Origin of the sequence: Acinetobacter sp. YH01003 (assembly GCF_013420525.1) — a bacterium.
GTDB lineage: Bacteria > Pseudomonadota > Gammaproteobacteria > Pseudomonadales > Moraxellaceae > Acinetobacter > Acinetobacter towneri.
Genome location: NZ_VOXY01000008.1, coordinates 1 through 113,540, shown reverse-complemented (window position 1 = coordinate 113,540; position 113,540 = coordinate 1). Strand labels below are relative to the sequence as shown.

At 41.3% G+C, this 113,540-nt stretch carries 87 protein-coding genes, 2 tRNA genes, 1 rRNA gene and 2 pseudogenes; 32 read left to right on the top strand and 60 right to left on the bottom strand.

The window, feature by feature from the left end; genetic code table 11:
- Positions 1-117 (top strand): annotated as a pseudogene (locus FTT70_RS08835) (transposase); the annotation flags it as partial.
- 89 nt (positions 118-206) lie between these two features.
- Here FTT70_RS08835 and FTT70_RS08830 read toward each other — a convergent pair.
- Both FTT70_RS08830 and FTT70_RS08825 read right to left on the bottom strand, forming a co-directional pair.
- A complete protein-coding gene (locus tag FTT70_RS08830) occupies positions 207-1,958 on the bottom strand; it encodes a glycoside hydrolase family 19 protein (protein ID WP_180168533.1) in 1,752 nt (583 codons plus the stop codon).
- Positions 1,958-4,840: a type VI secretion system Vgr family protein gene (locus FTT70_RS08825; RefSeq protein ID WP_180168532.1), complete on the bottom strand. Its 2,883-nt coding sequence runs from the start codon at positions 4,838-4,840 to the stop codon at positions 1,958-1,960. Before FTT70_RS08825 ends, FTT70_RS08830 begins: the two co-directional genes overlap by 1 nt.
- Before the next feature lie 394 nt (positions 4,841-5,234).
- On the opposite strand from FTT70_RS08825, the gene FTT70_RS08820 reads away from it, so the two are divergent.
- The 3 genes and pseudogenes from FTT70_RS08820 to FTT70_RS08810 all read left to right on the top strand — a co-directional run.
- Positions 5,235-5,462: a hypothetical protein gene (locus tag FTT70_RS08820; RefSeq protein ID WP_004970172.1), complete on the top strand. Its 228-nt coding sequence runs from the start codon at positions 5,235-5,237 to the stop codon at positions 5,460-5,462.
- Positions 5,463-5,667: 205 nt separating this feature from the next.
- Positions 5,668-5,743, top strand: a tRNA-Thr gene (locus tag FTT70_RS08815).
- 362 nt (positions 5,744-6,105) lie between these two features.
- Positions 6,106-6,363 (top strand): annotated as a pseudogene (locus FTT70_RS08810) (PAAR domain-containing protein); the annotation flags it as partial.
- 70 nt (positions 6,364-6,433) lie between these two features.
- Here the strand turns inward: FTT70_RS08810 and FTT70_RS08805 are convergent.
- From FTT70_RS08805 to FTT70_RS08775, 7 genes are all read right to left on the bottom strand, one after another.
- Entirely contained in the window at positions 6,434-7,264 is an 831-nt protein-coding gene (locus tag FTT70_RS08805) for a cyclopropane-fatty-acyl-phospholipid synthase family protein (protein ID WP_180168531.1), read from the bottom strand.
- 328 nt (positions 7,265-7,592) lie between these two features.
- On the bottom strand, positions 7,593-8,900 hold the full coding sequence (locus tag FTT70_RS08800; protein ID WP_004970183.1) for an FAD-dependent oxidoreductase: 1,308 nt from the start codon (positions 8,898-8,900) through the stop codon (positions 7,593-7,595).
- Between the two features lie 423 nt (positions 8,901-9,323).
- Positions 9,324-10,208, bottom strand: coding sequence for a pirin family protein (locus FTT70_RS08795; protein ID WP_154321175.1), 885 nt, complete (start codon positions 10,206-10,208; stop codon positions 9,324-9,326).
- A 196-nt stretch (positions 10,209-10,404) separates the two neighbouring features.
- Positions 10,405-10,968 (bottom strand): alkyl hydroperoxide reductase subunit C, encoded by a 564-nt coding sequence (gene ahpC, locus FTT70_RS08790; RefSeq protein ID WP_004970191.1) that lies wholly within the window; start codon positions 10,966-10,968, stop codon positions 10,405-10,407.
- 250 nt (positions 10,969-11,218) lie between these two features.
- Positions 11,219-11,794, bottom strand: a complete 576-nt coding sequence (gene ssb, locus FTT70_RS08785) for a single-stranded DNA-binding protein (RefSeq protein WP_096902231.1) — start codon at positions 11,792-11,794, stop codon at positions 11,219-11,221.
- 51 nt (positions 11,795-11,845) lie between these two features.
- On the bottom strand, positions 11,846-13,210 hold the full coding sequence (locus FTT70_RS08780; protein ID WP_104852874.1) for an MFS transporter: 1,365 nt from the start codon (positions 13,208-13,210) through the stop codon (positions 11,846-11,848).
- A gap of 215 nt (positions 13,211-13,425) precedes the next feature.
- On the bottom strand, positions 13,426-14,511 hold the full coding sequence (locus FTT70_RS08775) for a DUF475 domain-containing protein (RefSeq protein ID WP_004970195.1): 1,086 nt from the start codon (positions 14,509-14,511) through the stop codon (positions 13,426-13,428).
- 330 nt (positions 14,512-14,841) lie between these two features.
- On the opposite strand from FTT70_RS08775, the gene tenA reads away from it, so the two are divergent.
- On the top strand, positions 14,842-15,516 hold the full coding sequence (gene tenA, locus FTT70_RS08770; protein WP_131261268.1) for a thiaminase II: 675 nt from the start codon (positions 14,842-14,844) through the stop codon (positions 15,514-15,516).
- A gap of 149 nt (positions 15,517-15,665) precedes the next feature.
- Complete coding sequence (gene uvrA / locus FTT70_RS08765; protein WP_180168530.1) at positions 15,666-18,500, top strand: excinuclease ABC subunit UvrA; 2,835 nt, start codon at positions 15,666-15,668, stop codon at positions 18,498-18,500.
- Between the two features lie 124 nt (positions 18,501-18,624).
- Here the strand turns inward: uvrA and FTT70_RS08760 are convergent, their stop codons facing one another.
- Complete coding sequence (locus FTT70_RS08760; RefSeq protein WP_180168535.1) at positions 18,625-20,325, bottom strand: GGDEF domain-containing protein; 1,701 nt, start codon at positions 20,323-20,325, stop codon at positions 18,625-18,627.
- Between the two features lie 1,070 nt (positions 20,326-21,395).
- Between FTT70_RS08760 and omp33-36 the strand changes: the two genes are divergently transcribed.
- Positions 21,396-22,319 carry a porin Omp33-36 gene (gene omp33-36, locus FTT70_RS08755; protein WP_257229384.1) on the top strand — a complete coding sequence of 308 codons (924 nt, stop codon included), beginning with the start codon at positions 21,396-21,398 and terminating at the stop codon, positions 22,317-22,319.
- A gap of 90 nt (positions 22,320-22,409) precedes the next feature.
- Here omp33-36 and FTT70_RS08750 read toward each other — a convergent pair whose 3' ends face one another.
- From FTT70_RS08750 to FTT70_RS08740, 3 genes are all read right to left on the bottom strand, one after another.
- Positions 22,410-23,108: an ion channel gene (locus FTT70_RS08750; RefSeq protein WP_180168529.1), complete on the bottom strand. Its 699-nt coding sequence runs from the start codon at positions 23,106-23,108 to the stop codon at positions 22,410-22,412.
- 193 nt (positions 23,109-23,301) lie between these two features.
- Entirely contained in the window at positions 23,302-25,011 is a 1,710-nt protein-coding gene (locus FTT70_RS08745; RefSeq protein ID WP_168418953.1) for a cation acetate symporter, read from the bottom strand.
- 1 nt (position 25,012) lies between these two features.
- Positions 25,013-25,345, bottom strand: coding sequence for a DUF485 domain-containing protein (locus FTT70_RS08740; protein WP_179994355.1), 333 nt, complete (start codon positions 25,343-25,345; stop codon positions 25,013-25,015).
- Between the two features lie 185 nt (positions 25,346-25,530).
- Between FTT70_RS08740 and FTT70_RS08735 the strand changes: the two genes are divergently transcribed.
- Positions 25,531-29,022, top strand: a complete 3,492-nt coding sequence (locus FTT70_RS08735; RefSeq protein WP_179994356.1) for a PAS domain-containing hybrid sensor histidine kinase/response regulator — start codon at positions 25,531-25,533, stop codon at positions 29,020-29,022.
- A 517-nt stretch (positions 29,023-29,539) separates the two neighbouring features.
- The gene (locus tag FTT70_RS08730) at positions 29,540-30,307 is read left to right on the top strand and encodes a hypothetical protein (RefSeq protein WP_131261274.1); all 768 of its coding nucleotides are present in this window, start codon (positions 29,540-29,542) and stop codon (positions 30,305-30,307) included.
- A 125-nt stretch (positions 30,308-30,432) separates the two neighbouring features.
- On the opposite strand, the gene FTT70_RS08725 is transcribed toward FTT70_RS08730, so the two are convergent.
- Both FTT70_RS08725 and FTT70_RS08720 read right to left on the bottom strand, forming a co-directional pair.
- Positions 30,433-32,133: an NAD-dependent malic enzyme gene (locus tag FTT70_RS08725; protein WP_131261275.1), complete on the bottom strand. Its 1,701-nt coding sequence runs from the start codon at positions 32,131-32,133 to the stop codon at positions 30,433-30,435.
- Positions 32,134-32,303: 170 nt separating this feature from the next.
- The gene (locus FTT70_RS08720; RefSeq protein WP_004970219.1) at positions 32,304-32,585 is read right to left on the bottom strand and encodes a DUF2798 domain-containing protein; all 282 of its coding nucleotides are present in this window, start codon (positions 32,583-32,585) and stop codon (positions 32,304-32,306) included.
- Between the two features lie 195 nt (positions 32,586-32,780).
- Here FTT70_RS08720 and argS point away from each other — a divergent pair, with 195 nt between their 5' ends.
- Positions 32,781-34,571, top strand: a complete 1,791-nt coding sequence (gene argS / locus FTT70_RS08715) for an arginine--tRNA ligase (RefSeq protein ID WP_131261276.1) — start codon at positions 32,781-32,783, stop codon at positions 34,569-34,571.
- Positions 34,572-34,605: 34 nt separating this feature from the next.
- Positions 34,606-35,214 carry an SPOR domain-containing protein gene (locus FTT70_RS08710; protein WP_004970222.1) on the top strand — a complete coding sequence of 203 codons (609 nt, stop codon included), beginning with the start codon at positions 34,606-34,608 and terminating at the stop codon, positions 35,212-35,214.
- A 95-nt stretch (positions 35,215-35,309) separates the two neighbouring features.
- Here the strand turns inward: FTT70_RS08710 and FTT70_RS08705 are convergent, their stop codons facing one another.
- From FTT70_RS08705 to FTT70_RS08695, 3 genes are all read right to left on the bottom strand, one after another.
- On the bottom strand, positions 35,310-35,963 hold the full coding sequence (locus FTT70_RS08705; RefSeq protein ID WP_131261277.1) for a glutathione S-transferase family protein: 654 nt from the start codon (positions 35,961-35,963) through the stop codon (positions 35,310-35,312).
- Between the two features lie 123 nt (positions 35,964-36,086).
- Positions 36,087-36,485 (bottom strand): OsmC family protein, encoded by a 399-nt coding sequence (locus FTT70_RS08700; RefSeq protein WP_004970227.1) that lies wholly within the window; start codon positions 36,483-36,485, stop codon positions 36,087-36,089.
- Between the two features lie 32 nt (positions 36,486-36,517).
- Entirely contained in the window at positions 36,518-37,465 is a 948-nt protein-coding gene (locus FTT70_RS08695; RefSeq protein ID WP_004970229.1) for a pirin family protein, read from the bottom strand.
- Between the two features lie 246 nt (positions 37,466-37,711).
- Here FTT70_RS08695 and FTT70_RS08690 point away from each other — a divergent pair, with 246 nt between their 5' ends.
- Positions 37,712-39,004 (top strand): GGDEF domain-containing protein, encoded by a 1,293-nt coding sequence (locus FTT70_RS08690; protein ID WP_004970230.1) that lies wholly within the window; start codon positions 37,712-37,714, stop codon positions 39,002-39,004.
- Between the two features lie 216 nt (positions 39,005-39,220).
- Here the strand turns inward: FTT70_RS08690 and guaA are convergent, their stop codons facing one another.
- Both guaA and FTT70_RS08680 read right to left on the bottom strand, forming a co-directional pair.
- The gene (guaA, locus tag FTT70_RS08685; protein WP_004970232.1) at positions 39,221-40,789 is read right to left on the bottom strand and encodes a glutamine-hydrolyzing GMP synthase; all 1,569 of its coding nucleotides are present in this window, start codon (positions 40,787-40,789) and stop codon (positions 39,221-39,223) included.
- 224 nt (positions 40,790-41,013) lie between these two features.
- On the bottom strand, positions 41,014-41,436 hold the full coding sequence (locus FTT70_RS08680) for a DoxX family protein (protein ID WP_004970234.1): 423 nt from the start codon (positions 41,434-41,436) through the stop codon (positions 41,014-41,016).
- A gap of 231 nt (positions 41,437-41,667) precedes the next feature.
- On the opposite strand from FTT70_RS08680, the gene FTT70_RS08675 reads away from it, so the two are divergent.
- Positions 41,668-42,303: a DedA family protein gene (locus FTT70_RS08675; protein WP_180168528.1), complete on the top strand. Its 636-nt coding sequence runs from the start codon at positions 41,668-41,670 to the stop codon at positions 42,301-42,303.
- 96 nt (positions 42,304-42,399) lie between these two features.
- Here FTT70_RS08675 and FTT70_RS08670 read toward each other — a convergent pair whose 3' ends face one another.
- The 5 genes from FTT70_RS08670 to FTT70_RS08650 all read right to left on the bottom strand — a co-directional run bounded on the left by FTT70_RS08670 (position 42,400) and on the right by FTT70_RS08650 (position 45,384).
- Entirely contained in the window at positions 42,400-42,990 is a 591-nt protein-coding gene (locus FTT70_RS08670) for a LysE family translocator (protein ID WP_004970239.1), read from the bottom strand.
- A gap of 241 nt (positions 42,991-43,231) precedes the next feature.
- Entirely contained in the window at positions 43,232-43,627 is a 396-nt protein-coding gene (locus FTT70_RS08665; RefSeq protein ID WP_004970241.1) for a hypothetical protein, read from the bottom strand.
- 13 nt (positions 43,628-43,640) lie between these two features.
- Positions 43,641-44,477 (bottom strand): ParA family protein, encoded by an 837-nt coding sequence (locus tag FTT70_RS08660; protein ID WP_070155018.1) that lies wholly within the window; start codon positions 44,475-44,477, stop codon positions 43,641-43,643.
- 189 nt (positions 44,478-44,666) lie between these two features.
- On the bottom strand, positions 44,667-45,059 hold the full coding sequence (locus FTT70_RS08655; RefSeq protein WP_131261283.1) for a SirB2 family protein: 393 nt from the start codon (positions 45,057-45,059) through the stop codon (positions 44,667-44,669).
- Between the two features lie 13 nt (positions 45,060-45,072).
- Complete coding sequence (locus tag FTT70_RS08650; RefSeq protein WP_178319033.1) at positions 45,073-45,384, bottom strand: BolA family transcriptional regulator; 312 nt, start codon at positions 45,382-45,384, stop codon at positions 45,073-45,075.
- A gap of 233 nt (positions 45,385-45,617) precedes the next feature.
- Here FTT70_RS08650 and FTT70_RS08645 point away from each other — a divergent pair.
- The 3 genes from FTT70_RS08645 to FTT70_RS08635 all read left to right on the top strand — a co-directional run bounded on the left by FTT70_RS08645 (position 45,618) and on the right by FTT70_RS08635 (position 47,646).
- Positions 45,618-45,693 (top strand) — tRNA-Gly (locus tag FTT70_RS08645).
- A 349-nt stretch (positions 45,694-46,042) separates the two neighbouring features.
- The gene (locus FTT70_RS08640) at positions 46,043-46,360 is read left to right on the top strand and encodes a helix-turn-helix domain-containing protein (RefSeq protein WP_180168527.1); all 318 of its coding nucleotides are present in this window, start codon (positions 46,043-46,045) and stop codon (positions 46,358-46,360) included.
- Complete coding sequence (locus tag FTT70_RS08635) at positions 46,357-47,646, top strand: type II toxin-antitoxin system HipA family toxin (RefSeq protein WP_180168526.1); 1,290 nt, start codon at positions 46,357-46,359, stop codon at positions 47,644-47,646. Before FTT70_RS08640 ends, FTT70_RS08635 begins: the two co-directional genes overlap by 4 nt.
- A 17-nt stretch (positions 47,647-47,663) precedes the next feature.
- On the opposite strand, the gene FTT70_RS08630 is transcribed toward FTT70_RS08635, so the two are convergent.
- Positions 47,664-51,011, bottom strand: a complete 3,348-nt coding sequence (locus tag FTT70_RS08630) for a DEAD/DEAH box helicase (protein WP_180168525.1) — start codon at positions 51,009-51,011, stop codon at positions 47,664-47,666.
- Between the two features lie 166 nt (positions 51,012-51,177).
- Positions 51,178-52,416 carry a hypothetical protein gene (locus FTT70_RS08625; protein ID WP_180168524.1) on the bottom strand — a complete coding sequence of 413 codons (1,239 nt, stop codon included), beginning with the start codon at positions 52,414-52,416 and terminating at the stop codon, positions 51,178-51,180.
- Between the two features lie 214 nt (positions 52,417-52,630).
- Between FTT70_RS08625 and FTT70_RS08620 the strand changes: the two genes are divergently transcribed.
- On the top strand, positions 52,631-54,001 hold the full coding sequence (locus FTT70_RS08620) for a phosphomannomutase CpsG (protein ID WP_180168523.1): 1,371 nt from the start codon (positions 52,631-52,633) through the stop codon (positions 53,999-54,001).
- 90 nt (positions 54,002-54,091) lie between these two features.
- On the opposite strand, the gene galE is transcribed toward FTT70_RS08620, so the two are convergent.
- The 18 genes from galE to tviB all read right to left on the bottom strand — a co-directional run bounded on the left by galE (position 54,092) and on the right by tviB (position 76,508).
- Positions 54,092-55,114 carry a UDP-glucose 4-epimerase GalE gene (galE, locus tag FTT70_RS08615; RefSeq protein ID WP_180168522.1) on the bottom strand — a complete coding sequence of 341 codons (1,023 nt, stop codon included), beginning with the start codon at positions 55,112-55,114 and terminating at the stop codon, positions 54,092-54,094.
- On the bottom strand, positions 55,107-56,813 hold the full coding sequence (gene pgi / locus FTT70_RS08610; protein ID WP_180168534.1) for a glucose-6-phosphate isomerase: 1,707 nt from the start codon (positions 56,811-56,813) through the stop codon (positions 55,107-55,109). The genes galE and pgi overlap by 8 nt, the downstream gene beginning before the upstream one ends.
- 14 nt (positions 56,814-56,827) lie before the next feature.
- Positions 56,828-58,096, bottom strand: coding sequence for a nucleotide sugar dehydrogenase (locus FTT70_RS08605; RefSeq protein ID WP_180168521.1), 1,269 nt, complete (start codon positions 58,094-58,096; stop codon positions 56,828-56,830).
- Positions 58,097-58,399: 303 nt separating this feature from the next.
- Positions 58,400-59,281, bottom strand: coding sequence for a UTP--glucose-1-phosphate uridylyltransferase GalU (gene galU / locus FTT70_RS08600; protein ID WP_180168520.1), 882 nt, complete (start codon positions 59,279-59,281; stop codon positions 58,400-58,402).
- Between the two features lie 88 nt (positions 59,282-59,369).
- Positions 59,370-61,244 (bottom strand): nucleoside-diphosphate sugar epimerase/dehydratase, encoded by a 1,875-nt coding sequence (locus FTT70_RS08595; protein ID WP_180160974.1) that lies wholly within the window; start codon positions 61,242-61,244, stop codon positions 59,370-59,372.
- 45 nt (positions 61,245-61,289) lie between these two features.
- Entirely contained in the window at positions 61,290-61,814 is a 525-nt protein-coding gene (locus tag FTT70_RS08590) for an acetyltransferase (protein ID WP_180168519.1), read from the bottom strand.
- Positions 61,807-62,817, bottom strand: a complete 1,011-nt coding sequence (locus FTT70_RS08585; protein ID WP_180168518.1) for a glycosyltransferase family 4 protein — start codon at positions 62,815-62,817, stop codon at positions 61,807-61,809. Before FTT70_RS08585 ends, FTT70_RS08590 begins: the two co-directional genes overlap by 8 nt.
- A 14-nt stretch (positions 62,818-62,831) precedes the next feature.
- Entirely contained in the window at positions 62,832-63,785 is a 954-nt protein-coding gene (locus FTT70_RS08580; protein ID WP_180160971.1) for an NAD-dependent epimerase/dehydratase family protein, read from the bottom strand.
- Positions 63,786-63,801: 16 nt separating this feature from the next.
- Positions 63,802-64,974, bottom strand: a complete 1,173-nt coding sequence (locus FTT70_RS08575) for a glycosyltransferase (RefSeq protein ID WP_180168517.1) — start codon at positions 64,972-64,974, stop codon at positions 63,802-63,804.
- A complete protein-coding gene (locus FTT70_RS08570) occupies positions 64,971-66,617 on the bottom strand; it encodes a heparinase II/III family protein (RefSeq protein ID WP_180168516.1) in 1,647 nt (548 codons plus the stop codon). The genes FTT70_RS08575 and FTT70_RS08570 overlap by 4 nt, the downstream gene beginning before the upstream one ends.
- A 4-nt stretch (positions 66,618-66,621) precedes the next feature.
- Complete coding sequence (locus FTT70_RS08565; RefSeq protein ID WP_180168515.1) at positions 66,622-68,757, bottom strand: bi-domain-containing oxidoreductase; 2,136 nt, start codon at positions 68,755-68,757, stop codon at positions 66,622-66,624.
- A 10-nt stretch (positions 68,758-68,767) separates the two neighbouring features.
- Positions 68,768-69,244 carry a DapH/DapD/GlmU-related protein gene (locus FTT70_RS13705; protein ID WP_180168514.1) on the bottom strand — a complete coding sequence of 159 codons (477 nt, stop codon included), beginning with the start codon at positions 69,242-69,244 and terminating at the stop codon, positions 68,768-68,770.
- Positions 69,231-70,367, bottom strand: a complete 1,137-nt coding sequence (locus tag FTT70_RS08555) for a glycosyltransferase family 4 protein (RefSeq protein WP_180168513.1) — start codon at positions 70,365-70,367, stop codon at positions 69,231-69,233. The genes FTT70_RS13705 and FTT70_RS08555 overlap by 14 nt, the downstream gene beginning before the upstream one ends.
- Before the next feature lie 3 nt (positions 70,368-70,370).
- Positions 70,371-71,531, bottom strand: coding sequence for a polysaccharide biosynthesis C-terminal domain-containing protein (locus FTT70_RS08550; RefSeq protein ID WP_180168512.1), 1,161 nt, complete (start codon positions 71,529-71,531; stop codon positions 70,371-70,373).
- Complete coding sequence (locus FTT70_RS08545; RefSeq protein ID WP_180168511.1) at positions 71,518-72,759, bottom strand: O-antigen ligase; 1,242 nt, start codon at positions 72,757-72,759, stop codon at positions 71,518-71,520. Before FTT70_RS08545 ends, FTT70_RS08550 begins: the two co-directional genes overlap by 14 nt.
- Before the next feature lie 68 nt (positions 72,760-72,827).
- Positions 72,828-74,081 carry a UDP-N-acetyl-D-mannosamine dehydrogenase gene (wecC, locus tag FTT70_RS08540; RefSeq protein ID WP_180168510.1) on the bottom strand — a complete coding sequence of 418 codons (1,254 nt, stop codon included), beginning with the start codon at positions 74,079-74,081 and terminating at the stop codon, positions 72,828-72,830.
- An 18-nt stretch (positions 74,082-74,099) separates the two neighbouring features.
- On the bottom strand, positions 74,100-75,221 hold the full coding sequence (wecB, locus tag FTT70_RS08535) for a non-hydrolyzing UDP-N-acetylglucosamine 2-epimerase (protein WP_180168509.1): 1,122 nt from the start codon (positions 75,219-75,221) through the stop codon (positions 74,100-74,102).
- A 9-nt stretch (positions 75,222-75,230) separates the two neighbouring features.
- On the bottom strand, positions 75,231-76,508 hold the full coding sequence (gene tviB / locus FTT70_RS08530; RefSeq protein ID WP_180044152.1) for a Vi polysaccharide biosynthesis UDP-N-acetylglucosamine C-6 dehydrogenase TviB: 1,278 nt from the start codon (positions 76,506-76,508) through the stop codon (positions 75,231-75,233).
- 317 nt (positions 76,509-76,825) lie between these two features.
- Between tviB and FTT70_RS08525 the strand changes: the two genes are divergently transcribed.
- The 5 genes from FTT70_RS08525 (at position 76,826) to FTT70_RS08505 (ending at position 82,952) form a co-directional block, all read left to right on the top strand.
- Positions 76,826-77,929 carry a polysaccharide biosynthesis/export family protein gene (locus tag FTT70_RS08525; protein WP_180168508.1) on the top strand — a complete coding sequence of 368 codons (1,104 nt, stop codon included), beginning with the start codon at positions 76,826-76,828 and terminating at the stop codon, positions 77,927-77,929.
- Entirely contained in the window at positions 77,929-78,357 is a 429-nt protein-coding gene (locus tag FTT70_RS08520) for a low molecular weight protein-tyrosine-phosphatase (protein WP_180168507.1), read from the top strand. Before FTT70_RS08525 ends, FTT70_RS08520 begins: the two co-directional genes overlap by 1 nt.
- 52 nt (positions 78,358-78,409) lie before the next feature.
- Positions 78,410-80,596: a polysaccharide biosynthesis tyrosine autokinase gene (locus FTT70_RS08515; protein WP_180168506.1), complete on the top strand. Its 2,187-nt coding sequence runs from the start codon at positions 78,410-78,412 to the stop codon at positions 80,594-80,596.
- 365 nt (positions 80,597-80,961) lie between these two features.
- Complete coding sequence (locus FTT70_RS08510; protein WP_136143550.1) at positions 80,962-81,336, top strand: endonuclease domain-containing protein; 375 nt, start codon at positions 80,962-80,964, stop codon at positions 81,334-81,336.
- 176 nt (positions 81,337-81,512) lie between these two features.
- Positions 81,513-82,952, top strand: coding sequence for a capsule assembly Wzi family protein (locus FTT70_RS08505; RefSeq protein ID WP_180168505.1), 1,440 nt, complete (start codon positions 81,513-81,515; stop codon positions 82,950-82,952).
- Positions 82,953-83,054: 102 nt separating this feature from the next.
- Here the strand turns inward: FTT70_RS08505 and FTT70_RS08500 are convergent, their stop codons facing one another.
- A complete protein-coding gene (locus tag FTT70_RS08500) occupies positions 83,055-83,672 on the bottom strand; it encodes an START domain-containing protein (RefSeq protein ID WP_373684975.1) in 618 nt (205 codons plus the stop codon).
- 156 nt (positions 83,673-83,828) lie between these two features.
- A complete protein-coding gene (gene dapB, locus FTT70_RS08495) occupies positions 83,829-84,650 on the bottom strand; it encodes a 4-hydroxy-tetrahydrodipicolinate reductase (protein ID WP_180112095.1) in 822 nt (273 codons plus the stop codon).
- Positions 84,651-84,932: 282 nt separating this feature from the next.
- Between dapB and FTT70_RS08490 the strand changes: the two genes are divergently transcribed.
- Entirely contained in the window at positions 84,933-85,220 is a 288-nt protein-coding gene (locus FTT70_RS08490) for a hypothetical protein (RefSeq protein WP_178318998.1), read from the top strand.
- A 94-nt stretch (positions 85,221-85,314) separates the two neighbouring features.
- Here the strand turns inward: FTT70_RS08490 and dnaJ are convergent, their stop codons facing one another.
- The 4 genes from dnaJ to FTT70_RS08470 all read right to left on the bottom strand — a co-directional run bounded on the left by dnaJ (position 85,315) and on the right by FTT70_RS08470 (position 91,350).
- Positions 85,315-86,430, bottom strand: a complete 1,116-nt coding sequence (gene dnaJ / locus FTT70_RS08485; RefSeq protein ID WP_180168504.1) for a molecular chaperone DnaJ — start codon at positions 86,428-86,430, stop codon at positions 85,315-85,317.
- A 129-nt stretch (positions 86,431-86,559) separates the two neighbouring features.
- Entirely contained in the window at positions 86,560-86,937 is a 378-nt protein-coding gene (locus FTT70_RS08480; protein WP_167845637.1) for a hypothetical protein, read from the bottom strand.
- 135 nt (positions 86,938-87,072) lie between these two features.
- Positions 87,073-90,207, bottom strand: coding sequence for an efflux RND transporter permease subunit (locus FTT70_RS08475; RefSeq protein ID WP_180168503.1), 3,135 nt, complete (start codon positions 90,205-90,207; stop codon positions 87,073-87,075).
- Between the two features lie 3 nt (positions 90,208-90,210).
- Positions 90,211-91,350: an efflux RND transporter periplasmic adaptor subunit gene (locus FTT70_RS08470; RefSeq protein WP_179994296.1), complete on the bottom strand. Its 1,140-nt coding sequence runs from the start codon at positions 91,348-91,350 to the stop codon at positions 90,211-90,213.
- Positions 91,351-91,763: 413 nt separating this feature from the next.
- Here FTT70_RS08470 and FTT70_RS08465 point away from each other — a divergent pair, with 413 nt between their 5' ends.
- The 4 genes from FTT70_RS08465 to FTT70_RS08450 all read left to right on the top strand — a co-directional run bounded on the left by FTT70_RS08465 (position 91,764) and on the right by FTT70_RS08450 (position 98,602).
- Complete coding sequence (locus tag FTT70_RS08465) at positions 91,764-92,378, top strand: TetR/AcrR family transcriptional regulator (protein ID WP_179988876.1); 615 nt, start codon at positions 91,764-91,766, stop codon at positions 92,376-92,378.
- Between the two features lie 593 nt (positions 92,379-92,971).
- A complete protein-coding gene (gene ppc, locus FTT70_RS08460) occupies positions 92,972-95,656 on the top strand; it encodes a phosphoenolpyruvate carboxylase (RefSeq protein ID WP_131261313.1) in 2,685 nt (894 codons plus the stop codon).
- 441 nt (positions 95,657-96,097) lie between these two features.
- Positions 96,098-97,045: a GGDEF domain-containing protein gene (locus FTT70_RS08455; protein ID WP_167845633.1), complete on the top strand. Its 948-nt coding sequence runs from the start codon at positions 96,098-96,100 to the stop codon at positions 97,043-97,045.
- Between the two features lie 258 nt (positions 97,046-97,303).
- On the top strand, positions 97,304-98,602 hold the full coding sequence (locus tag FTT70_RS08450; protein ID WP_180159141.1) for a solute carrier family 23 protein: 1,299 nt from the start codon (positions 97,304-97,306) through the stop codon (positions 98,600-98,602).
- A gap of 279 nt (positions 98,603-98,881) precedes the next feature.
- Here FTT70_RS08450 and FTT70_RS08445 read toward each other — a convergent pair whose 3' ends face one another.
- Positions 98,882-99,061: a hypothetical protein gene (locus FTT70_RS08445; RefSeq protein WP_004970356.1), complete on the bottom strand. Its 180-nt coding sequence runs from the start codon at positions 99,059-99,061 to the stop codon at positions 98,882-98,884.
- Between the two features lie 82 nt (positions 99,062-99,143).
- Between FTT70_RS08445 and FTT70_RS08440 the strand changes: the two genes are divergently transcribed.
- A complete protein-coding gene (locus FTT70_RS08440) occupies positions 99,144-99,413 on the top strand; it encodes a hypothetical protein (protein ID WP_180168502.1) in 270 nt (89 codons plus the stop codon).
- Here the strand turns inward: FTT70_RS08440 and FTT70_RS08435 are convergent.
- The 4 genes from FTT70_RS08435 to ilvD (FTT70_RS08420) form a co-directional block, all read right to left on the bottom strand.
- Positions 99,379-99,666: a chorismate mutase gene (locus FTT70_RS08435; RefSeq protein WP_136143457.1), complete on the bottom strand. Its 288-nt coding sequence runs from the start codon at positions 99,664-99,666 to the stop codon at positions 99,379-99,381. The two genes, FTT70_RS08440 and FTT70_RS08435, sit on opposite strands and share 35 nt — an antisense overlap.
- Positions 99,656-100,969, bottom strand: coding sequence for a hypothetical protein (locus FTT70_RS08430; RefSeq protein ID WP_180168501.1), 1,314 nt, complete (start codon positions 100,967-100,969; stop codon positions 99,656-99,658). The genes FTT70_RS08435 and FTT70_RS08430 overlap by 11 nt, the downstream gene beginning before the upstream one ends.
- Positions 100,970-101,087: 118 nt before the next feature.
- Positions 101,088-102,773 (bottom strand): dihydroxy-acid dehydratase, encoded by a 1,686-nt coding sequence (ilvD, locus tag FTT70_RS08425; protein WP_004970362.1) that lies wholly within the window; start codon positions 102,771-102,773, stop codon positions 101,088-101,090.
- Positions 102,774-102,991: 218 nt separating this feature from the next.
- The gene (gene ilvD / locus FTT70_RS08420; RefSeq protein WP_019837334.1) at positions 102,992-104,821 is read right to left on the bottom strand and encodes a dihydroxy-acid dehydratase; all 1,830 of its coding nucleotides are present in this window, start codon (positions 104,819-104,821) and stop codon (positions 102,992-102,994) included.
- A 370-nt stretch (positions 104,822-105,191) separates the two neighbouring features.
- Here ilvD (FTT70_RS08420) and fmt point away from each other — a divergent pair, with 370 nt between their 5' ends.
- Together fmt and rsmB are read left to right on the top strand one after the other, a co-directional pair.
- Positions 105,192-106,154, top strand: a complete 963-nt coding sequence (gene fmt / locus FTT70_RS08415; RefSeq protein WP_180168500.1) for a methionyl-tRNA formyltransferase — start codon at positions 105,192-105,194, stop codon at positions 106,152-106,154.
- A complete protein-coding gene (rsmB, locus tag FTT70_RS08410) occupies positions 106,151-107,458 on the top strand; it encodes a 16S rRNA (cytosine(967)-C(5))-methyltransferase RsmB (RefSeq protein WP_180009358.1) in 1,308 nt (435 codons plus the stop codon). The genes fmt and rsmB overlap by 4 nt, the downstream gene beginning before the upstream one ends.
- Before the next feature lie 302 nt (positions 107,459-107,760).
- Here rsmB and FTT70_RS08405 read toward each other — a convergent pair whose 3' ends face one another.
- The 3 genes from FTT70_RS08405 to FTT70_RS08395 form a co-directional block, all read right to left on the bottom strand.
- Positions 107,761-107,871 (bottom strand): methionine/alanine import family NSS transporter small subunit, encoded by a 111-nt coding sequence (locus tag FTT70_RS08405; RefSeq protein ID WP_004970370.1) that lies wholly within the window; start codon positions 107,869-107,871, stop codon positions 107,761-107,763.
- A gap of 1 nt (position 107,872) precedes the next feature.
- Positions 107,873-109,357 carry a sodium-dependent transporter gene (locus FTT70_RS08400; RefSeq protein ID WP_180061069.1) on the bottom strand — a complete coding sequence of 495 codons (1,485 nt, stop codon included), beginning with the start codon at positions 109,355-109,357 and terminating at the stop codon, positions 107,873-107,875.
- A 565-nt stretch (positions 109,358-109,922) separates the two neighbouring features.
- On the bottom strand, positions 109,923-111,365 hold the full coding sequence (locus FTT70_RS08395; protein WP_131262040.1) for an aldehyde dehydrogenase family protein: 1,443 nt from the start codon (positions 111,363-111,365) through the stop codon (positions 109,923-109,925).
- Between the two features lie 172 nt (positions 111,366-111,537).
- Between FTT70_RS08395 and FTT70_RS08390 the strand changes: the two genes are divergently transcribed.
- Together FTT70_RS08390 and FTT70_RS08385 are read left to right on the top strand one after the other, a co-directional pair.
- On the top strand, positions 111,538-112,221 hold the full coding sequence (locus FTT70_RS08390) for a TIGR04219 family outer membrane beta-barrel protein (RefSeq protein ID WP_179988883.1): 684 nt from the start codon (positions 111,538-111,540) through the stop codon (positions 112,219-112,221).
- Positions 112,222-112,385: 164 nt separating this feature from the next.
- Complete coding sequence (locus FTT70_RS08385; RefSeq protein ID WP_068532856.1) at positions 112,386-113,348, top strand: IS30 family transposase; 963 nt, start codon at positions 112,386-112,388, stop codon at positions 113,346-113,348.
- Between the two features lie 73 nt (positions 113,349-113,421).
- Here FTT70_RS08385 and rrf read toward each other — a convergent pair.
- A 5S ribosomal RNA gene (gene rrf / locus FTT70_RS08380) occupies positions 113,422-113,536 on the bottom strand.
- Positions 113,537-113,540: the final 4 nt, after the last annotated feature.

Here is a 113,540-nt window from a genome sequence, read left to right as displayed (position 1 = left end):
TGGAAGCAGATGAAATATTATTGGCGAGATTTTCAAGTCATGACAGCTGATAAAATAGAGCAATGGGTGGAGAGAGTATCAAACCAATTCGGAAAAGAATACATGTTTACTTTTTAATGACAGCTTACTAAAACAATAGTAATCTTTTTCTGAAGAATAAACCTGTGTACAAGAAACTAAAATAAATAACAAAATAAAGAAAATTCTCATAATTCTTTTAACCTTTTTTCAGCAAATAATTTCGCAGCATTCGCCGCATAACCATAACGCTTTCGACTCACTATCTGCCCACCTTCTTTTTTAGTACCAAATGGAAAGGTTGTCGTTTTAGTCATTTCAAGAAAACGCATATATCCTTTTTTTGCTTCGTTTAAATTTTTAATTTTTCCCTTTTTTTTACCTAGTGGATCATTCCATAGTCCCCAACCAAAGCTTTCACCACTTTTATTCTGCGCAATAGAACTTTCCTCAAAACTCAAATATGAGTCCAACGTGGCTATTATTTTTTTATTAAGATATCCACATTCTTTAATATTGAAAGCGGAAATAGCTCTTTTTAAGTAGTTCTCTCTATCATCGAAACCATTATATCCCCCATTAATTAAAGAGCATGTGGCTATCAAATCATTATTTAGTGCATAAGGAGTTAAGCCACCTGATTTAGAATGAAGCCAATACCACACCGCCGAACCTACCGCATGTTTTTTCTCCTTAGCAATACGTACTTTATTGGCTCCTAGAAAGTTCTCATTAATAGCTTTACCATATCCCTCATAATTTGATTTATAGGTAATTTGCATTAGGCCCCTACCTTTATATCCATCATAAACCTCACTTTCCGACTTTCCTCCTAGCCCTTCCTCCATAAGTCTATAACCCGCAGTTTCATGTAATGTATGTGCGATAAAATGTGCTTTTTCTAAACACCTATTCATACTTAATTTTTTAAATTGTTGATTCAAATCATTTAAAAAACTTAATGCAGTCGAAGTATTTGTAATCTTCTTAAATTCTTCTACAGTGATATCTCTATTACAAGCACACTCTGCGTTATCTATTCTTTTATTTATGGTTGGCTTATCCTGATTAGTGTTACCTTTAACGACATCCACATCCAAAACCAATTTAACATTATTTTGTTTTAAGCTTTTTACTAAATAAGTTTCTGGGCTTAAAGGAGAGCCATCTGGCTTAAATACAGTAATCTGAATTTTCTCACCAATCCTGCTTTGAACAGGAATTTTTCCATTGGATATAGAAAGAATTTTTTTAGTTTGAGTACCTAACGCAACAATTTCCACTTTGGTATTTTCAACCACATAATCTTGATGATTACGATCCAAAAGACTTATGAATGTCTTACTTATAAAATTTTCATAAGGCTCATCTAATTTAATTATGATCGGTGTTTGAGAGCCATTTTCTGAGTTAATAGTACTTTTCAGTACAAATTTATCTTCCAAATTCAAAACTAGAATTTCTATGTCCCGATTGGGTGAAGAAAGTACTTCTACAATTCCTTGCTCATCTGTCGTACGTTCAAATGAACTTTGTCTTCCTTTGGGACGAGATTTCACAGGGAAATTAATTAAAACTTTCTCATTACAATCTATGACTTTAAATAAAGTTGTGACAATTCCTTTTGAGCTAGGTGTAATTTTTTCTTTCCGATATTCTTCTATGCTTTTAGGTAAAAATACTTTTAGAGGATTGTTTCTAGAAGAAACAAGAGATGAGTTAAGCGTTTTAATCACAATATAATCTTTAGCATTAGGAGGCTTTGCCAAAATTTCTACAGTTCGATTAGGCGAACCTTGAAATATAAATAATCCCTCTTTATCTGTTTTTTTTGAATTTTCTCTTGATGAACCTTTATAACGCGATTTAACGTTTAAATTGATAACATATTTCCCAGAGGCATCATAAATTTTTGAGATTACTGTAACTAAATTACTCATTACTTAACCTCCTCTTCAGCATATACATCGTCCTCAGAGTTAATCTCCGTGACCTCATCCATTAGTTCATCTATATTGTCAAGATTCGATTCTTGGATCAGTTGTGTATATAAAGACGCGAAGCCTAAAGCAACAAAGTCTGTCGGTTGAGAGGTATAAAAGCGTAACGTACTCAATTGATTATTTTCATTTAATATAGATTTATTAGTTTTAATGAGCTTTCCATTCAATTTATCTAAAACAAAGATTTCTTTTTCTCCTGTAGAGGGCTGATTCCACTGATAATTAATTTTATTACTGAATAACGTTGGTGACTTAGGCAAGCTTATTTTTTCTTCAATAATCTTCTCCCCACCCTCAAAACAATGCTGTCCTGCTTTCGCCTCAAATTTAGCTGAAGTACTCACAAAAACACCTTTTGAATTAATTTTGATTTGTGAACCACCTGCCGTTAGCACAATTTCTTTTGGACTGGTAATTTCCACCCGATCTTCCGTAGAAATCAGCTTGATTTTCTGGCGTGCAATTGCATCTATAGCACCATCTTGTGCCTGAATTTCGACTTTACCCTTGGCTGCAAAAGCACGTATACCTTGCTCCGCTGCAAATAAACTGATTTTATCGCGTGCATGTGTAATCACAGATTTTTGGGTAGAAACATTAATACTGCCTGCGGCACTTTGATGAATATGTTGATCTGCAGAAAGGTGTAAATCTTGCTGAGTTGAAACTGCAATTGAGTTGGGCGCACAAAGAATCATAACCGCCTGCTTAAAACTTGCCGCTTTAGTTTGATCTTCTAGTTCAATTTGATTTAAAAATTCTTTGAGATGCTCCAGTGTTTCCAAAGGATCTGTTTGCTGATTTTGTGCCAACTCACTTAAGCCTTTGCTTGCCGCTAAACTGGACTCCAATTGCCTTTTGGCAGGACTCGCATCTAAATGATACGCTTGTGCCTGTGCTTGTGGATGAGTTGAAAGCAGTAAGCCTGCACCTGCACGCACAGCTCCCCACCGATCAGTTCTTAATTCAAAGCCTTCGCCGCGCCCAATTGAATCCTCCTGCCGCATTGGATGGCTCAAATATCCTAAATTCAACTGACTCGCAGCATGACTACTCTGCAATTGCGCACTGAATTGTTTGGTGGTGTCATTGAAGCGAAGTTGGTTAAACCCTGCACCACGTATTTCTTGTGAACGAATCCCGCTCAAGTATTTGGTATCGGGTAGAGTTCCAACTGTATCGAATTGTGTCTGTTGTCGTTCTGCCTCATGTAAACGTCCAACCACAAAAGGACGATCAATATTGCCATCAAAGAAATCCACCACCACAATTTCACCAATACGTGGGTGAAATCTTGCACCATAACCCTCACCTGCCCACGGTGTGAGTACATCCACCCACGCCGAATCGCTCTCATTGTCGTTGGCACCCGCACCACCATCATGCAAGTGGTCATCACTTCGGGTAAATAAAAACCGAACTTTAATACGCCCCCACGCATCTACATGCACGGTTTCATCCTCAGGTCCAACCACTTTAGCGCGCTGTGGATAAGCCACGGGACGATGCAGTAATGGATTAAACTCTGGAACGAGCGCAATATGTCGTCGAATCAAATTCAATTGACAAAATTGTTGAGGATCACCCTCCAACGGTAACTGAAATGTCCACTGACTTTGTTGCAGCAGACTCAAAAAATGCTGTTGTAATTCAGGTGCTAAATTGTTTTGGTTATAAAACTGTTTGGACAGTATTAAAAACTCTCGTTCAGTTTGGGGATGTTGATCAATTTCAGCATGCCCGTGTAATTCAAACCAATACCCCACTTGCGCATCACGTAAATTACTTTGCGCGGAAAAATATTTTGCCTGCAAATCATAATACTGAGCCAATTGTTGTCCCAATTGTTCTAATTGTTCTAATTGTTCGGTACTTGCAGCTGTCACCTGATCTTGCCCAGTTAAGTCTTGCATCCACGCAGGACTCACGCACCACGCCTGTTCTAAACTTAAAGCTTCACTATTTTGTGTGCTACTTTGTAAGGGCGATGTGAACTGTACTGAATTTTGGTCCTGTGCCAAAAGATCGGGTTGCCAGCGTTGTAACTGTACTTCAGTGGGTTGCAGGTTACGCTGTGCCATCCAAGTGTAAATGCTATCCCGCTGCTCGATTGCACTTGTACGCTGAAATGCCACTCGTCTACGTTTTAAGGGCTGATAATGACTATTCTGCTCAATCAGTCTTAATTTTTGTGTATCCATAGGCGTTAAAAAATACTCAACCCAAGGTTGTTTTTCATCCACCAACCAATTGATGCCTTCGCTACGCCACAAACGGGTTAAAAACTCATAATCGCTTTCGTTGGATTGTATGATGAGAGGTCGAACTGCATAACGCTGACTGAGACCACTTAAATCTAAACTTAAACTTGCAGCAAATAATGCACTGCGGTCTTGCCATTCTTTAAACAGAATTTCACTCACCTCCACCACAGTTTTATTCATAAATACCCGACTGTTGCGGCGTTTATGCCACAAAGCCGTTGCATCCTGAATCTGCAATTTATAGAGACTGAGCGCGCCATCACTTTGCCCTTGCGCTGCTGCAGTAATAATGCCGCTATGTCGAAATAATTCGCCTTGATCGGTGAGTTGATCTACAGCCACCCGACTGCCAATAAATTGTTTCAACGGCAAATTTGCATGCGGTGAGAGGCATAAGACATCCATCTGCAAACCTTGGTTGATGGCATGCTGACCATAAACGCACTGCAAAAAGACCTGATGATTTAAGGCTGAATTAGAAAACTGGATATGAATTGTGCGGTGTTGAGGGCTTAAGCCAAATTTTTCTAATACAGCAAAGAGTGAACTTTGCATTGTTATTATCGTTGCGATTTTTATAGTGGCGCTATTCTAATCAGCAACTTGGCAATTATCTAGAGCGTAAAATGGATAAAGCGATAAACGGAATTTGCAGTTAAGACCATCTCCATCGCCAATTTTGATAATCCTCAATCCCTCTATTGATGAAAAATCAACAAACATGACACATTGCGTTACTCTGCAGTCAAGACAATCTTCAATCGCTATGCTACAACTGAGTTATGCCGTCAAAAAAGGAGAGGTGAAGAAATTTATTGTTTTTTATCAAAACCTTTTTTCAATTTTATTTTTAAAGATTCAATTTCTACATAAAAGGGTCATCATTAAGCTTTAGCATAATAAAGGCATGAAAATGCCTAACATATATAACTGCTATTCGGGAGCGAACATGAATAACAGCCAAAATTATGTCAAACAAATTAAAAATGCTAAACGTGGAGGATACACGCCTACCATCGCTAAAGACATTAACAAACATAAGATTCAAAAAGCCATCCGCCTAATTGAACAATGGAGAACGCTCGCAAATGAACTCAAACCACAAATGCAACTTGATATGGCCTTTACCTTAGAAGAATGTGCACAGGATTTAGATCGCATCTTAAGAAATAAATAATCGCTTTTCACACTTCATTTCAAGTTATTTTCTTCAATGAGCCCACCCGCTGGGCTCATTTCATACAAAACCTTCTATGTGATTTCCTCGTTTGTAACGCGCCAAAATACTGTGTACAAAATCTTCAAAAACTCTATGCCCTGCATTAAACGGTTACTTTTTGGCTTGCGCACACGTAAAAATTCTGTAAAATTCTCTACACAACGCCGGCATAGCTCAGTTGGTAGAGCAACTGACTTGTAATCAGTAGGTCCACAGTTCGAATCCGTGTGCCGGCACCATATTAAACCTCATAAGTTTTTAATTTATGAGGTTTTTTGTTTCTATAAACGTATATTTTTATCTTCCTCATGCTGCTCGAATCTCCAATTTATTTAGGGCTTCGATGTATCTGCAAAACTTCAATTGCAATACAAGATTGTGACTTTTCACTTGTTAAATGTATTTTATGATTTAGAATGCTGTACACATATTTCAGATCGTATTTTTATATTGATGGTCTATTTTGTTGATGTTTCATCCATATAGACTGACATTTAAAAATATTTTTGTGAATTAAAATAAAAATTTAAAATTATAAGTCTTAGAAAATTGAGTATTAAAACAATGCTTCTCTAAAATTTTCCAGTTTAAGGAAGACCTCATGGCTCAAAGCTTTGCAACGCATCATTCCATGACCAATCATGGTGGAATCATCCTTGCCAACCAAATGCGTGTTTCTCAAATGGGAAATTTATTTTTAGTGGCGGGTGATGGACATTTCTGCCCTAAGTGCCAGCGTTGGTCCACGATTATAAAAAGTCACGATCATATTCTTTTTGATGATAAAGCCGTGGCTTATGTCGGAGATCAATTGACGTGTGGCGCAAAAATTTTACCGAAGCAGTTTCATGTGGTGGGTAGGATTTAAAGCTAAGCATGGACAACTAAACACCGAAAAATCCCATCATCTAACAGCTCATTACAATAGATTAAGCTTTTTCCGCACTCACCTGCACATATTTAATCCAGCCATCTGCATAGAGCTTGGCACATAAACGTGCGGTCATGGCAATTTTAAACCAGTCTGCATCTCGCGTTTGAATTTGATGCTTGAGATGCTGATGCACATAATCAGCAAAACCCGCCAAAACCTGTGCCGACAAATCTTCCACCTGAATCTGTTTAAATTCAAACTGTGCCAAGACCGCTCGAAGCTGACTTTCGGACATTAGATCTTTAAAACTGACATCGGCAGATTTTAATAAGGCACGATATTGCAGCTGTTTGAACGCATGCGTTGGCGCTTGTTCTGCCCAAATTAAATAATGAAAGCCCAAACGTCCATTTGAATTCAAAACCGCACTGACCTGACTTAAAAATGAATTCAAATGACTGTGATATGCCGCATCAATACAGAACACCACATCAAAACGTGGTTGTGGAAAAAGTGCTTTTAAATTTAAAAATGAAGCAGCGTGAATTTTAATATTTGAATTTAAATGTTGTCGAATCGACTGCACATGATGATCTTGTAGCTCAACAGCTTCAAGTCGTTGTATTTGATAGTGTTCCAACCAATATTTAAGACTGGCACCTTGCCCACAGCCTAAATCCAGTACAACATCTTTTGAATTTAAATGCACTGCTGCGGCCAAATGCGCTGCTAAATTTTGACATGCAGCGGGATAATCAGATCCCACTGCATCTGACCAATAACCTAAATTGCTCCACGGCAGTGCGGAAGTATCTCCCAAATATGCCGCTTGAATGGCATATTTATGTTTTGGAAAATGCTGTCGTATCGCCTGTTGCCATTTCATACTGACTCAGTCTAATTCAAAAAAGAGGGGCTGTTGATAATTCATCTATGTTTGCGACAACGCATATTTTTTAGCTGATATAAGGCATGAGGCAGGAAATTTAGTCATTCTAAATGACTGACTCATAACGCAATAGCAGCAAAAAATATGCTTGTTCCCTTGCGCAGCAAACAAAGCAGTGCTTTGTTTTTGCTCATGTGGCTAAAACTTTCTCAGATTGCGTTATGAAACTTGGCAATAGTCTCGCTATTCCCTGCGTTTCATGCCTGATCTGCTCAGTTTTAGCCTACAGCACAAACCATTTATGAAATATCAACAGACCCTAAACTTAATAACCTAATTGCGGCGCAACCTCAACTTGTGGTTTTAAATCAATAAACGGTAATGGTGCACCAAAAATTTCTGCAATATGCATAGCGGAAGTCACTGCAGATTCTAAAATTGGTAAACCATCGCACGACCATGAACCGCAGAAGAACACTTTACGATTGTCTTGGTGATGGCGCTGCTGCAACTCTTTGTTTAATGCCACTGTCTTTGAATCCACCACAGCGCGGGTTAAAGTTACCGTTGAAATGATCTTTTTCGGATCAATTGGTGTAACTGGACGCCATGTTTGGAACACTGGCGATTTACCGACCAAAGTTGGTTCGATCGAGTTAAGCCATACCGTAAATTGCTGACGAGTAAATTTACGATCCATCATATAACTTAAAACAGACCAATCTTTACGTTTTGGCGGCATCACCGTTTGATCAGTGTGAATCACCAAATCACCCTGCTCGAATTTGAACTGTTTAAGCAATTCAATATCTTCTGCAAATTGTTGATTGTCCAAGAAGTCTTGGACTTTAGTGGTTGGTGTTGCAATCACCACACGGTCAAATGTTTGCGACTGACCCTCAGAATTTTCAACAATTACACCATCTTCTTGTTGATGAACACGAGTAATCGCTGCACCACTTTGAATATTAATACCTTCAATCAACTTATCAACCAATGCAGGCGTGCCACCTTGTAAACGCAATAATGCATCACCATCAGTCAATTGGCGTAAAAATACCAACAATGGTTTTGCTGGCCATTCACCAATGGTTTTAGGGTCACAAGTACAAATGGTGTAAAGCACTGGCATCACTGCACCATGCCAAAACACTTCTTCAATTTCGTTACGGTTGATAAATTCCGCAAGGGTAATGTCTTGGTTTTTAGATTTGAAAAATTTAGCGATGGCTGTTTTTAACTGCAACATGCCTTTTACCAAACGCCAGCCGTATTGTTGTATGCCTTTACGGTTGTTAATGATTGGGAAATTACCAATACGGGTACGGCTTGTGGTCAGCCAAGTTTCGGTACGATCTTCAAATAACCAACTGCACGCCATATAAGTACGCACAGGATAAGTTTTAATGCCTAAATGTGTGGCCAAGCTGAGGGTGTTTTTCCACAAATGTGGGTTCATGACCCGTAACGGCGCATCAATTAAACCATCCTCAAATTCGATGCTATGACTGTCCATTCCACGACCAGGCAGCGCCTCAAAAATTGTAATGTTATGCCCTGCATCTTTAAGAATTCTTGCGGTAGCCAGTCCAGCCATACCACTACCGATCACTGCGATATCCAAACCGATCATCCATCTTTTTACATACTTTATGAAATTATGAACCATGCCTAAGGAAAATGAGCTATTAAAAACTACCAGATTGTGTACTTTTCACAGAGAAACAACACAAAGTACATTGGCAATATGATTACATTTTTTAACAATCAGAAAGTGCTTAAATAAGCCTTAGAATTTATTTATATTATTTCTTTAATACTATAAATAGTGTTCTAAACCATGTAGATAAATTCACCAATTTTATAATTTTCGTTTTACAAATAAATCTCTAAACGCTATGATACCAAGCACAAAAATGATAACTACATCACATATAATTATCATAAGGAATATGATCAATCCGCTAAAACTAGAAATTTGACAGCGCCAGAACAACAAAAGCCTCGGTCGGGACATCGACATGAGGCTTTTTTCTTGGCTAAGATTTTTTAAAGCTTAACCCGCTTGATGTTGAATCGGAATTTCACCAAACTTGCCTTGATTAAAATCTTCAAAAGCTTGAATGATTTCCTGCTTGGTATTCATGACAAATGGACCATAGCCTTGAATGGGTTCATTTAATGGCTTGCCTGTCAGCACTAAAAATTGCGTATCTTGCAGTGCTTCAAGCTGAATTAACGCTTCGCCATCTTGAGCAAATAACACCACTGAGTGATCTTGCACAAGTTGACTGCCATTGACCCGCACTTCACCTGCCAACACCACCAATAAAGTATTGTGATCTACCGGCACATGCAGCGCTTGGGTCTGTGCAGCTTTCAATTGTCCATCCCAAACATTGACAGGGCTAAAGGTGCTGGCAGGCCCAGATTGCTCTGCGTACTGACCTGCAATAATGCGTAAATGCCCCGCCTGATTTTCAAACTCAATTTTCGGAATATTTTGAGATTCAATGGCTTGATAACGTGGCGATGTCATTTTGTCTGCGGCAGGCAAATTCACCCAAAGCTGCACCATTTCAAACAATCCGCCTTGTGCTGCATAGTCTTTGGAGTGAAATTCCTCATGCACCACACCCGCACCTGCTGTCATCCACTGCACATCGCCTGTTTTGATGGTGCCACCACCACCTGCCGAATCTTTATGCGTCACTTCGCCCCGATAGGCAAGCGTCACCGTTTCAAAACCGCGATGTGGATGCGAACCAACACCATGTTGTGCGGTAGTCGCATCAAAATGATACGGCGCTGCATAATCCAAGAGTAAAAATGGACTGATCGCCTGCCCTAAACGGTCATAAGAAAATAGATTTTTGACTGGAAAACCATCGCCCACCCAATGCATGTTTTGGTTGCGATATAAACCGATTATTTTTTTCATGTGTTACACCTATTGCTAGGAGAATAGATGTTTTGATCTTAATCGCTCATCGCACCACAACCTAGTGCAAATTTGGCATACAGCATTGCAAGAATGGAATAATCTTGCTGAAACTTATACATGGTTAAACAAATCATGAGCATAAAAAATCCAGAAGCGAGGTTCTGGATTTTTAAAATTGAGTGCGATGATTCGATTAGATTTTACCCACCAAATCAATAGATGGTGCTAGGGTTGCATCGCCTTCTTTCCACTTGGCAGGGCAAACTTCGCTAGGGTGTGCATGCACATATTGCGCTGCTTTTACTTTACGCAACAACTCTTGCGCGTCACGACCAATACCGCCTGCATTGATTTCTACAATTTGGATTTTACCTTCAGGGTCAATCACGAAAGTACCACGATCTGCCAAACCTTCTGCTTCAATCAGCACCTCAAAGTTTTTAGACAATGTCCAAGTTGGGTCGCCAATCATTGGATATTGAATCTTTTTAATTTCTTCTGAGGTATCGTGCCATGCTTTATGGGTAAAGTGTGTGTCTGTAGATACTGAGTAAATTTCCACACCCATTTTTTGGAATTCAGCATATTGATCGGCTAAATCGGCAAGTTCAGTTGGGCAAACAAAGGTGAAATCTGCAGGGTAGAAAAACACCACTGACCATTTACCAATAAAGTCTTGCTCAGATACGTCAATAAATTGACCATTGTGGTAAGCGGTTGCGTTAAATGCTTTGACTTGGGTATTGATTAAACTCATGGATGACTCCTCAATTCGTTTCGGGGATTGCTTATCTTGTGTTGCTAGAATACGAAAATCTAAAGAATCGGTAAAACAGTACTTTTTTATAAAAATAATCGGATTTATGAATTATAAATCCTATCATAGTTTGAAATTTAATCGAGAAAATAGATATTTGCTAAATATCTGCATAAAAAACCCTTTGTCGAAACAAAGGGTTTGGATGATGATTTTCCATTTTGAATCAAATGGCTATCTCTAGTATGATTCAAAACGGCAAATCATCATCTAAATCTGCAGGTGCGGTTGCAGGCGCAGCTTGTGGCTTCGGTGCAAAACCACTTGGGTTATTGTTGGCATAGCCACCACCCTGATTTTGGTTAAAACCGCCTTGATTTTGATTCGCATAACCTGTGGCTGGAGCTTGGTTCTGATTGCCATAACCGCCTTGGTTATTGTTAAAACGTGGTTGAGCAAAGCCACCATCTTGCTGGTCAGATTGTCCACGGTTAGCAGAGTCGAGCATTTGCATTTGATCGCCACGAATTTCAGTGGTGTAACGCTCTTGACCATTTTGGTCTGTCCACTGACGCGTACGCAATGAACCTTCAATATATACTTTAGAACCTTTGCGTAAATATTGCTGTGCAATCTCGCCTAAACGGTTATGTAAAACAATGCGATGCCACTCTGTTTGCTCTTTACGCTCACCTGTGTTTTTGTCTGTCCAGACATCACTGGTTGCGATAGAAAATTGAGTGAGAGAACCACCATTTGGGAAAGTTTTTGTTTCAGGATCACGACCTAAAGTACCCACTAAAATGACTTTATTTACACCACGCATTAGACGTTTTCTTCCTATTTGTTTCTATTATTTACTTTATAAGAGTTATGCTTAAATGGCTACCTCTTTCCCAAACAAGTGCGTTAATTGTTGTCGCGCAGCATCATCAATTTGCTGTTTATCCACTTTCACATAAGCCACTTGCTGGTCAGACATCACCACGACCTCTTCAATACCACGAATTGCCAAAAGTTGAGAAGTCCATTCATCTGTTTCTCGGTTCTCAGGCAAACGCAACACCAAAGACGAAAGATAGCGCGGCTGCGCCAATCCAAAACTAACGAATAGCCAAATTATAGCAATCGCGGTCAAAATACTCCAACCCATTGCGGTGTGGTTGAGCATCAATAATTGTCCGCCAATCATCCCACCAAAGAATGCACCCAAAAACTGACTGCTGGCATTTACACCCATCGCGGTGGCTTTAGATTGAATTGGTGCAGCCTTTGACAACCACGAAGGTAATAAGGCTTCCATAACGTTAAAGGCAATAAAGAATAAACCCAAACCCAATAAAAGGATGTATTTCGATTCAAACCCGAAAATCAGCACCAACAGCCCTAAAATAATACCTGCAATCGCGGTCAGGAAAATGCCACGCATTTTGCGATATTTTTCTGCCAAAACAATACTTGGAAATGCCACGAACAGACTGACCAACAACAATGGCAAATATACCCAGCCGTGATGCTGCAAAGGAATATCGGCAAATTGGATTAATTGCGAAGGCACATAAATAAACATGGCAGTCAGCAATAAATGTAGGGTAAATACCGATACATGCAGACGGTTTAAATCGCCCATTTTCAGGACTTGCTTTAACTGAGTGATATAGCCTTGCTGAAAATTACGATGATGACGCGTGACTTTAGGCACCAATAACAACATGAGAATCGCTGCTAGTCCCATCACTGTGGTGACCCAAAATAACCCTGAAATACCAACCCAGCCCGTAAGCCATGGCCCTAAACTAAAGGCCACCACAAAGGACATACCGATACTCATCCCCATCACCGCCATGGCTTTCATGCGGTTTTCTTCGCGGGTCACATCGGCCAGTAATGCCATCACCACGGCAGATACTGCGCCACCACCTGCAATGGCACGACCAATAATCACGCCATAAATGGTGTCAGACATGGCTGCAATTGCACCACCCAAAGCAAACAGTAATAAGCCAAAAACCACCAATGGCTTACGGCTATAACGGTCTGCAATTAAGCTAAACGGAATTTGTAAAATGGCTTGGGTGAGTCCATAAACACCAACGGCAAGACCAATCAGTGCAGGAGTTGAGTATTGATATGACTGCCCTGCTACTGAAAATACAGGAATAATCATGAACAGACCCAACATGCGCAATGCAAAAATACTGCTTAAAGCAAAGGTCGAGCGGCGTTCTAAGGCATTCATCATATCAATCGACTAAAACTAAATAATTTTGAATTTGCAGATATCCTACAACATTCAGCTTAAGGATGCTGATTTTTCCCGATGTTTATTCAACAGACCCTACTTTTTCAATAAAAAAGGGCGCAACGTTGTGCACCCAAATTTATATTTTATACAGTCTTCATCACCGTATTGCTCTGTGATTTCGCGGCAATACAGCAACGGGCATCACCATAGCATTAACCCGCTTTTGCCTGACGTTTTTTAAATTGAATAGATGCAATCACCGCCCAAACAATAAAGGCAACACCAATTAAACCTGTCACCACTTCTGGCACATGCAAGCCTGTACCGCTGGCAATCATAATAAAGGCCAACGCACCAATCGCATAGTGCGCACCGTGTTCAAGGTAAATATAGGCATCCAACGTGCCTTTTTCGACTAAATAAATCGTCATCGAACGCACGAAAATTGCACCAATCGCCAAGCCTAACATGATGATCACCACATCAGAGGTGATTGCAAATGCACCAATGACACCATCAAAACTGAACGAGGCATCTAGCACTTCCAGATATAAAAAGCCCCCAATACCCGCTTTCACCACGCCTGTCGGTACGCCATTTTCGTCATGACGCACAGCATTGCCCTGTTCATCGACCTCTGGTTCACCGCCCAACATGTGACTCAGCACTTGTACGCCAATATAAATCACGATGCCCCAAATACCCGCCATCGTCACCACAAGGCGCTTATCTTCCACCACATTGGCCGCCATGATTAACAAAGTCACTAAGGCCAAAAATACCGACATGGCAGGCACGCTTGCCAGATTGCTCAAACGACGCTCAAACCATCTAAACCAGTGCGTGTCTTTTTCATCATCCAAGAAAAAGTTTAGGAAAACCATCAACAAGAATGCGCCACCAAAAGCAGCAATTTCAGGGTGATGTGCCATCAGTTTAGCCGAATATTGCTTCGGATCATTCAATGCCAGTTGCACCACTTCCATCATGCCCATATCGGCAGTGACCGCCACAATGACCACAGGGAAAATTAAACGCATACCAAAAACTGCAATGATAATCCCCACGGTTAAAAACAGCATTTTCCAGAAATGATCCCAACCGCGCAGCACTGACGCATTCACCACCGCGTTATCAAACGACAACGACACTTCCATAATCGCCAAAATTGCGGTGATGGTCAGTGCGGTGAGCATGGTCTGCACACCTGCTTCTGGGCCATGGGTATAGCCCCAATATGCAGATAGCGCAAGACACACTATCGAAAATACGATTGAGAAACCAAAATGTTTCATCATGACAAACGACCTATCGATATATTTTGATCTGAATTTTTTATCTGTCGAATCTGCACCACAAAAGCCAAGCATAGCTTTGGGTGAGCAACAACAAATCTAAAAATTCTGAAATTTGAATTGTCCAAATTTTAAATCGGACAAAAGCTGAGAATGTAAAATTTTATGCCGCAATTATGACGCTTTTTTCTCAACTTCGCCAAAATTCTTCGTATGATTTTTTTGTTGTGATGGATTTCGCCCCAACTGCGCTATTTCAATATTGATCAGTTGTGATCACCGTACAGATATGCAATGGTATCTGCATCAATAAAATTCAAATGGAAATCCAACATGCGCTTTTCTCAAGAGGCTTGGCAGCGTAACCTTGCGCTCTATCAAAAAACACTGGCGTTGCCATTTAATCAGGAACTGGCGCAAGGTACATTAAGCAAAGCTGCGTTTTGTCATTATGTGATTCAAGATTCACATTACTTAATTGCCTATGGTCGTGCGCTGGCTGTCTGTGCTGCCAAAGCTTTTGATGCCGATGATATTATTCAATTTTCGGAAGCAGCCAAAATTGCAATTGTGGTTGAACGCACCTTACACGACAGCTTTATGCAAGCATTTGATATTTCCAAACAGGAATTTGAAAGCACCCCACTGACCCTCGCCTGCCATCATTACACCTCTTATTTGCTCGCAACAGCGTGGTCAGAAAGTTATCCTGTGGTATTGGCTTCATTGCTGCCATGTTTCTGGATTTATGCAGAAGTGGGCAAAGACATCGTCAATAATTCAGTACCGAATAATCCGTATCAGGCTTGGGTAGATACCTATTCAGGCGAAGAATTCCATAGTGCAGTCAACAATGTAATTCAGACCATTGACCGTATTGCTGCGCGCTGTGATGCCGACACCATTGAAAAAATGCATCAGGCCTATACCAAAGCGGCAAAACTAGAATGGCTATTCTGGGACAGTGCTTACCATCAGCGTCAATGGCTAGGCTTAGACCAAGTTTAAACCTTAGTCACTTTAAGTGCGCACTGTATTGGCGTTTCTCTATACAGTGCGACAAGCCATGACTGATAAAGCGTGAAAAATAACACTTGAACAATTTTCATGCGCTATCATATATAAGTTTTTCATTTGTAGAATTTCGAGAATTTTTTATGAGCCAAAGTCATATCCGTATTCGAGGTGCACGTACCCATAACCTAAAAAACGTGAACCTTGATATTCCACGCGATAAATTTGTGGTGATTACGGGCTTATCTGGTTCAGGAAAATCCTCACTGGCATTTGATACTTTGTATGCAGAAGGGCAACGTCGCTATGTCGAATCGCTTTCTGCCTACGCACGCCAGTTCTTATCACAAATGGAAAAACCTGAAGTCGATTCAATTGAAGGTCTAAGCCCTGCAATTGCGATTGAGCAAAAATCGACAAGTCATAACCCACGCTCAACGGTGGGTACCATTACCGAAATTTACGACTATTTGCGTTTACTGTATGCCCGTGTCGGTACACCGTACTGCCCTGAACATGACTTGCCGATGGTGGCACAAACCGTATCAGAAATGGTTGATGCGGTAAAAGGACTGGAAGAAGGCACTGCTTTGATGCTGCTTGCACCGGTGATTCGTGAGCGTAAAGGCGAATATGTGCATTTGTTTGAACAGCTACAAAGTCAGGGTTTTGTACGCGCCCGAGTGGATGGCGAAGTCATGGACATTGACCCACCGCCTGAACTCGACAAAAAGAAAAAACACACGATTGAGGTAGTGGTAGACCGTTTTAAAGTCCGAGATGATTTGGGCAACCGTATTGCCGAAAGCTTTGAAACTGCACTGCGTTTAGGTGGCGATTTAGCCATTTTATCGTGGATGAATGCGGAACAACCTGATCGTATTTTTTCGGCCAAGCACTCTTGCCCGCAATGTGACCGTGCCGTGGCAGAACTTGAACCGCGCCTGTTCTCATTTAACAACCCTTTTGGCGCTTGTCCAACTTGTGATGGTTTGGGGACACGTAGCCATTTCAGTGCGGAAAAATTGATTCCAAACCCTGAACTGTCGATTAGTCAGGGCGCAATTCGCGGCTGGGACAGACAGCGTCCGTATTATTACAGCATGCTGGAAAAAGTCGCGGCACATTATGAACTCTCACTCGATACGGCATGGAATCAGCTGGACAGCGTGACACAAAAGAAATTCCTGTATGGCACAGATAAAGACAAAATTGACCTGAGCTATACTGATGAACGTGGACGCCACCATAAACGTGTGATTGCGTTTGAAGGCGTGTTACCGCATTTAGAACGTCGTTACCGTGAAACCGAAAGTAATTATGTACGTGATGATTTGGCGCAGTATTTATCTAATGCTGCCTGTGATGCCTGCGGTGGTTCACGTTTAAATGAAATCTCTCGTAATGTCCGCGTGAAAGACAAAACCATTGCTCAAATTACCCAAATGTCGATTGGCGATGCCGAAGACTACTATCAAGGCTTAAATCTTGAAGGGGCTAAAGGTGAAGTCGCAGATAAAATCTTTAAAGAAATTCGTGAACGTCTGCACTTTTTAGTGTCGGTGGGTTTGAATTATTTAAGTCTGTCACGCTCCGCCGAAACTCTTTCAGGCGGTGAAGCACAACGTATCCGCTTGGCATCTCAAATTGGTGCGGGGCTTATGGGCGTGATGTATGTGCTAGATGAACCTTCAATTGGCTTGCACCAGCGTGACAATGATCGCCTGTTGGAAACCCTGATTCGTTTACGTGACTTGGGTAACACGGTGTTGGTGGTAGAACACGATGAAGATGCGATTCGCGCTGCCGACCATATTATTGATATTGGCCCAGGTGCAGGTGTGCATGGTGGACATATTATTGCCGAAGGCACCTATGCAGAACTGGCCGAACATGCAGACTCCCTAACAGGGCAGTATTTATCGGGCAAATTAAAAATTGAAGTGCCGAAAACGCGCACCCAACCGCCACATCCCGAACAACAAATTAAGCTAATGGGCGCAGCAGGACATAACCTGAAAAAAGTGGATCTCACTTTGCCTTTAGGGGTAATGACTTGTGTCACAGGCGTGTCGGGTTCAGGAAAATCCACCCTAATTAACCGTACTTTGTTGCCTTTGGCTGCAACACAATTAAATGGCGCAACTACATTAACCGCAGAAAAATTCGACTCGATTGATGGTTTGCAATATTTAGATAAAGTGGTGGATATTGACCAAAGCCCGATTGGGCGAACGCCACGCTCGAACCCCGCGACCTATACAGGCTTGTTCACTCCAATTCGTGAGCTGTTTGCGCAAACCCCTGAAGCTAAAGCACGTGGCTATGCAGCAGGACGCTTCTCCTTTAACGTTAAAGGTGGACGCTGCGAAGCTTGTGAGGGTGATGGCATGATTAAAGTTGCCATGCACTTCTTGCCAGATATGTACGTGCCTTGCGATGCCTGTCATGGTAAACGCTATAACCGCGAAACTTTGGAAGTCAGTTATAAAGGTCGCAATATTTCTGATGTTTTGGAAATGACCGTTGAAGATGCAATGCATTTCTTTGATGCCATTCCTGTGATTCATCGTCGGTTGGAAACGTTAAATCAGGTTGGCTTGGGTTATATCCGCCTTGGTCAATCAGCTACAACTTTATCTGGCGGTGAAGCACAGCGCGTAAAACTGGCGCGTGAACTGGCCAAACGAGATACAGGCAAAACCCTGTATGTACTGGATGAACCGACCACTGGTTTGCACTTCCATGACATTGCCAAATTGCTCGACATCCTGCATGAGCTACGCAACAAGGGTAATACCATTGTGGTGATTGAACACAACCTAGATGTGATTAAAACTGCAGACTGGATTGTCGATTTAGGCCCTGAAGGTGGTGCAGGCGGTGGACAAATCATTGCCGAAGGCACACCTGAAACTGTCGCAAAATCTAAAATTTCACATACCGCAAAATTCTTAAAACCGATGTTAAAAGGCTAAAATAGATTATTTCAGTTTTTAAGCCCATTCAAGTTTAAATACAGATTCAGCACAAACTTGTGCTGAATCTTTCACTCTAGGCTTTTTATCACTTCGGAAATGCTCGTGGATCAATTACTGTGACTTAGTCACCAGCAACGGCATTGCGCCCACGTGCTTTGGCTCTAAATAAGTGTTTATCGGCTTTTTCCAACAATCTGCTCCATGACGCAGCACCCACCGCCACGCCAGCACTGACCGACACTTGAATATAATCATTCAGTTCTGGAATAAAAATTTCTTGATTCACAATATGGCAGCGCAATTTATCTGCCAAATACAGCGCCTCAGTAAATTCTATTTGCTCAATCAAAACCAAAAACTCATCGCCACCATAACGCACCACCAAGTCTGAGGCACGGACATGCGCTTTGAGAGTATCGGCAATACATTTTAAAGCTTGGTCACCTACCACATGCCCGAAGGTATCGTTAATGTGTTTGAATTTATCCACATCCATAATAATCAGACCAGTTTTGCTCAATTTTTCAGGTCGATGTTCTAAATATTTGATGTATTCCTCAAGCGCCAAACGGTTGGAAACACCAGTTAAGGCATCGGTATTGGCAATATTACGCAGCTGAAATTCTAAAATATCACGCTGCTCTAGGCGTTGTTTTAATTTTTGAATGGCCTCTAAGAGCGTTACCTTGTCTGGATTTTGCGTCCCTTGAGCTTCATCATCATAAGCTGCCAAGCGTAAAATTTGGCTGCGTGCCTGAATTAAAGGAATAAAGACCTTTGAGCGCGCATAGACCATGGTGAAAATAGCAGCCAATAACGAAATAATTGACGCTACTAGAGTTAAAATGAAAATACGCTGAGCTTGATGATAATCTTTGTGCGCAACCTGCAAACTGTGCGCTAATATAAATGACTGCAAACTGACCACAGTGTTGAATTTATCCACCAATTTTTGGGTGAGTTCAGTGCCTGTCAATGAATAGGGTTGCCCATCAATACTTTGCTGAATCAATTGATTGACGATAGGAATTCCCTCATCCAGAAACTCCTTTTTTAATTGATCATGCAAAATATTATATTCAGGAATTTTATGTGCTTCAGGCAAAATGGTATGGATTAAATCCCACAAATAATAAGCTTGGCGTTGGGTTTGCAAAGAGCTCGCCAAATTGGTTTCAGGAATTTTTTCAGCAAACGTTACCGCGGCAATAATATTGGATGCCACCCTTCCCGCTTGATCACGCAAATCTGAAAGAACAAAAATCACACTATAATAGGTCGATACCGATGAGTCTTTTGCCACTGAATCGAGCATGACGTGTTTCAGCACATGCTGAGAACTGTCCCATGCCGCAAACATTTTTTGAATCGCATGATCCATCTGTTGAGAGCTACGCAAATGCTGTGGAGTTGCTGCATATTCATCGACCGCCTGACGCCCTTGTTCTAAAGCGGTCTTTAATTGATGCGATAAATGATGCGCATGGATAATAAAACTTTCTTTTCTTAAAATATTGATGGTCTGTTCTACTTGCTGATCCACGCCAGCACGGTACGCTTTCAGTTCTTGTAAATTTTGCTGAAATTCAGCTGCTGAACTCGACATGACTTTGTTCGCAGGCGCTCGTTCACGCGAAATACTATTGGTCAGTTCAGCCACTTTGCCTAATACAGAAATTTCAATTAAAGCACGTTTTGTTTTTTGATAACTCTGATAACTATTCACCATCAGAGGAACGCAAATAAAAAGCAATGACACGATAATAATGATCATCGAGATCAACAGTCGCTGACTGATATGCTCTGTGCGCAATTTCATCATCATGCTAAGTTTCACCTACGTCATTATAACTGTGCAAAATCGTGGACTTGATCACTTAATCGGCGACTATATTACATGAGCAATCTTTAAATTACTTACAAAAAAGATAATTAATTCACTTATATTTTAAAGCCGTCTAACTAAGTCATCTCATTCAAGAGAATTTCTAAAAGCATGCCCTGCGCCGACTTACCTAAAACAACAAATACAAAAAATAATGTTTCAGCATGCAGAAAATATTTTACAGATGCAACATTTGGGTGCATAATGCACCTCATTAGGGCGAGTTTAGTTTTTCCTCAGCAGTAAACTAAATTTACCCGCAAATTTTGGCGAAAAATCCCAGTTTTTGAAAGAAAACTGGGATTTTTTTATGGGTTTTGATCATATCACACTCTCATACTGCACCATATCGGTGCAATTTTCGCAAAACCATTTGCGTTTTCACATGCAAAAAAAAACCCAACCTTGGGGAAAGTTGGGCAGATAAAAAGCAAATAATTATGGAGAATCAGATCGCACTACTGGATGAACCAAGCTTAGGATTTGATGGTTAAATTATGAGATAAGTCACATAATTTACAAACCCGACTTAAGTAGTAGGACTTCATGGTGGAATTATGAAATAAATCACAGTTTATGTAAAGCCTAGTCAACCAGTCTGATTTATTTTTATACAAATATTAAAATTTAATGTGACTAAACTCACATTAATTCAAATATTCCACTCAAATTCAGTCTAAACAAGCCTTCTTTATTGCTTGTTTTTTACCCAAATATCATGATTTCACCCTAAAACAGGTGAATTTTTCCGTTATTCTTCACTCTCCAAGAATTATTATTACAGATAATTTCAATTAAATTTATCGATTAATCCAATTAATGCTTTGCTTATTATTTCTACTTTTGTTGCAAAAACGAACATATCGACTTGTTATCCATACAGTTTTTAGGTTGACAGCAAAAATTTTATTTGAATATTTTTTAAACACCAAAGTCAATTGGACTTAATTCTTAAATAAAGTCCTTTTAGTTCATTGACTTAATAATTTGTTACACTAAAATGATCAATGTTTCATCCATTTTTAACAAAACTGGTAACTATCATGAAAAAACTCGGTTTAGCCACTGCATTATTATTAGCCATGACCGGTGCTCAAGCGTACCAATTCGAAGTTCAAGGTCAATCAGAATTTCTAGACACTACTGAAAACAACCAAAACTTCACTGGTGCTGTTCAAGGTACTTACTACTTCAAAAATGTTGATGCGACTAAAGGTCCATTGGCTGAAGCTGCATTCTTAAACCAAGCATCTAACGTTGCTTTAGCTTACCAATATGCTCAATACGATGCTCCGCGTGATGAAGGTCGTTCTGATGTAGAATCTCACGTTTATGGTGCTAAAGCTGAAGCGTATGTACCAACACAATTGGTTCCAGCATATGCAAGCGTTGCTTACAGCCACACACACAACGATGGCAAAAATGCTGCGACTGCTGATGACAATGGCGATCGTTACGCTTTAGAACTTGGTGCACTAGTAGCGCCTAACTTCTTAGTTGCAGTAGGTTATACAAGCATTGCAGACACTATGGCTGTTGATTCATTTGGTATTATTGCAAATGGTGCAGTTAAAGCAGTTGGTGAAGCTTTAACAATCAATGAAGATCAAGATGCAATCACTGCACGTACTAAGTACGTAGGTGCAATTGATGGTACAAACATGGCTGTTGGTTTTGAAGCTGGTTTAGTTTATGGTGAAAGCACAGCTTATAACTTAAAAACTGATCTTTACTTAACACCTGCTCTTAGCGTTGGTGCTTCTTATGCAGAAACTAGTGCTGACGTTGCTATCGACTCTGCTTGGGGCGCGAACGTAAACTACTTCATCACTCCTGCAGTTGCTGTAGGTGCTAGCTATGTAAATGCGAATGCTGTAGGCGAAGCTGTTGACACTCAAACTGTTGGTGTAAACGCTAAATTCCGTTTCTAATTTCACATTAGACACTGAAGTTAAAAAAGACGCTCATCTGAGCGTCTTTTTTATGCCTGAAATATGTCATGAAAAATTTGAACTGCCGTTTTACTCAGATGAATCATCATGGTGATGATGCGGTAGGTGGCGAATGTACTGCAATGCGATTAAACGTGACACGATCAATGCCAAATACATTACTCCACAGAACATTTGCAACATGGCAATCACCCGTGCTTCGGGACTGATCGGTATAAGGTCGGATAAGCCTGTCGCGGACTGCAAACTAAAACTTAAAAACAGTAAATCAAGCCAGCTTTGCAAACCTGCAGCATTTGGGTTCTGAAAACTTTGCGGAATCAAAATTTGACAGATGCTATATAAAAAGGCAAAACCCCAAGCGATTAAGGTAAACACCGCTGCAGCAGCAAACAGCTCATCTTTAGTTAAATAACGATCATGGAACATATAACGCAATAAGCCATAGGCTGCACTAAAATAGGCTGCAGCTTCACAAGCATGACTCATCACCAAAATAAGAGGATGCCGCACACCTAGTAAAATAAAGAATGAAAAGAACAAAGCCGCATAAACAAAACTGAGCCCCAAAATACTCAACATTGGCGTTTGTCGAATCACTTTAGCAATGAGCAACAACACCAATACACCCACCATCCACGTAATGACTTTATAGGGCATATGGTGATGCGCAAAGAGTGAGAGCAGCAAAATCACAAACTGCAAAAACAACAGCCATGCCGAAGGCAAAACCCGAAACTTTTTCCAGACATTGTCTAATATGTACATATATCTGCTGCCTATTCTTTTTATATTGCATCCAACATAGCAGCTTATTTACGCATGCAATGCAATCACTCTGTATCAAAATTGCATATCACAATAACCGTATCCATAAATGCTCACCAGCATGCTTGCTCAAGCCAACATACAGGCATAAAAAAAGTCCCATGACTGGGACTTTTTTGAGGTGTTTCAGACCTTAGTGGTCAGATGCACCAGAGATACCAATACCAGTTTGTGAGCGTACGAACTGTGCATCGAATGCTTTACGTTCAGCTTGTGCTTGCGCAGAGTTGTCAGTGATAGAGAACAACCAGCAGCAGAAGAATGAAAGTGGCATTGCAAAGATCGCAGGACCGTTAAATGGGTTGATTGGTGTGTCAGAAATTTGAAGCGTATCTACCCAAACTGCTTTAGACAATACAATCAAGGTTACTGCTGAAGCTAAGCCTGCTACACCACCAATCACTGCACCGCGAGTCGTTAAGCCTCTCCAGAACATAGACAATACAAGTACTGGGAAGTTTGCACATGCTGCTACAGAGAATGCTAAACCTACCATGAACGCAACGTTTTGTTTCTCGAAAAGAATACCCAAGATCATTGCGAAGATTGCTAAGCCTAAAGTTGCAATTTTAGACATGCGAAGTTCAGATTCAGGAGTCGTTTGACCTTTCTTGAATACGTTAGCATACAAGTCGTGAGAGATTGCTGAAGCACCAGACAATGTCAAACCAGCTACAACCGCAAGAATTGTTGCGAATGCTACCGCTGAAATGAAGCCCATGAACAAGTCACCGCCAACTGCGTCAGACAAGTGCACCGCAGCCATGTTGTTACCACCAACAAGTTCTAACTTGCCAGTAACTGCCATTTTCGCAACATCAAGGAATTGTGGGTTGTTTGATACATAAAGGATCGCACCAAAACCAATGATGAACGTTAATAGGTAGAAGTAACCAATGAAACCTGTAGCAACTACAACTGATTTACGCGCTTCTTTTGCATCTTTTACAGTGAAGAAACGCATCAAGATATGTGGTAAACCTGCAGTACCGAACATTAATGCAAGACCAAGCGAGATTGCATCAATTGGGTTAGAGGCTAACTTACCAGGACCCATAATGTTTGCAGCATCTGCCAAGCTCAAGTCATGTACTTTAGAGAATACTTGGATTGATTGCTCGAACATGTTAGTGAAGCTGAAGCCCACACCTTTCATTACCATGAAGGCCATGAAAGTTGCACCTGAAAGTAACATCACCGCTTTGATGATCTGTACCCAAGTTGTTGCCAACATACCACCGAACATTACGTAAGCCATCATGAGTAGACCCACGATTACTACAGCAAGGTTGTAGTTCAAACCAAAGAGTAGTTTGATTAACTGGCCCGCACCTACCATCTGTGCAATCAGATAGAACGCAACTACAACAAGTGAACTGAATGCTGCAAGGGTACGTACTGGCTTTTCAGCTAGACGGAACGATACCACGTCAGAAAGGTTATATTTACCTAAGTTACGTAAACGCTCAGCAATCAAGAACAATACAATTGGCCAGCCCACCATGAAGCCTAGTGAATATAGCAAGCCATCAAAGCCTGACATAAACACCATTGCGGAAATACCGAGGAACGATGCTGCTGACATATAGTCACCTGCAATCGCTAGACCATTTTGGAAACCAGAAATACCACCGCCTGCGGTATAGAAGTCCTTAGTACTCGTGGTTTGCTTCGCTGCCCATTTAGTAATGAACAAAGTTGCGCCAACGAAAATCAAGAACATAATAATTGCTGGCCAGTTGGTTGGCTGCTGTTCTGCTGCACCTAAATCTGGTCCTGCAAATGCCATACCTGACATTAATACAGTAGACGCAGCCAGTGCTTTCAATGAATTCCATTTCATCTTAGTGCGGTCCTTTCTCATGTGTAATTGCTTCAACTTCACGCATCGCTTCTTCATTCAACTGGTCAAGTTTGCCATTCGCAATTGATGAATAAACAGCACACAAAATGAAAGATAAAACGATAATGCCCAGACCCAGTGGAATACCCCAAGTCGTCACACCACCTGAAATTGAACTCAATAAGAATTCTTTGTTATAGCCCACTAAAAGCATAAAACCTACGTACACAAACAACATGATTGCTGTTAATGTCCAGCTTAGGTTACTTTTTCTGCGAACCATTTCTTTGAATTTTGGGTTTTGTAGAATACGTTCTACTTGTACCTCATCCATAACCTGCTCCTTCAAGCGCCCTGCCTTAGGCGCAAATTTTTAATTCGAATTATTTCGAACTTAAAATTAACAATGTTAGAGCCGATTTGCAATTTAGACTTTGGTCGCTAAAAAAATGATCAACCTCAGCGCAAAGGCAATGGAATAGGCTATCATAGCCCTATTGTCGATACTTTTAAGGCATCATGAACAGCTGGCTCATTATGGGGGTTTTAGCCCTCTATATCGCATTACTTTTTATCTGTGCTTTCTATGGAGAAAAACACGCCAGTCGTTTAAGCACACGTGGGCGCATGCTCATGTTCAGCTTAACTTTAGGGGTGTACTGTTCATCATGGACTTTTTATGGTGCAACGGGCGCAGCCGTTCGTGAAGGGATCATCTTTTTACCGATTTATTTAGGGCCTTTGCTGTTTGTCGCTGTTGGTTATGATATTTGGCGACGTTTAGGTCGAGTGCGACAACACCACGCCATTTCATCGATTGCTGACTTTGTAGCTGCACGTTATGGTAAAAGCGGGCCATTGGCATCACTGGTCACAATTTTGGCGGTGATTGCAATTATCCCCTATTTGGCTCTGCAATTACGCGCAATTGCGCTCAGTGCCGCAGTGGTTTTAGATCAAAGCACCAATGTTGAAAGTACCACCAATGCAGTGTTATTCCTGACAGGTTTATTGGCTATTTTGGCGATGCTGTTTGGTACTCGACAAATTGCCAATACCGAGCAACACGGCGGCTTAATGCTCGCGGTTGCCTTTGAGTCCTTTGTCAAACTATTTGCCTTGCTGGCGGTGGCTTTCTTCTTTGTATTTGAAGCACCTGACAATATTCATCAAATTGCCAATGATGTTTCAATTACCTTCCATGAAGTACAACTGTTTGGTGTGCCTGAAACTTTTTGGGTGCAAACTTTATTGGCGGCCTTAGCAATTATTTGTTTGCCACGTCAGTTCCACGTTGCTGTGGTCGAACTGCGCGATGAAAAGCATATTCGTGGTGCGCGCCGCTGGTTTGCCGTTTATCTGATTTTAACCACAATCGCCATTGTTCCCATTGCCAGTTGGGCCTTGCACGCAGCTCCGCAATATTTAGCCATCCCAGATGTAGCGGTTTTGTCTTTGCCACTCAGTTATAACCAAGACTGGTTGACGCTGTTGGCGTTCTTGGGAGGATTCTCCGCCTCAACAGGCATGCTATTGGTATCTTCAGTAGCACTGTCGATCATGCTGAGTAATGACCTGATCATGCCTGCCTTGTGGCGCATGGGCATTTTCTCACGCCATGACAAGCGCTTGCCTTTGGTACTGAAATTCACCCGACGCATTTGTATTTTAGCGGTGATGCTGCTCGGCTTCCTGTTCTTCAACTTCTTTAACGATATTGATCAACTTTCTGTGTTTGGCTTGTTGGCCTTTAGTGCAGTGGCACAGTTCTCCCCTGCCCTGATTGGGGGGTTATATTGGCGTGGTGGCAGTAAACAGGGCGTTTATGCAGGCTTAATTGTTGGATTTGCGATGTGGGCCTATACCCTGCTACTTCCGACTATTTTACGCAGCCTGCCAAGTCAGTTCAGCGAGTTTACCCGTGAATTTTTATTGCTGGGACCTTTAGGCATCAACTGGTTACGCCCTGAAGCCTTGCTTGGCTTTGAATCTTTTGCCCCGCTCACACATGGGGTGGTTTGGGCGCTCGGTTTAAATATTTTGTTATATGTTTGGGTGTCACGTATTTTCCGCCCAAGTGTGGCAGAACAGATTCAGGCCGAAAGTTTCTTTTATTATGAAACCAAGCCTTTGCCAACTCAGAACATGAGCAACGAGGTCAGCTATTCACATCAAGATGTAGCGCGTTTAAAAGTAGGCGATTTAATCACACTGGCAAAACGCATTACAGGCGAATCTCCAACCCGACAAGCCTTTGAGCAGTTTAGTCAGCAAAATAATGTGGTGCTGAATGAAAATGCCAATGCCAACGGCATGTGGTGGCGTTTTACCGAACAATATTTGGCAGGCACCATTGGTGCAGCATCTGCGCGTACTTTGCTCACCACTGCCATGGTCAATAACGGACTCGCTTTAGGGCAAGTTGCGAATATTCTTGACCAAGCCTCACAATGGCAACGCTTTAACCAAAACCTAATCATGACCATGATTGACCACATGACCCAAGGCGTGAGTGTGGTAGATGAAAATATGTGTTTGGTAGCATGGAATAATCAATATCTCAAACTATTTGATTATCCTAAAGATATTGTCTATGTCGGGTGCCCAATTGCCGATTTGATTCGCTATAACGCAGAACGTGGTGAATGTGGTCCGGGCTCAATTGAAGAACACGTGCGTAAACGTATTCACTGGATGAAAATGGGCAGTGCACACGAGTTTGAACGCATCCGTAAAGATGGTCGTGTAATTCAAATGCGTGGTAATCCAATTGAAGGCGGTGGTTTCGTGACCACCTTTGCCGATATTACCGCTTTCCGTGAAAACGAAGCCGTACTTGAAGCACGGGTACAAGATCGCACACAACAATTGGCCGATGCTTTGGCAGAACAGCAATTGGCACGTGAACAAGCCGACAAAGCCAATATGTCCAAAAGCCGCTTTATTGCCGCTGCCAGTCATGACTTATTACAGCCAATGCATGCAGCGCGCTTATTCAGTACGGCTTTAGAGCAAAGTATTCAGTCCGATGAAGACCGTAAAACCCTGCAACAACTGGATCGTGCCCTGCATGGTGCAGAAAGTATGCTCTCGGCCTTGTTGGATATTGCCCGTTTGGAAGGCGGTACGATTCAGCCGAAACGTCAGGCTTATCCACTGCATGACTTACTCAGCGATTTAAGCCTGCAATTTAAATCCATTGCGGCACAACGTGGCATTGAATTCCGTGTGCATGACGTACAGTTCTGGATTGATACCGACCCACAATGGATTCGTCGTATTATTCAAAACTTTGTCAGCAATGCGCTGCGCTATACCGCCAAAGGGCGTGTGGTCGTGGGCGTGTTACGTTCTGCAGAACATCCACAACATATTAGAATTGGGGTGTGGGATACAGGTCCGGGTATTGCCGAAGAACAACGTATTAAACTGTTTCAGGAATTTGAGCGTTGCGGACATACGTCGCCTTGGGGTGAGCAAGGTCTAGGTCTTGGGTTAGCGATTGTGCAGCGTATGACCAGTTTGCTGAACTACCCTGTGCATGTCTATTCGGAATTGGGCAAAGGCTCGTGCTTTATGATTGAAGTGCCGATTGTCGAAGCTCCAAAAGTAGTGGCTGCACCTGTGCAAGTGGTGCCGTTGAAAACCAAAGCCTATAAAATTTTGTGTTTAGACAATGATGAAACCATTTTGGAAGGCATGGCGACCCTGCTGAGTAAATGGGGCTATCACGTATTTAAAGCCACCGAACCTGAACAAGCAATTGAGTTGATTCAACGTGAGCACATTCAAGTTTGGTTGGTCGATCAGCACTTAAATGACGATAAAATCGGTTTAGATTTTATTCTGGAACATCGTCAAGCCGATGTACCTGTGGCGTTAATTACTGCTGACTCTGATCCAGAACTACCGCAACGCTTAAAAGAACTCAACATCGTCTTGCTGAAAAAACCATTAAAACCAGCATCGCTACGTTCTTGGTTATCGGGTCTGAAAATTTCGGAGACTTGATTCACATACCTAACTTTGGCTAATTTGGGGCGCTCATCCCACAGAGATAAAGCTGAGATGAACGCACCGACCTTGTTACATTTTCTGGTTTGGTTACATTTGTTAGTCTGATGACCAAGCTTCACTTTACATAGCGAAATATGGCCACAATGAAAATCCAACACATTTGCTGTCAATATTGACAGCGATTGACCTGATGCAACACCCATTGACCAAAGTTTTCAAAAATGTCGCGTTTTGAGTGCCTGCCCTTCACATTAAATACCATCACCTCACTGGCTATGGCAAAGTCTGACAAGATGGTAAGTGAATATGCTCAATAAATTTTACAATTTTTCTAAGCCCTGAGTTTGTCGTTATTTTTTGCCCTTATCGCCAAAACATTAGACTTTAGTCGTATATGCTTAAAACGCTTCATGCGCGCATAACTGAGTACAAGAAATGATCAATTGGCTGGTGTAGCCTGTATAAATACTGCGATTGATCAACCCTTCTTCTCATTTTAGGAAGTGATGTCATGAATTTAGCTGAATATGAACAGCAGCTTGCCGAACAATCTCAGCAGCTGCATCGTCAATACGGCGTCAATGCGCTCTTACCCGAAATTCAATGGAATCAACTGTTCCCCAATAGCAAACTCAGTTCCACTCATCTTCAAGCTTTGGAAACCATTTACCAAAGTGCTGTGCCCTTAGCCTTGCAGGTTTTTGAAGAACTCAATTTTGATGTGTTTCGCCCTGCGGCGTATCAACCACAAGGTTTAGGTCTGTTCAACAAACTTTCAGCACAGGAGGAGCAATTACTGGATGTTTTGGAACAAGAAGCGCAAGGCTTAGATCAAAGCACCCGCCAGCATATTTGGAGTATGTTATTACGTGGTGGTGCGGTACTGGTCTTTAAAGCATGGTTAGGCAAAGTCAAAATAGATGAGGCACAACTCGATACAGCTCAATTTGATGAATTGTCCGATTTGCTGTTCATTAAAACCTCACCTTTTGAGCTGGCAGAACGCTTAAAAGTCGATGCGCATGCACCCACTGAACATATTTTTCTACTGTATGGCAATGACGTGTATTTAGACCGTTTTAACAGTCTTGAAACGGCAGCCTTATTTGTCGATTTAGGCGTGTACGATGCTGCGTTTATAAGCCTGAGAGATGACCACGTTGCAAAATACCTGATTGGACAAGGCTATGTCAGTGAGCAGCAAATTGATGAATTGCAATGTGCCTTAAATCCTTTGAATTGTGCCGATTTAAATCCAAAACAGAACTATATTGCTTAGTGTGAGTTGAAGACTTAAATTCCAAGTAATCACATCGCAAACCCCATCCTATTCCAAATAAAAACAAGGCGTGCAATAGCACGCCTTGTGGCTTATTTCATTAACAATACACGAATGAATTTTGCTTAAAACGTCACACGTTTATAATCACGATATTCAGGCTTCCAGAAATTAGCCTCAATTGCCTCGCGTAATGCCTCATCACTCATGACCGGTGCAACCCCTGCATCCATTGCTGCTTTTGCGACTCTAAATGCAATAAATTTAGACACCTGCTGAATTTCATTTAAATCAGGCAATAAATCTGCGTTTGGATCCTGCAACAATGGTGAGCAGTCCGCCAGCGCATTACTGGATGCAATTAACATACTGTCTGTCACACGTGTTGCCCCTGCAGCGATTACCCCTAAGCCAATACCTGGGAAAATATACGAGTTATTGCATTGGGAAATATTATAAAGTTTGCCCTGATAGTTCACTGGCTCAAACGGGCTACCTGTTGCAATTAAGGCCTTGCCTTCAGTCCACTCCAAAATATCGGCAGGAAAGGCTTCAACTTGTGAGGTTGGGTTTGACAATGGCAACACAATTGGACGCTCGCAATTGGCAGCCAAGGTTTTAATCACCTCTTCAGTAAATAAACCCGGTTGCCCCGAAACCCCAATCAATACCGTTGGCTTGGCATTTTGAATGACGTCCAACAGCGAAATCACACCTTCAGGATTGCCCCAATGTGCCACACGGTCAGGACTTTGTGCCAATTTACGTTGGAAGTCGAGCAAGTTTGGCTGATTGCTGGTGAATAAGCCAAAACGATCCACCATATACACACGAGCACGTGCTTCAGCATCGCTCAAGCCTTCCACCACCATTTGCGCCACAATTTGCTCGGCAATACCACATCCTGCAGAACCTGCACCTAAAAAGGCAATGGTTTGATCTTTCAGCTGCTTGCCTGCCGCACGTGATGCAGCAATTAAACTGCCCACAGATACTGCCGCAGTGCCCTGAATATCATCATTAAAACAGCAAATCTGATCACGATATTTATTCAGCAAGGGCATGGCATTTTTCTGAGCAAAATCTTCAAACTGAATCAATGCCTTAGGCCAACGGCGTTTCACCGCATCAATCACCTGATCGACAAATTGATAGTATTCCTCACCACTAATACGTGGCTGATTCCAGCCCATATAGATCGGATCATTCAGTAATTGTGGGTTATTGGTACCGACATCTAAGGTAATGGGCAAGGTATAGGCCGGGCTAATACCACCACACGCTGTATATAAAGACAGTTTCCCAATTGGAATGCCCATGCCGCCAATGCCCTGATCACCCAAGCCTAAAATACGCTCACCATCGGTAATCACAATCACTTTGACATTCTTTTTATTGATGTTTTGTACAATATCATCAATATGGGCACGGTCTGGATAGGAAATAAAAATACCCCGATGACGGCGGTAAATATCGGAAAAACGCTGACATGCCTCGCCTACAGTTGGGGTGTAAATAATAGGCATCATTTCACTCAAATGCTGTTCAATCAGGTGATAAAACAGGGTTTCATTGGTGTCCTGAATGTTGCGCAAATAAATATGCTTGTTGATGGCATCGCTAAAAGCAGAATATTGCTGATACGAACGCTGGCTTTGTTCTTCAATATTTTCAATTGCATGTGGAATTAAGCCATGCAAGTTAAAACGGGTGCGTTCTTCTTCTGAAAATGCAGAACCTTTATTTAATAAAGGCAATTCTAAAAGGCCGTTGCCCGCATAGGGAATATATAAAGGACGTTTCTGCTGCAAATTTGCGGTTGTCATTGTTCATCTCATTCTAATCGGTTGCTGATGGCGCATGGATTGAGATGCACCATCTGACATCTGACTAGCTTAGCCCGAATTGCAGCAAATAGGGCATTTAGAAGTTTGATAACCAAATCTGAATGATTTTTATTTCTGATAGCCCATGTTATATAGGCATCGAACCTAATTTATTTGGGTGGTTGCAGTGGCGTCATATCTACAATTAAGCCAGTGAACTTACGCACCAAAGGCAGCACACATAATACGACTGGAAAAGCAAACGCCCAAGAAATCATCCAGTTATGCAACCACAGGGTAAAAAATCCCTCAATCCAGCCCAAATTTCGGATCATATTAATCAACGAAATGATGCCACTCATCAAACATGATAAAAAGAAAGGCATTACCACCGTGGCCCATTTCATGGGTAATTTGGGTACATTGCCAAAAATCATTGCACGTTGTTTCATGCTCCAGCCTTTTCGCCTCACTGAATGCCGCATACTATGCCATGAATTGCTTGCTTAAAGGATGATTTTTCAGGCAATTTGTTCATGCTTAGCTACAATCTCTGAAATTCGATAAAGCATACAATTGCACTCCCCTAAAGCCCCTGAAATTTGCTATATTTAGCGTTTTTCTGCACATCTATTTTTCGACTAAATATGAATACGGCAATACAAGCAGCGCTCGATCATGCAGTGCAATCCCTTCAAGCTGAAGGTGTACTCCCATCTGACTGGAACAATACGAGTAATTTAACCCGTACCAAAGACCGCAGCCACGGTGATTTCGCATCAAATATTGCCATGATTGCCTCTAAAGCCGCAGGCATGAAGCCACGCGATTTAGCCGAAAAAATTCTTGCTGCTCTGCCTGAAGTTGCAGACATCAGCAAAGCAGAGATTGCAGGCCCTGGTTTTATTAACTTCTTTTTAAATGCCGACCAGCGTTTTAGTGTTTTAGATCAAATTCAAGCACAAAAACAACAATTTGGATGCAGCCAAATCAATGCAGAAAAACGCATTCAGGTCGAGTTCGTTTCTGCTAACCCAACCTCAAGCCTACACGTGGGTCATGGTCGTGGTGCTGCTTATGGTATGACAGTTGCCAATTTACTTGAAGCCACAGGTGCTAAAGTTGAGCGTGAATACTATGTCAATGATGCTGGCCGTCAAATGGATATTTTGGCGACTTCAACTTACTTGCGTTATTTGGAACTGGCAGGTCAAACGCTGGTGTTCCCCAAAAATGCGTATCAGGGTGACTACGTTAAAGACATCGCACAAAGCATTTTAAAACAGGATGGTGAACGCCATGTACGCCCTGTTGCAGATGTATATAACAATGTGCCTGAAGATGTGCAATATGCGGCAGAACTCGATGCCGATGGCAACAAAGTGGTCTTGTCGGGCGACAAAGAAAAACACATTGATGGTTTGATTTTCAATTCACAAACGCTCTTGGGTGATGATTATCGCGTGTTCCATCAGGCTGCGCTGAATGCTATTTTGGCCGACATTAAAGATGACTTGGGCGAGTTTGGTGTCACCTTTAACCAATGGTTTAGCGAAGCGTCATTGACTGAAAAAATTGATGAAGCTCTGCAAACACTAGATCAACGTGGTTATCTATACGAACAAGACGGCAATATCTGGTTTAAATCGACCGCATTTGGCGATGAAAAAGACCGTGTGGTGAAACGCCGCAATGGTCAAACCACTTACTTTGCTTCAGACATTGCTTATCACCTGAATAAATTACAACGTGGCTACACAGACCTAATTGATATTTGGGGTTCAGATCACCACGGTTATATTTCACGTGTGAAAGCGGCCATTGATGCACTAGGCTACGACTCGAAAAAATTAACGGTACTGTTAGTGCAGTTCGTGAGCTTATGGCGTGGTGGTGAAATGGTACAAATGTCATCCCGTTCAGGTCAGTACGTGACCTTGCGTGATTTGCGTAAAGAAGTCGGCAACGATGCTGCACGTTTCTATTACGTCATGCGCAAATCTGAACAGCACATTGACTTTGACCTAGATTTGGCCGTTTCACAAAGTAAAGACAATGCGGTCTACTATATTCAATATGCTCATGCACGTATTTGTCGTATGCTCGAAAAAGCTGCTGCTACGCAATTGAATTTTAATGCGACAACTGCACGTCAGTTTGCCGCTAAACTTGAGCTAGATGCTGAAACTGAAATTTTAGCCAAACTGGCTGCGTATCCTGAAATTTTAGTACGTGCTGCCAACAGCCACGAACCGCATCAGGTAGGTAACTATTTGAAAGAATTAGCAGCATTGTTCCACGGTTGGTACAATGAGCATAAAGTTCTGAATGATGATGCAGCCTTGACTCAAGCACGCTTATTGCTTTCAGTAAACGTACAACAAGTCTTGCGTAATGGTTTAGAATTATTAGGTGTCTCTGCACCAGAAACAATGTAAAAGCCAAATAAAAGCATAACAAGAGGAAGTCCACGTGTTTGGAAAAACGCAACGCGGTGTATCTGAACGACCGAATAAGCCCAAAAAACCACTAATTCCAACGTGGTTAGGCACACTCGTGGTGATTTTAATCGTGTTGTGTTTTGCTGTAGCCTTAATGCTATGGAAACCGTGGGCACCTGTACAGCCTAAAGGGCAAATCAATTCTGAGCATTATCAGGAAGATACCAACAAAGACTATCGTTTTTATGATTTGCTGCCACAGCAACAGGTTACCCCAATTCCTGAGCAAGCGGTGCCTGAAACACAGCAACAGAATACCGTAGTCATTGTTGAAGCGCCTGCTGCTGTAGAGGCGCCAGCGGCCAGCGAAGCCAATGTTGGTCTGACAGAAATGCCTGCCCCTGTGGTACAAGCCAGCTATATTCTACAAGTGCGTAGCTATACCGACCCAGATGCTGCAGATGCACGTCGTGCCGAAATTATTTTGAATGGTTTATCGGCAGATGTAGTGAAAAGTGTAGAAGGTGGTGAAACTTGGTATCGGGTGATTTCAGGCCCTTATGATTCAGCCGATGCTGCAGTGATTGCTCAGCAAACTTTGCAGCATAGTGGAATTGATTCAATTGTCGTGAAACGCTAAGCCTCATTGTTATCAATCGACCAAAATCAATTAAAAAAAGATGCCTCGGCATCTTTTTTTAGGTCTATAGAACGATGTACTCACAAAAATCATCGCTAGATTTGCATTAACTGCTGCTCACGTTCGCGTGCACGCTGAAATGCAGGACGCTGTTCCACGCGTGCCAAATAAGCCGCAATCTGTGGATAATGATGCCCGGTACGGCTTTGCAATGCTTGGAGCGGGAAACCCATTTGAATATCGGCAAAAGAAAAATCCCCTGCAAAATAATCATGTTTGCCCAAATAATCTTCTAAATAAGCAATATGATCTTTTAAACGAGGCTGAATAAACCCTGCTTTAACACCTGCAGTAATTTTTTGCGCCATTGGTCGAACTAACCATGGCACATGCTGCGGCACATTGGTTATCACCAATTGCATCACTAACAATGGCATTAGCGAGCCTTCGGCATAATGCATCCAGTATTGATATGCTTGCTGTGCTGAAGCCTGCTGCGGTTTAAACTGCCTTTGCGTATCATAATGCTGCTGCAAGTACTCCAAAATGACTGCAGATTCTGCAATGGTCTGCTCTGCATCCGTCAAAATTGGTGCTTTACCCAATGGGTGAATCAGCTTCAATTCATTGGGCGCACTTAAATTGGGCTGACGGTGGTAAAACTTGATTTCATAGTCCAAACCCAGCTCTTCGAGCGCCCACAAAATGCGGAAAGAGCGGGATTGATCAAGGTGGTGTAAAGTAATCATAAACGTCCTATTTTGTTTTTATTACATCTGTTTTAAGTGATTGTTATATCTTCTGTTTCACGCAACATTATAAAAAGGCATGTCCTGCATGCCTTTTTATAAGAGACGGATTCAACTCTAGGTTTAACCCAATTCAGTACGAATTTCCACACTGCGTAACAAGGTTTTCGTCACAGGTGTTTTTTGACAGATATTCAGTACTTTTTGCTGTAATTCTGCATCTAACGCTGCTTCAGTTTGTACACGGCGTTCAATCCACTCCTGCCCTTCCTGATTGGTAAAGAAGTCCGCCTCGACCTGAATTTTGCCAAAATCCAAACCCTTATGCTGTGCATACATACGCAAGGTAATCATGGTGCAAGCGACCAAACTGCTACATAACAGATCATAAGGTGCAGGACCTGCATCTTGACCACCTAACTTTTCAGGCTCATCTACCTTCCATTGGTGCTGACCACTTTGGATCTGACCTTGCCATGCCGTGTCTAAACTGCGTACCTGTGCTGTGCCAATCTTGGCCATAAGATGCTCCCTATAGATTGATATTCCATCATTTATTTTGATGCACGCATTTTTGCGGGGAAAGTCGGCGCTTCTAAACGTGGTCCATCGTAGTCTGGTATTGTGCCAAAACGAGGATCATGATTGACCCATTGCTCACGTGCAATGCTGAGTTCCTCTTGGGTACGACCGACGAGATTCCACCACAACAAAATTGGCGACTCAAAAGGTAAACCGCCCAATAGCAACAGACGCGCACCCGCATGTAAATCTAGCTGAATTTCGGTTAAGCCCGGTTCAAGCACCAGCATATTTTCATCGTTTAATTCATGCCCATGCACAGTGGCTGTGCCTTCCAGCATCATCAAACCATATTCAAATTTAGGATTCAGCGGCAAACGGGTTGTCGTGCTGGTTTCACTATAAATATCTACCCCTAGCAACTCACTATGTACTAATACTGGTGAAGTGGTATTTAAAAATTCACCAACTAAGATGGTAAATTCCACTCCATCTAGCAAAACCACAGGCAAGTCAGGGTAATGATCAAAACGTGGCGCCATATTGCGCTGATCATCAGGTAAAGCAATCCACAGTTGCGCTGTATGCATGTGTGTTTCGGTGTCGGGAGCAACTTCGGTATGTGAAATACCATAACCCGCGGTCATTAAATTAACCTGTTTGGGACGAATCAATTGCTTAGTACCCAAACTGTCGGTATGCATAATGCTGCCTTCAATCATCCAGGTGAATGTTTGCAAACCAATATGTGGATGCGGCCCGACATCTAAGCCTTCACCTTGTGGAAAATTAACAGGACCTGCGTGATCTAGAAAACACCATGCCCCAATCATGCGTTTATGCCGACTCGGTAAAGCACGTTTAATTAAAGTTCCCTGCCCAATTTCAGCACTACGCAGTGGAAATTCCTGTATAAATTGCTTGACGTACTTATCACAATCGTCTGAATTGGAAAGCTCGGTATAATTGCTGTTGCTCATCCTATACCTCTTATATTTCTGTAAATTCCTTGACTATTAAATATAGTAAATCACTAACGAAGAGCAAGATGAAATTTGTTGTTCTGATTTTTATGGTTCAAACTTGAACTACACCTTAAAATATATGGCATAATTTTGACCAAAATTTAAAAAAAATAGAGAAAATACCCAAATTTAGGGAGGTTATTTTTTCTGCATTTTGCGCATAATCCTCACTATAAGTTGTCAATTTGAGTAAATATCGCTATGTCTGTAAAAGCTCGAATGGGGGAACAGACCCGTTCGAAGATTTTAAGCAATCAGGAAGCCTCAGAAAAACTTTTAAAAACAACTGAGTGTGATCTTGAAAACCGACAAGCAATTGAAAAAGCATTGCAGCACCCTGCTGCGCAACTCCCGCCGCAATTTGAAACACATTTTTATCAACACCAGAATTTACATCAGCGTCGTTATTTACGCCAAGTCAATTACATTGGGCAAATGACGTTCCTGCTGTATTTCTTTATCGATTATTTCATCATTCCAGATGTCACTACACTCTCGGCCACACTCCGTCTCAGTGCTGTTGTATTGGCGCTGATTGGCAATTATTTCTGCTTTAAATTGATCAAAGATATTCGCCTGCTAGATTTAATTTTACCGGTCAGCGCCACACTGTGCTGCGGTATTTGGTTCTATATCCTGTCGCAATCACAAAGCCCTTGGATTTCCACTTATGTGTATGCCTCGGTCATTTTTGTGCTCATGGCGAACCTATGTATTCAAGTGCGTTTCCGCCCTGCGGTCTACAATTCATTGGTCATGAGCGTACTCATGTTTTTGGGGGTGATTTCCCTCACCAATTTGCAGGATGCCTTAGTTTTTATGGTGGTGTATATCCCTGTATGTTTGTTGAGTTTGTATATCAGTTGGATCAACACCCTAAATGCCCGCCATCACTTTTTACGCAGTTTGCTGGATGACTGGAATTTTCATACCTTGCAAGCCTTGGCACACACCGATGAACTGACCCAACTCAATAACCGACGTCAGTTTGTACACATGGCAGAACACAAAATTCATGCATGGCCTAAATCTGAATCGGTCTGCTTACTAATGTTTGATGTCGACTTTTTTAAACAAATTAACGATACCTATGGGCACGATATTGGAGATCGGGTCTTACAAAATATTGCAGACATTGCTCGTAAAGAAATGCGCCGCAAGGATATTTTGGCACGCTTTGGCGGTGAAGAGTTTATCGCTCTGCTTAGTGAAACCAGCTTAGATGAAGCACTGATGATTTCAGAACGCTTAAGACAAAAAATTGCTCAGCATGAAATGTGCATTGATAAAAAATGTTTTAATTTCACTGTCTCCATTGGAGTATCCAGTTTAAAACCACAACAAACCGACTTACAGACCCTAATTAAAGAAGCCGATTTGGCCTTATACCAAGCCAAACAACGTGGACGAAATTGTGTCATCAGTTTTGATGTGGGGATGCCTGAGCCCCCTAAATCTACGGTAAAAAAAGAAATTAAATCTTGGATTGTTTAGCAGGCATAAAAAAGAGCACATGGAGTGCTCTTTTTTTATGTGCAAGAGGAAAGCTAGCTGCCGCAAGCATCTTGCACCCATTTTAAAAGCCGTGCTTTAAAATGGGCTCATGTCGTAAAACTGGCAAGCAGCAGTGCTGCTTGAAACCCCTAGCTGCCGCGCGCATAGCGCTTGGCGTAATTCAGGCACGAAGCAGTGCTTCGTGAAATCCCTGAATTACTCCCATTCAATGGTTGCAGGTGGTTTAGATGATACGTCATAAACCACACGTGAAACCTCTGCAATTTCATTCATGATGCGCGTTGAAATACGGTCAACCAAATCATACGGCAAGTGTGCGAAACGTGCAGTCATAAAGTCCACTGTTTCTACGGCACGTAGTGCGATTACCCATGCATAACGACGGCCATCACCTACGACACCAACTGATTTTACAGGTTGGAATACTGCAAATGCTTGAGCTGTTTTGTCATACCAGCCACTTGCACGTAATTCCTGCATGAAAATATCATCAGCTAGACGTAAAATGTCTGCATATTCTTTTTTCACTTCACCCAAAATACGCACGCCCAAACCTGGACCTGGGAATGGATGGCGGTAAATCATGCTGTGTGGCAAGCCTAAAGTGGTGCCAAGTTTACGAACTTCATCTTTAAACAAGTCACGTAATGGTTCAACCAATTCAAAAGCTAAATCTTCTGGTAAACCACCCACGTTGTGGTGTGATTTAATCACATGCGCTTTGCCTTGTTTGCTGGCTGCAGATTCAATCACGTCTGGGTAAATCGTACCTTGTGCCAAGAATTTCACGCCATCCAGCTTACGTGCTTCTTCGGCAAAAACTTCAATAAATTCACGACCAATGATTTTACGTTTTTTCTCTGGATCAACTTCGCCAGCCAATGCACCCAAGAAACGCTGTTCAGCGTCGGCACGAATCACGCGAATCCCCATGTTTTCTGCAAACATTTGCATCACTTGATCGCCTTCGTTCAAGCGCAACAAACCATTGTCTACAAATACACACGTTAATTGATCGCCAATGGCACGGTGCAATAACGCAGCAACCACAGATGAATCGACACCACCAGACAAGCCAAGTAATACTTTCTCATTGCCAATTTGCTGACGTAATTGTTCTACACGCAAGTCGATAATGTGTTCTGGTGTCCACAAACCACGACATCCACAAATTTGATGTACGAAGTTAGACAGTAATTCTGCACCTTTAGCCGTGTGCGTTACTTCTGGGTGGAATTGAATACCATAGAAACGGCGTGTTTCATCAGAAATCATCGCCACAGGGCAGCTTGGTGTGCTAGCCGTAATTTGGAAGCCTTCTGGAATGCGTGCCACTTTATCGCCATGGCTCATCCAAACGTGCAATTGGTTTTCACGGTCTTGCAAGTTACCAATCAGTTTGTCACGTACCAAAATATCGACTTCGGCATAACCGAATTCATGTACTGAACCCGCTTCAACTTTACCGCCCAGTTGTTCTGACATGGTTTGTAAACCATAGCAGATACCCAGTACAGGTACGCCTAAGTTAAATACAATTTCAGGTGCGCGTGGACTACCCGCTTGGTGAACACTTTCAGGTCCACCCGATAAGATAATACCGTTTGGATTAAATGCACGAATGTCTTCTTCCGACATATCGTAGGCATACATTTCAGAATATACGCCCGCTTCACGAACACGACGTGCGATCAGCTGGCTATATTGCGAACCGAAATCCAGAATCAGGATACGATCTTCAGTAATTTGAGTATTGGTAGTCATGACAAACAACTATAGAAAGGCAAACGAATTAAGCGCGCTATTCTAGCATTTTTCCACGCCTTGCGCACACTATTCAGACAATCCTAAAAATGGCTATTTTTCTTCGTGATATTGCAGTGACCACATACTCTAAGTTTTAAAAGACTATGCATTTTCTATGGCATAAAAAAAGCAACCGTCTTGAAGATTGCTTAAATTGTTGAGCTGATGTGGAAATCAATGACTTACTTTTTTGCTTCCAAAAGATGGTCTAGACTTATTTTGCCTGCACCGTAAAGCATGATGTAGAAGAAACCGCCAGCCAAACCAATATTTTTCATAAAATTCAGCGCATCTTCTGGTGCAGCATGGAATAAAAATGCAGTTAAAAGACTAAAAACACCTAAACCCAAACCCACGACACGTGCTTGTAAACCGAATAGAATTGCCAAACCACCACCAAGTTCTAGCAAAATCACCAAAGGTAGCAATGAACCTGAAACACCCATAGCTTGCATATAGCCCACTGTTGCATCATAGCCTGCAATTTTTCCCCAACCAGATACAATAAATAAATACGCTAAAAAAGCACGTGCAAATAAACTTACAATGGCTTGCACACTTGCTTTTTCGACCACACTTTTTAACACAACATTTGGATTAAACATCAGATCACCTATATTTTTGATTCATTCTTGAAGACAAATACATCTTAGTTTTTTCAAAATTCAGGATAAATACGCATTTAAAAGACATGTTGTTGCATCTATGCAACGAAAAAGAACCGATGTGGCTGGTCTAGCATCCCTAAAATCACTGTGAAAATTATTTACCTTTTCATACTGACTTTCCGCCTGTGGACTGCTAGGATTTGAGCACACTTTCGCTTGTTTTTTCCCATGGAACTGATTGATTTTATATTACACGTCGATGAACATTTGCTCGAATTCATCACCCAATATGGGGTATGGATTTACGCTATTTTATTCCTGATTATTTTTGTAGAAACGGGCTTGGTGGTCATGCCGTTTTTACCTGGCGATAGTTTACTGTTCGCGGCAGGCGCATTGGCTGCATCGACAGGAGTGATGGATCCGTGGATTTTGGGTATTTTATTGTTTACTGCTGCGGTACTCGGTGACACCCTGAATTACCACATTGGTAAATATATTGGTCCACGGGTTTTTGAACTGGAATCACGTTTTATCAATAAAAAACATTTGATCGAAACCCAGAAGTTTTTTGAGCGACACGGCGGAAAAACCATTATTTTTGCGCGTTTTGTGCCTTTTGCGCGTACCTTTGCGCCCTTCGTGGCGGGTGCAGGCAGCATGAATTATAAATACTTCCTGACCTATAACGTGATTGGCGCTTTTTGCTGGATCGCGTCGTTTATTACACTCGGTTATTTGTTTGGCAATATGCCAATAGTGAAAGACAATTTCACCCTTTTAATTTTCGGCATTATTATTTTAAGTGTCTTGCCTGGAGTGATTGGTTTTATTCGCCAAAAACTCAAGAAAAAACCTGCTTAAGTTGTGTAATTCTTTGGGCATGCCTGTTACAGCGCTGCCCTCATACATTCAAAACAGGTGAGATGATTGCTCAACTCACCAAAAGTCTCTAAATCTTTAGAAAAAACGTGCCACCACAGGCAGCATACACACCACCAACAGCAAAGCCGAGCCTTTATATAACAGATCTGCCGTCACTTTATTGGTTTCTCGCGCCAAAACTGCTCGCCCAAAAGACATCCAAAATAACGCTGTTGGCAATAAAATCAGACCAAATAAGACATAGACCATAGCAAAGTTGGTCGGGTTATCCCACGTTTCTGTAGGAAAAATACCTGCAGCAAATAACAAGGCTTTTGGGTTTTTAAAAGTCGAAAAAAATAATTGTGCAGGGCGAATGGCAGAGTGTTTTTGACAATGTTGCTCTAAATGTGACTGCTTCCATAAATGAAAAGCCATCCAAAATACATAGCCCGCACTTAAAACATGCAGAATATCAATCAAATAAGGCCAAATTGGCGCACTCAAATGAATGAATAACGCCCACAGACTAATGGCATACATATAACCAAAAAACTCTGCGGGAATCAGCAGACTGGTTTTGGCAATGCCTTGTTGGTGGGCTGAGCTTGCCAATAGCGCATTGGTCGGGCCAGGAATCATCAAGACCGCAATCATTGCTAGGACAAAGAGCCAACTTTCAATCATAAACACCAGAGCATGCAAATCAAAAATAGGAGCACACCTTATATGAAAGCCATTGAAAATGACAAGTTTTTCTATCTGGCAGGACTGACCCAAGGGTGTAAATAGAACAGAAAATAAAATTAAGTTTTTGTTTTTAAAATATTAGATTGAGATCAACCTTGAATTATCTTGCTACATTTTTTAAGCAATGGTGCTGCACAAATGGCAGCACCATAGACAAAATATTCGCAAATCCTAAAATTTAAGATGTTACAGGTTTGGGCTTAACAATAATCGGGCAAGCTTTAAATTTTGCTGCTTGCACAATGGCTTCTTGCTCACCTAAAAGACGTGCCAATTCTGTTCTTTTGGTATTGGATGACTGTCCCATATTGACAGAAACACTCGGTGCAACGCCCCAACCGCCACGGCTGCCCCAACCACCGCCTAAACCGATACCCACACCAACACCTGTACGTTTCGGTGCTTCAACACCGCTTTCAATATATTGCTGAATACGGTTATATTCGCTTTGTAATTGTTGGCAATTCAAAGCCTGATAATGTGTAGGCGACACATAGCTAGGTTTCACTGTGGTCGCACAAGCCCCTAGCAATAAACTACTTGCCGCGACAAGACCAATTGCAAATGTTTTCATGTCTACCTCTGTATCACGCTTGCTCAATTTCATTGAACAATGATTGATAGGCCTGCGTCAATTTATGATCTGTTGCCAAATGAATTAATGGCAAATTTTTATGATGTGATTCTTTCATCAACACCGAAGGCGGTAACATACTATTCAAAACAGGCAAACCTTCATCTTTGAGTTGCTGCACCACTTCACGCGGTAACTTGGCCTGTGCCTGATATTGATTCACCACAATGCCTTCAATTTGCAAGTTTGCATTATGGTCATCCTGAGTTTCCAACACATTTTCAATCAGGCTTTGCAAAGCGCGTTTAGAAAAGACATCGCAGTCAAATGGAATGAGCACCCGATCTGCAGCAATTAATGCCGATAAGGTAAAAAAGTTAAATGCAGGCGGGGTATCAATAAACACGCGGTCATATTGATCGGACAATTGTTGCAAGGCATCGCGCAGCTTATAAATTTTATGTTTCGATTCAAGTGCATGTGCCAAGCCGCCCAATTGCGGACTTGCAGGAATCACATCCAAATTTTTAAATGGCGACTGATGCACATAGGCTTCTAAACCTTTGCTTCGGTTTTTTAAAATTGAGCCCAAAGCATTGCCCAATAAACCTTTGGATTGATTTGCACCCAACACTTCTTCAAAGTAATTTTCGATGTTGGGTTCGAGCGCAGGCTTGTCGGCAGAATAAGTGGCATCATCACCCAATAAGTACTGGCTGGAGTTGGCTTGCGGGTCAAGGTCAATCACCAATGTTTTTAAACCCTGATGCGCACTGATTGCAGCCAAATTGACGGTAATACTGGATTTTCCAACACCACCTTTCTGATTAAACACCACACGTGTGCGCATTGCCGCCCCTCTTTTCAATTTTTGTTGTGACATCACTTCAGTTTAACTGAGCTGTAAATATTCTTGCCGAATTATGTCTAACAATTCGCCAGTGCTCAAATATGCAGCCAATCTTTTGCCGATATTTACATACATTCAATGCCCGTGAGTTTGCGGCCACGAGCAATATCTACAATAAGACCTGCTGACTTAGCCAAAGCTTGGCTTTAACATCACTAAGCCTAAAATGGCAAAAAATGCGACTAAAGCTAAGCCCCAACCAACACGGCGTTGAATCAACAAAATACTGTCATCTTTTTTATACGCTTTGATTAAAGATGACAGCATCACCAAAAATAAAATAATTTTGGCATAAAACCATGTTTCGACTTGAAAGTCTTTTAAAAACAAAGCAATGACACCTGTCACTACAATCAACGTCAGTGCTGAATGTTGCAATGCCACAAAGACTGTCCACGCTTTAGGATTAGGCGAGTTATTTTGTGTGCCCTTAAACAAAGTCATGGCACGCACAAACAGCACCAATAATAATAAAGCCGCCGCAGCAACGTGAATGGTATTCAGCATTCCTAAATTTTCCATTTATTTCATTCCATTACGATGTTTTTGGTGCGTGGGCGCATTCTGGGCTGCTGGTGTCTTGTCCCTGCCATTCAGATGCAACAAAGGCATGAATCGCCAGTGCATGAATTTTATTTGGCGCAAGTAAGTCACCTACAGCAGCATAAATTTTTTGATGGCGTTGTACAGCGCGTAGCCCCTGAAAATCTTCACTCACCATCACCACTTTAAAATGCGACTCTTTACCCGGGAAATAACCGCCATGTCCTGCAGATTCGTTCACCACCTCTAAATGGCTTGGATTGAAAACGGCTAAGCGTTGTAGCAACTGTTGTTCTAAGCTCATGCTTGTATTTCCCCGAATGGTTTTAAAAGCTCTCTGAAGTATAACGTGTTCTGTGTGATTCGCAGCATCTTGCCGTGAGGATTCTTCGATTTACGATTCGCACCACTTTTCGTTATGAAATTTAGGCTGATGACTGCTGTTTTTTCTAAAAATGTTGTTTATTTATTCAGTCAGTACAACGATATGCAAAAAATGATTGACCCTATTTTTGCATCATGTATTATACACCGCATGCGGGAATAGCTCAGTTGGTAGAGCACAACCTTGCCAAGGTTGGGGTCGCGAGTTCGAGTCTCGTTTCCCGCTCCAGAATTTCAAAAGCCTCAGTCGAAAGATTGAGGCTTTTTTTGTTGATTTTATTCAATATTTTTCTTCATAAGAGATCTTTATTCTAAAAAAAGTAAGTTTACAAAAGTGCTCTTTCAAAACTGTGAACAAAAAACCGTGTAGATGATGCTCCAGAGTATCAATCATACAAGATAAAAAAAACTCCAAAACAAAAGATAGTATTAGCTACTACTAAGTGGCTTATGTTAAACAAGATCAGCTTGCCTAGATCCTAAATATTGATGCCGCGGAGCCTGTTAATAATTTCTGTCATTGCTTCTTAATAAAAAAGCAACTAATATGCTTCTTACACCACCAAAAAGCAATAAATATGTCTACACTAAATAAGTCTTTACTACAGCAAGTCAAAAAAAGACGAACCCAATTGGGCTTAAAGCAAGTTGATATGCAATCACGTACAGGCATTTCAAGACAGCAGTACCAAAAACTGGAAAGTCAAGGCAATCCTCGATTAGATACCTTAGAAATTATTGCGGCAGGACTAAATGCTCAACTGATGCTCATCCCAGATGATAAGGTTCATTTGATTAGACAATTATTGAATGATGAAATTAAAGTCACTATTGAAGATCAAGATGACTTAATGTCTAACCCATGGAAAGGTCTTCTCGGAGGAGAGGAACCATGAATACTGTTGCAGTCCTGAAATTAACATTACATCATGTTGTCGTTGGATACTTGGCAGGATTTCAGAGCGGAAAAAATATTCTGGTTTTCAGAGATTCTTTTCACTTGGATCAGCAACGTCCGACCTTGAGCTTGCTTACTTCCCCTTTATATCCTCAAGCGGATAAGATTTTAGAAAAGACCTATGTTACACATCAGCGCTTACACCCCTTGCTATCAAATCTGCTACCAGAAGGTGCATTACGCGAACTCATAGCACAAAGCCTCAAAATACATATAGACAATGAATTTCAGTTATTGGCAGCTTTAGGTCATGACTTACCTGGGGCACTGATTGCAACCCCAGTAGATCCAGAAGAAATCCCAGATGGAATAAAATTTAAGCTTCAGATCTCGAATCCAGATCAGATATTAAAACAAGAGATTCGGACAAATAATAAGTTTTCCTTGGCTGGCGTCCAAATGAAGTTTTCCATGAAAGCCAAAGATGGGCGTTTTACATTAGCACAGGCAACGGAATCTAGCCTACTCGGTGATTGGATTGTCAAAACTCCTTCTACCAGACATGCTTTTGTTCCGCTGAATGAATACTCTATGATGATCCTTGCCAAAATGGTCGGAATAGATATCCCAGAGATTCGTTTGGTAGATATGGCACTCTTACAAGACCTTCCACCATTAAATCTACCCCAAGAGCAATATGCTTTTGCAATTAAGAGATTCGATAGGCAGAGTACTGCTAATACTACAGAGCTTATTCATATTGAAGATTTTGCTCAGATCTTTGGTTCATATCCACACCAGAAATACAGCACCACAAATTATGAGCAGATCGGTAAGATCATTTATCACTATTCAGATAACAAAATTTTTGATATTCAGCAATTTGCCAGCCGTTTACTCGTCAATATTTTACTCGCCAATGGAGATGCACACTTAAAGAACTGGAGTATGATTTATCACGATAAAACAACGCCAAGATTATCCCCTGCATACGATATATTGATGACAAGTGTATATATTGAAAATGAGCGTCATTTCGCCTTAAATCTTGCCAAAAATAAAGATTGGTATTTAGCTGAGATGAAACACTTTGAACAATGGGCTGAAAAAGTCGGTGTTCCATGGCGTGTTATTGAAAAACAACTTCACGCGATCATGGACAAAGCACGGTCGGTATGGCCAGTGCTATTACTAGACTTACCTATGATTTCTGTTCATAAAGAAAAATTAAGAGAACATTGGAAAAAATTGCATCCGGACTTTCAGATACTTACAGATGATTAGGGTAATCTGAAACCAAACTAAAATTTCTCAAACAAGTTCATCACGTCATTTTCCGTCAGTTTCGCTTCGCCTTCATGATCTGTACTTAGAATAGAGTGTGCCAGTTCTGCTTTATTTTGCTGTAAGGCAAGAATTTTTTCTTCTATGCTTTTATTAGTAATCAGCTTATAGACAAATACTGGCTTGTCCTGTCCAATCCGCCATGCACGATCTGAAGCTTGATCTTCAGCAGCAGGGTTCCACCATGGATCATAGTGAATGACCGTATCTGCGGCAGTTAGATTCAAACCGACCCCTCCTGCTTTCAGACTGATTAAAAATACCGGCACTTGTCCAGACTGAAACGCTGTAATGACTTCATCTCGCTTTTTGGTCTTTCCAGTCAGCTTCACATAGCCAATTTCTGCGTGATGGAACTGTTGTTCAATCAGTTCCAACATTGAGGTAAACTGAGAGAAGATAAGAATTTTTCGCCCCTCTTCCACCATTGGAACGACCATATCCATCAACTGTTCAAGTTTGGCAGAATGCGCCTGCCCAATTTTCACTGAATCCAGCTTTAGTAAGCTAGGATGGCAGCACACCTGACGTAGCTTCAGTAAGGCATCTAAAATTTGAATTTGACTACGTTTAAAGCCTTTTTCTGCCACAATTTTCTGAATGCTTGCCTGCATCGTGGCACGAACAGCCTCATATAACTTGGATTGCTGGTCATTCATATCAATATTGACTTCAATCGTGGTTTTTTCTGGCAACTCTTTGGCTACGTCAGTTTTCAAGCGACGTAAAATGAAGGGCTTAATCCGGTTGACCAACTTTTGTCTTAACTGCTCATCACCGCGCTTTTCAATCGGATGACGGTACTTTTTATTAAAAATTTCTTGTGAATATAAAAATCCTGGCATCAGGAAATAAAATAGTGCCCACAACTCACCCAAATGATTTTCCATAGGTGTACCGGTTAGACATAGACGATGTCGCGCTGTTAATTGCCGTACTACCTGTGCAGCTTTGGCGCGCGGATTTTTGATATTCTGCGCCTCATCCAAAATGAGTTGATGATATTCATATTGCTTTAGTTGCTCTTCATCTCTCGCCAGAAGCGGATAGGTGGTTAACACAATATCATAGTGCGGAATCTGCTCAAAATACTGATGGCGATCGGGCCCCTGTAGCAGCAATACCTTGAGCTCTGGGGTAAATTTCTCCGCTTCTTTGAACCAGTTATGCATCAGCGATGTGGGTGCAACAATTAAGGCGGGACTATCCTGCAAATATCCAGCCTGCTTTTCCATGAGTAAATGGGCTAAAGTTTGTGCTGTTTTCCCCAAGCCCATATCATCTGCCAGAATCCCGCCATGCTGGGTTTCCCTTAAAAACTGTAACCAGCCTAAGCCCTGCTGCTGGTATAGACGCAACTCCCCCTGAAAACCTTGTGGTGTTGGCAGTTGTTGCTGATAGCCTTGTTTGAATTTATGTACAAATTTCTGCAGGCGATCACTGACCTGCCATGTCATCCCAAGATTATGCTGCAATTCTAATAATTGACTCGCATCATAGCGATCAATACTGCGCTCTTCTTGCTGTAAAATGCTCTGCAGATGCAATAATACCGGCTTAATATCCCTAGCGGATAGCGCCAAATCAGGTTGATCAACTGCAGTTTTCACGGTGAAAATTTGACTGTCATGCAGATGAATAAAAGTCCGCGGATCAAGTAAATCAGGATTTACTCGCACCAAAGCTACGAGCGCATCAAGTAAATTATAAGAATTGCCTGCACTGTCTTGAACCGTCGCCCCGATATTGAACCAGTCCTGCTGGCCTTCAGATTCAGTGATAGAAATATTTAAATTTTCAACATATTGCAGGTTAAAGGGGCTGTTTTCCAGATGCTCTATCTGACAGCCCATCAACTCAATTTGATTGATGGGCATCAGCTGTTTGATCCAGTCTCCATAGAAAGCAAAAACCATAGAATCGAGACGTTGTTTATCCAGTTTTAATTGCTGGTCATAACTAAGATCTTTCACCCACTTCAGTGATTCGACCAATAGCTGTAAACGCTGGATTGACTGTTGTTCCTGAACTAAGTCCCGAAGCTGTCGCACCATTTTGTCATGCTGCTCACCAATGAAACTGTCACCTGATGTACCTGCTTTAATTCGCCCGCCTGCATAGGAGAATTCAATTTCAGCACAAACAGACTCTTCCCATTTCCAATCAAATTTATCTAAAACACCGAAGCGTAAAATTGGCTGGGGACTACCCTCAAGGACATCAATATGCTGAATAGACTCGGGCTGAGGCAGATTTTTCACGTCTGAATATTGATGAGTCAGTTTCTCAAACTCTGGCAAGAGCATAGATGGAAGATCAGGCATCTGTAAAAAATGGTACAGAAGATTTGCCGTATATTCACCATATAACTGGCCCACCGTGTTCTGTTGAATATCCACATAACACGGTGGCTGGCTAGCGAGAATTTGGATATGTGGATTTGATTTTAAATCGAGTCGAATATCACCATTGACCAATTCAATATTTAAATGCTCTGTCTGTTTGTTTACACCTTGTTGCCAGATCAGTTCGATGTGATAGCCTTGTTCTGACCATTGAAGTGCAGTATGGCTCTTTTTTTGCCAGTACACATCGCCACTTTGAATAAAAGATTTGAAATGCTCCAATAAAATTCCGGAGATATCAAGATTGCTTTGATAAAAACGTTCGTCACTGTTTATTTTGGCATAATAATAAATCTGGTTAAATAATTGTCGTTTTTGTTCAGGTAAAGTCAGATGCTTTCTGGTGATATTTTCATATTGGGTATAATAACTTTCCCCCGCAATTGAGCCGTTTTTATTGCGTCTGGCCTTCTGAACATCAACTGTCAATTTCTTTAAGCTGACAGACTGATCTAACAGGTAAATTAAATAATTGTTTGTTTTGACAGATTGCTCTGGTTCAGTCTGTTGTAAATACCGTTTAAAATCATTCAACCAGCGCTGTGCCTGATCATCCCCCCGTAGGCGTTTTGCGATTCCCTGCGGGGATTGAGAGTCAGCATAACGCTGCTGAAATTCCTGGCGATATTCCTGAAAGAATAACCGCGCTAAAGCAGCAGCATGTTTACAGTTATATCCAACCGGACAAGTGCAGTCGTCATCGATTAAACGGTCTTTTTGGGGATTATAGGTAATTGCAGTATCGTAATAATCTGTCCCTTCAATTTGGGCATACATCGTAACCCCGTCTTTTTCCTCAAAGAACTCAATCGTTTCCCTATCAATGCGTTTAGCATAGCTAAGACTGCGCTGAAGAGTTGCTGTACTAAAGCGAGATAGAAAATTGATCAATGAGGACATAATTACCAGACACTAAAAATGTTTATACAATTATAACGGACAAAGGTATCATTTCAGAATAGTAGCCGAACGGCCCAACCTGAGCATAACTTGGATTCACTCAAAAGGAATATTGTAAATAAAGACTACTTTTTGCATAAACATTCAAAGCCAAACCTCAATATGTCTACATCATCACAGCATGCATTTCCCACACATATTGACTGCGCATCAATTGCTTTAATTGTTTAAGGTCTTGATATTTTTCCAGTATCTCTTGCGCTCGAGCTAATTTTTGTTGAACATGTCGATAGTCTTGCTCATATTTTCGATACAAATCCTGCACTTTAATTTTACGGTTAGAATATAAAAACTGACTCCAATTAAAAGAGTAAATAATGTCATCTACTTGCATTTGCAAAGTTTCTAACTGTTCTTCTAAAAGCAGGTTATACGCTTTTAATTGTTGATTGGCAAAAGACAAATTATGCTGCTGACCCAACTGAATTTGCAAATTTAACAATGTCAATAAATCATTGGCTTCATAAGCCTGATTGGCTTGCTGCATCAATACGGTTTTTTCTTGTTTTTTCTGCTCATCTTGCTCACGATCTGGGTGAATCCACGCTGTAATTTTTAAGTAAATCGCTTTAATGGACTGATTTGCTAGTTTCTTGGCTTCTTCACGCTGTTGCTGTTTTTTTGCTGCTTTGGCTTTTTCACGGGCAATTTGCTGTTCGGCAAAAGCTTTTTGCGCACTACTCAACTGACTTAAAAAATCCAGCTCCTCTTGTTCTTGCATTTTTTGTTCAAATTTTTTTATAAAGTCATCTAAATCTAATGGATCATGCTGAAAATCAAAAAAATCTAGATCTAGGTCATATTCTTCACAAAGAAAATGCTTCAAACTTTCTAGCTTGAGCTGTGCCAAGCGCTCTTGTTCAGACTCATCATGTTCAAAACTATTTTGTTCACATTGTTCAACATTTTCGTCTTCTGACTCTGTTGCTGTTTTAGCTTCAGATCTTAAATCCACATCATCTGTGTCTAGCAATTCAATATGATGCCCATAACTGTTCAGCAATTCTGTTAAAAACTGAACTTGTTCGGTAGACATCTGCTGCGAATCCAAAAGTTGTAAACTGAGTTGCTCAATTTTTTGATCCAGCTTAGTTTGCTGGGCTGCCGTCACTTTTTGTTGTTTTTGCTGAAGCAATTGTTGAATTTGCTGAAATATAACTTCACGCAATTGCGCATAAGTCGGTAAAATTTCACGGCTGGCACGTGCCTGAATATCGGCTTGTGCGGTCTGCCATTCATTCAAACGTAGCTGTTCCTGCTCAATTTTTTGGCATAATTTCTGAAATTTTTTCTGTGGCGCAGAAAGTTTCTGCTCTGGCTCTAAAGTACTTTTCTGTAATTTCATCTTCAATCATATCGAACACATAAGTCTGAGCCGTATTTTAACCAACTTCTTACTCAAGAAAAAACACCCTTGCCCATCACCACATCTTTTCTCATCCATAGTCTTTGACCTGAAACATCTTCAAGCAATTGATCTTCCATTCTATACAGCACATTACACACAGTTCGATTATCATAGGCAGCAATACGATTTTTCCAAATATTTAGGACAATACATGAGCACATTAACCTGTTTTAAAGCCTATGACATTCGCGGAAAATTGGGCACAGAACTCAATGAAGAGATTGCCTATAAAATTGGTCGTGCTTACGGACAAATTTACCAACCCAAAACCGTTGCGATTGGCTGCGATATTCGCCTTAGCAGCGAAGGCTTAAAGCAGGCCACCATTCGTGGTTTAAATGATGCAGGGGTCAATGTGCTCGACTTGGGAATGACAGGCACAGAAGAAGTCTATTTCGCAGCCTTTCATTTAGACGTGCAAGGTGGCATTGAAGTAACTGCCAGCCATAACCCCATGGACTACAACGGCATGAAACTGGTACGTGAAAATGCACGTCCGATTAGTGCCGATACCGGCCTAAAAGACATTCAGGCTTTGGCAGAATCGGGCGAATTTACCCCAGTTGAGCACAAAGGTAGCACTCAAAGCTACAATATTTTGCCTGAATTTATTGACCATTTAATGACTTATATCGAGCCTAGCAAAATTTGCCCAATGAAACTGGTCATGAATGCAGGCAATGGCGCTGCAGGACATGTAGTCGATGCAATTGAGCAAAAATTCAAAGCCCTGAATATTCCTGTTGAATTGGTCAAAATTCACAATGATGCCGATGGTACTTTCCCCAATGGTATCCCCAATCCAATTTTAGTGGAAAACCGTGATAGCACCCGCAATGCCGTATTAGAGCATCAAGCCGACATGGGCATTGCGTGGGATGGTGACTTTGACCGCTGTTTCTTGTTCGATGAAAAAGGCCAGTTTATTGAAGGTTATTATATTGTTGGCTTATTGGCGCAGGCGTTTTTACTCAAACAAGCAGGCGAAAAAATCGTGCATGACCCGCGCTTGGTCTGGAATACCTTTGATGTAGTCGCGCAATATCAGGGTGAAGCGATTCAATCTAAATCTGGGCATGCCTTTATTAAAGATGTAATGCGTGAACACAATGCCGTGTACGGCGGTGAAATGAGTGCACACCACTATTTCCGTGATTTCGCCTATTGTGACAGCGGCATGATTCCCTGGTTATTGGTGCTTTCTGTGTTATCTGAAACAGGACAATCGCTATCAAATCTAGTCGAAGAAATGATTGCCAAATTCCCATGTTCGGGGGAAATTAACTTTAAAGTGGCCGATACTCAAGCCACCATCCAAAAAATCTTTGAGCATTATGCTAGCCAAAACCCAGCAATTGACCAAACCGATGGCGTGAGTCTTGACTTTGGGGCATGGCGTTTTAATGTGCGTGCGTCAAATACCGAGCCTTTATTGCGCTTAAATATTGAAAGCCGTCGTGACCACAATCCACGCCCGATGCAGGACTATGTGGATGAGTTGACGCAACTCATTCAAGCCTAATCTGAAAAATCAAAATAATATAAACAATGGGAGTCAAAACTGACTCCCATTGTTTATGCCCTAAACTTTGTGGCTGAGTCTATAGGATGATTAATCTTGACGATAACCATTCGGATTCTGCTTTTGCCAGTTCCAGCTATCGGCCAACATATCCTCTAAAGCATATTGTGGTGTCCAGCCCAGTTCTTGCACGGCACGACTGTTATCTGCAAAAGACGTGGCCACATCGCCTTCACGACGTGGTGCAAACTCAAATGGAATCTGCACACCATTGACCTGTTCAAAAGTATTCTTCACTTGCAGCACCGAAATCCCATTGCCTGTACCAATATTCCAAGCACGGCAACCCTGTGCAGTCAAACGGTTATTCAAGGCACATAAATGCGCATTGGCCAAATCGACCACATGAATATAATCTCGCACGCCTGTACCATCTGGCGTGGCATAATCCTGCCCAAAAATTGACAGTTTTTCACGACGTCCCACCGCCACTTGGGTGACATAAGGCATTAAATTATTTGGAATACCTTGTGGGTCTTCGCCAATGCAGCCACTTTTATGTGCCCCCACAGGATTAAAATAACGCAATAGCGCAATCGACCAACGTGCATCGGCAAGGGCTGCTTTTTGTAAAAGCTGTTCCACAATCAGCTTGGTATAGCCATAGTTATTGCTTGGCATACCCGTTGGCATCTCTTCATTCAACGGCGAAATATTGGCTTCATCATATACTGTAGCCGATGAACTAAACACCAGTTTAAACACATGCGCGCGCTGCATCGCCTGGATCAAGCTAATTGAACCCGCAATATTGTTATCAAAATAACTCAGTGGAACTTGTTGGCTTTCTCCCACTGCTTTAAGTCCTGCAAAATGAATCACTGCATGAATTTGATGTGCAGCAAATACAGCATCCAAAGCAGCAGCATCACGAATATCACCCTGAATAAACTGCAAGGTTTTGCCCGTCAGTTGCTGCACCCGCGCCAATGACTCTGCCGAGCTATTGGACAAGTTATCTAGCACCACCACGCTGTGCCCTGCATTCAGCAACTCGACACAGGTATGTGAACCAATATAGCCAGCACCGCCTGTGACTAAAACATTAGCCATCTATTTTTCCTAATAAAATTTTTAATAAACCTTGAGTCGATGCATCGAGTGCCGATAAATCCTGTTGCTGCCCATTTAAAATCGGCAAGAGCTGATTGGCAATTTCCTTGCCTTTTTCTACGCCCCATTGGTCAAAGGGATTGATATTCCACAGCACCGATTGTACAAAGACTTTGTGTTCATACAAAGCAATCAACATGCCCAAGCTATACGGATTGAGTTCTTGCAATAAAATACTGCTACTTGGCTGATTACCACTATACTGCTTATACGCCGCTAAGCCATCTAATTCCTGCTGATCTAAAGCCTGATTGCCAAAGGCCAAAAGCCGCGACTGCGCCAAGCAGTTGGACAGGGCCAAATGATGCTGCTCCACCAAAGCCTCGGCATTTTCCGCATAAGTAAATTGATTGGCATTATAACGCTGCACAGGGGCAATAAAATCACAACTGACCGCATGCGTCCCTTGATGCAACAATTGATAGAACGCATGCTGTGCATTCGGCCCGACTTCACCCCAAACAATCGGGCAAGTATCCAGACTAACCGCCTCGCCATTACGCTGAATCGACTTGCCATTGGATTCCATTTCCAGTTGCTGTAAATACGAAGCGAAGTATTTTAAGCGTCCATCATAAGGCAAGACCGCATGAGTCTGAATATTCAGGAAGTTATTATTCCACACCCCCAGCAAACCCATCAGCACCGGGATGTTCTGATCAAATGCAGCAGTTTGAAAATGCTGATCAACCGCATGTGCACCTGCTAAAAACCGTTGAAAACCCGCAACGCCAATGGTCAGGGCAATCGGTAAGCCAATACACGACCATAGCGAATAGCGACCACCCACCCAATCCCACAGCAAGAGCTGATTTTCAGGACAAATGCCCCAAGCGGTCATTTTATCAGCTTTGGTGGATACCCCAATAAAGTGATGTTTCAGAATTTGCGCATGTGTACCCAAAGCCTTTTCCAGCCATTGTTTCACCGTTTGCGCATTGGATAAGGTATCAATGGTGCCAAAAGACTTGGACGAAATAATAAATAAAGTGGTTTCAGGACGCAGACGATGCAGCAATTCGGATAGCTGGCTGCCATCCATGGTCGATACAAAATGTACATTCAGTGGTTTTTCAGTTGCGACTTTAAAATCAGATAAGGCTTGGGTCACCATCAACGGGCCTAAATCTGAGCCACCCACACCAATATTGACCACATCCTGAATCACTTCACCCGTGGCACCACGGTATTGGCCTGCATGGATTTTTTCCACCAAGGCATACATACGCTCAAGCTGGGTATGCACTTGCTCAGTCAATGCAGCGTAAGCATCGGTCTGATCGGAAGCGCTTGCTGCTGTGCTAGTCGCAGGCAAACGCAAGGCCCAATGCATCGCATCGCGCTGTTCGGTATAGTTGATTTTCTCTGAGCCTGTTGCCGTTGAAAATAAACGTTGAATCCACTCAGCAAGCTGACTCTGCTGTGCAAACTGAACCAGGGTCTGCAACACCTTGGCATCAATCCGATGCTTGCTATAGTCAAACAGCACACTGTCCAAAGCCACCGAGAAACGCTGAAAACGCTGCGGATCTTGAGCAAACAGCTGATTTAAATGCAGCTGCTGAAACTGCTGCTGCAATTGTTGTAACTGCGGCAAGGCATTGTCATTTGGAGAAATCGAGCTTTGCATCTGTGGCATTGTGCTACGAATCATTAGCGCCCCACTCCCATATAAGCAAAACCTTGTGCCTTCACAAATTCAGGATCATAAATATTGCGACCATCCAAAATCAGTGGATGCTGCATCTGCTGCAACAAAGTTGGATAATCCAAACTCCAATATTGTTTCCACGCGGTCAGCACACATAATGCCGATGCACCTTCGACGGCTTGATATTGGTCTGTACATAAAATTAGATCATCGCGCTGACCATACTGTGCCACAATTTCAGGCAAGGCTTGTGGGTCATGCAATTTGACCGTCACACCCTGCGCCCACAACGCAGGCAACATCACATGAATGGGGGAATGTTGCACCCGTGCGGTATTTTCTTTAAAGGCTGCGCCCCAAATGGCCACAGTTTTGCCGTTTAAATCGCCCTGATAATAATTCCATAGCTTTCTAAACAAGAGTTCTTTTTGTTGTTCGTTAATGTCCCAAACCTGCGCTAACAGCTGACTTTTCACCCCTGTGGTGGAGACGGTACTGGCAAGGGTCAAAATATCGTGGCTAAAGTTTTCACCGCCAAACCCCGCACCAGGATACATATATGATGCACCAATACGGCTATCTGCCGCCATACCCTGCCGCACATGCTCAATATCAATCCCTAGTTTTTCTGCCACCACTGCCAAGTCATTGATATAACTGATACGAGTCGCCAACATGCCGGAAATACTCAGTTTGGTAAATTCTGCATCCAACACGGGCATAAACAGGTATTGCTGTGCACGGGGAAATAAAGGGCGGAGTAATTCTTTGAGTTTGACTTGTGCACGTTCATTTTCACAACCCACCGTGAGTTGCTGTGCCCGAGTCATACTTTGAATGGCATTACCCTCTTGAATCATGTCAGGCAAATACATCCAGTCATCTTGTGGCAAGATTTTTTTCAGGCGCTGTGTGCCATTTAAACCCAAAGTCGAGGCATTGATCATCAATTTAGGGTGAATGATCGGACGTTGTTGCAACTGCCGCAAAACAGTTAAGGCGTGAGCTTCTTCAGTCGGGTTCAAACTGAGTAGATACACATCCACATCTAAAGGCAATGCAGCAAAATCACAATAGTGTAAAAAGCCCTTACTGCATTGTTGTTGTAATAACAGGCTCAAGGCTTGGTCTTGAAAGCTGAGATGTTGCTGTTCGAGTGGATGGGCAGCATCCTGAAAGATATCACACCAATAGACTTGATGCCCACATTCTGCCAAGAGTGCAGACATCACGCCTGCATAGAGGGTTTTTCCGAAGACTGCGACTTTCAAAATGTGGTTCCTGTGTATTGGTTGATGCTGTTTATTTCACGTGGGTTCCTCCCTTTTTTAAAGGGAGGTTAGGAGGGATTTTTACATTTCATCCTTTCCTACATCATATATGAATAACTTTTCAGGTTTTTTAATCCCCCTCAATCCCCCTCAATCCCCCTTTGAAAAGGGGGAGGTTCGCACAAGCAAGGGCTTTGTAATGGGATGTTCCTCCCTGAGCCAGAGTTTAAGCACTGCTTTAAATTCTTGCGTAAGAAGGGAGGCTAGGAGAGATTTTCTAATCTTTCCTCCCTCAACCCATCCTTAAGATTCAATCTTTAATTCTTGAATCAAGGCTTTAAAATCAGCGCCTAGTTTTGGATGATCAAGCCCATAATGCAACACCGCCTTTAAGTAACCCAACTTACTGCCACAGTCAAAAGTCTGACCTTGCATACGGTAAGCTTCCACCACACTATTTTGCTGCAACATGGCAATCGCATCGGTCAATTGAATTTCATTACCCGCCCCTTTAGGGGTGTTTTCGAGCAAAGTCATAATTTCTGCAGGCAAGACATAACGCCCCACCACCGATAAATTAGAAGGTGCCGTGCCTACTGCGGGTTTTTCGACAATGCCCTGCATCACGGTACTTTCACCTTCAGCAGGTGCTGCAGCTACATCGACAATACCGTATTGATCGACCAGATGATCTGGCACTGCTTCGACCATAATCTGTGCAGCCTGAGATTGCTCAAAACGCTGAATCATGCGTGCCAAGTCATTTTGTGCAGCATCATCTTTAACCAATACATCGGGTAACAATACGGCAAAGGCATCATTGCCCACTACAGATTTAGCACATAAAACCGCATGCCCTAAGCCTAAAGGTTGTGGCTGACGTACACTCACGACACTGACATGTGCAGGTAAAATTTCGGTAATTTCTTTGAGCAAATCCAGTTTTTGTTTTTGTGCTAATGTGGTTTCTAGCTCAAAGTTACGGTCAAAGTAGTTTTCAATGGAGGCTTTAGAGGAATGGGTCACCAAAATAATTTGCTCAATCCCTGCTGCAACTGCCTCCCGTACTACATATTCAATCGCAGGACGATCGACCACCGTGACCATTTCTTTGGGAATGGCTTTACTGGCAGGTAAAAAGCGGGTGCCTAAACCAGCAACGGGTAAAATGGCTTTTTTAATCATCTCAGATACCTAATTTCACACAAATTTTTTAGTTAAATTTTACTCATCAGCAAGTTGAACTGACTTACTTCAACTTAGTTTTTGAAATTTAGTTCACCTTAATTTCTGTACCACGGGCATAACCATCCACATAGTGTTCAAGCTGTGCTAAAGCCCAGTCGATATCACTTTGAATTGCGGTTAAGTCATGCATACGCTCAAACACCATCAGTAATTCATCCAACGGATACATTTTTTCATAAGAACGTAAAATACGACTGTGCTGGGTCACTTCGGTATTATCGGCATCAATCAACAATTCTTCGTAAAGTTTTTCGCCTGGGCGTAAGCCTGAATATTGAATTTCAATATCCCCTTCCTGACTGCCTGTTTCTCGTACTTTTAAACCACTCAGTGCAATCATTTGACGGGCTAAATCCTGAATGCGTACAGGTTCACCCATATCCAGCAGGAATACATCACCACCCTGACCCAAAGCACCCGCCTGAATCACCAATTGCGAGGCCTCTGGAATGGTCATAAAGTAACGGGTGACTTCAGGATGAGTCACGGTAATGGGCCCACCTTTGGCAATTTGCTGTTTAAACAACGGCACCACCGAACCCGATGAACCCAAGACATTCCCAAAGCGGACAATGCTAATTTGGGTCTGATCTTGCGCGTCTGCCATCGCCTGACAATACAATTCTGCCATACGTTTAGACGCCCCCATGACATTGGTTGGACGCACGGCTTTATCGGTAGAAATGAGTACAAATGTTTCTACCCCTGTTTTGACCGCTGCATTTAAGCTAAATGCCGTACCAATGGCGTTGTTTTTCAAACCTGCCAATGGGTTACATTCCACCAAGGGCACGTGTTTGTAAGCAGCCGCATGGTACACGGTTTGAACCCTATACTGTTCCATCACTCGCTCTAGTTTGGCCTGATCGAGCACTGAACCTAAAATCGGGATAATCGTGACATCGCTATTTAAGCGTAATTCTTTGTCAATGCTGTACAACGCAAATTCGGTCAGTTCATAAATTACCAAGGCTTTGGGTTTGTTTTTGACAATTTGACGACACAATTCAGAACCAATGGACCCCCCCGCCCCTGTAACCAAGACCATTTTGTCTTGAATATTTTTAGCCAACAGTTCGGGTACTGGCGGCACAGGGTCACGCCCGAGCAAGTCAATAATATCGACTTCCTGAATATCCGATACGCGAATTTCACCATCGACCAGTTTGGTTAATCCTGGAATTTCGGTAATTTTAATATGTGCTGGCTCTAAGAATTTGACGATCTCGCTTTTACGCATCCGCCCGACAGAAGGCAGTGCAATCAAAATTTCATCAATATGCTTTTTCGGCATGACTTTTAATGCTGTTTCTGCATCATAGACTTTTAAACGGCCCAACTGCTGCCCAGTGAGTGAGGGATCATCATCTATAAATAATACGGGTAAGTGTTCATCGGAATTGTATAATGCTCCTGCAATTTGCTGTCCTGCATTGCCTGCACCATAAATCGCCACACGTTTTTTTTGTACATCGGCTTGTAAATAAGAACGCACGATAAAGCGAATAAAACCGCGGCTAAACCAAACCCATGCGAACATGAGAAATCCGAACATGAGCGGAATAGAGGTGGGGATAAAGGCATCGGTAAAGTAAGCCAACGCATACAACCCTGCCACAGTCAAAGAGGTACCTAACCCCAGTTTAACCATAAACAGTTCGCTGTAGGTGCGCACAATAAAGCGATATACCCCAAAAATAAACAGCGATACAACGGCAATCACACTTGCCCATACCGAACCAAAAGCTAAGTTGGGCACCACTTCTGCGCCTAAATCAAACTGGCGGATGGCATAACATAGCCATAGCAAGACAGGAAATACACAAAAGTCCAGCACCATTAAAAATGCAAGTTTGACTAAGCGGGGGGATTCTACAGCAGGTTCGATAATGGATTTCATAAATATACAATTATTAATATTTGAATTTTAAAACACCGTATTACTTTAATGCAGAATACAGGTTCCAACCTCTAAAAATGAATGTGCGGCGATAGTTTGACCACCTGCGACTTTTACCCCCACGCTTAAATGGGCAAATTGCTCAATGACCACATCATGATCTAATAATGTACCAATATTTAAAATTACACCATCGTTGATCACAGTTTTACGACTAATTACACACCCTGCCATCACACTGACCCCTAAACCGATTTGAGTGGTTGGACTAATCATGCTGTGTGGATGAATAACCGATGTCAATTCTATACCCAAGGCTCGCAAGGTCTGTTGCCATTGTTGACGTAAGGCATTATTGCCTACAGCCACAATCGCTTGAAGATGCGTAATCTCCAGCTGATTTAAACTGGCAATATTTGTCACAATATTATAGCTATCTACATGCTGTGTTTCAGGCCAACGGTCATCGGCAAACATAATCTCTTGCCATTGTCCGCTAAGTTCTGCAGCTTCTGCAACAGCCAAACCGTATCCACCTGCACCTAAAATTAACAAGCTGGGTTTAAGCATCTGGATGACCTGCCTTGAATTTTATAGCCACAATTAACAATGGTATATAGGCAATCAGTACTGCCAGTTCAGGGTACGCCCATGCTTGTGTAACCGTCATATAAGCGATAGGAAATAACCACAATAGATTAATTGCGGCAACTGCCAACGTCACGGGGGTATGACTCCCGCATTTACGTGATAAAATTTGATAGCTATGGCTTCGATGTGCATCATACATTTTATAGCCGCTCAATACGCGTTTTATTAAGGTATAAGTCGCATCGACCACAAACACACCTAAGCAAATGATCCACGCACAAAACAGTGCCAAGTTTTCTTTGAGGGCGATGAGCGCCAAAATACCCAAAGTGAGGCCGAGAAATCCGCTACAGGCATCGCCCATGAAAATTTTAGCCTTGGGAAAGTTCCACAGTAAAAAGCCAAATACACAGGCTGCCAATAACCACAATATGTCTGAGTTTAATGTGATATTGAGTACATAATACAAAATTGCCATACTGGCTACAGTGGTGATTGCTTCGACACTGGCAATGCCGTTGATGCCATCCATAAAGTTGTACAGATTCAACAACCACACCAAAAATAGTACCGCAATGATATTGGCTATAAAGCCGAGTTGCAGACCATTAAAAGCTGTAACTTCGCTAAAGCCACCCAAGCTGATCACCACGCCAATGGCCACCAAAAAATGTACGGCTAAACGCAGCATGGAGTTAATATGCCCATGGTCATCTAAAAAGCCCAGTAAAGCGATAACAAAACCCGCTGCTATCAGGGTTAAACCAATATGTAGAGTCAATTGTTGGCTATAGATCAACACCGTCAGTGCCAATAAGTAGCTACACACCACCGCAACCCCACCACCGCGGGGCGTGGGTACACTGTGGGAGCTACGTTCATTAGGATTATCTATGATATTTTTCTTTAAGGCGTAGGCGCGCATAAAATAGGTCATCGCAAACGCAAGTAAAAAGAAAATAAAAAGGGATAGCATGGACATATTTGTGACTAGGCTCAGTTTTGATGCGCTGTGTTAAACATTTTTTCTAGGCTTGTATCGACATTATACGGTGCTGTCCAACCTAAAAGTTGTGTATTTTTAGTGGTATCTACCACCAGTTCTGAACATAAACGTGAAGCCACTGCTTTTTTCCCCACCAAGCTTGCAAGAAAACTGATCAAGCTTTTCGGTATAGGTAACATTAATAATTGGTTATTTTGGTATTTTGCTAATTTTTCAAATAGTTGTTTGACTGAAATGTCATCCTGATCACTGGCTAAAAATACTTCACGGTTGGCATTTGGATGAGTCATACAAGTATGAATCAGGTCAGCCAAGTTATAGACACTCACCATACTGCGTTTATTGTTTAAGCAACCAATAGGTAAAGGCAATTTTTTAGTTGCCAAGTTCACCATACTTTTAAAGTTGGCTTTTACATTAGGCCCATAAATGAGGACTGGACGAATAATAACAACTTCTAAACCTGTACGTTGAGATAGCTCAAGTAAGGCTTGTTCTGCTTCATATTTAGATAGGCCATACGGGTCATCTGTGTGGACATCATCATTGGGGTGAAAGGCTTGCGTAGTAGTTTGTTCACCATTCACTTTAATACTGCTTAAGTAAATAAAGCGTTTAACGCCACTTTGTACTGCTTTTTGTGCAAGGTTTAATGTGCCTTGTACATTGGTTTGGCGGTATGCTTCAAGTGGTGATGCTGCAGTTTCATGCATTACATGCGCACGACCTGCACAGTGAATAATAACCTCAACCTCGCTTAAATCAATATTGTCTAAATTGTCATTTAGGTCAAAATTAATATTGCTAATATTTGGATTATCAAATGTTTGGGCTTTACGTGTATGCGCTAAAACTGAAACGCCTTTTTCAGCCAAAAATTGCGATAAATATTGACCTAAGAAACCGTTACTGCCTGTGATTAAAGTATGTGAAACAAAAGGCATAAATTTATTCCTGAAGTTATTTAATTAACGCCATAACATCGTCAGCTAAATTATTCATAATATTACTCCGTGTATATAAATGAATAAACTTTTCACGAGGCTTAATGTCATAATCTATATTATTAAATGCTTTTATGGCTTCATCCGCATTACAAGGTTCAAAGATATATGCCCCATGCATACTATCATTTAAAAAGTCGACAACATATCCAGACAACCCACCCCAAATTGGCTTATTATAACAAGCATATTCAAAAATTTTTGATGGAATTACTTTCTTAAAAGCATCATAGTCATTTAAATGTAAAAATAGAACATCAGCATTTTCATAAAATTTTAACAATTCAACTCTATTTACAGGTGCAATAATTTCTACATTATTTACATTTAATTTCTCTAATTGCTCTTCTAGTTCTTTTTTTCTCCCACCATTGCCAATCAATTGAAAAACCACTTTATTTTCAAGCTGTTTTGCTAAGAGTGGTATAATTTTATGTAGACCTTGCCCATCACCAAAATTTCCAGCATATACAACAGATAAAGGTTTATCCTTATCTATATTAGGTGATTGTTTTTCTATTTTATTTAAAAATATTGAGTCAATTCCATTTGTATAAAAGCTATACGGTATATTTTTAAATTTACTTTCAAAATATGGTAAGAATCCTCTTGAAACCAGATTTACCTTATTCGCCTTAGTAATAGTAAATTTTTCAATTACTGAAAGTATCGGCAAAACTAAAACTGTCATTTTTTTTGGAAAAACATCTTCTACTGTATCAATAAAAATATCCCGTATATCTAAATATAAAGGAGCTCTTTTTATTGTCGCAACTAAAGCACCTAAAAAAGCAGTCATTAACCGTGAAGATGTTGCATAAACTAGATCATATTTTTTTCCAACAACTAATTTAAATGCGAATAAAAAAAATAGCATAAAGCTAATAATTTGACCTAATATTCCAGAAAATTTTGTACTAACATCTGCTCTGTAAATTGTCACATCTCCATTATACTCAATTCTTTTACAATCTTCAGAAAAGTCGTTATAACGGTTAGGTAAAGTTGAGATAATATCGATTGTAGCTGAGGGATATTTCTGTTCGATACTCTCTACCAATGCTGTAGTCCTAAATGAACCTGCAGACAAGTCAGGTTTATAGAAAAAACTTATGATCAGTAAATTCATTTACGACTCCACGAAATAGTTGTTTCTAATATCCCTTTTAAAATATTCACACTTACACATTGATTTTCTATTTTTTTTCCAAACTCAGGATGCCACGTACCTTTTACAATATTTAACTCCGAGTCCGTACTGAAACTTATTTCACCTTTGTATTCATCTAATTCAAAATTTAACTTATTATCATTTAAAGATGTAATTTTAACATTTGGATGTAAATGAAATTTTGCCTCTGCATTTTCATACTCTCCTAGAATCAAATCAGATATAATCAAATTTTGCTTATTAAACATCCAACTTCGTTGGTGGGAAATATTAAGTCCTAAATTATAATAACCATTATGTGAAGCTTTAAAACCATTAATTATACCATTATCATTAAATTCCAGGGTTTCTAATTTTGGATATGCTCTACGCGCCACTCTAAACCCCGCCCAGACCTCACTAGAATCAATATTATTTATAACTACAGTATTATGTGCAGAAGTACTACGCTGACGGTTTCGCTCCTCACCTAAACCATACTGAGAAATACCAGAGTTTACGAATAAACGTTCTTTTCCAATACTCAACTCAAAACTCAATGTATCTGCATGCGCATGGCCTGGTTGATAATCGGGACCAACTTTTGCAACATCTACAATCATTTTATAGTCATCACCATAAATTGATATATAGCCGCTTTCTTCCAAATAAGCATCAGTTTTTTTTGCTACTTCATAATCATCTATAATATTCAAAGCAGTTGCATAGCGTTTTAAGCTTTTAAAGGTTGGAGCAACACCTAAAGTAGAATCATTAAAAAATGAAATATCACCATCAGGATGACACATATGGCTTAACCAGACCAACATCTTTTTTATGACAGATGATAGATAAATTTTATCTAACTTTTCATCCATAGAGTAAAGGCTTATTAATTGATATATATCTAATAAGTCTTCTAGAAAAATTGAATGATACATTGGAGTTAATTCAAAATTACCACCATCTGCTAATATTTGCTCCTGTATTTCTTTTTGATATATTTTCAGACCTTTCTGCAGCCATATCTTAGACTCTTGAGAGTTAAAAAATAATCCAGAAAAAATTAATGCCTTAGCATTAGCAAAAAGATGATTAGCTAAAATATGCCATTCAATACTTTTAGATAAATGTTCAGCTTGCAAAGCTAACGACTGTAATTGAGCTGCATTTAGGTTATTTCCAGCTAATGCCCATTTAATCCAATTTACAATTCTTAAAGATGTTGGATAAGGCTCCCAAGCATTACCTAATGCATATGGGTTCTGTTCTATCCATTGATTAATCAAGCTATAATGCCAAACTTGACGTTCTAATGCTTCTTTTGCATTGAGATCATCGAAATAATGTAAATTATAAAGCCATAACTTATCTTGTTCTTTTGCATTCCAATCTAAACTAGAATTTACTTTTCCTTTTTTATTTAGAAAATAAAACTCTTTTTCACCAATCATAGAAATTGATTTCTCTATAACATTATCCCATTTTTTCTTAACTTCTCTTAGGTTTAGAGAAAACTCTTTTTTCTGCACTTTAGGCTTTAATAAGATATAGTACAGTCGATAATACAACTGTACAAATTTTAAATACTTAATAGTATGAATAAGTTTTTTAAGATCCATAATACTACTGTGCTCTCAAAACTTCAGCAGCTTGAATGGTCATACGTGCAACTTCAAAAATTTCATCTGCTGGAATAGGTGACTCTTTGCCTTGACGAATACTCTCAACAAAAGCAGCCGCACAAGCATCTTGTCCTTTGTCCTGACGCCACAAATTCATTTTGTTAAAGCCAGACCAACCAAAACCTTTAAGTTTACGGAAGTTGTCAAGTTGTAATACACGACCTGCAGCAAAGACTTCTATTCGCTCTTTAGGAAAACTTGATGCTCCGTTCGCCAAGTAGAAAATTGTTCCAAATGAACCATCTTCAAAACCTAAAGTAATGCTTGCTTTATCTTCAAGGACTTGTACAGCATCAGTTTCACCCATACGTCTAGCTTGAACAGACACAATTTTTGAACCTGCTAAAAAGCGCATTAAATCTATGAAGTGACATGCCTCACCAATAATACGCCCACCGCCTACCGCATTATCCTGTGTCCAGTGGTCTGCAGGAATTGCGCCTGCATTCATGGTCATAATAAAGCTTTTAGGTTCTTTCACTGTGTCGAGTAAGGCTTTCATTTTTTGTACTTGAGGTGCAAAACGACGGTTAAAGCCCACCATGACACGGGCATATTGTTTATTTTCTATATTTTGATTATAAGCCTGTTCAACTTTTTCTATTTCTTCTACCGTCAACGCCAATGGCTTTTCTACAAAAACATTTTTACCCGCTAACAGCGCTTTTTCTACAAAATAGGCATGGCTATTATGTCGTGTTGCAATTGCTACAGTATTTACATCTTGATTGCTTAATAAGGCATCTATATCTGTCGATGCTTCTGCAAATCCTGCCTTTTCACCATGAATCACCCCATTGATACCACCAGAAGTTACAATGGTATGCAGTTGTGACGCCGCTTTTTTAAATGCAGGAATTAAAATACGAGAAGCATAGTTGCCTGCACCAATAAAACCAACGACAGCATTTTGTGCATCAATCTGAATTGGTTTTAAAATGACTTTCTTTTCTGTTCGTGTTTCTACGGCCGAATTGTATTTAAGTAAAATACCCAAACCTGATTTATCTTCTGTTAAAACATCATAAGCTTTTGGCGCATCTTCAAATTCAAAACGATGGGTAATTAAGGCATCTACATTTAATGTGCCTGCCGCCATCATATCCAACACTGCAACAAAGTTACGCTGTTCTGTCCAGCGAACAAATCCTACTGGGTAATCCTGTCCTTTTTCTTCATAAGCAGCATCGTAACGACCTGGTCCATAAGAACATGACACCTGAAAGCTCAGTTCTTTTTCATAGAAGTCTGCACGATTTAACTCTAAACCTGTTACACCAACTAAAATAATACGGCCACGTTTACGGCTCATACGCGCGGCTTGTGTAACAGGATCGCTCACTTTGGTTGATGCAGTAATAATGACACCATCTACTCCTGCACCACGGCTAAATGCTAAACCTGCAGCAACAGGGTCTTCACCTTTGGCAGGGTTACAGACTTCTGCACCAAACTGTTTGGCAAGTTCGAGTTTGCTTTGGTCAAAGTCAATAGCCAATACACGGCAGCCATTTGCTCTTAGCATTTGAATGGTGAGCAAGCCAATTAGGCCCGCACCCGTAACCACAAAGCTTTCACCTATGGTTGGTTGTGCCAGACGAATACCTTGCAAGCCAATACTGGCAACAACTGTAAAGGATGCAGCTTCATCCGAAACATTATCGGGTATTTTTGCACATAGATTTTTCGGCACTTTGACCATGTCTGCATGCGGACCATTTGAAACGACACGATCACCTACTTTAAAATCGTCTACACCCGCTCCAACCTCATGAACTACACCAACATTACAATAACCAAGTGGTAAAGGTTGTGCCAGTTTGGACTTTACTGCGTCATAGGTAGTAAGCAGCCCATCTGTTTGGACTTTTTCAAGTACCATTTTTACTTTTTCTGGTTGTTGGCGTGCTTTGTCTAACATAGATGCCTTACCAAAGCCGACCAACATTCGCTCTGTGCCCGCTGAAATAAGCGAAGTAGTGGTGGAAATAAGTAAATGCCCTTTAGAGCACTGTGGTACTGGGGCTTCTGTTACGGTTGTACCGCCTTTTGCCATGTCTTGAAGGATTTGTTTCATTTTTAACCTATTAAATCTTTCTATAGCGAATAATTTTGGCCGGATTTCCGCCCACAATTGCATTTTTAGGAACATTCTTGGTTACAACAGCTCCTGCTGCTATAACAGCACCTGACTCGATATGTACTCCATGCATAATAATTGCCCCATGTCCTACCCATACATTATTTTCAATAATAGTAGTTAAGAAAATATCTCTACCACTTTTATTCATAGTAGTTTGTATATTGTCAAACTTATGATCTCCTCCAACTAGACTGACATTAGATGCAAACATAACATCATCTTTTATTGTCACATTAGAAGAGATATGGCAATTACGGCCACAAAAAAAATTATGACCTATTTTTATTTCGCGGCCTTTACCTAAAAAAGTATTTTTTCCTATCAAAGCATAAGAGGAAAAATGTACTTGTGGCCGATAGAATAAATAAAAAAATCTTTTTAAACTAAAAATAAAACGTCTATATAGATTAATCAAGAACATAGGTAATAGCCTGATGGATAACATTTACATAATTATTTATATTAAAATTACTTCTTTCAAAATTTTGAGCATTTTTTCTCAAACTTTCAAGTCTTTCCGGCGAGCTAAATATACTAACTATTTCAGTGCATAAAGAGTCTAAGGTAATATTTTTTAAAATAACTCCATTATTTGTTACTAAATCTTTTTCACATCCATCTCCAATTCCACATAGCACGGGTACTCCATGGATCAAAGAATCTGAAATTGCCAAGCCACCCAAACCTGGTAAAACCATCAAACTTGCATCATATAAATAAGGAGATAAAAAGGTCTGATTACCTTTGAATGAAATTTCAGAATTTAGATTTAACTCATCAACCAATTTTTCGAGAGAGGGTCTCAAAGGTCCATCACCAATAATATCTAGAGTTAAATTAGGTAAATGTTCCAAAGCTTTTTTAAAGGATTTTATTAATAAATCGATATTTTTATTCTCAGATAAACTACCAATAAAAACTAATTTATTTTGAATAGGAACTGGAGATGGATATCTAAGATTATTCTCATTACAATATCTTTTTAGCTCAAAAATTCTTTTTTCAGTATCAATAACATTGACAGCTGTAAAAACAGAAGACTCAGCTAATCCCAAATTTTTATAGTATTGAGCACCGTAGGAACTATAGGCAATTGCAGCATCCGATTGACGTTCAATCGTATGAAAAAACACATCTGCCAATCTTCTATGGATTGACTTCTTACGACCTTCAAGCTCCCCTAGTCCCCATTGTATTATTTTACATTTTTTTCTTTTTGCATAAAAAAAACACACTAGGTTATTGAGTATATTTGAAGCACCTTCAACAATAATTACATGCGGGCAAAACTCATCCAACTTATTATATAAATTAGGATTATAAGGTATATAAGCATGTCCGTTCGACGTCTTAAATGAGATTTTTTTTGTTGGCAGTTTTACGGTTTTAAAATTCACAATACCGCTATAGCTTTTAACCTTAGTTCCTTCGAAATCATCGGCATAAAATACGCATAAATCAATACCTTTTATTTCAGATAGTCGCTGAAACACAGGTACTCGCCAAGATTGTAAAACTCTATAACTAATAGCAACACGAATCATGATTTAACGACTCTCATCAGAAACTTTAAAAACATTATAAGAAATAAAAGAAATAATACTACACAAAATTAAGTTAGATAATAACGTAGCATATACAGCCCCTATTAAACCATACAAGGGAATAAATATAATATTAGTAAGAAAATTAACCAATAAAGACAAAAAAGTAGAGTACATTAATAAATTATTCTTACCTTTTTGAATTAAAAAATAATTAGAAACCAAATAAATTGGCAGAAATAAGTGTGCTAACAACAACAACAACAACTCACCAGGAAGGTAAGCATAGCCATTTACAATATTAAAATTCGTTATAATGACATATAAAATTACACTTACAATCGAGCCAAACAAACCAAGGATAAACATATAAATAAACGTTGATTTAATATTTTTAAACAATTCCATATTATTATTTGATTTATATATTTTCTTTTCCATTACAATACCAATTATGGAATACAAGAAAATCAAACCAGATGCAAATATATACAAAAAACTATAATTACCAACCGTTTTCAAATCCGTAAAATATTGAAGAATAAATCTATCAATTAATGCTATCCCGAAAATAGATAAACCATGTAACATTAATGGAAAGCCATGAAAAAAACGCTCTTTCCACTCTACATCAAAACTTATACCATTTTTAAACACCATAATTAACATATAAATAGTTACCATTAATCCTGCTGCAAATTCAGCAAAAATATAGTTACTATCAGTATAAAAAAAATAAATGACTATAATTACTACAAAAAATCTCAAAGAAGAGTATATGATTCGATTACAAGCATAACTTTTAATTTTTTCAGCTGATCTTAAATAAGTTAAGTAAATTTTATTTAGTGCCAATATAAAACCAACTAGTGCTAATAAAAAATAATTAAAATAAATTAAAAAAGGACTTAAAAATAGTAATATAAAAAAACTAAAAACCAATGATCTATTTATTTCAAGATTAGCATCATTTCGTAGAATTAACCGATCCTGACCAAATAAAAACAAAGGTATTAAGAATATTATTATCGAATAATATAAAACAATTTTACCGTATATTTCTGGAGCAGAAAAAATTGGTATTATTGCCAAAGTCAACCAAGCCAATGCTTTTGAAAAAAATTCAGAAAAACCAACTAAAAAAAATTGATTATTTAATTTCATTTTTCTTCTCATGAATATTAATTTTCTCTTCTCTTAAATTCAATTGACAACCAATTAAACCTAAAGCTGCAAATAATATAGGTGCAAAATATATTGCACCACTGAAAAGATGCATACATAGGCCTAATATTAAAATTAAAGGAATTAAATAACCATTTTTAATATTACTTATAATTAATGAATATAGACTTAAAAATAAAAAAGGAATACCAAATAACACTAAGCCTATCAAACCAGTGTTCATTAATAATTCAAACAATATATTATGAGGATATACCCCACCTACCTCTAAATAACCACCAAATAAAGGACTTTCCTTAAAGTATATCCAAGCTTGATTCCATAAATCTAATCGTGATGTTGAAGATGAGTTACTATCTATATCACTTTTTATATTAAAAAACCGTTCAAATGCATTATTCCCTGTTGAAATAGTTACCCAATATACTAAATAAGTAAAAATAGGCGCAATAATTATAGATGTAATTTTATTTTTGATTGATAAAAAAAACCAAACATAAATAAAACATAATATACATGCTATAAATGCACCTCGTGATGCTCCTAAAATAAACATTGGTATTGAAAAAAGCAACATTAACCAAGCTAAAATAGTAAGCTTTTTATTTTTTACTTTATAGTCTTTTATATATGAAAAAAATATTATAAAATTAAAGACAGAGGCGTATGAAAGAGCTAGTGGACTAATAAAATTATTATTGTCTTCATACATCATTTGACTAATTCTCCCTCCTCCACTAAGAAAGAAATCTCTATATAAAATAAAGCTTGTCAAACCCATTAATAAACCTGCATATATAAAGTATTTAATTGCTAAATTAATTTTATTTAAATCAAAATTTAAAAAATAAAAGAATATTAATATGCTCCATGTTATTAAGTAAAAAATATATTCAATTTTATCTAACATGTAAAGTTGGTCATGAATATTTAAAAAAATCATCATAGAATAATGAATAAAAAATAAGCTCATCATTACCAATAATACATATAAACTATAATTATATCTTTTATTAATTTTTTTTATTAAATAAGATAAAATTGCTATAGAAATTAAAATACGAATAGGAATAGAATAAAATCGACTATAATCTTTAAAACCTAATGAAATTATTAATTCTAAACCTGAATAATATCCAGTGTAGAGAAAGAAACTAACAATAAATAATATTAAATTATCTACATTTAAATGTAATTCTTTATTCATAAAAATCACTTACTAGTTACACCTAATATTTTTCAGATATTAGGTGCAATAATTAAATTATAAATTTTTCAAATTATTCCTTTAGTATCTAAAATATATTTTAATGAATCTAAATTGACCTGCTTAAATTCTTTGTGATCAACTAAAATTAAATGGATATCAGCAACTTCATGTTCTTCTAAACTAATCAACTTTACATTTGAAAGCAATTTAGCAGGAAGTTCATAAATATTCGGCTCAATCGCTAAAATATTTAAACCTTGCTCTGCAAGCTTTTTGGTAATTTCCAAAGCTGGACTTTCACGCAAGTCATCAATATCTGGTTTAAACGCTAAACCATAGCAAGCAACCGTAACCTCTTTAATGGTTTTTTCAGGATTTTCTTGTAAAAACTCTGCAATCTTAATTTTAACCTGATCTATCACCCACTCAGGTTTTGCATCATTGACTTCACGTGCAGTACGAATTAAACGAGCTTGCTCTGGCGTTTTAGACACAATAAACCATGGATCAACCGCAATACAGTGCCCGCCTACTCCAGGACCTGGCTGTAAAATATTGACTCGTGGGTGACGATTCGCAAGTTGAATCAACTCCCATACATTAATGTCTAATTCTTCACAAATAATAGAAAGCTCATTGGCAAATGCAATATTTACATCACGGAATGAATTTTCTGTCAGCTTACACATTTCTGCGGTACGTGCATTGGTTTCAATACAGTCACCTTTAACAAAAACCTTGTATAAATCAATTGCCGCTTGCGAACAACGAGGTGTCATTCCACCCACAATACGGTCATTACTAATCAACTCTTGCAGCACTTTTCCTGGCAACACACGCTCTGGGCAGTGAGCAATTAAAATATCGGCTTGCTCGCCAGCTTGTTGCGGGAAACTTAAATCTGGACGTGCTTCACTTAACCATGCTGCCATTTGCTCAGTTGCACCTACTGGCGAGGTAGACTCTAAAATAACTAAATTTCCTTTCACCAAATGTGGAGCAAGCGCTTTCGCCGCAGACTCAATATATTTTAAGTCTGGTTCATGGTTATCTTTAAAAGGGGTCGGTACAGCCACAATATAAGCATCTGCAGCAACAGGACTTAATTGTGCAGAAAGCTTTTGTTGTCCAACAACATCACGCACTAAAGCATCTAAATCTGGTTCTACAATATGAACCTTCCCCTGATTAATCAAATCTACCGCGTGCGGATTAACATCTACACCTGTAACTTTTACACCATGGGCAGCAAAAGTTGCTGCTGTTGGTAAACCGATATAACCTAAACCAATGACACAAATATGCTTAAACTGTTGCATTCTTTTTAACCTTCTTTATTACTTTAAAGCTTCAATAATCTGTTTACAGGCTGTTCCATCCCCATACGGGTTATGTGCTGCTGCCATTGTTTCATATAATTCAGTATTTTCTAGCAGCTCAACCACAGACTGTTGAATCAAAGCTGCATCTGTTCCCACCAGTTTTACTGTACCCGCCTCTACCGCTTCTGGTCGCTCGGTGGTATCTCGCATAACCAATACCGGCTTGCCCAAAGAAGGCGCTTCTTCCTGAATACCCCCAGAGTCGGTTAAAATTAAATAACTTCGGTTCATTAAATATACAAAAGGCAGGTAATCTTGTGGGGCAATTAAATAAATATTTGAAATATCTGACAGCAACTCATTGACTGGTTGTTGTACATTTGGGTTTAAATGCACAGGATATACAATTTGCACATCAGGATACTGTTTTGCAATATTCGCCAATGCTGTACAAATATTTAAAAAGCCCTGACCAAAATTTTCTCGGCGGTGACCTGTCACCAAAATTAATTTTTTTGTAGAATCTAAAAAGTTAAATTGCTGCTCAAACTGAGCAATAACCGCCCGATCTGTTTCAACCTTTTCTTTTACAGTAAGCAAAGCATCAATAACCGTATTGCCTGTAATGGTAATATTTTTCGGGTCTATATTTTCTTTAATTAAATTATTATAAGAAGATTGCGTCGGCGCAAAATGATAAGTGGTTAACGCACCAGTAAGTTTACGATTTGCTTCTTCAGGCCAAGGTGAATAAATATCGCCAGTACGCAAACCTGCTTCTACATGACCAACCGCAATTTTATGGTAGTAAGCAGCTAAAGAGGCGGCAAAAGTTGTGGCCGTATCGCCATGCACCAACACAACATCTGGTGTCCACTCAGCAAAAACCTGCTCTAAACCTTTAAGTACGCCAGAAGTAATATCAGACAAGGTCTGTCCTGGTTTCATCAAGTTTAAGTCATAATCTGGTGTTAAGTTAAAAAGTTCCAGCACCTGATCCAACATTTGCCTATGCTGACCTGTTACACACACTTTAGTTTCAAAACCGCCTTCTTGTTGTTTTAATTGTAATGCCAATGGCGCCATTTTAATTGCTTCTGGTCGTGTACCGAAGACCAACAATACTTTCTTTTTCACAATACTACCTTATAACCGAATTGAACTATCTTGTTTATTTAATGCATATTTTAAATCATAGAGTACGTGCTTAGCTTTACCCAAAGCATGTATTTCTGCCGCTGTCATTTGTTTAAACTGATCATGAGCAACTGCTAAAATAACCGCGTCATATTCATTATTCTGCAATGCACTGATTGGAGCCAAACCATATTCATGCTCCACTTCTTTTGGGTCCACCCACGGGTCATAAATATCTAAATCCAGCTCATACTCTTTTAAAGCCTGAACCATATCAATAATTTTAGTATTACGAATATCTGGACAGTTTTCTTTAAAACTTAAGCCCATCACTAAAATTTTTGAACCCACCACTTGTATACGCTGCTTCACCATCTCTTTAATCAATTGCGTTGCAACATATTCACCCATACGGTCATTTAAACGACGTGCTGCTAAAATAATTTCTGGATGCAAGCCTAAAGACTGTGCTTTATGGGTTAAATAATACGGGTCTACCCCAATACAGTGCCCACCGACTAAACCTGGACGGAAAGGTAAAAAATTCCACTTGGTTCCCGCAGCCTGTAAAACCGCTTCAGTATCTATACCCAACTTATTAAAAATAACAGCCAATTCATTAATTAAAGCAATATTCACATCACGCTGGGTATTTTCAATGACCTTAGCTGCTTCAGCCACTTTTATACTCGGTGCTTTATGTGTACCTGCAGTCACAATCAGTTGATAGACTGCATCGACAAAGTCTGCAACTTCTGGGGTAGAACCCGATGTTACTTTTAAAATATTGGTCACACGGTGCAGCTTATCGCCTGGGTTAATCCGTTCTGGACTATAGCCTGCAAAAAAATCCTGATTAAATTTTAAGCCTGAGACTTGTTCCAAAACTGGAATACAAGCTTCTTCTGTAGCACCTGGGTATACCGTAGACTCATACACCACTACATCGCCTTTTTTGAGTACTTTTCCAATACTAGTAGACGCTTTAATAAGTGGGGTTAAATCAGGTTGTTTAAATTCATCAATTGGCGTTGGAACAGTCACAATAAAAAAATTGCAGCTATTCAAATCATCTAAATTAGCGGAATAAGTCAGTTGTGTTGCTTGTTTAAGTTCTTCTGGAGACACTTCTAAAGTGTGATCTTGCCCACTTTGTAATTCTTGTATGCGTTTTTGCTGAATATCAAAACCCACAACAGGCAGCTGCTTGCCAAATTCAACCGCTAGGGGTAAACCGACATAGCCTAAACCAATAATGGCAATTTTTAGGTCTGAGAGCTGTAGCATTTGAGCGCCTTTAAATTTATATCTGTATTTTATGAAGAATGAATCTTTCGGCAGGGATACTAGCAGAAATTTATGAAATTTCTATTATGATTTGTGCTCAAATTAGTTGAAAGATGCATCAGTGTGTAGTTTTTGTGAATATTCAACTTTTTAATTTTAGGTTAAATTCACAATTTACGGATTGCATCATCTTCTTTGTAAAAGATTTGACAGAATATGCAAATTGATTACAAATTGCTATGTACCTATTTTACAAGTTCGGTAAAATGACAGCAATTTATTTAAAAGATTTTAAAAAATTAATAATGGAATCTCGCGTGCGACACTTTCAACTGGCTGTTTTATTGGCATGTGGCATTGCCACTACGGGGTGCGCTGTCACCTCTGGTTTACAAACCTCTGACTTACCTCGCGAAGGGGTTTATACCACTGACTTGGGCACAGCAGTCAATGTGATTAAACTCACGCAAGACTCAATGCTTGCGGTGCAGCCTGCAGTTCACAATATTCAACAAGACTATGCGCATTTATTTCATACACCACAGCGTCAATACACCTTAAGTTCAGGTGATATTCTCTCTATTTATTTATGGGCATATCCTGAAATTACCCCGCCAACCAATACCATTAGTAACGAAAAAGCCGTTGAGTCAAATGGTTATCAAATTGACTCACAGGGTTATATTCAGTTTCCGATTATCGGGCGTTATAAAGCTGCAGGTAAATCTTTAGCACAAGTGAATCGCGAGTTACGCGGACAGTTAGCACGTTATTTAAAAACCCCAGACGTGATTGTGCGGGTGCTGTCTTACCAAGGGCAGCGATACTCGGTACAAGGCAATGTTATGAAAGGTGGGCAGTTCTATTTAAATGATCAACCGATCAGTGTATATACCGCTTTAGGTATGGCAGGCGGGGTCAATGCCCAACAAGGTGACAATGCTTCTATGACTTTAGTGCGTCAGGGGCGTAGCTATCAACTCAATACCGTAGAGTTGGAAAAAGCAGGCTTGTCATTGCACAACTTACTCATCCAGCCAAATGACACCTTGTATGTCAACAACCGTGAAAACCAAAAAATTTATGTCATGGGTGAATCAGGTAAAAATCAATCGCTCCCTATGCGTGATCAAGGCATGAGCTTAAGCGATGTATTAGGTGAAAGCCTAGGCTTAAACCCACTGTCTGCCAGCCGCAGTAAAATCTATGTGGTTCGTAGTCAGCCCAATGCAGCACATACCGAAGTCTATCACATGGATTTAACCAGCATTGCCGACTTTGGTCTGGCCAATCAGTTTAAAATGCGCAGCAATGATATTGTGTATGTCGATGCTTCAGGCTTGGCCCGCTGGCAACGTGTGGTTAACCAAATTATTCCATTCTCAAATGCTTTATACAACCTAGATCGTTTGGGGAACTAATGAAAATTAATCACATTTTGGTGGTGTGTATTGGCAATATTTGCCGTAGCCCCATGGCAGAATACTTTTTAAAACAGCAATATCCACACTTACAGATTGAATCTGCAGGTATTTCAGGCTTGGTGGGTCATGCAGCCGATGACAAAGCCCGTTTATGTATGCAACGTCACGGCATCGACATGAGTCCACATGTAGCAAAAAAACTCAATGCAGAGCTGATTAAAAAAGCCGATTTAATTTTGGTCATGAGCCAAAATCAGCAAAAGCATGTGGAACAAACTTGGCCATTTGCTAAGGGCAAAACCTTTAGATTGGGGCACTGGCAAAGTAAAAACGTCGCTGACCCATATCAGCACGATCAGGCCGTATTTGATGAAACCTGCACATTAATTCAAGCCTGCATTGCCGACTGGAAAAAATATATCTAGTTTCTTGATATTCTAGATTTTTTTGATATTCTACTTTTTTGATATTTAAACTATGAGCCAAACCGCCAACACCGAAGACACCATTGATTTAAAGGAATTATTTTTCTCCTTAATCGCACAATGGAAACTGATTATTCTTTGCGTTCTACTCAGTGTAGTCTGCGCTTTACTGTATTTAAGAACCACACCAGACACCTATGCAGTAGATGCCTTAGTACAGGTCGAAGACAGTAAAGGAGCCTCTGCAGCACTATTGGGTGATCTGTCCAGCATGATTGAGCAGAAATCGCCTGCACAAGCTGAAATTGAAATTTTAAAATCACGTTTGGTGTTGGGTAACGTGATTGATCATCTAAATTTAAATATTCGCGTTTCGGGTACAGAAGACAGTTTCTGGAATCGTTTAATTGCCAAGCATGAATATGACAGCGAGTATTCAGCGCAATCGGTACTATTTAAAGACAATCAAAAAAGTTTTGATATCCGCCAGTTCGATATCCCACAATACTTTCAAGATAAAAACTTAATTTTAAAATTTGCACAAGGCAAATACAGCCTAACCGATGCAGCAACCGAACAGGTGGTTTTTTCTGCACCTTTAAACCAAGTCAGTCAATTACAGTCTGAATTTGGGGTGTGGAAAGTGGCTATTTTTAGTCAAGACAGCTTTAACGCTACCTATAACATCCAAAAACAAAGCTTACCTGCTGCCATGAAAAGCTTAACCGCTGACTATTCTGTAGCAGAAAGAGGCAAGTTAACAGGCGTGTTGGGGCTGAATTATCAAGGGCAAGACAAACAACACATTACCCAAGTGTTAAATGCAATTTTAGTTGCTTATAGCCAACAAAATATTGAGCGTCGTAGTGCAGAAACTGCACAGACCTTAAAGTTTTTGGAAGACCAACTCCCAGAACTGAAACAACAGTTAGATGTGGCAGAACGTGAATTTAACCGTTTCCGCCAACAGTTTAATACGGTCGATGTCACCAAAGAATCTGAGTTGTACTTAACTCAAAGTATTACTTTGGAAACCCAAAAAGCGCAGTTAGAGCAACAAGTGGCTGAAGCTGCTGCCAAATACACCAATGAACACCCTGTCATGCAGCAAATGAATGCTCAATTGGGTGCGATTAACAAACGAATTGCTGAATTAGACGGCACACTTAAACGCTTGCCAGAATTACAACGCCAATATTTACAACTGTTCCGTGAAGTAGAAGTCAAACAACAGCTGTATACGGGCTTGCTTAACTCTTACCAACAACTGCGGATTGCTAAAGCAGGTGAAATTGGTAACGTCCGTATTGTCGATACTGCGGTAGAGCCGATTGAGCCAATTAAACCAAAGAAATTACAAATTTTAATTTTGTCCATTTTCTTGGGTGGTTTTCTGGGCACATTATTGGCCTTACTGCGTAATATGTTGCGCTCAGGTATTAAAGACTCGAATCAGATTGAAAATGAACTGGATTTACCTGTTTATGCCACTGTGCCACGTTCACCTGTGCAAGAAAGCCGTATTAAAATTCTGAAAAAGAAAAAGAATATTCCTATTCTTGCGGTTAAAAATAGTGATGATATTGCCATTGAAAGCCTGCGCAGCATGCGTACTGCTATTCACTTTGCCTTAAGCAGTGCCAAAAACAATATCATTATGATTTCTGGCCCTGCACCAGAGTTGGGTAAATCGTTTATTTCAACCAACCTAGCGACTATTTTGGCGCAAAGTGATAAGCGCGTATTATTGATTGATGCCGATTTACGTCGTGGTTATATGCACAAATACTTTAATTACGACCCTAAGCCTGGCTTAACCGAATACCTGAATGGTCAACAAGAGTTAGGCAGTGTTGTGCGCAATACTGAAGTTGAAAATTTAAGCTTCATCAGCCGTGGTAAAAGTCCTGCCAATCCGTCAGAGTTGTTAAGTACGCAAAAATTTGCAGACATGCTCACGCACTTGTCTAGTCAGTTTGACCATATTCTGATTGATACCCCGCCAGTTCTTGCGGTCACCGATGGGATTATTATTTCACAATATGCGGGTGTGAATTTGGTTGTGGCACGTTATGCCAAGACGCAAATGAAAGAGCTTGAACTGACTGTCAACCGCTTTGAACAAGCTGGCGTGAAAGTCAACGGCTTTATTTTGAATGATATTCAACGTGAAGCGGGCGGTTATGGCTATGGTTATAACTATGCCTATGCCTATAAAGCCAATAAGAATGAGGATTGATTTATTCAATCTGCACTGCTGGTGCTAGGCTTCCCCCTTTGTCAAAGATGAGCTATATCTCGTGCTAGCCTCCCCCTTTGTCAAAGGTGAGCCATATATGGCGCAAGGAGGGGGATTAAAAAAATCTAAAACGTGAGCTATATACAGCAAAAGCCACCAACGTTAAAATCCCTCCTAACCTCCCTTTAAAAAGGGAGGAATGTTTCATTACAAAGCCTCTGCTTGTGCTAGCTTCCCCCTTTGAAAAAGGTGAGCCATATATGGCGCAAGGAGGGGGATTAAAAAAATCTAAAAAGATGAGCTATGTATGTCACAAGAAAGCTAATTAAAAATAAACCACTTTTTAAAACAAAGAATAAAAAACCATGCAACCCTATAACAAAAATTTAAAATATAACGCACGACAGTTAAGAAACAATATGACCGAAGCAGAACAAAAACTCTGGTTACGACTGCGTCAAAAACAACTCTTGGGCTTACAGTTTTACCGGCAAAAGCCTATTCTGAATTTTATTGTAGATTTTTACTGTCCTGCGGCAAGTTTAATTATTGAATGCGATGGCAGCCAACATTTGAACGAAAAAGGCTTAAAGTATGATTTATTACGTGATCAGGCTTTAACACAGTTAAATTTAACGGTGTTAAGATTTAACAATTTACAAATTTTGCATGAACTCGATGCAGTCGTCCAAACGATTGAAAATGTGATTTTAAGTCAACACGCTGATAATCCCTCCTAGCCTCCCTTTAAAAAGGGTGGGAGCATTTATTACAAAGCCCTTACTAGTGCTAGCCTCCACCGTTTACAGAAGAACTTTCTTCTGAAATTTACAACAATACTCAACAATTCACATTGCAAAAATCCACTCAAAAACCTATCTTGGTTACAGTTTATAAACGCTGAGAATATATAAGAATGTTTCCACCCAAAGCGCTGTTGGCGACACTGGCATTAAGCTCATCCTTAACCTTTGCCCAAGGCATTGTCTTAAATGACCAAAACTTACGTACCGATTTAAACTGGCTAAATCAGCAAGGCGTCATTCAAATTAGTACGTCAACTTGGCCTATGAGTGGTGATGAAATTCAACGTGCACTTTCTCAAGCCAATGTCAGCAACAACAATCAACAAAAAGTCATAGATGCAGTGGTGGCACATTTAAATGCCAATAACCAACTACTCAAAGCCTCGCTTTTTGCAGAAACAGATCAAAAGAATATTCCACAAGCCTTTGGCGACCAACAAAAAGCGCAATATCAAGCAGGCTTGGAACTCAATGCAGGCAATCAACACTGGGATGCTAAAATTCGGGTCAATGCAGAAAAAGACCCACAAATTGATAACGATCAAGATGTCAATGTTGAAGGTTCCTATATTGCAGCCAAGCTTTGGAATCAATGGCTCATTGCAGGGCAAATTCCAACCTACTGGGGGCCTGCCCATGACGGCAGTTTAATTCGTGGTGATGCCAGCCGCCCAGTTTACGGCGTAACTATGCAACGTGCCGAACAACAAGCTTTCAGCAACAAATGGTTATCATGGATTGGTCCATGGCAATACCAAGCTTTTGCAGGTCAATTGCATGATTACGATGCTGTGCCCGATGCAAAACTGATAGGTTTACGTGTTACAGCACAACCACTGCATTATTTAGAACTTGGGGCATCACGTGCAATCCAATGGGGTGGTGAAGGTCGACCTGAAAGTTTTGATTCACTCTGGGATGCGGTTATTGGTAAAGATAATGTGTATGGTGATACCACCAATCCCTCTAACCAAGTGGCAGGATTTGATGCACGTTTGAACCTACAGCCCTTGGTACAAGTTCCAATGGGAATCTATGCACAATATGCAGGTGAAGATGAAGCAGGTGGCTTACCCGCTAAAAAAATGTATCTGGCTGGGGTAGATTATTCATCAAGCTATCAAAATATGCCGTTCCAACTCTATACCGAATGGGCAGATACCCGTACCAATGGTAAAGCACAAGGCATTACTTATAATCACAGTGTCTATAAAGGTGGTTTTTATCAACATGGCTACCCTTTAGCGCATGCCATGGGTGGTGATGGACAAATGATTTCAGTCGGTGGGGATATTCGTTTTGATCGTATGAACCGCGTGAATGCACGTATGTTGTTTGCCAAATTGAATGAATCCAATCGAAATACGAATTATGCTTTCCCAGAAAAAGACCAGTTAAAAGCTTTGGATTTGACTTGGACGCACTATTTACGCCCAGATATTCCACTTAAACTGAATGGTTGGATCAGCGATTCAGATATCCATGGCAATGATGGTGGTGCATCGATTGGAATTGAGTTTCCTTTAGAAAAAGGGCTGTTTTCTTATTAAGTCTATAATATAAGCTAGACCGAAAATACATCATGGATGAGATCGACACCGATTTCATCCATTTTATTTTGCATCATGCTCTAAAGCCCACACAGGCTAAACTTAACGTAAAATTTCAGGCAATCCCTTATAATTACGGTTTTTACCCAATTCAATTTTCATCTTTTGCAGCATTTGATACGGTTGTTGCTGCACAAACATATTCACAAAGCTTAAAGGAATGGCACCTTCAGGGTTGGCATAGCCATAGGTACTGACCTTTACTTTCTGATTGCCCAATTTCTGAAAAGTCCAATCGCCCTCATACTGCCGAATACGCACATAGTCAGGATTTAGCGGATAGCCGCCTTCAATGGCTGTGTTTTGAATGCTGATAATCCCCTGTGCATCTTTGCTCATTTTGCCTTTAACCACTAAATCTCGGTCTTTCAAGGGAAATGGAAAGTCCAGCACCATGTACAGTAAGAACTCACCTTTCTGATCATCTCGTGACAAGACTTTCACGCTGCCCACATAAGGCACCCATTTCACGGCATGATCAACATCTAAAATTAGAGCAGCTGCTTTTTCTAAAGGCACATTAAAGGTGGTTTCTGCCTTATACAAAAACACAGGGCTAGACTGCTGTTGAAAGGTCCAGACTTTAATATTGTTTTTATGTATGCTCAGTTTGGCATGTTCAAGGCTTTGCGCATGCGTGATACAGCTACAGGCGATCATGCCAAGAATTGGCAGAATTTTTTTCATTATCTTGTGCATCTTATTTTAGTTTTATGTGGGGTCTGATGCGTCATCATCCATGACATCAGACCCTAGTTTTAACTGCAGATCACGATTTGTTCAAGCAGTTTTTATTATTTTATCATCAGTGGCGATTTAAACCTGAATATCGTTAAATCCAAGGACATCTTTCATATCGTATTTACGCGCTTCGCGTCCCACTACCCACGCTGCAGCACGCACGGCACCTGCAGCAAAGTTCATGCGGTTGGTGGCTTTGTGAGTAATTTCCACACGCTCGCCATCGGCAATAAACATCGCGGTATGTTCACCCACAATGTCGCCACCACGAATGGTTTGGAAACCAATGCTCTTCCGTTCACGTGGCCCTGTATGTCCTTCACGGCAATAAACGGCATCTTGTTTTAAATCACGACCTAAGGTTGCTGCAATGGCTTCACCCATCATTAATGCCGTGCCTGATGGTGCATCGACTTTATGACGATGATGCGCTTCAATCACTTCAATATCTACACTATCACCAAAGACTTTGGCTGCTAATTCCAGCAGTTTAATAGATACGTTTACCCCAACTGAATAGTTGGCGGCATACACCACTGGGGTCTGTTGAGCCGATTCTTCTAAGAGTGCTTTTTGTTCATCATTCATGCCTGTGGTGCCAATCACAATCGCCACGCCTGCTTCACGACAAAGCTTTAAGTGCTGTGCAGTAGCAACTGGTGCGGTAAAGTCGATCACGACATCGCAGTCAGCTAATACTTGCTCTAGGCTACCCACCACTTTCACGCCCAGTGTACCTACACCTGCCAACTCTCCTGCATCTGCACCCAATAAACTGCTTTCTGGACGCTCTACTGCGGCAGCCAATTGGTAGCCTGCTTCTTGAACAGCTTGAATTAAGATGCGTCCCATGCGGCCGCCTGCGCCTAATACACCAATGCGTGGAGTTGCTGACATAGCATATTCCTAAAATAGATTCTAAATTGTGCTTACTATAGCAAAACTCGCTGCCTAGACTAAGTTTGTCTGCCAAGTTTCTGGGTTTATTTTTATCGGAAAGCGACTTTGACTGGGCTGCTGATGGTCACTTTACATACCTCAGGTAAACTTTTAACGAAGCGATGCTAAAAATTTATCTGAAAATACTCATTTTTTATTTTATTTCACAAATTTGCAAACTTGTATGCGCAGACTAGCCTGCACGAATGATAACAACTGCAAAAATTAAAGGGGATTTACATGCATTCGAAGAAAATTGTATTGGCATTATTGTTAGGCATGAGCACAGCATCCGTATTTGCAGAGCCTGCACTTCAAGAAGGGGATACGCTAGAAAGCCTGTCCAAAGTCCGTATTAGCGTGACACTACAAGAACCGCTTGCTGTTGAAGTCGATGCACCTGAACTAGAAGAAACAGCACCAACGGAAAATGTGGTTGTTGCAACCGTTCAACCACAAACTACCGTTGAAACAGCAACGACTGAAATGGTGGATGTTTTAGAGATTGATGTACCTGAAGTCGAATAAGAGTACAGCAGATACAACAAAGGCGATCTTCAAGATCGCCTTTATTTTTGAGTTTAGATCAGGTCGTGCTTTGACATACCTAACCTAGGTTTCCTTAATCAAACAAACGATCAAAGAAAGACTTTTTCTTTGGTGATGACTGACTGCCCTCACCTTCCATCGTCGTCTGCAACTCTTTTAACAATTCACGCTGACGTGCAGTTAAATTCACAGGTGTTTCCACCACAATACGGCAGAGCAAATCGCCCTGCATACTGCTACGCACAGGTTTTACCCCTTTACCACGCAAACGGAATAATTTACCCGTCTGTGTTCCCTCAGGCACTTTCAGACTCACGCGACCATCTAGAGTCGGAATTTCAATTTCCTTACCTAAAGCAGCATCGGCAATGCTGACAGGTACATCCATATATAGGTCGGCACCATCACGCTGGAAGATTTCATGCTCGCGCACCACTACTTCTACGTATAAATCTCCCGATTGACCATCACGAATCGCCTCACCTTTACCTGTTAAGCGTACGCGGTCGCCATTGTCCACCCCTGCAGGAATGGTCACTTCAAGAGTTTGTTGACGGTCTGACACCCCCGAACCATGACATTTTTTACATGGGTTCTTGATAATTTTGCCCTGACCACGACAAGTGCTACAGGTTTGCTGTACCGAGAAGAAACCTTGCTGCATGCGTACTTGACCCACACCATGACAGGTTGGACAGGTTTCAACATCATTTGGATTTTCTGAGCCTTTACCATCACAAGCTTCACATGGCGCAGGTGCTGTAAAGGTGATGGTTTTCTTAACGCCTTTGACTGCTTCTTCAAGCGTCAATTCCATCACATAGCGTAAGTCTGAACCACGGCGTTGACGTTGCTGGCCACGCCCCCCCCCACCAAAGGCTCCACCGAAAATATCCCCAAACTGGCTGAAAATATCTTCCGCACTGAAACCACCGAAGCCGCCAGCACCACCGCCCATACCACCTTCAAAGGCTTGATGGCCCATACGGTCGTACATGCTGCGTTTTTCGCTGTCTGACAGAACTTCATACGCTTCTGAAGCTTCTTTAAACTTCTCTTCAGCTTCAGGATTGTCCGGGTTACGGTCTGGATGATATTTCATCGCCAACTTACGGTAGGCTTTTTTAATTTCATCATCACTAGCGGTTTTAGAGACGCCCAAAACCTCATAATAATCACGTTTAGCCATGTCTGGCGATGCTCCTCACGGAATTCTATTTAAAACTTAACTGAAGTCTGAAATTGGGGTCAAACTGAGTTTTACAAGGGAAAGCTGTTAAAAATTTTAGCTGAAGTGCTTTAGATGAAGTTCAAGCCATTAGAACACAGCTTTATTTTTCAAAAATTTGGATAGCCCTTTAATCCAAGCATTGATTAAAAACAAGAAGGCAATCACGGCAAAGACCACACCTGCTACGGTGCAGGCTTTGACCCATAAAAAGGCATCCCAAGGAAAGAAGGCCAATGGAATAAACCACAATGCAGCAAACAATGCCAACACACTGTAAATCACCACATTACGCATGATCCATAAAGCCTGTGCCTGTAACCAGACTTCAGTGCTATCGACCACAATCACTTTTCGTGCATACCAATACGCCAATGCACCACTCACCACAGTAAATAAAGCAAAAAACATAAACACGTAAGAGATCGCAACCGAACGGCGAAACTTTAACAAGTTATCTTGCTTCATAATGTGATTTAACCCCATCTGTGCCATGCTTTATTTTTTAATCTGGCGCATGCTGTGACGTATGCAAAGGCTGAAAAATATAAGGTGCTACTATATTGAAATTTTCCAAGTTTCGCACCCGTTATTATGTCACTTTTACAGATTATGTGGATTTTTTTTCACTTTAAACCACTGTGCATATAATGCAGGTAAAAAGAACAGGGTTAATAGGGTCGCGACAATTAATCCGCCCATAATCGCCACAGCCATCGGGCCAAAGAAAATACTGCGAGAAAGTGGAATCATGGCCAATACTGCCGCCAAAGCGGTCAGTACAATTGGACGACAACGGCGCACCGTAGCGTTAATAATCGCGTCCCACTGCGATTCCCCAGCCCGAATATCCTGCTCAATCTGATCAATTAAAATCAAAGAATTGCGCATGATCATGCCCGATAAGGCAATGGTGCCGAGCATCGCCACAAAACCAAAGGGTTTGTTAAACAGCAACAGAAACAATACCACGCCAATAATGCCGAGCGGTGCAGTCAAAAATACGATGAATGCACGAGACATGCTACGCAGCTGAATCATTAACAAGGTCATCACCACTGCAAGGAAAAATGGCATGCCTGCATTGACTGACTTTTGCCCACGTGCCGACTCTTCAACTGTACCGCCCACTTCAATTAAATAGCCATTTGGCAATTTTTCACGCAAGGCTGCCATCGGTTCAGACAGTTCTGCCACCACCGTTGCAGGTTGCAAATTGCTACGAATATCACCACGTACGGTAATGGTCGGCAAGCGGTTACGATGCCAAATTAAGCCTTCTTCAAAACGGTATTCAATTTGTGCAATTTGCGCCAACGGCACCGATGTTCCACGTGAAGTCGGTATAGCCAAACTGCTTAAAGATGCGACATCTAGGCGCTCGGTTTGATCACCACGTAAACGGATTTCAATCAGTTCACGTTTTTCACGATACTGGTTAATAGCCGCGCCACTGATAGAGCTATTAAGGAAGTTAGCTAAATCCAGACTCGACACCCCCATTTGACGGGCACGGTCTTGATCAATCTGCAATTGAATGACTTTGCTCGGCTCACCCCAATCTAAATGCACATTGGTACTGTTTGGATTGGCACTGATGGTGGCTGCGACTTGCTGTGCCCATTGTCGCACTTGTGCCAAGTCTTCTCCTGACACGCGGAATTGCAATGGATAACCCACTGGTGGGCCATTTTCCAATAATGACACGCGAGTACGCACCTCTGGCAATAACAAGCGAATTTGTTCAGATAAATTACGGCGAATTTGATTGCGGTCTTCTAAAGACGATGCCAATACCACAAATTGGGCAAAACTGGCCTGCGGTAATTGCTGATCTAAAGGCAAATAGAAACGCGGTGAACCTGTGCCGACATAGGCTACATAATTGTCGATACCTTGTTGTTGTGCTAAAAATTTTTCAACTTTTTTAACGGCTGCTTCTGTGGCTGTTAAGGATGCACCCTCTTCAAGTTTTAAATCGACTAAAATTTCTGCCCGATTGGAAGGCGGAAAGAATTGCTGCGGTACCAATTTAAACATGGCAATGGATAGGACAAAAATGGCCACGGTCGCTGCAATGACGGTTTTACGATAGCGCACACAGGTATTGACCCAACCTCGAAACACTTGATAAAAGCGGGTTTGATATGGGTCGTGTAATTCACCTGCGTGCTGTAGCACAGGCTGCGGTTCAGCTTGTTTGCGTACACGCGCCCAAAGACGTTGATACCACGGCGCTCGCTGTGCATGACGCTGAAAATCTGGCAATAATTTATCGCCCAGATACGGCACGAATAGCACGGCAGCAAACCAGGACACCACCAAAGCTATGGTGACCACTTGGAAAATTGAACGGGTATATTCCCCTGTACTTGAGGCTGCTGTGGCAATGGGTAAAAAACCTGCCGCGGTAATCAATGTCCCTGTCAGCATAGGGAAAGCAGTGGTACGCCACGCATGACCTGCGGCTTGCAAGCGGCTATAGCCCTGCTCCATCTTAATTGCCATCATTTCAATGGCGATAATGGCGTCATCCACCAATAATCCGAGCGCTAGAATAAGCGCACCGAGTGAAATTTTGTGCAGCCCGACATCAAACAAATGCATACCTGCAAAAGTCATCGCCAAGACCAGTGGAATGGAAAATGCCACCACCAAGCCCGTGCGAAAACCCAGTGAAAAGAAGCTGACCAAGAGCACGATAATCACCGCCTCAGCCAACACTTTCATAAATTCATTGACGCTGTGTTTTACCGCAACAGGCTGATCAGAAACTTTTTGCAGTTGCATGCCCAAAGGCAAGGTCTTTTGCAAACGGGCAAATTCAGTTTCCAGATTTTCACCCAAAGCCAGAATATCACCGCCTTTACGCATCGACACCGCAATGCCAATGCCGTTTTCACCCATAAAGCGCATACGCGGTTGAGCAGGTTCGCTAAACCCACGATAGACCTCGGCAACATCGCCCAGTTGAATGGTGGTGCCATTCACCAACAGCGGCATTTGTTTTAGCTCATCAACACTGTGCAACGCACCGCTGACACGTACCTGAATACGGTCTGAATGGGTTTCAAAAAAACCTGCGCTTGCCATGCTGTTTTGTTGTTGTAAGGCTTGCTGAATCGCGGTAACAGGAATACCGAGTTGCGCGGCTTTGGTGTTAGATAACTCAATCCATATTTTTTGATCTTGTAAACCCACCAAATTAACTTTGGCTACATCTTTGACCCGCTGTAATTGTAGCTGCAAACGGTCGGCATATTCTTTGAGCGTGGCATAGTCATAGTCTGCGCCTGTCAGCACATAAATATTGCCAAAAGTGTCGCCAAATTCATCATTAAAAAATGGGCCTTGCACCCCTTGCGGCAATTCATGGCGAATGTCATTGACCTTTTTACGCACCTTGTACCAAACATCTGGAATTTGGCTAGAACGCATGGAATCTTTGGCAATAAAAGTCACCATGGACTCGCCCGGACGCGAATAAGCCATGATGCGTTCATAGTCGCCCGTGCTCATCAATTCTTTTTCGATGCGGTCGGTGACTTGTAACGAGACCTCTTTGGCGCTCGCTCCCGGCCAATAGGTTTGAATCACCATCACTTTAAAAGTAAACGGTGGATCTTCACTTTGTGCCAGTTTGGAATAGGAAAAAATCCCGACAATGCCCAACAGCAGCATCAAGTAGACCACTAGACCTTTATTTTTCAGCGCCCATTCGGATAAGTTAAAATTCATATTTTAACGCTCCGTCTGTGTGGCCGCAGAAGCTGCCTGAGCTGTTGGATTGACTGCCTGTACAGCTTGATTGTCACGGTTAATCGGGCGAATTTTTTGTCGATCACGCAGTAAATGCACCCCACCCATCACCACATAATCTTGCGGCTGTAAGCCACTCAGTACAGGCACGCTGTCACGTCCATAAGCGCCCAATGTAACAGGAATTTGGCGCACGGTTGAGTCTGGCTGTAAGACCAAAACAAAAGCTTGTTGCCCTGTTGCCGACACGCTAGATAAAGGCACATATAAACCCTGATTGGCTTGGCGAGTCAGAAATACCCGCGCACTTTGCCCCAATTGAATCTGTGCATTGCCTTCACGTAAAGCCACTTTGACTTTAAAAGTACGCGACTGATCTGCCGCAGGGGAAATTTCTCGAACCGTACCTGCAAAACGGGTATCGGGTTGTGACCATAAACTTACCGTTGCCTCTTGCCCGACCCGAATTTCACTCACCGCTTGTTCAGGCACGCCAATCACGACTTCACGCTCCCCATCAATCGCCAATTGATAAGCGACCTGCCCTGCCGCTAAAACCTGCCCAACTTCAATATTGCGTTCAGTAATCACACCATTTTTTGTGGCACGTAACTGGTTATAGTCGGTTTGATTACTGCTAACCGCATAATTGGACTGCGCCTGTTTCAACTGCGCCATGGCATGTTGATACTGGTTTTTGACTGCATCATATTGCGAGCGGCTGACTGCATTCATGGGTAATAATTGCTGAAAACGCTGCAATTCATCACTGGCAACTTTTGCAGCAGATTGCGCACTTTCCAGTTGCGCACGCGCGGCATTGAGCTGCAATGCGGCATCTTGCACATCCAGTTTTGCTAAGACTTGCCCAACTTTGACCTGATCTCCCACATCGGCAAAACGCTGTGTAACTTGCCCTGCAACCCGAAATGCCAAAGCCGTTTGCTGACGTGCTTGCACCTCGCCTGCATAGCTTTTTTGCTCAAGATGTAAACTGCTGGGCTGGGTCACCATCACCAAAGGGACTTCCTGTTCAACCTCGGTTTTTTGCTTACTGCATCCCATTAGGGTGATACAGCACAGCAGCATCAGGCTGGCAATGAGATTCTGAGTCGTGTTCATCAGGTTTGCTCTTATTTAAACGTTTTTTTTAGGGCAGAATACGGTAGGGTTTGCTGACACTTCGTCTATGTTTGCGACAGCGCATATTTTTAGCTGATATAAGGCATGAGGCAGGAAACTTAGTCATTCTAAGTAACTGACTCATAACGTAATAGCAGTAAAAAATATGCTTGTTCCAAAGGACTGTGGCTAAAACTTTCTCAGATTGCGTTATGAAACTTGGTAATAGTCTCGCTATTCCCTTCGTTTCATGCCTGATCTGCTCAGTTTTAGCCTACAGCGCAAGCCATTTATGAAGTGCGTGCAAACCCCTATATTAAATTGATTATTTTTTAATTAATATACCACTGGGTACATTAATTAAAACTGAAGCGTCATTTTCCAGTTGTACTGATGCAAATTAGGATGAGCATGTGCAGATTCATGTCGGACGACCAAAAGATTTAGAAAAACGCCAACGCATTTTAATGTCGGCAAAACACTTGTTTTTAAAGTTGGGCTTTCATGGTTCTAGTATGAATCAGATTGCACGTGAAGCAGGCGTGACCAAATTAACGGTGTATAACCACTTTCAAGACAAAGCCACGTTATTTTCCTGTGCCATTGAAGAAACCTGTGAAAGTCTGCTCAAAGCACAACCTTTGGACTTGACTGCACATCGCAATTTTAAGCAGGCCTTATACCAAGCCTGTGAACTGTCCTTGAACTTGGTCAATATGCCTGAAGCGATTAAATTAGAGCACTTGCTGATGGAACTGGCCTCGGAGCAAAATCCGTTGGCATTGCAGTTTTACAATGCCTCACATGCCAAACTTCGCGCGATGTGGGAAAGCTTCTTTCGTCAAGCAGTAGAATTGCAGTTTATTCAGGCCGATGAACCAAAAACGCAAACTGAATTGATCGTTTCCTTACTGCATGGTTTACGTCACCATGAAGTTTTACTCGGTGTACGTGCCGTGCCCGATGCTGCACAATCTCAAAAGATTATTGAAGATGCGATTGGTATTTTTATGCTGCGTTATGGCTGAACAAGCTAATTTCGCAACCTCCTCTTGCTTGATTTACAAATTCAAATCACGCAGTTTTAAGAAAATAAATAAACTCAACACTAATCACCATTCGATACGCAGGAATGTCATCTACAACCTGCATGGTATTCGTTTTATTACTGTTTCTGCGAAACAATGAATAAGAGATAAACTGTAAGCAGGTTTTGTGGATGACAATGGTTTTGCCTACTTTTCCCGAAAGAAAAGTAGGTCGAACCGAAGGTTAACCCAGCTATTTTTGTAACTTAGCAAAATGCCGCTCCCCTCATCACTACATAATTGGCAGCAACTATGCGTAAAAATACTCTCAATACGCATGAGAATGCACTTGGGACTCTAGCACATTGATTATCCCAGAACCCATTACAAAAAAGGTTTATCTAAATTGGGGTTTCTTTTACCAAATAGCATTCCTCTCCACCCTGTATTTCTCTCCTAAATACTGCTGTTTGGCACTATAACTTCAGATGCGCAAAATCCATGCAACTTTTGTAGATAGCCCGCTTGGATTGTATCTAAATCGGGGTATAGTCTTAACAGAGTAGAAAAACACAGAACATGGAGAACAACGAATGATTCAACAAATTGATGCTCCTCTACGCGATGACGTACGCTTACTTGGCAACTTATTGGGTGAAACCCTCAAGTTACACGCAGGACAAGATTTGTTTAATCAGGTCGAACAAATTCGTGCTTTGTCTAAAGGCGCGCGCGATGGACAAGCCGAAGCTGAAAAACAACTCGAACAACTGTTTTTAAGTCTGGAAGATGACGAAATCTTACCGCTCACCCGTGCCTTTACCCACTTTTTGAATTTTGCCAACATCGCTGAGCAATATCATGTGGTGCGGAGCCGTCGCCAAAGCGAATTTGATGAAAATGGCGTTTCTCCAAACCCGCTAGATCACTTATTTATCAAGTTTAAAGACAACCAAATTTCTGCAGAAACACTCTTTCAACAAGTCTGCGAGCTAAAAATTGAGTTGGTTTTAACTGCGCATCCGACTGAAGTCAGCCGTCGTACCCTCATTCAAAAATATGACGATATTAATGACTGCTTGTTTAAAATGGATCAGCAAAAACTGACACCACGTGAACGTCAGGCAGTTTTGGCAGATTTAAAACAGCTGATCAGCTCGGCTTGGCAAACCGATGAAATTCGCCAACATCGCCCAACCCCTGTCGATGAAGCCAAATGGGGCTTTACCACCATCGAACAAACCCTGTGGAATGCGGTGCCTAAATTCATGCGTGAATTAGACAGCATTGTGCAGGAACATTGTGGACAAAGCCTACCGCTGAGCGTTGCACCTGTACGTTTCGCCTCTTGGATGGGCGGTGACCGCGATGGTAACCCGAATGTCACTCATAAAGTTACTCAAGAAGTGCTGTGGCTGTCACGCTGGAAAGCAGCAGAACTGTATTTACGTGATATTGAAAACCTGCGTTGGGAACTCTCCATTCAGCAATGCAGCCCAGAATTGGCAGATGCTTTGGGACATTTCCATGCCGAGCCGTACCGTGAATATTTACGCGACACCCGAGAACGCCTAAAAGCCACCCGCGACTGGTTAGCAGCGAAACTGCAAGGCAAAGAGGCTGATGACAGTTTGGTCATCAAAAGCAAAGACGAACTGTTACAGCCTTTATTGCTGTGTTATCGCTCGCTGACGGCTTGCCAATTATCAGACATTGCGAACGGCAAATTGTTGGATTTAATTCATCGTGTGAATTGTTTTGGTATTGAATTGCTAAAACTGGATATTCGCCAAGAGTCAGGACGTCATCGCCAAGCCATTTCTGCCATTACCGAATATTTAGGTTTGGGCAATTTTGAAACATGGACTGAACAAGCACGTCAGAACTTTTTGCTTCAAGAGCTGCAAAGCAAACGTCCGTTATTGCCAAAATTCATGCAGGAACCTGCACAAAGCCTGATTCAACATCCCGATGTGCAAGAAGTATTTGCCACCATGCGCACTCTGGCTGCACAGCCGCAGGAAAGTTTGGGTGCTTATATTATTTCCATGGCGGAATATCCAAGTGATGTGTTGGCGGTATTATTGTTGCAAAAAGAAGCAGGCATTCAGCATCCTTTACGTGTGGTGCCACTGTTTGAAACCCTGAAAGACTTGGATGGGGCTGCTCAGACCATGAATACCCTATTTAATATGCATTGGTACAAGCAGCATATTCAGGGCAAACATGAGGTGATGATTGGCTACTCAGACTCCGCCAAAGATGCAGGTTTCATGTCTGCCAACTGGGCACAGTACCGCGCGCAGGAAGAACTGACTGCGGTAGCGCAGCAACATGCTGTGCAGCTGACTTTATTCCATGGTCGTGGTGGTTCCATCAGCCGTGGCGGTGCGCCAACGCAACAAGCATTGTTCTCACAACCTCCAGGGTCTATTTCAGGTGCAATTCGCGTCACCGAACAAGGTGAAATGATTCGCTTTAAATTTGGGCTTGAAGGGGTTGCCTTACAAAATCTGGAAGTCTATACCGCTGCAACCTTAGAAGCGACGCTGATGCCACCACCTGTGCCGAAAGCAGAATGGCGCGAGCTGATGGATAACATGACCGAACTTTCGGTGCAGGTCTATCGTCAAACCGTGCGTGAAAATCCGCATTTTGTGAAATATTTACGCACTGTCACGCCAGAGCTGGAATTGCAAATGTTGCCACTCGGTTCACGTCCCGCGAAACGTAAAGTGAGCGGTGGAATTGAATCCTTACGTGCCATTCCATGGGTATTTGCATGGACACAAATCCGTTTGATGCTGCCTGCTTGGTTAGGGACAGGCGCAGCAATTAACCAAACGCTCGATCAGGGACAAAAAGCCACTTTGGATGAAATGCTCAGCGATTGGCCGTATTTCCAGACTTTGATTGATATGCTGGAAATGGTGTTGTCTAAAGCCGACAGCAATATTGCCCTGTACTACGAATCTAACCTGACCGATGACGAAGACTTAAAACAACTGGGTGAGCAACTCCGTCAACGTCTGCGTGATGCTGTGACGACTTTACTGACCCTTAAAGGTGAATCGCAATTGCTCAGCAGCAATGATGTGCTAGATCAATCGATGCGGGTGCGTAAACCTTATTTATTGCCACTGCATTTGCTACAGGCAGAATTGATGAAACGTCGTCGTTTGTATTTGGCAGAACAGCATGCCGAACATACCCCTGTCGATCATGCCCTCATGGTGAGTATTGCAGGGATTGCAGCAGGCTTACGCAATACAGGTTAAGACCTAACGAATAGCACAACAAGCAGAGTCATGCTCTGCTTGTGGCTCATTCACTCACTTAAACATGATTTGGGACGGATGACTACATATTAGGCTAAGTAGAAAAAATCATAAAAAAACATGATAACTGGCATTTTTTATGATTTCTGTCTCAACTTATTTGAATTATGCTTAGATTAGACAATAAATAAGAGTTTGGACTTGCCTATGCCAGAAAGCTCTACAATGACGACTTTATTAAAGCTAAAAATTTTTTATTTTTTCAAGGGTATAAAAATCTCCTCAGTTTAAATAACATCCAAAAATCACGTGTCGTCAGTGGCTTGGTTTTTTTCTTTCATTTACTCTTTTTAGTGGTACTTTGGCTCAGTCAAAGCCAACCCCTGTTTACCCCATACATGCTGCCATGGGTATTGGGTTGTTTAATATTGTATTTGCTGATTGCCTTGGTCTTTATATGTCATCAGCTATCGTATTCCTGAAAATCAGACCACACTCTATTATTTTCCAATTCTGTGTTTAGGCTTTTATAGCAGCTCACTCATGAGTATTGGCTATTTTCTGGGTCAAATGACGGTACTCACAGGCGTATTTACCATTGGCTCCATTTTTACAGGCTTATTGTTGTTTAAACGCAGCATTATCTTTTGGGGCACCATTCCCTGCTTGGTGGTATTTTACGGTGGTTCTTTGCTGACCTTGCGCAATATTATCCCCTATGCGCCCGTTTTTCAGCCCTATACGTTTACCAGTGCGGAATTCCAAAATTTCATGCTCATCAATAACTTGATTGGCAGCACCATCATTGGTGTTCTGTTGGCCATTTTATTTAATACTTTTTTGGGACGCTGGATGATTCGTGAAGAACATCAGCAACAACTAATTCTGCTTGATCCACTCACCCAAACTCTCAACCGACGCGGTTTAAGCATAAAATTCAACCAACTGGTGAATCAAAAACAATTGGCGGGGCAAAACAAAGAACACATCTGCCTTGCCCTGCTCGATTTAGACTGGTTTAAGCAAGTAAATGATCGCTATGGACACGATGGAGGGGATCAGGTACTCAAGCAAATTCCAAAAATTTTGCAAAAAAATCTACGCAGTGAAGATATTATCGGACGTTTTGGTGGCGAAGAATTTATGATTATTTTCTCCAATACCTCACCGCAAATTGCCCAAAATGTACTGGAACGCTGCAGAATTGCCATTGAACAACATCGTATTGCCTATGCAGAACATGAGATTCAAATTACCGCAAGTTTTGGTTTAAGTGCCTTATATGTTTATCATGCAGATCAACATGAATTAATTCAGCGTACTGATGCTGCGCTGTATAAAGCCAAGCAAAGTGGACGTAATAATGTGCAGCAAGATATTGAATCATGAATATTAATTTTGTATAAAATACAAACAAAAATCGCAGGTCATACAATTTTTTTTAAACTGCGACTATCACTAAGTGACTGCAATACATTCTTTAAATTTATAAATAAAATTACTTATTTATATTAAATGTAAATTTTATCAAATAGTAAAATTTAATCCTAAAAATAAGCAGCTGATCTGTTTTCTGGCAAAATTTTTAAAAAATTTAGGCAATACAAGAGTATGATGTGCTCAATTTAGCTTTTGAGTGCTTACTTTATGTCCAATTGGTTTCCCAAATGGCGCCCTTATGAAGGCAGCATTGATGCACGTCCTGTAGGTACCAATGAGTATCTACCGCCTGCACAAACCGTTGTATTGGGGATACAACACGCATTTGCCATGTTTGGTGCCACTGTACTTGCACCTTTTTTAATGGGCTTTGATCCGAACCTTGCCATTTTAATGTCAGGGATTTGTACCATCCTGTTCTTTTTCATGACAGGTGGGCGTGTTCCAAGTTATTTAGGCTCAAGCTTTGCCTTTATTGGGGTGGTGATTGCTGCCACAGGCTATGCAGGCGCAGCAGGCGGTTTAAATGCCAATATTGGGGTTGCGGCAGGCGGGATTATTGCCTGCGGTATTTTATATGCCCTGATTGGCTTTTTGGTGATGGCTACTGGCACCCGCTGGATTGAAAAATTAATGCCACCTGTGGTGACAGGTGCGGTGGTGATGATCATTGGTTTAAACCTTGCTCCTGTCACGGTCAAAGCGGTTGCAGGCAATCCATTTAATATGTGGATGGCCTTGGTGACTGTGCTATGTATGGGCATGATTGCCGTATTTACCAAAGGTTTACTGCAACGCCTCTTGCTCCTGATTGGCTTGCTCATATCGTATCTGATCTATTTTGTAGTCACCAATGTCATGGGTTGGGGGACGCCAATTAACTTCGCACCGATTCAGCAAGCCGCTTGGTTTGGCGTACCAGACTTTCATGCGCCTGTATTTGATGTGAATGCCATGCTGATTATTGCCCCAATTGCCTTCATTTTGGTGGCAGAGAACTTGGGACACATTAAAGCAGTAGGTGCCATGACTGGTGAAAACCTCGATCCACACATTGGTAAAGCCTTTGTAGCAGATGGTGTTGCCACAACCCTTGCAGGTGGTGTCGGTGCACCGGGTATGACTACCTATGGTGAAAACATTGGGGTGATGGCTGTTACCCGCGTGTATTCCACGATTATTTTTGTGGTGGCGGGGGTCTTTGCTATTTTCCTTGGCTTATCACCAAAATTTGGGGCAATCATCCATACCATTCCTACCGCCATTTTAACGGGCGCTTCGATTGTGGTATTTGGTTTGATTACCATTGCTGGCGCGAAAATCTGGATTGAAAACAAAGTCGATTTTTCTAAAAACAGAAATCTGATGGTGGCTGCCGTGACCATTATTTTAGGAACGGGTGACTTTGCGTTGCAATTGGGCAGCTTTAACTTGGGCGGGATTGGGACAGCAACTTTTGCAGCCTTGTTCCTGAACTGGTTCTTTAGTTTGCGTGATCCCTCTTAATCAGAACTTGCGGTCATTTGCTTGAACCTAAGCAAATGCCGAAACAATGCAAAAAGACCGAACAACAGTGATTGTTCGGTCTTTTTTTACCTCAAACGGTCTGTCTAGAATGAACCGTTTTTAAGAGATAATGCTTTTACTTGGCTTATTTCTGTTTTTTAAGCTCTTGCTTAAGTTGCTTCAATTTGCCTTTATGTTTTGAAATCTTTTTCAAACGTGCTTTGATTTGTTGCTTCAAAGATTTAACTTGCTTAGCCATGGTATTACTCCTTAGTAAGGCTATTCGTTGCCATTGTGTTGTTTCACAAAACTACGAATAAATTTTCTTAATTCACGAGCAGCACTAGTATCAAGTTCTTCACATAAACGAATAAATTCATCACGTTCAGTACTATTAATACGAATTAAAAGTTGTCCATCTTTCTTGCCTGTCTTTATTTTTTTGATTTGCTCGTTCATTGCTGATCTCTCCAAAATAAAGACTGCTTTGCAAAAGATGTATATACAATATATATACTTTTTAAAATAAAGCAAACTTACAATGTTAAAAAATGTAATAAAATCATATTCTTTTTTTTACCAATACTTTTTAAAAACCCAGCAAAGCCAAGACAGGCAAGGCTTTGCGCTTAAAACCACCTGCAGAAAAAATAAGCAAATTATTTTTAAAAATTATGCTTTGAATACCAAGATGGCATATAAATACGCGGTTTTACCGCAAAAACGCAAAGTTTGGGCTGCGTTTGAAGCATCGCCCAAACTTAGAGATGGATCAATTAAGGACGGAATTCTTTTAATTCACGCTGAATAAAATGCTGAATCATATCGTGATACAAACGCTCGACCATGTCAGGATCGACTGCATGTTGCACAGCCAAAGTACGGACTTTTTCAATCACTTCTTTCACGCGCTGCGGTGACTGTACATCTTCCACAGTCTGTTTATGGCGCATGGCCTGATCGACATAAAACTGACGCGATGCAATCAGTTCAATTAAAGCCACATCAATTTGGTCTATTTTGTCACGTGCTTGTTGTAATGATTTTACTTTTTCATTGTTCATGGGCTTGGGCTACACTTTCAGTTTCGGTTTCACTCTTATACTTTTCTTCTAACACATTACTGAAAATACTTTCAATCATCCACACCCGATATAAGCTATTAAACACGTAGCTTTGCCCATCTATACGCAATTCCAACACAGGAAAATCAGGCTGAGATTTCATTTCACACAGCATATCATTTTCTTTGAGCAACTCAGTCACATCCGCTGTGGTCAGCTGGTCTAACTCGAGTTCACGCTGCATACGTTCAAAATGCGCTTTAAAGGATAAATCCTGCCCCCTCGTCCATACCGCCTGCAAAATGCGATATATGGCATCGACACGCTGTTCTTCAGGCACACTGTAATACAGTTGTGCCATTTGATAAGTCGCCTGCTCGGTGGGTCGGCAAAACGGCGTAAACGCAACATCGGTACGTTTAGATAATCGCGTCGCCAAACTCCAGTCAAAGCAGTCACGCCCATGATAGGACAAAGGATACACATTCAAATGGATATTGTAATAGGCAGCTAATTCTTCTTTGATATACGCCAATAACAACCAAGAAATCGGGTCTTCTAGTGCGATATACAAATCCAGTTCAGGGTCGAGTGCCTGAATTTCATTGAGTTCTTCGGCATCACTAATTAAATGTTCACGCCATTCAATGTGATTAATCAAAAAAATAGGATTATCGGTGAGTAGTTTTTGTTGTTTTAAACGGCGAGTTAGACGCAATAAATCATCGACTGCATGATATTTACGTCCACCAAATTCAAAATAACTGGCCAATACAGGTGCATCATCAAAAACCCGTTCAGGAAAATCCTGAATTTGATGATGACGACTGGCCATGGCATATAAGGTGCGTAATTTACCCGACTGCTTTTGCCACAGCATGTGGAACACATCTTCGAGTAAATACAAGAAATCCTGACCACGTAACGGCGTATGCCGCAAAATGGTTTCTGCCTGCATTAAGGCTTCTGCGGTCGGTAGTTCAGGGGTATCGTGAAAACTAAAACGATGTTGTTTGGCAAGAATTTGTGCATCCTGAATACAATAATTTTGCCATTCTGCAGCCGACATTTGGTTCGGTGCATCGCCACTTTGTTGCGAAATCACCACGGTTAAAGGTTTTAATTCATCGGCCAGAATATCTTCTAATTGCGGCAACTGCTGTACCGCCAAATAGCTATATACATCATCTAGACGTAAATACACACTCAGTCCGTGTTCCGTGGGCAACACCGCTTGCCGAGATGGTTTTTGATAAAACCAACTCGATCTGATCGGATCGAACCAACGGCGTAACAGTGACATGAGATCAGCCTCTAAAAAGAAAATCCTTGTGGTTTGGGGACAAGCCACATGCAAATCATGTGCGCTCGTCCTTCAATAGTACACAAGGATTTATATCAATTCATATAAAAATGATCAATTAGACCTCTAAATTCAGATCAGTCACTGCACCTTTTTCTGCGCCCGATGCCAATTTAGCAAATTTCGCCAATGCACCATGGGTATAGTTTGGCTTTGGTTTGACCCATGCCGCTTTACGTGCTGCCATTTCCTCTTCCGACACATGCCAAGTCATTTCACGGGTTTCGGCATTAATCGAAATTTTATCGCCATTTTTCACCAGACCAATTGGCCCGCCTTCATACGCTTCTGGGGTCACATGCCCAATCACAAAACCGTGACTGCCACCCGAAAAACGTCCATCGGTAATTAACGCGACTGAATTACCCAAACCTTTGCCAATAATTGCAGAAGTTGGTTTCAGCATTTCTGGCATACCCGGGCCACCTTTAGGGCCTTCACCACGAATCACCACCACTTCACCTTCTTGCACTTCACCATCTAAAATGCCGCGCATCGCGCCAATTTCACCTTCAAAAACGCGTGCAGGGCCTTCAAAATACAAGCCTTCTTTGCCTGTAATTTTTGCCACTGCGCCCGTAGGTGATAAGTTGCCTTTTAAAACCACCAAGTGCGAATCTTTTTTGATTGGTGCATCAAACGGTAAAATAATTTGCTGACCTTCAGGATAATCGGCAACATCGGCCAAGTTTTCTGCCAAAGTTTTACCTGTAACCGTTAAGCAAGAACCATCAAGCATGCCTGCATCTAGCATGCGTTTCATCAACGGTTGAATGCCGCCAATGGCAATCAGCTCCGACATTAAATACTTGCCCGATGGACGTACATCGGCCACCACTGGGGTTTCCTGACCAATACGCACGAAATCATCCAGTGTGAGTTCAACCCCTGCAGAATGTGCCATGGCAATCAAATGCAACACACCATTGGTCGATCCACCCAAAGCAATCAATACTTTAATGGCATTTTCAAAGGCAGATTTGGTCATAATGTCACGTGGTTTAATATCCAGACGTAACAGATTCATGACCGCTTCGCCTGCGCGTTGGCAGTCATCCATTTTATCTTGAGAAACAGCTTCTTGTGCTGAAGACCCCGGCAAACTCATGCCCAATGCTTCAATGGCCGATGCCATAGAGTTGGCGGTGTACATGCCACCACAAGAGCCTGCACCTGGCAAAGCCACTTCTTCAATTTGTTTGACCTGAATTTCGTTAATTTCACCTTTGGCATGCTGACCCACGGCTTCAAACACCGAAATAATATCGGTATGTCCTGCACCCGGTTTAATAGTGCCGCCATAAACAAACAAGCCCGGACGGTTTAAACGCGCCAGTCCCATAATGCAGCCCGGCATGTTTTTATCGCAGCCACCAATTGCAATCACACCATCATAGGCCTGACAGCCCACCACAGCTTCAATTGAGTCGGCAATAATTTCACGTGAAACCAATGAATATTTCATGCCTTCGGTGCCGTTTGAAATACCATCTGAAATGGTGATGGTATTGAAAATAATGCCTTTACCACCCGCCTGATTCACGCCTGTTTCTGCTTCGCGCGCTAAGCCATCAATATGCATATTACATGGTGTGACATTGGCCCAAGTCGATGCAATTCCAATAAATGGACGAGTAAAATCTTCATCCTTAAAACCCACCGCACGCATCATGGAACGTGCAGGTGCATTTTCAATGCCTTCATAGACTTCGGCTGAATGTTCGCGGATATTCTGTTTACTCATGGCTGATTCCTTAGCAAGATGGGTGAAATGACGTATTCATCATGACAATTTATTTTATTTTTCATTGTATCGAAAGCAGGCAGGATGTAAACGAAAATGCCTGTCTAATTTCATCGCTCAAATTTGCTGCGATACTGACATCGCTCATTGCAGACACATAAAAAAGCACCCCAATTTTGGAGTGCTTTTTTGTAGCAGCTTAAATTGCCAAGTACTGCTTAGATTTCACGTACCGCACCTTTTGCCGCACTGGTGGTATGCATGGCATAAGCTTTCAACGCTTTAGAAATTTTACGTGGACGTTCTTCTGCAGGATGCCAGCCTTTAGCTTCTTGCGCTTCACGACGTGCCGCCATAGTTGCGTCATCTACCGCCAAGTGAATGCTGCGGTTTGGAATATCAATTTCGATACGGTCACCATCTTCAACCAGACCAATCGCACCACCTTCAGCCGCTTCTGGAGAAACGTGACCAATTGAAAGACCTGAAGAACCGCCCGAGAAACGACCATCGGTCAGTAAGGCACATTCTTTGCCTAAACCTTTCGATTTCAAATAGCTGGTTGGATAGAGCATTTCTTGCATACCTGGGCCACCACGTGGGCCTTCGTAGCGAATCACCACCACATCACCCGCTGTAATTTTACCGCCCAAAATCGCGTCTACAGCAGCATCCTGACTTTCAAAAACACGTGCTGTGCCGTTGAATTTCAAAATAGAATCATCCACCCCTGCAGTTTTTACAATACAGCCATCTAAAGCAATATTGCCGTAAAGTACCGCCAAACCACCATCTTTAGAGAAAGCGTGTTCTGCATTACGAATCACACCATTGTCACGGTCACCATCTAAACGTGAATAGTAACGGTCTTGTGAGAATGCTGTTTGGGTGGGTACGCCGCCCGGTGCAGAACGGAAGAACTGGTAAACGTCTTCATTTTCGGTACGGATGATGTCCCATTTATCCAAAGCATCTTTTAAAGTCGCTTCGTGAACTGTGCCTACTGAAGTGTCCAATAAACCTGCGCGATCCAGCTCGCCTAAAATAGACATAATGCCACCCGCACGGTGTACATCTTCCATGTGAACATCTTGTTTTGCAGGCGCTACTTTACATAGTACAGGCACTTTACGTGATAAACGGTCAATGTCATCCATGGTGAAATCCACACCTGCCTCATTGGCAGCCGCCAACAAGTGCAGTACGGTGTTGGTTGAACCGCCCATGGCAATGTCCAACGTCATAGCATTTTCATAAGATGCTTTGGTTGCAATTGAACGTGGCAATACGCTGTAATCGTCTTGTTCATAATGGCGTTTGGCCAATTCCACAATCAACTGACCTGCTTTATCAAACAGTTTTTTACGGTTGGCGTGAGTTGCTACAATTGAACCGTTGCCCGGTAAAGATAAACCTAGAGCTTCTGTTAAGCAGTTCATTGAGTTTGCAGTGAACATCCCTGAGCATGAACCACAAGTTGGACATGCAGAACGCTCATATTCAGCAACTTCTTCATCCGTATAGTTGTCATCTGCCGCCACAATCATCGCGTCAATCAAGTCAATCGCGTGTTCATTGCCACGAATTTTGACTTTACCTGCTTCCATTGGGCCGCCAGACACAAACACCACTGGAATGTTCAGACGCATAGCAGCCATCAGCATCCCTGGTGTGATTTTGTCACAGTTGGATATACACACCATTGCATCGGCGCAGTGTGCGCTGACCATGTATTCTACCGAGTCGGCAATCAAGTCACGCGATGGCAATGAATACAACATGCCGTCATGACCCATGGCAATCCCGTCATCTACAGCAATGGTGTTAAATTCTTTGGCAACACCACCTGCCGCCTGAATTTGCTCTGCCACCATTTGACCGAGGTCTTTTAAATGCACATGGCCAGGTACAAATTGGGTAAATGAGTTGACCACCGCAATAATCGGCTTACCGAAATCTTCGTCTTTCATACCCGTTGCACGCCATAAGCCGCGTGCACCCGCCATATTTCTTCCGTGTGTCGATGTTTTTGAACGATAGTCAGGCATTATAAAGTTCCAACTTGGTTGTGCTGAAATGAATCTGAAATTCATTCTGGCGAAATAATACTGTTTGCAAGATCTGTATCACTGCAAAATAGTTTAAGAGTCTTTCTATTTTACTACAGCTTGAGGTAGTAAGGCTGCTACTTTACCAACTTTATGATGGATAAAAAGTGACGAGAACCCACAGCACCTTGTTGATCATACTGAATGCAATACAAAACTTTCATGAATAATTTTTAAATTTTGCATTACTAATTTTTATCATAATAATTTATAGCACAGCGACAAGGTGGATTTGTTACAACCCGTTCCGACCTTTGAGCCGCAATTTGTTATAATTGCCGCGTCATCTAAAACTATGGGTTGATTTCCATTGAAAATCGTTTTTGCAGGTACGCCTGAATTTGCTGCAAGCGCTTTGGCAGCACTCCTGAACACCGAACATGAGATTGTCGCGGTTTACACCCAGCCTGACCGTAAAGCAGGACGCGGACAAAAACTCACAGCATCTGCGGTGAAGCAATTGGCACTACAACACGATCTTCCTGTCTATCAACCTTTACATTTTAAATCATCTACTGAAGAAGGTCTGGCGGCTCAACAAGAATTGGCTGCATTGAATGCCGATGTGATGGTGGTTGCTGCCTATGGTTTAATTTTGCCGCAAGTGGTTTTAGATACTCCAAAATATGGCTGCTTGAATATTCACGGTTCTTTACTACCACGTTGGCGTGGTGCAGCGCCGATTCAGCGTGCGATTGCCACAGGTGATACCGAAACAGGCATCACCATTATGAAAATGGCTGCAGGCTTAGATACAGGCGATATGATGTATAAAACCCTATGCCCAATTACTGCCACAGACACCTCTGCTACTTTACATGATAAACTGGCGCAGCAAGGTGCCGAAGCAATTGTCGAAGTACTGGCTTCAGAGCAAAAATTGCAAGACTATTTGGCTGCGCGTGAAGTGCAAGATGAAGCCTTGACGGTCTACGCAGACAAATTGACCAAAGCCGAAGCGCAAATTAACTGGTCACAAACTGCAGCCGAAATTGACCGTAATATCCGTGCCTTTAATCCGTGGCCGGTGGCGTTTATCCCTTTAGATGAAACACAAAACTTGCGCGTTTGGGGTTCAGCATTATCGGATGAATCTGCACAAGGCAAAGCTGCAGGCACAATTTTAAAACTGGACAAACAAGGCGTACACGTCGCTTGTGGCGATCAACAAGCGGTATGCTTAAGCTCGTTGCAATGGCCAGGCGCTAAACCGCTGAATCCTGTGCAAATCATTCAAACTCAAAAACTTCAAACAGGACAAGTTCTCGCATGAGCCATTCTGAATCAGGCAACTCACATTTGAACTTGCGTGCCCAAGTCATCCGTACGCTATTGGCTGTACAACAAGGGCAATCATTGGCGAGCGTTTTACCTGCACATTTAAGTAAAGTCGCAGAACGTGACCGCGCCTTGTTTCATGAACTGGTTTTGGGCACTTTGCGTCAATGGTATGCCCTAAAAAGCATTACTTTGCCGCTGTTGGTGAAACCACTCAACAATGAAACTGTTGAAACCTGTTTATATGTCGGCTTATATCAAGTGCTTTGTACTCGTGTAGCCAGTCATGCCGCAATTTCTGAAACCGTAACTGCAGCCAAACAATTGGGCTATCAAGCACTCAGCGGTGTGGTGAATGCAATTCTGCGTCGTGTTTCACGTGAAACATCGGAATTTCAAAAGGCTTTGGCGCAGGCACATGGTTTGCCAAGTTGGTTGTATAAACGTCTGAAAAAAGATTGGCCTGAACAACAAGAACAACTGACGCAAACTTTAAAGCAAACCGCGCCTCTGACTTTAAGAGTCAATACACGCCAAATCAGCCGTGATGACTATTTAGAAATTTTGCAGGAACAAGAGATTGCTGCAGAAGCTTGCACCGTGTCTGAAGTCGGTATTGTGATGCTGCAAAATGTGCACATTCCAGACTTGCCTGGTTTTGATGAAGGCGTATTTTCCGTACAGGACGAACATGCCCAACTGTGTGCAACGCTCTTGCCAAATTTAGATGGCAAAGTGGTAGTCGATGCCTGCGCAGCACCCGGTGGTAAAACAGCGCATCTGCTTGAAAAATTTCAGCCTAAAAAATTGATTGCCATAGATCAGGATACCAAACGTCTGTTACGTGTCAGCGAAAATCTAGAACGTCTGCAACTGAATCAAGAAGCGCAAGTTGAAATTTTGGCTGCCGATGCAACCACATGGAATGCCAGTGAAGCAGTGGACTGTATTGTATTGGATGCACCGTGTTCTGCAATTGGAGTCTTGCGTCGCCATCCAGATATTCGTTTGCTGCGTCAATCTAGCGATATTAAGCAAACGGTGGCATTACAGCAACAGATTTTGCAGCAGATGTGGCAGCAACTCAAAGTTGGTGGCACCTTGCTTTACATTACCTGCTCGGTTTTAAAAGCCGAAAATGAACAGCAAATGCAGCAATTCTTTGCCGAACATCAAAATGCCAAAGAAGTCAAAATTGATGCAGATTGGGGCATTCCACAACTGTATGGACGCCAATTATTGCCGCAACAAGGACGCGGGGATGGTTTTTATTATTGTCGTATTGAAAAAACCGCCTAAGCTGTTTCTGTTTTAACGATTCTTCTCATTTAATAGCCTTTCCAAAAAAATAACCCTTGAATCAATCAAGGGTTAATTTAGGGTCTGTTGACACTTCGTCTATGTTTGCGACGACGCATATTTTTTAGCTGATATAAGGCATGGGACAGGAAATTTAGTCATTCTAAATGACTGGCACATAACGCAATAGCAGCAAAAAATATGCTTGTCCTTCGCTGCGCCTTGCGCTGCAAACAAAGCAGTGCTTGTTTTTGCTCAGGCTGTGCAATGCCTTACAACATTGCACTCGTTCAGTAAAATGCTTAGTCTTCAAGTTCATCTGGGTTTTTGATCAGGTGAATCATCGCCAAAACCAAACCACCCCAAAGTACCACTGTTGAAATAATCAACATCACCAATGCAGATGTATTCATCTTATTTCTCCGCTGCGTCGTGATCTTTTAAGCGGCTAAGCAATACCGCGCCAATAATAAAGAGCACCACGGTACCACCACCCACGGTGAGTAAAATGTGTAATGGATAACCACCATAGCCTTCTGCAAAAATAGATTTAAGGGTTAAACCTAAAGCCACGAGCAATGAAAGCGGCGTCACGATGGTTAACAGGAAATTCCAGCCCCAACCCAATTTAATGCTTGAGTATTGGTTAACGTGTTGCTGTAACTCTTTGAGCAATGGACGACGGAACCAAGTCACCAAAATGATCGACAATAAACCACCACCAACAATACCAATGTTGTTGGCAAAGTAGTCAATGATGTCGACAAAAGTAATCGCGCTGTGGGTAGAGAATAAAATGGTTGAAACAATAGCTGAACCACCCGCAATAATGGTTACTGCACGCTTACGCGACCAACCCAGCTTGTCTTGGAACGCAGCAATGGGCACTTGCAGAATACTCACCATTGAGGTCACCCCTGCAACCGTCAATGAAGCGAAGAATAAGAAACCAAATAAATCGCCACCTGCACCCAAGCTTGAAATGATTTTCGGGAATGCAATAAAGGCTAAACCAATACCGCCAGAAACCACTTCATCTACCGATGAACCTGCGCTGTACGCCATGAAACCAAGCGCAGCAAAAATACCAATACCCGCTAAAATTTCAAAAGATGAGTTTGCAAGTGCAACCACCAAGCCTGAACCAGTCAAGTTGGTTTTACGTTTTAGGTAAGATGAGTAGGTCAACATAATCCCGAAACCCACTGAAAGTGAGAAGAAGATATGACCAAAGGCAGCTAACCATACTTTATAGTTCGCCATCGCTTCCCAGTTAGGCGTAAAGAAAGCATTTAAGCCATCGACTGCACCCGGTAAACGTAAAGCTTGAACCACGAGAATAGAGAATAAAATCACCAAAAGTGGTATAAAGATTTTATTTGACAGCTCAACCCCTTTTTTCACCCCACCATATAAAATGAACATCACCACCGTCCATACGATGACCAAGCCAATAAATAAAGTAGGTACAAAACCAAAGGCTAAGCCTTCACCATTTTGTAAGTAGCTTGTGAAAAAGAATTTTTCAGTGTCTGTTCCCCATTGCTGACCAATGGAATAGAACATATAACTGCCTGCCCAAGACAATACGCTGGCATAGTAAATACCAATCAGTAAAGTCACCATCACCTGCCACCAGCCCAATGCTTCACTGTTCATGAGCTTTTTATAAGCGGTTGGTGGTGCTTTACGGTATTTATGTCCGACTGCATAGTCCAAAAACAGCAATGGCAAACCTGCGGCAAAGATCGCAATTAAATAAGGGATTAAAAATGCGCCGCCGCCATTTTCATATGCAACATAAGGGAAACGCCAAATATTGCCCAACCCGACCGCAGAACCAATGGCTGCGATAATAAAGCCTGATCGCGCGGACCAACTCTCACGAGAATCTGTCATAGAACACCTAAACTTCAGGCTATTTTTTGCTGCTTGTTTTTTAATTCTGACCTTTTATATAAATAACTTGCTTTTTCATTAGCTTAAATTTACTTTATATAACGGTACTTTAGCGCACGCAAAAAATATCCTGCAAAAAATGAAAATCTGGGTGTTTGCTTTAGAGTCACACCTTTTGAGCATCAAATTCTAAAGGTCAAACAGCGAAATATTCGGAAAATCTTGCTTAAAGTCTTTGCCCAATATTGCGCTTTTGTATGGCTTAACAATACTCATTTTTGAACAATTTTTCTGTAAATTCTGCTTAGAAAGATGCTTTTTGTATGCATTTTTTTAATCAAACGTTCAAATTCCACTCCATTTTGACTTGATTTTTTAGTTATAAATCGTATAACTATTTGGAATGAAATTTTGATGCTATTTGAGTTATTTTAATTTTCATCTATTTTAGCAGCGCTGTAGCCTATTATTCACCGAACTACAGCACTGTAATCAATCATCTCAAAATTCAGAGTTAACTCATCCTTTCTCTTTATTTATAACGATGCATCATTAGATCAGATACTTAACGCTTAATTACCAATAAACGCTCTTCCTGCATATCCCGAATAGCAGATTGAATCCCTTCACGCCCTAAACCTGAATCCTTCACGCCACCATAAGGCATATTGTCCACACGGAACGATGGAATATCATTAATAATCACCCCACCAACTTGTAACTGATCCCATGCATACAGCATTTTTTCCAAGCTTTGTGTATAAATACCCGCCTGTAAACCAAAACGGCTTTGGTTAATACGTGTAATTCCTTGTTCAAAAGATGAATATTTTTCCAAAATGGCAACAGGGCCAAAAACTTCATCTTTATAAACCTCCAAGTTTGGATCGACCTGTTCCAATAAAGTCGGCTCAAACATCACACCTTTCAGCTCGCCACCTGCCAATATTTTTGCACCTTTTTTCACCGCTTTATCAATCCACTTTTTCAAGCGCTGCGCTTCAGCTTCCTTAATCATTGGCCCGACTAAAGTGCTGTCTAAATCAGGATCTGCCGCTTTAATTTTCTTGAGCTGGCTCACAAGTTTCTTTTTCAGTTCGGCATATACGTCAGCATGCACCAAAATACGTTGCACACTAATACACACCTGCCCAGCATGATTATACGCACCACCAATTAAGCGATGAATCAATGCATCATTCAATTCAGTATCGGGTTCAATCATCACTGCTGCATTGCCGCCCAACTCTAGCGTTACTTTTTTGCGTCCTGCGCGGGCTTTCATATCCCAACCCACCACATCTGAACCGGTAAAACTGAGCAGTTTAAAGCGGTCATCTGTCACTAAAACATCAGCTTGTTCACGCTCACAAGGCAATACCGAAAACGCACCTTTAGGTAAATCTGTTTCTGCCAACACTTCTGCAATTTTCAATGCTGAAATAGGCGTGGCACTGGCAGGTTTTAATACAAAAGGACAACCTGCGGCAATCGCAGGTGCAATTTTATGTGCAGTTAAATTCAACGGAAAATTAAAAGGACTAATCAAAGACACGGTACCAATGGGTACATGCTTAACCATCCCTTGATAATTCGCAGCAGCAGCCGTCACTGCCAACGGCAAAATACGCCCTTCATCTAGTTGTGACACCGCATCTGCCGCAATTTGGAAGGTATTAATTAAACGCTCGACTTCTGCCATCGCAGCCAAACGTGGTTTTCCACCTTCGGCAATTAAAATTTCGACCAATTCTTCACGCATGTTTTGAAAACGCTGCACACAATGCAACAGAATTTTTTGTTTTTGAAAGGGCTGTAACTTTGCCATTTCGGCTTCTGCTTTTACGGCTGCACGAATGGCTTTTTCAATACTTTTCGCATCGGCAAGTGCGACACGCGCATATAAATTTTGAGAATATTTATGCTGAACGGCTAACCATTGCCCTGTTTCTACGGCTTTATTGGCAAGATAGAGCGGATAATCGACAGGTGGATGGACATTTTGCATACTGAAATCCTCTATTTTTGGCGCGAATTAAGCTATATTTTTACAAGAATTTTGATTCTAGAAAATGTATGATGCGCTAAGTTGGACAATATTTCACATGATTTTTTGTCACGAGAACATACAACACCACACCATTCATCCCAAATGATGATGACAAAATACTAGAGTTTATATGCTTACATTACAACGTTTTGCTTTAGCATGCAGTTTAATTAGTTGTTCAGCGGTGCATGCCGATATTATTGGGGTAAAAGCCAGCGTAGATTATTGGAAATATAGCGCAGACTGGAATCAGGCTCAGTTATCACCAAACTTGGATGATGATTTTGCCTTACCCTTCAGTCTAGCAGTAGAGCATCCAGTACCATTTTTACCCAATGCTAAAATTAAACATGCCAATTTGCAGGCCGAAAGCGAGCAAAGCGCTGCTGGTGTAAAAATCAATCAACTAGATTTAGATTACTCAGACTTCATTTTATATTATGAAATTTTAGATAACATTGTTGCCGCAGATGTTGGATTTGGTGCCAAAGTACTTGAAGGCGACTTAAGATCGAATTTGTTTTCGACACAAGACGTCAGTGAAACTTTAGCTATGCTGTATGCAGAAGCAGCGGTCAAATTGCCATTTACAGGTTTAAGTGCCAAAGCTGAAGCTAACTATGCCAAAAATAGCGACAATGAAGTTCGTGATGCTCAGGCAGAAATTAAATATAACTTTATAGATGCCATTTTAGTCGATGTTGGTTTAAAAGCAGGTTATCGCATTTTAGATATTAAGCTCAATCAAGATTCCAATCAGGAAACTCAATTAGAGTTTAAAGGCCCATATTTAGGTTTAGAAGCACATTTCTAAATATTTGATATTTATATAAGTTTAAAACCCTTAAATTATTTTTAAGGGTTTTTTATTCTTCGCAGATTCAAATCCCAAGTGCAACACATTTGTAGTTAGTTGAAAAAGTTAGGTGTATTCATAGAATCATTAGACTTTTTCAACTCGCAATTGGAAAGCACACAATGAAGAAATACACCCAACTTTCTCAAGATGAAAGATACGAAATTTATGCTACTTTGAAAAGTAAAAGTTCAATCGCTACCCTTGCTCGAGAGTTAGGACGTTCACGATCAACCATCTACCGTGAATTAAAAAGAAATACTGGGCAACGTGGATATAGAGCTCAACAGGCAGCTAAATTTGCAAGTCAAAGACGGTACCGTCCTTCATCATCAATGACAGCATTTGCCTTCGCTTATATTGATTATTTGATTGGTTTGGACTGGTCACCAGAACAAATTTCAGGTGCTTTAACACAACGCGGTTGGCTGGGTGTACCTTCACATGAGTGGATTTACCAGTACATTTATCAAGATAAATCAAAAGGCGGTAAACTTTATCTACACTTAAGGCTTCAGAAGAAATATCGAAAACGCGGTTACAAAAACACGGATCGTAGGGGGCAAATCATTGATAAAACAAGTATTCACTGCCGAGACCAGGTCATTGATCAACGACAACGTTTAGGAGATTTCGAAGGTGACACGGTGATTGGTAAACATCATAAAGGTGCTTTATTGACTCTCGTTGATCGAAAAAGCCTGTATGTACATATTGTTCATTTAGGGCCAACGAGAGCATCCTCTCAAACGATTACTTGTGCATTAGATCGTTTACAAATGAGCCATGCTTATAGTGTGACATTTGATAATGGCAAAGAATTTTCCGAACACAAAAGAATTACTGATGCTGGCATAGAGACGTATTTTGCTGATCCTTACAAGTCTATTCAGCGAGCTAGAAATGAAAATACGAATGGTTTAATCCGTCAATATCTGCCAAAATCATCATCGTTTGATGACGTGTCAAACGAACAAATAGAGCAGATAGAATTTGCACTCAACCATCGTCCTAGAAAAACACTAGGTTGGTATACACCGAGTGAAGTTATGGCTGGTTTTTATACTGTTGCACTTGCCGCTTGAATCCGCCCTTCTTAAAGTTTTCTTTCTCCCATAAAAAACACCCCCAACGCTAGTTGAGGGTGTTTGAATAATGAGCTGGCGATGACTTACTCTCACATGGGTAACCCCACACTACCATCAGCGCGAAGAGGTTTCACTTCTGAGTTCGGGAAGGGATCAGGTGGTTCACTCTTGCTATGGTCGCCAGCACAA

Bases quoted from the DNA above. Each gene is read 5' to 3' on its own strand.
- FTT70_RS08830 (WP_180168533.1), bottom strand. From the start codon at position 1,958: ATGAGTAATTTAGTTACAGTAATCTCAAAAATTTATGATGCCTCTGGG.
- FTT70_RS08825 (WP_180168532.1), bottom strand. From the start codon at position 4,840: ATGCAAAGTTCACTCTTTGCTGTATTAGAAAAATTTGGCTTAAGCCCT.
- FTT70_RS08820 (WP_004970172.1), top strand. From the start codon at position 5,235: ATGAATAACAGCCAAAATTATGTCAAACAAATTAAAAATGCTAAACGT.
- FTT70_RS08805 (WP_180168531.1), bottom strand. From the start codon at position 7,264: ATGAAATGGCAACAGGCGATACGACAGCATTTTCCAAAACATAAATAT.
- FTT70_RS08800 (WP_004970183.1), bottom strand. From the start codon at position 8,900: ATGATCGGTTTGGATATCGCAGTGATCGGTAGTGGTATGGCTGGACTG.
- FTT70_RS08795 (WP_154321175.1), bottom strand. From the start codon at position 10,208: ATGAAAAAAATAATCGGTTTATATCGCAACCAAAACATGCATTGGGTG.
- ahpC (WP_004970191.1), bottom strand. From the start codon at position 10,968: ATGAGTTTAATCAATACCCAAGTCAAAGCATTTAACGCAACCGCTTAC.
- ssb (WP_096902231.1), bottom strand. From the start codon at position 11,794: ATGCGTGGTGTAAATAAAGTCATTTTAGTGGGTACTTTAGGTCGTGAT.
- FTT70_RS08780 (WP_104852874.1), bottom strand. From the start codon at position 13,210: ATGATGAATGCCTTAGAACGCCGCTCGACCTTTGCTTTAAGCAGTATT.
- FTT70_RS08775 (WP_004970195.1), bottom strand. From the start codon at position 14,511: ATGATGAAACATTTTGGTTTCTCAATCGTATTTTCGATAGTGTGTCTT.
- tenA (WP_131261268.1), top strand. From the start codon at position 14,842: ATGCGCTTTTCTCAAGAGGCTTGGCAGCGTAACCTTGCGCTCTATCAA.
- uvrA (WP_180168530.1), top strand. From the start codon at position 15,666: ATGAGCCAAAGTCATATCCGTATTCGAGGTGCACGTACCCATAACCTA.
- FTT70_RS08760 (WP_180168535.1), bottom strand. From the start codon at position 20,325: ATGATGAAATTGCGCACAGAGCATATCAGTCAGCGACTGTTGATCTCG.
- omp33-36 (WP_257229384.1), top strand. From the start codon at position 21,396: ATGTTTCATCCATTTTTAACAAAACTGGTAACTATCATGAAAAAACTC.
- FTT70_RS08750 (WP_180168529.1), bottom strand. From the start codon at position 23,108: ATGTACATATTAGACAATGTCTGGAAAAAGTTTCGGGTTTTGCCTTCG.
- FTT70_RS08745 (WP_168418953.1), bottom strand. From the start codon at position 25,011: ATGAAATGGAATTCATTGAAAGCACTGGCTGCGTCTACTGTATTAATG.
- FTT70_RS08740 (WP_179994355.1), bottom strand. From the start codon at position 25,345: ATGGATGAGGTACAAGTAGAACGTATTCTACAAAACCCAAAATTCAAA.
- FTT70_RS08735 (WP_179994356.1), top strand. From the start codon at position 25,531: ATGAACAGCTGGCTCATTATGGGGGTTTTAGCCCTCTATATCGCATTA.
- FTT70_RS08730 (WP_131261274.1), top strand. From the start codon at position 29,540: ATGAATTTAGCTGAATATGAACAGCAGCTTGCCGAACAATCTCAGCAG.
- FTT70_RS08725 (WP_131261275.1), bottom strand. From the start codon at position 32,133: ATGACAACCGCAAATTTGCAGCAGAAACGTCCTTTATATATTCCCTAT.
- FTT70_RS08720 (WP_004970219.1), bottom strand. From the start codon at position 32,585: ATGAAACAACGTGCAATGATTTTTGGCAATGTACCCAAATTACCCATG.
- argS (WP_131261276.1), top strand. From the start codon at position 32,781: ATGAATACGGCAATACAAGCAGCGCTCGATCATGCAGTGCAATCCCTT.
- FTT70_RS08705 (WP_131261277.1), bottom strand. From the start codon at position 35,963: ATGATTACTTTACACCACCTTGATCAATCCCGCTCTTTCCGCATTTTG.
- FTT70_RS08700 (WP_004970227.1), bottom strand. From the start codon at position 36,485: ATGGCCAAGATTGGCACAGCACAGGTACGCAGTTTAGACACGGCATGG.
- FTT70_RS08695 (WP_004970229.1), bottom strand. From the start codon at position 37,465: ATGAGCAACAGCAATTATACCGAGCTTTCCAATTCAGACGATTGTGAT.
- FTT70_RS08690 (WP_004970230.1), top strand. From the start codon at position 37,712: ATGTCTGTAAAAGCTCGAATGGGGGAACAGACCCGTTCGAAGATTTTA.
- guaA (WP_004970232.1), bottom strand. From the start codon at position 40,789: ATGACTACCAATACTCAAATTACTGAAGATCGTATCCTGATTCTGGAT.
- FTT70_RS08680 (WP_004970234.1), bottom strand. From the start codon at position 41,436: ATGTTTAATCCAAATGTTGTGTTAAAAAGTGTGGTCGAAAAAGCAAGT.
- FTT70_RS08675 (WP_180168528.1), top strand. From the start codon at position 41,668: ATGGAACTGATTGATTTTATATTACACGTCGATGAACATTTGCTCGAA.
- FTT70_RS08670 (WP_004970239.1), bottom strand. From the start codon at position 42,990: ATGATTGAAAGTTGGCTCTTTGTCCTAGCAATGATTGCGGTCTTGATG.
- FTT70_RS08665 (WP_004970241.1), bottom strand. From the start codon at position 43,627: ATGAAAACATTTGCAATTGGTCTTGTCGCGGCAAGTAGTTTATTGCTA.
- FTT70_RS08660 (WP_070155018.1), bottom strand. From the start codon at position 44,477: ATGCGCACACGTGTGGTGTTTAATCAGAAAGGTGGTGTTGGAAAATCC.
- FTT70_RS08655 (WP_131261283.1), bottom strand. From the start codon at position 45,059: ATGGAAAATTTAGGAATGCTGAATACCATTCACGTTGCTGCGGCGGCT.
- FTT70_RS08650 (WP_178319033.1), bottom strand. From the start codon at position 45,384: ATGAGCTTAGAACAACAGTTGCTACAACGCTTAGCCGTTTTCAATCCA.
- FTT70_RS08640 (WP_180168527.1), top strand. From the start codon at position 46,043: ATGTCTACACTAAATAAGTCTTTACTACAGCAAGTCAAAAAAAGACGA.
- FTT70_RS08635 (WP_180168526.1), top strand. From the start codon at position 46,357: ATGAATACTGTTGCAGTCCTGAAATTAACATTACATCATGTTGTCGTT.
- FTT70_RS08630 (WP_180168525.1), bottom strand. From the start codon at position 51,011: ATGTCCTCATTGATCAATTTTCTATCTCGCTTTAGTACAGCAACTCTT.
- FTT70_RS08625 (WP_180168524.1), bottom strand. From the start codon at position 52,416: ATGAAATTACAGAAAAGTACTTTAGAGCCAGAGCAGAAACTTTCTGCG.
- FTT70_RS08620 (WP_180168523.1), top strand. From the start codon at position 52,631: ATGAGCACATTAACCTGTTTTAAAGCCTATGACATTCGCGGAAAATTG.
- galE (WP_180168522.1), bottom strand. From the start codon at position 55,114: ATGGCTAATGTTTTAGTCACAGGCGGTGCTGGCTATATTGGTTCACAT.
- pgi (WP_180168534.1), bottom strand. From the start codon at position 56,813: ATGCCACAGATGCAAAGCTCGATTTCTCCAAATGACAATGCCTTGCCG.
- galU (WP_180168520.1), bottom strand. From the start codon at position 59,281: ATGATTAAAAAAGCCATTTTACCCGTTGCTGGTTTAGGCACCCGCTTT.
- FTT70_RS08595 (WP_180160974.1), bottom strand. From the start codon at position 61,244: ATGAAATCCATTATCGAACCTGCTGTAGAATCCCCCCGCTTAGTCAAA.
- FTT70_RS08590 (WP_180168519.1), bottom strand. From the start codon at position 61,814: ATGCTTAAACCCAGCTTGTTAATTTTAGGTGCAGGTGGATACGGTTTG.
- FTT70_RS08585 (WP_180168518.1), bottom strand. From the start codon at position 62,817: ATGTCCATGCTATCCCTTTTTATTTTCTTTTTACTTGCGTTTGCGATG.
- FTT70_RS08580 (WP_180160971.1), bottom strand. From the start codon at position 63,785: ATGCCTTTTGTTTCACATACTTTAATCACAGGCAGTAACGGTTTCTTA.
- FTT70_RS08575 (WP_180168517.1), bottom strand. From the start codon at position 64,974: ATGAATTTACTGATCATAAGTTTTTTCTATAAACCTGACTTGTCTGCA.
- FTT70_RS08570 (WP_180168516.1), bottom strand. From the start codon at position 66,617: ATGGATCTTAAAAAACTTATTCATACTATTAAGTATTTAAAATTTGTA.
- FTT70_RS08565 (WP_180168515.1), bottom strand. From the start codon at position 68,757: ATGAAACAAATCCTTCAAGACATGGCAAAAGGCGGTACAACCGTAACA.
- FTT70_RS13705 (WP_180168514.1), bottom strand. From the start codon at position 69,244: ATGTTCTTGATTAATCTATATAGACGTTTTATTTTTAGTTTAAAAAGA.
- FTT70_RS08555 (WP_180168513.1), bottom strand. From the start codon at position 70,367: ATGATTCGTGTTGCTATTAGTTATAGAGTTTTACAATCTTGGCGAGTA.
- FTT70_RS08550 (WP_180168512.1), bottom strand. From the start codon at position 71,531: ATGAAATTAAATAATCAATTTTTTTTAGTTGGTTTTTCTGAATTTTTT.
- FTT70_RS08545 (WP_180168511.1), bottom strand. From the start codon at position 72,759: ATGAATAAAGAATTACATTTAAATGTAGATAATTTAATATTATTTATT.
- wecC (WP_180168510.1), bottom strand. From the start codon at position 74,081: ATGCAACAGTTTAAGCATATTTGTGTCATTGGTTTAGGTTATATCGGT.
- tviB (WP_180044152.1), bottom strand. From the start codon at position 76,508: ATGCTACAGCTCTCAGACCTAAAAATTGCCATTATTGGTTTAGGCTAT.
- FTT70_RS08520 (WP_180168507.1), top strand. From the start codon at position 77,929: ATGAAAATTAATCACATTTTGGTGGTGTGTATTGGCAATATTTGCCGT.
- FTT70_RS08515 (WP_180168506.1), top strand. From the start codon at position 78,410: ATGAGCCAAACCGCCAACACCGAAGACACCATTGATTTAAAGGAATTA.
- FTT70_RS08510 (WP_136143550.1), top strand. From the start codon at position 80,962: ATGCAACCCTATAACAAAAATTTAAAATATAACGCACGACAGTTAAGA.
- FTT70_RS08505 (WP_180168505.1), top strand. From the start codon at position 81,513: ATGTTTCCACCCAAAGCGCTGTTGGCGACACTGGCATTAAGCTCATCC.
- FTT70_RS08500 (WP_373684975.1), bottom strand. From the start codon at position 83,672: ATGATCGCCTGTAGCTGTATCACGCATGCGCAAAGCCTTGAACATGCC.
- dapB (WP_180112095.1), bottom strand. From the start codon at position 84,650: ATGTCAGCAACTCCACGCATTGGTGTATTAGGCGCAGGCGGCCGCATG.
- FTT70_RS08490 (WP_178318998.1), top strand. From the start codon at position 84,933: ATGCATTCGAAGAAAATTGTATTGGCATTATTGTTAGGCATGAGCACA.
- dnaJ (WP_180168504.1), bottom strand. From the start codon at position 86,430: ATGGCTAAACGTGATTATTATGAGGTTTTGGGCGTCTCTAAAACCGCT.
- FTT70_RS08480 (WP_167845637.1), bottom strand. From the start codon at position 86,937: ATGAAGCAAGATAACTTGTTAAAGTTTCGCCGTTCGGTTGCGATCTCT.
- FTT70_RS08475 (WP_180168503.1), bottom strand. From the start codon at position 90,207: ATGAATTTTAACTTATCCGAATGGGCGCTGAAAAATAAAGGTCTAGTG.
- FTT70_RS08470 (WP_179994296.1), bottom strand. From the start codon at position 91,350: ATGAACACGACTCAGAATCTCATTGCCAGCCTGATGCTGCTGTGCTGT.
- ppc (WP_131261313.1), top strand. From the start codon at position 92,972: ATGATTCAACAAATTGATGCTCCTCTACGCGATGACGTACGCTTACTT.
- FTT70_RS08450 (WP_180159141.1), top strand. From the start codon at position 97,304: ATGTCCAATTGGTTTCCCAAATGGCGCCCTTATGAAGGCAGCATTGAT.
- FTT70_RS08445 (WP_004970356.1), bottom strand. From the start codon at position 99,061: ATGAACGAGCAAATCAAAAAAATAAAGACAGGCAAGAAAGATGGACAA.
- FTT70_RS08440 (WP_180168502.1), top strand. From the start codon at position 99,144: ATGTTAAAAAATGTAATAAAATCATATTCTTTTTTTTACCAATACTTT.
- FTT70_RS08435 (WP_136143457.1), bottom strand. From the start codon at position 99,666: ATGAACAATGAAAAAGTAAAATCATTACAACAAGCACGTGACAAAATA.
- FTT70_RS08430 (WP_180168501.1), bottom strand. From the start codon at position 100,969: ATGTCACTGTTACGCCGTTGGTTCGATCCGATCAGATCGAGTTGGTTT.
- ilvD (WP_004970362.1), bottom strand. From the start codon at position 102,773: ATGAGTAAACAGAATATCCGCGAACATTCAGCCGAAGTCTATGAAGGC.
- ilvD (WP_019837334.1), bottom strand. From the start codon at position 104,821: ATGCCTGACTATCGTTCAAAAACATCGACACACGGAAGAAATATGGCG.
- rsmB (WP_180009358.1), top strand. From the start codon at position 106,151: ATGAGCCATTCTGAATCAGGCAACTCACATTTGAACTTGCGTGCCCAA.
- FTT70_RS08405 (WP_004970370.1), bottom strand. From the start codon at position 107,871: ATGAATACATCTGCATTGGTGATGTTGATTATTTCAACAGTGGTACTT.
- FTT70_RS08400 (WP_180061069.1), bottom strand. From the start codon at position 109,357: ATGACAGATTCTCGTGAGAGTTGGTCCGCGCGATCAGGCTTTATTATC.
- FTT70_RS08395 (WP_131262040.1), bottom strand. From the start codon at position 111,365: ATGCAAAATGTCCATCCACCTGTCGATTATCCGCTCTATCTTGCCAAT.
- FTT70_RS08390 (WP_179988883.1), top strand. From the start codon at position 111,538: ATGCTTACATTACAACGTTTTGCTTTAGCATGCAGTTTAATTAGTTGT.
- FTT70_RS08385 (WP_068532856.1), top strand. From the start codon at position 112,386: ATGAAGAAATACACCCAACTTTCTCAAGATGAAAGATACGAAATTTAT.